The organism is Parabacteroides sp. PH5-46 (assembly GCF_029892785.1).
GTDB lineage: Bacteria > Bacteroidota > Bacteroidia > Bacteroidales > Tannerellaceae > DFXE01.
Map to the genome: position 1 here is coordinate 1 of NZ_JARXXA010000006.1, position 115,343 is coordinate 115,343.

The following is a 115,343-nucleotide window of genomic DNA, read 5'->3' on the forward strand; positions in this document are numbered from 1 at the left end:
CCAATCAGGATGAGAATGAAGCGGAATACTTGCGTCAGCAAGCATTGAAAAAGAAAAAGAAGCCCGAAAATCGTAGGGGTATAAGAAGATAAAACAAAAAAATAATAACTAAAAAACAGGAAATAACATGAGTAAATCAGTATCAAACGATGCTTTATGGGAAAAGCTATCGGAAATAGAAGGAACAATAAAACGGTACTTAAAGGAACAAAAGGAATTTGTTCCAAAACAGGAACAAGCCGATATAACGTCTCAGTTAAGAGTAAATAAAGATGAAATCGTCAAAAAAATAGAGAAATATATTCAAGGACTTGGTACTCATTGTGATTCTCATTTCAAGTCCATTTATACGAATCTCGGGCAATTGGATGAACATACTCATGGTATATACGAGATACTTTCCAATATGTGGGGGATAATGCGCGAGTCGGAGGAGCAGACAAAGGTAGATGGTAAGTCATACTTAAATTTTAAGTTCTTCAAGCTCCGAAAATCGTCTTTGGTTATTGTAGTACTTGGATTACTGGTGTTTATTCTCACACTGTTTTGTATGAAACAGCAGAATGATTATACACTGTTGAATCAGAACTATTACCAACAAAGCATTGATATCAGAGCAATACAAGCGGAAAGCGATAGCCTTAAAAGTACATTGACAAATCATAGTCTGAAGAAATGATGGTTGGTTTTTCTGATTTTGTGGATTAACTTAAAACCCGAATCAATGTCAACCCTATCCATTTTATCCATTGTAGCAAATAGTATCATTATTTATTGTATGTTTGTGAAAAAAGTTATATGCTATCACCTTATATAGTCAACCTGTTAGAGAATAAGTATGGGAAGAAAATTCGATATCCTTCTGATTGTGAAAATATATCCAGAGAAATAGCAGACACCTTGAAAGAAAGTGTCAGTTCAAATACACTTAAACGTTTACTCGGATTTATCAAGGATGGCGTCCAAACACCTCGTCTGAGTACTTTAGATATTATAGCGAACTACATTGGCTTCGATGATTGGGATGTGCTTTTGCAATATATATCAGAGCCAATAATGTCATCAGCATACGTTCGCCGTAATGAAATGATTAGAAGTAGAACATTAAAAAAGGGAGAAAAAGTGCGTTTTGAATATTCTCCTGAACGAGTGGTCGTAGTAGAACATCAGGAAGAATTAGTATTTACAGTTGTTGGAAGCATAAATTCCAAATTACAAATTGGCGATATCGTTGAGGTTGAGATATTTCTTATGAATCGTCCTTTATATATTTACAATGTGATGCGGAATAATGAAAATATAGGAGATTTTATTGCCGGAAAGATATCAGGGATTACGGCAATGACAGTCATAAAAGTGGAGTAACTATCGCGAAGGCATAAGACACCTATTGAATTAATGCAAACGGAAACAAAGGAAACTACCGCCACATACCATTGGTGGAGAGAAAAAGGTATTCTGTATATGAACGGAAGTGGCACATTTGGCGCATTCTCCTGGCGAAGAGAGGATAAAGATATCTTGTATTTGGATGGGAAAGGATTGTTGACAAGCAGAGAATGTATAGATATATGGGATAAAATAAGTATAGGTGTAAGAAAACTTGTTATTGGAGAAGGAGTTCTTGGCATTGATACAGTACAAAATAATTTTCACGGATTAGAAGAACTTTACTTACCGGCTTCAGTAGAAAAACTAAATCTCACAGATTGCAGTAGACTACAATCTGTATCAGTACATAAAGATAATAATCATTATACAGTAGAGAATAATGTACTATTTAACAAGAACAAAACACACATAATTTGCTGCTTAAAACGACTACAAGGAACATACCACATCCCAGATACAGTAACTTCGATTGGAAGCTGTGCTTTTAGTTGCTGTTCTAATTTAACAAAACTATTCATTCCAGAATCAGTAGTTTGGGCGGGTCCTTATGCTTTTAGCGGATGTTGTAAGTTAGAGGAGGTATATATCTCGGAAGGTATGCGTTATATTGCTGATTTTGCTTTTCAGGGCTGTCATAATCTAAAGAGAATTTATCTTCCAATAACAATAACGGGGATAGGATTCAGCGCTTTTGAAGAATGTCTGAATTTGAACAATATTTATATTCCCGATTCTGTAACTTCAATAGGGTGGAATGCGTTTAAGGATTGCGAAAAACTCTCCGAAGTCTATATCTCGAAAAATATCCAAAAGGCGTCAAAGGACTGTTTTTTAGGTTGCCATAGCCTAAAGAAAATAGTAATTCCTAATAATTTCTCTTATGAAAATTTTAAGGCCTTAGGGATTAACACTTATGCTTGTGCATTGTTTGTTCATTCTGAGTTTATAGAGACCTACAGGAAAGATCAGCGTTGGGACTGTCTAAAAAGTGTTTTACCTGTCACCGAAGTGACACAACCTTGCTATATCCAAATAGAAACAAGCGGAACAATCAACACATTCTCTTGGCAGAAAGAAGAAAGTACCCTCTACTTGGAAGGAAAGGGTATGATGAATGTGAGAGGATGTATGAAGAAATGGCGGCAATTACTTAAAGGAGTAAAAAAGATAGTCGTTTGTGAAGGCATAAAGAGTTTTAATTTCTCGGTTCTTGAAGGGAGGTTGACTGAGATCGAGGATGTTGAAGATGTTGAAATGTTTGTGAAGATCTATTTGCCTGCCTCTTTTGTGAAAATAGTTAGTAAGCGTCCAATCTCTCCTTTGTTATATGCTATTTTTGTCGACAAAGACAATGAACATTATGCGTCAAGGAATGGCGTATTATTTGACAAAAAGAAGAATTCTTTGATTTGTTGCGCAAGAGGTGTCGGAGATACATACCGTATTCCGAATACAGTAAAGAGTATTAATCGTTTTGCATTTTGGGGATGTGATTGTTTAAGAAAGGTAATCATTCCCGAATCGGTTTCGCAGATTCAAATAGGAGCCTTTTCCCAATGTGGAATACAAAGCATTCGTGTTCCTAACTCGATATCATCGATTAGTAAATATCTATTTGCCTACAATAAATACTTAACAAAAGTCTCTCTTGGAGATTCGGTCACTTCAATCGGTGAAGGAGCATTTTTATGTTGTGAAAGTTTATCCGAAATATATCTGTCAAAAAATATCACAACAATAGAGAAAGATTGCTTCTGGGGTTGTTCTAACCTAAAGACAATAACAATCGGCAACGAATCTCCTTGCTCTGTTTATGAGCCTTGGGATATCGATTATGACGTTTGCAAATTATATGTACCATCAGTCTCTATCGAGACTTATAAAAATGATCCGCATTGGGGAAAATTCAAAAACATCTTACCTATTCGCAATAAATTTATAGCAAAACTGTCGTAGGACTTCTATAAATTCACCTGGCAGACGTGCAATCACCTCTTGTTGAATATGTTCTGGTATGACTTTGTAATAAGCTTCTGCTATACCTCCGGTAATAGCAGCCAACGTATCGCTATCCCCTCCTAAAGAGATTCCTAAGCGAATAGCGTGCTCAAAGTCATTGCTTTCCAGAAAGGCAATGATTGCTTCCGGAACTGTTCCCTGGCAGCTCTCGTTAAAGTGATAAGTTGGTCGTATCTGATTACAAGTGCGTTGGAGATCATAACCAAAAGTATTCTCTATATACGCTTTTATCTGCTCTTTAGACGATCCCATGCGTGCTAGATAAACGCAGGTAGCTGTCGCTTGCGCTCCTTTAATCCCTTCCGGGTGGTTATGGGTAACAACCGCACTTGCTTTGGCCACATCCAAAGTTTCTTCTAATGTATCAAAAGCCCAACCAATCAAACTAACCCGCATAGCAGAACCATTCCCCCAACTATTATAAGGCTGTGGATCATCCGCAAGTAGCCACCTCCTAAAAGAGCTGCCATAGCTCATATTCGGATACCTCCATCCATAGTCCTGCATGATCCCGCTCAGACTTTCACCAGTCAATAACCACTCGCCAACAGCAACAGTCATCACCGTATCATCGGTTATTTCATTTCGTTCATCAAAAAGCGGGAAATCCAGCGTATGAATATTAGAAAACTCATATTTTGATCCGATGATATCACCTGCGATGGCACCAAGGAGGATGGGTGGAGAGTTGGTTATGCTGTTCATGTTTTTTGGAATTATATTTTTAGATGTGTTATTTTACTCATTAGACTTAAATCTTAAGTATTAACTGAGCTCAAATATACACAATACACAGTTTTTTTGATATTATACCGTCCATATTGTCCATGCGTGGACGATATGGATAGCAGGATGTTGTAAATTTAAAATGCTTTCAGTAAGTTTGTAAGAATAAATATATTAAGATTACACAAAATGTGCTTGTGCTGCTTTTTGATGTAACTGTGTGCTTTTATTATCAATGATTTGATGACATGAATTACAAAGAATGGAATGATTGTATTGCTCATTTTCTTTTTAATAAAGCCAAGAAGGACATGGAAGTATTCCTATACGTGACTAAAAGGGATATAATTCAGATTTATAAAGAAAGAAATAGCACTTCTGTAATGACCGATGAAGAAATCTGGAAAGATTTTATTGAGGCCATCAATAATCCAAAGTTTGATTTGGCAGAAGGTGTTCATGTGGACTTGCGTAAAGATTCATATATAGAAAAAGTTAAAGAAGCTTATAGGTACAATAGCTTGAATTGGTATAGAAACGAAAAATATCCTTTATATCTCACTTTTGCTCTTGTTTTAGTAATTCCATTGGTAGAGGCACTTAATGAGAGCAAGATAACAGATGCTGGTTATTATGATAAAGTAAGAACGTTTTTTAGTGCTAATCTGATTAAATTTGATGAAAACGATTTTTGTACAGCTTCGTTTAGAAAATTGTTTGAAGATAATCGAGATGAAGGTAAAATTGATATTTTGTTACATCTACAGGAATGGACAAAAAATCATCAATTGGGTATTTTCGAAAAACCAGATTTGGTCCGAAATAGAGGAAATCGTTGGGTACATGCTATTTACAGTCAAGTTTTAATATCAGAGTCAGACACAAATCGGTTAAAACTACTTTTCTCCAAATTAGAGCTACCTCCAGATCTTTTTCTTTCATCCGAAGACATATTACGTTTGTATAAGAAAGATGAAGCTTTGAATGTAATATTTAAAGGCAATACAAATAAAAGAGACTTGGCTCTGAAAACAGCAGAGAGTAAATTAGTCTCTATTTTTGAAAAGGTTTATAATAATTGGGATGGTAAAACCTTTACTAAAATTAAGAAGAATAACACTTCCACTCTTGAAGAAAATGGAACAGTATATCCCCTTTACTTAACTTTGAGGTTTCCTGGAATAAATGCAGAAAATAAGGGCATTATCCTCCGCCATCGAGTGTGGTATAAAAACCCGATGGAGAGTCCAGAAACTTTGTGTTTTAGAAAAGGAAACAAAGAATTGGATGAAGTATATATTGACTCAGATGGCTGGAGTAATCTTGAATTTAGTGATTTAGGCGGTGTTCACGAACAAATCTCTCTAAAGGATGAAAGCAACAACGTAAAAGCTATTTATTACAAACGAAATATAATACTGTTTCGACAATATCGGACAGAGAATCTATGGGTGTCTAAAGCAAAGTATGAAAAAGGCGGAAGGTACTATGTGCTGATTCATGAAAGAGAGGAGAATATAATTAACTGGCTCAAGGCGAATGCTGTTCATTTATCAGAATATGACTGTCCAGAATCGTTTCTGCTTTATAAGATAGATAATGCAGAACACTCTTGCAATAATTGCGATTTATTGTCTTTCAAAGAATTGAGAGAAGATTGTATCGTTGTCGATCACGATAACAATATAGTACTAAGTTCCACACATGGCTCGGTGCGTTTTCTGAATGACTTCCCCTTACTATTTGATATTCCTGGAATAACGGAAGGGTATAAAGTTTTTGCTGAGTTTGACAAGATTGACAGAAAAATAATAGAGCTTAAGAATAAATTTGCTTGTACATGGGAACTGGGGGATAATCTGAACCATGCTGCATATATGGATGACGAGTTCAGGCTTGTAGCATATATGAATGATAAGCCTGTCTTTACTTCTCAAAGGAAATACTCTTTTGCGAAATGTTCTATAACGGAAACTTTGAGAGGTTCTTGCAGAGACAAATTTGGTGAATATGTGCAAAGATTAGACGATGCGATAACTCAAGGGTTAAGAATGATAATTCCTGGTAACACAGTAGTGCCTGTATATCAATTTGCCCCCAATAATAGCTTCACTTCTGATTTCTACGGGAACAGAGACTATATCCTTTATGCTTTATCCTCAATAGGCGAGTTGGACAAAAAAGAATTTGATGGCATAGTTAGAAGCGTTGTTTGTAGGATTAAAACTGATGATAATAAGGAGTCTATAGAGAAAGGAAAGTTTGATTTGTTAAGTGAGTACGAAAGATTGGGGTTCGTAAATCATGATTATTACAATAAGAAACATATAATAACTGTGAACAAACCGACTCTTGTGCTTTTGCCCGTTAGGCATGGGCATAGACCTATTGTGGAAAATGGGGTAACACCAATACACGTATACCCAATAGATTCTGGTTATCGTGCTGTTTTAATCGGAGCAAGAAGTGTTGATTTTATTTCCGAACTTGAAAGATATTGTGAGGGAATTTCAGTTGAAATAGAGTATGTCTCTTCAGCGGTCAATGTGCTATTGCCTCAACAAGTCATCCTACATACTAAAGTATTAGATAACCTTGTTAATATAGCATTCAAATTAAATTGTGTTTTCCAAAGAACAGAGATATTAGCCGATTCTTTGTTCCAAAACATCCCTTCTATAGAGGAATACACACGTGAAATCCTTAATGAAGGGAATGTGATATTCGATTTTCCATCTGATGTAAGGGCTTATCAGAGCATAAAATGTCTGGATTACAATAATAATTTAAGAGAAAAGAGTACATTTGACTCTCAACTAGATTTGGTTACATATAGCCCTGGTTCATATCAAGAAAGAACGATTCTATGGTATAAAGGAAGCCAGTATCCAATAGATAAATATTGGGGATACTTTGTGGTTATGTATTTGTATGGAGTTAAGTTTATACAGTTTGATAAAGGTGCCAACGAATTACGAATTCCAGCACGATTGCGATTCCCTAAAGTTTATGCACGCGCATTTTCCCTAATGAGTAGTGAAAGACCAGAAGTGAAATGCTATATGAACACTTATTACAGATGTTATAAAATATGGGAAAGCCCTTACAATAACGGGATATCAATAGAAAGTATTCTTAAAAAATTAAATCAACTATAGTATTATGGCAAAAAATCTTATTAATCCAATTGGAGCATTTGAAGAAATTAAAGACAATTTTCTTCTATATGTTAAGACTGCGTTTGGTACGAGGTATTCTTCGAATGATCCAGAAACTGACACATTTGAAAGAAGACGGAACGAACTGTTGAATACAGATGGAGTACTATATCGAACCCCTTGGATCGAACCTATGCCTGAATATAGAACGAATGGAAACAGCATAGATCAAGTAGATATTTCTAATGAAGTTATGCCTGAAAACGCAAGAACTGTTTTTAACGAGTTCATTATAAAGGGGCTTATGAATTATCCCTTATATGCTCATCAAGAACAAATGCTAAAACAGGCATTGTCCGGGAAAAATAGTGTCATAACATCTGGTACCGGTTCTGGCAAAACGGAATCTTTTTTACTACCCTTATTTGCTCAGATACTGAAAGAGGCTGTGACCGAGAATTGGGAAAGCCCCACTTATACACATAATCCTTGGTGGCAGGATAATATTAGGAAAAATAGAGCAAGGGAGCTTGTAGTAGGAAATGTATTATCTCCTATTGCTCTTCAACGGAATGGTGAGAAAAGAGAAGCTGCGGTAAGAGCAATGATCATTTATCCTATGAATGCATTAGTTGAAGATCAGACTACTCGCTTGAGAAAAGCATTAGATAGTGATCTCATTCATGACTTTCTACAAAAAGGATTAGGAGGTAATCGTATCTTTTTTGGTAGATACAATGGAACTACTCCCGTGGCAGGAGAGTTTAACACCGATGTAGATCATAACATGCGGTTATTGGAAAAATTGAAAAAGGAGCTTAAGACGATTGAGAAAAGTGATAACGATATAGAGAAACATGCAGAAAGAGATAAGAATAGAGCTTTCTTTCAACGCATAAAGGGTAAAGATAATTTCATCTCGTCTGAAATGCGAAGTCGATTTGATATGCAAGCAACTCCCCCGGATATTTTAATTACCAACTACTCGATGCTTGCGATAATGATGATGCGTGATGTCGATCTTCCTATCATAGAAAAAACAAAAGCTTGGTTAGAGGGTGAAAAAGACAAAGAGAATCCCACTCGTGTTTTCCATCTAATCATTGATGAGTTACACTTGAATAGGGGAACCGCCGGTACAGAAATTGCCTACCTGCTACGTTTGCTTATTGCACGTTTAGGATTAACCCCAGATAGTTCCCAATTGCGTATATTAGCATCTTCTGCGTCATTAGAAGGAGAGCAAAGCTTGCTATATTTAAAAGATTTCTTTGGGACAGAATTTAATGCAGATAATATAGTAAAGGGAGAGAGTAAAGAGCTTGAAGGAAAGTATGAACCTTCTAATTATTTACCCACAGAGCCTTTTGTGAAGCTTAAAGAGCAGTTTAATAAAGACAAGGACTCCTTTGAAAATGAAGATTTAAGCGATCTATATAGTGATGTATCAAAAGCTCTGGAGGACTTTTCTGGTTTTACAAGTTCTAAAGATTCTCCAATAGAAAAACTGCTTGATATCCTTAATAGTACTGAACTAGCTTTGGGTAATCGAATGTTAGATTCCTTTTGGATACAAGAAGAGAACGTTGATGAAAAACCAAGGCATCGAGCTATTGCTTTTGAACAAAAAATTGGAGATGATAATAGTCTGAATAGGTATTTTACTTCTGCACTATTTGGAGAATTAGAGGATAAAGAGACATTAAGAGATGCCGCAGAAGGATTACTTATTGCAAGAGGGTTGTTCGATGTATATAGAGATATAGATGGAAATAAGGTAAATACTTCTCTACCTCGATTTAGATTTCATTATTTCTTTAAAAATATTGAAGGGCTTTGGGCGACTTTGGAGCAACAAAAAGAAGAATTATTACCAGTTGGAAAGTTGCATCCTTCCCCACTAATTATTGATCCTGAAAATAGGCATAGAGTATTAGAATTGTTATACTGTGAAACCTGTGGCACTATTTTTTATGGAGGTAAGAAATTAATGTATAGGGATGGAGAAAACCGTTATCTTGAACTAATCTCAAATAGCCCAGGCATTGATGAGTTACCAGAAAGAGTTTCACAGGTTCTTGTAGAGAAAAGATTATACAGTGATTATGCTGTTTTTTATCCTACTGATTCTACTAAGGATGTAGATTCTTTTCTTAGAAATGAGAATGTTGGTAACCTCGCTGGTATTTCATGGAAGAAGTGTGGCCTTAATAAAAAGCAAGGGAAAATCCTGTTTGATGAAGATATCATGGAAGACGAAGTAACTGATTGGATTCAGGGTTTTTTATATGAAAACACAAACGGGAATGACCCTTTAGCTCTCCCTATGCATTGTCCTCATTGTGCTGCAGATAGATACCGAGCGCCAAAACGAAAATCACCAATAAGGGCGTTTAGAACAGGTTTTGGAAAAGTTACTCAGATATTTACAAAAGAATTATTTTATCAGCTCCCACAAACGAGGGAAGGACAGAAGCTAGTTGTATTTTCTGATAGCAGAGAAGGAGCTGCGAATGTGGCAAATGATATTGAGAGAAACCATTATACAGATGTGTTAAGAGATTTATTGATAAATAGTGATGAGGATATCGATCTTGAGGATATTAATAGGAGGATACAGGAACTAGAAGAGCAAAGGCGAACAGAAACTAATCTTGGAGTAAGACGTAGTGTTAGTAGGCAAATTGATGAGTTGGAACAACAATTAGAGGCAATGGGCGTTGTACAATTCAAGGAACTTATCAATCCTGATGGTTTGGCTGATGCCATGATCGTAAAAAAATGCTGGGAGTTAGGAATCAATCCGGCAGGGAATAATTGGCAAGTTCAAAAAATCAGAGTTGGCCATGAATGGAGAAACTGGTTTGAATTAATGCCAGGAAATGATGGGTGGATTAATCTTGAAAGAATATCTAAAGAGGAAATTCAAAAGGCTTTAGCTTCGTCGCTCTTTGGTCGTTTGTTTTATAGCGTTGAATCATCCGGGATTGGTTATGTTTCTGTCGTCAAAGATGTAGATGAAGTCAGGCTGTTGATTGAAAACGTAACGAGGAATAATAATATATCCAACCAAATATCACCTGAAAATTTCATAGAAGTTTTGGATTCCGTTTCCCGTATGCTTGGAGAGAAATACAGATATAACTATTCGTCTTTTCCTGTTAATGACAGTACATTTCAAGATCTATCGAAGAAACATTCTATTCGCCAATATATCAACAGAATATGTGACCTGTTTAATATCAATTACTCAATAGAAGGAAGTGGTGTGACAAAAAATAATGGTGGAATTGATGGCCGAGGATGGGGGTATAACAGATTAGGATGTGCAATTAATGAATTTCTTAATAGAAAAAGGCATAATAACTTGATCCTTGATACAGATTCGCTCTATATCCATTTTGCAAACAATGATTCAAATGCTTTTGTCTGTAAGAAGTGTATGAAGGTGCATTTGCATAAATCAGGTGGTGTTTGCTGTAATTGTGGAGCTGTTTTAGATGAAGAATGCAAGAAGAGCGTTAAAGAAATATGGAGTAGTAACTATCTTCTATTAAATAAGATCAAGAATAGAAAACCTATCAAGATTCATTGTGAAGAGCTGACTGGGCAAACAGATGATCAGTTTAAGCGGCAGCGTTATTTCCGAGATATAATTATAGAGGAGAACCGAGATGAACGACTGGATTTGAAAAAAGTTTTACCAATAGAATTGTTAAGTGTTACGACTACTTTAGAAGTCGGAGTGGACATTGGAGACCTACAATCCATTATGCTTGCAAATATGCCACCACAGCGTTACAATTATCAACAACGGGTAGGACGTGCAGGACGTAGAGGGCAAGCATATTCCATAGCGCAAACTTTATGTAGAGGTCGAAGTCATGATGAGTATTATTTTCGTAATCCGCATAGAATAACAGGTGACTTGCCTCCAACTCCGTTTTTGGCAGTAAAAGATTTGAAAAGAAAACATAATCAAAAGGATATTCTAAAAAGACTTATTGCAAAAGAAGTCCTCTTTCATGCTTTCAGATCTCTGGAGAGAGACCTGGAAAAAAATATTCATGGTCAATTTGGACGTAAGGAACAGTGGTTTAATGTGGTTGATCCTCAACAGAAATTAAAGGATGGAGTTGCAGCATGGATTAATAACAATGATGATATGATTAAATCTGTTATTAATTCTTTGACTGATAATAATGCTAACGATCTGGATTCGTTGTTTTGCTGGGTCAAAAAAGAACTGTTAGACTTAATTGATAAAGCAGTAGAGAATCCAAATATCACAGAGGAGTCATTGGCGGAATCACTGGCTGAGGCTGGTATACTACCTTTGTATGGAATGCCTTCACGTGTCCGTGATATGTATACTGGTTTCGATGATCACAAAGATAATAATAAACCTCTGGTTATTGACAGAAATCTCGATATGGCTATTTATGATTTTGTTCCAGGCAATCAGAAAATTAAAGATAAAAAAGTGGTTACTTCTATTGGTTTTGCTCCTAGAGGAATGAAAATTGCAAAAGTAGGTTGGCCTGAACAATTGGTTTTTAATTCGGACAAGCCGTCGTTTTCACTACAAAGATGGATGTTAAAATGTCAAAACAAATCTTGTTCATATTTTCAAACATATAGTTTAGATGAGTACCAGCAAATAGATCCGAACGCAATGTTTTGTCAGCATTGTGGACAATCATTGGATGCAATAAATATTCGAACACCGGAAGCCTTTATTACAGACATGACACCAGGTGAAAACAAAAATGATGATTACAATACAGTTGTTGCTCGATCAGGAGTCAAGGTTGAAAAAAATGGTTTTGCAGATGAGAAATCTCCGGTTAATAAGAATGTTTTTCTTGAACTTGCAAAGCGAGATTTTACCTGGCGGCTCAATGACAAAGAGTTGCAAGGCGCCAAAACCACTCTGAAATTCAGTGATGGATATCGAGGCCAAATCAACTCTAATGCTGAATATTGGATTATAAATGAACTCAAAGAATACAATGAACAAAGGACGCCAATTGTATTAGACATAAATGTTCCTTCAGAAATCAAAAATCAATACTATACTACGACTGCTACTCAAATAGAAAATGTAGAAACGATTAGAATTGCAGCACGTAAAGTAACAAATGTACTTAAATTAAAAATTAATGAGGTCCCAGCGGGATTAAATCTAAATCCATTTGATTTAGACCAAGACAGTATCTTTTATGCTCAAGGTATAAGATCTGCTTATTATTCGTTAGCTTTTATTTTGCAGCGAGCGATTGCTTCCAGATTAGACGTAGATCCGGCAGAAATAGAAATTGTCGATTTTGTCAAGGTTAACGATAATGAGGTAGGGCAAATCTGTTTGGCAGACGAACTAGTGAATGGCTCTGGTTTTGTGGTTGACTTTTTCGATCATTTTGATCAGTATGAAAAACGAATTCTTGATGGAGAAGATGATTACTTTGCGCAAATGATGGCAGAATCCCACAGGAATTCATGTAAAGACTCTTGTACGAAGTGTATCAAAACGTTCCGGAATATGCCTTATCATGGTTTACTCGACTGGAGATTAGGAATTAGCCTTTTCCGATTAATGATAGATTCTAATTACGATGTTGGATTAAATGGCAACTTTGACTATCCGGAACTTATGGATTGGAAGCAGGAGGCGACGACGCTTAGAGATCAATTTATGAATGATTTTTATCCAAAAGCAGAGGTGATAGACGGTGGAATTCCAGGTTTTATACATAATGAGGTGGCAATTTTTGTTACCCACCCTCTGTGGAAAAGAGATATATCACTGAATCCGCTTTTAGCAGAAATAATATGTAATAATGAAATAGAACCAGAAAATTGTCGCTTTATTGATACCTTTAACTTGTTAAGAAGGGAAGGCACTTGCTTTGAAAAATTAATGGGATGAGGATACCTGTAATAGAAGAATTAAGACAAATAATAGAACATACTAAGATAGCAAAGCTACAACCAAGTAGCTTTGCCGCTCTATTGTATGGCTGCAAATATCAATATATATTAAATGCAGTTATCCAAAGTAATAAACTGTATCAACTCCCAATAACACCAAAGGCTATCCTAGGTTCAATCATTCACAAAATCATTGAACTACGTTATTCTGGAATCATAAAAACCGAAACCGATTTTGATACAACGTGGCATTCATTGCTTAAAGAAAAAGAGATAGAAAACTATGGGGAAGCAGGAAAAGGTTTTCTTACAGACTGGATTAAATACAGTAAAACCAAAAAAGTTATATTTGCAATACCATTATATAAATCTGTTGATTCTGAAAGAGGAAAGACTTGTGAAGTAGCGATTTGGGGGGTTGATTACATACATGGTATCATTGATAAGATTAATATTTCAAATGATACTATAGAAATAATCGATTTCAAAACAGGTGTACTTTATGATGATGCGGGAAATGTAAAAGAGGCTTACGCCGTTCAGTTAAAGCTGTATGCCCTGCTTTATCAGTTAAATTATAACAAGAAGGTATCCAAACTGACTTTGATTGATATTGATGGTAAAAAAGAGAGTATTTGTTTCACTCAAGAAGATTTAGAAAGCCTATATAGGCAAGTGATAGATATGGTAGATCTTTTGAATCAGGGAAGTAAAGAACTGTTAATTTCAAAGGATATAGATAAAAACTGTCTCTATTGTAAATCTAGGCATCTTTGTGATGATTACTGGGAAGGAGAAATTCTGCCGATAGATGTAAATGGATTTGTTGAGGATGTTAACAATTATGGATTGATTACCATGAAAAGAGAGAATGAAGAAACAATGATAGTTACACAAATGTCGTATTATTCGGTAAACGAATTAAAAGAAATTATAGGAAAAAATGTCCGAATAGTTACCCTGTCTGTCTCTAAAGTGATGCATTATGGGAAACTATATAAAGGAAAAAAATGGAGTAGAATATATGTTGTTAAATAAAATACCTATCGTCTCATTTTTTACAGGAGGAGGCTTCTTGGATATCGGGTTTGAGGATGCCGGGTTCGAAACTGTTTTTACAAATGAATTTGATCCTTGCTTTGCGGAGCTTTATGCCTCCGGGATGTCATCTTTGCGAAATAATATAGATTATAAAATAACAAGTATAGAATCTTTAACAAAATTATCTCCGTCATATATAGAAGAAAAAGCATTTCCATATGGAAAACCTTTATTATGGGGAATTATTGGAGGCCCTCCTTGTCAAGATTTTACAATGAATGGAAAAAGAACGGGCTTTGATGGAGAACGTGGTAGAATGACTCTTGTGTTTTTTAATAGAATTAGAAAAATGCAACCTGCCTTTTTCCTTATGGAAAATGTGCCAGGATTGTTATACAATAAAGAGACAAAGGAGATACTAGATAGTATTGTATTAAAATATTGTTCTGATGATTATTATTTAGATCGCTTCGTTTTAAACGCTCTTGACTTTGGTACTCCTCAGAACAGAGAGAGAATGTTTCTTATTGGACTTAATAAAAAATATTTCATCCCGCCACTTAAAGAGATAAATGATAATATTTATACTATGAATTTCACTATACCAAAGCCAATATTTGAAAATGCAAAGACGAAATTCCCCTGGCCTAAGATGAACCCATTTGGAGAAACTCCTATTAAAAACAAACTCATACCTTTAGAACTTTGTGTTGAGAGTTGCCTTGAAAAGGATGATAAAATAGCAAATTCGACAGAATTTTTTCCTTTGATAAAAAATATTGAACAAAGAAAACTAATCTATGAAGGAGATACGGTCCGTCATTCATATAAACGCCTGCATAGATATAGATACAGTCCTACTGCTTGTTATGGGAATAATGAAGTTCATTTACATCCATATGAAAACAGGAGGCTAAGTGTGCGAGAAGTGTTAAGAATCCAAGGAGTTCCTGATGATTATATTCTACCATCAACCATATCTAAAACTAAAAAATTTAGACTTATTGGCAATGGAGTTCCCATTCCTTTAGCTAGAGCAGTTGCAAATAGTCTTTATTTGTTCCTAAAGAGCAATTGTAAATATGATATAGATAATGATGTACCCTAATCTTATTTTACATATCCCCCACGCATCGACTTATATTCCGAATTGGGATGAATTTCATGATAGGGAAGAAGTGGCTCAGTCGATCGATTGCCTAACAGATCATTTTGTAGATAAGCTGTTTAGTAACTCCATGGAAAATGTGGAAATGATCAAATTTGGTTTTTCCCGCATTTATTGTGATGTGGAAAGGTATTTCGATAACTCAAAGGAGTTTATGTTCGAAAGGGGGATGGGCTATTGCTATACGCATGGTGTCAATTTGAAAACAATTAGAGATGTTGATCTTATCAATTTGGCAGAAGTCAACAAAGTGTATTGGGAGCATCATGCCAACTTGTATCATTCAGTCAAAAGACTAAATGACAATAATATCAAGCCATTACTGATCGATTGCCATTCTTTTAGTAATGAAACATACATATGTGACCAGGATTTCAAAAAAGGCATATTGCCCGATTTTTGTTTGGGCTTCAACGATGAGGAGGGAGAGGAAATATGCCTCATTATGAAAGAGATATTGGAGTTTCGGAACTATTCCGTAGCATTGAATTATCCTTACAGTGGTTCTTTGGTTGTGAACAATACAATACATGATTCGGTGATGATTGAGATCAATAAACGTATCTACTTAAACAAAGGCCTAACACTACAAACTGATTATTACAAAATTCATAGCGCTCTTATCGCTATCCTTGAAAAACTTAGTTCTGTCGCAAGTTATTAGACTATCGCTTTTCTTTCAATCTACGCCTATCTGAATGTCAAATTATTTCCCTACCTTTGCCCTATCCTTTAGCACTCAAGCACGGTGCTGTAAAACGGTGAAAACCTCTCGTGGGTAGATCGTGGGACTAAGATATTGCTGATTTTATAACTCATTGATATACTGGTCGGTTTTGCAAGGTTCAGAACCCCAGGCAAATCACCACAAAAAAAGTCGCTGTTTAAGCGACTTTTTTGTTTTATGCAACTTCATGATTGTGAAGGGAGGCTGAAATAAAGAATCGCCATACAGTTGTTCAACAACTGTATGGCGATTCTTTTACTCTACATTATATCCTGAGACTACCACCTTAGGAGCATTGCCCCGAGTGTCTTCGTCTTTCCAGTGGAAACGTACCTCTTTCTTTTCTCCCGGAAGCAAAGCAAAGTAATTGTCGGAATAGAACATCGGTAGGAATTGCTGCTTGTCCTTCTCTCCGATTACATTGACACGGATCATCAATGCCGGAGTTGACGTTGTGTTCTCTATTACAATTGTTCCGTTCCAGTTTCCGTCAGCGTCTTTGCTGGTGGAGCTTTTAGCCTGCAATGCTACTTTGGGGAGTTTGCGCAAATCCTGATAGTTGTTTTCTTCCAGGCTTCTGTGGTAGAAATTCTGAGAAACTACCTCCCCGTTTTCTGTCAAGGACATCTTGATGAAATGCACTTTCGACAGGTTTTCCGGAAATTCCAGTTGGATACATTTGTTGGTCGTATCTTCATTACTGTCGATTGTCACCTCTTTCTCCCAAGCTACGGAGGCGTCCATATTCAACACCTGTACTTTCGCAACTAGTCCTTTGTGAGAGCCGGCGTTGTAGTTTACTACTTCTATCTCGTCGGTTGCCGGATTCCATTGGATATGCAATGGTTCGGAAGCTTTCTTGATAGCGAAGTAGGCGGCTGTCGGTTCGAAAAAATAATCGTATGTCTGCCATACCATAGAAGGCCAGCAAGAATGGCTCATCCACATAAGCAGACCTTTACGATTCTGGCTTCTGGATTCAAACAGGCTGCGATGGCCGTCATAGTTCACCCATTGTGCCAGTTCGGAAAATTCTTTGGCGCTTTGAGGCTCGCCGTATCCTTTGGCTATAATCTCGTTGAAAGAAGTAGCTCCCTGTGCTCCTTCGCGGGTATAGTCGTGCATACCCCATTGGTGGTCTTGCGGCCAAATACCTTCCGGAGAGAAGGTGCGGAGCATACTTTCGTAGGTCAGTACATTCGGCATACCCCGTTCGCTATGGAATTTGTCATTCCCCGTTTTCAGTGTGAAGTATTCTTTAGCCGGCAACATACGATAGGGGCCGTGCCCACTTACTACCTCATCCGCCGAGCTGGGGATGTAATGGATATCCGAATGGTCTTTCTTGATGATCCGGCGCAACGCCTGATCGATTTGTTCGGGCGGGAAACCTTCATTGCGTCCGCAATAGATACCAATGGAAGCATGGCTGCGAATCCGTTTTACATAATCTTCCGCATTGGCGATAAACATCTCCGGATAATAGGGATCGGGTCCGTCGGCGGGATTGGCCAACCAGAAGTCTTGCCAGATCACGATACCGTGACGGTCGCAGGCGTCATACAGCTCTTCGTCTCCGATCATACCTACCCAGTTACGCATGATGGTAAAGTTCATATCCGCATGATAAGCAACCGCGATATCGTATTCACGGGCGCGATAATTCAGGTTGGATTCGCTGAAGCCCCAGTTGCCACCCCGGCCTATAAAACGGCGTCCGTTGATAAAGAGGCTTAGGATCTGATTATCTTCGTTGAATGTCATCTGGCGGATACCTACTTTGAAGTCTTTTCTGTCCGACACCTGCTCGTTTACCTTAAAGGCAAAGTGTGCATCGTAGAGGTTCGGTTCGCCATAGCCCTTAGGCCACCACAAGCGAGGGTTCTGTACTTTCAAGGGGTCGAGTACAATTTCTTTTTCTTCTCCGGCAGCTAATTCTACCGGTTTCTGTATCTGTTGGTCGCAGACGCTAAATTCCAATACACCCTGTACATTCTTGTTGTCATGGTTCTTTACGATCACTTTCGCAGTCAGGACGGCAGAGGTGGTGTCAGGCAAGGGCAATACGGAAGTAACTAATGGGTCGGCCACTGTTACGCTTCCGGTAGTTGTCAGAAATACATCGTTCCAGATTCCCATATTGCGTCCGCGCATTGTCGGGATCCAGTCCCAGCCTACTGTGGCGTGGAATGTCGGGTTGTCAGCTCCCAGGATACCTCCGTTGAAGTCTGTGCTCTGTACATTCTTTTCTTTGATCGCTCCGATATGTTCGTTCTTGATAATCTCTACGGCAATGACGTTTTTGCCTGGGACAATCGCTTCTGTAACATCAAACTTGCCGCGCATAAAGGCACCTTCAATACGGCCTGTCTTTTTTCCGTTCACATAGACATTCGCCTTCCAGTTGATACCATCAAAATTCAGGAAGAGACGTTCCTGTTTAAAGTCGGCCGGAACCTCGAACTCGTTGCGATACCAGAAATCGGAATTAAAGAACGACTCGGATATCTGCAACTGGTTATCCGCATAATTGGGATCGGCCACTGCTCCGATATTTTTGTAACTGCTCAATACGGTACCCGGAACCGTAGCTACGATCCAGCTTTCCGGCTTGAAGTCAGGGGTAGATATCTTTTCGCCTGCGGCAGTTACTTCGGAAGCCCGTTGAAGTTTCCAGTTTCCGCCGGACAGGTTAATCTTTCCTTTCGAGATGGCAGGTGAGGCAGCAGGCTGTGGAACCAGACCACCTTTACCCATTACTTCCAGTTCGCTCAGGATATAACGCTCCCCATTTGCTGATTGCTGCATCCGGACGCGCACATAGCGTGCGTTCTTCTTCCCGTTCAGGGAAATTTCGTCGATCAGATTCTCTCCTCCCGGAAGTTCGGCAACATCCGTCCACTGAGCCGCATTGTCGGAAATCTGAACGCTTCCTTTGACAGCCTTGTTGATCCAGTGCAAAATAACCTTATCCAACTCGGAACGGCTTCCCAGATCCACATACAGCCATTCTTCTCCTGAGGTCGCACTCATCCAGGAACTATGGAAGAACTGAGACGGTTTCATCTCCACCAAACGGCCTTTATTATAAAAATCGGCAGCCATAAATACCCAGCTATGAGCACCGGGGGTCTTTAATAAAACACGATAGTCGGAATAGGTTGCTTCTTTATCAAATGAAATGGTTTCATTCAGTTTACGAACCGGCAAAGAGATTTGTTCGGTTTGCTTGTTCGGGTCGGTAACCGGAACACGATAGCGCAGGTCTTCACCAGGTAGTCCTTTGCCACTCAATCGGCCTACTTCAGACCAGTCTTGTCCATCATTGGAACCTTGACAAATGATCTCGAAACCTTCTTTTGCCAATTGATCATTATAAATAAGATTGCCTACCAATACCAGTTTGTCAACCGATTTGCTATAATTCTTCAGTGTAAACTGGAACCAGGTATCTACCCCTTCCAGGGTATTCCGCGAATACGGACCTTCATCGATCATCCATTCGCGTTCGCGCCGGGGGGCTTCGCCTTCAGGGGTTGAAAGGATCAGGTATGGCGGTTGCTGATCGGTTGCAATACCGTCCGTTGCTAATTGGGCAGTCAGATTATAGTCGTGACTGGAAGAGCTAAAGGCCGAACGCAGAAGAGCAATGTTTCTGTAGCCGGACTTATCCGGAGCCAATTCAGGAGAAAAATCTTCTTTCGGATTACCGGGATATTGTCCTATACCCCGTGTATAATAGTCCGGCCGCTCGAACGATTCGTTTGTCACACCTGTTCCATTACATCCACAAAGGAATAACGATGCTACTGTTACTCCCCAAAGCGTAAAGATACGGGACACTTTTTGCTGTTTACACATTTCCATACGATGAAAGTCTATTTTATTTGTATTTTTTTAGTTCAACAAATGTACATCAACTCTGATTTAATATGTAAAGTTAATAGGTTTTTTATTTTAATTGCTCTACTTGCATCCACAAATTACGTTCATTGCCCCGTGGGACATTGATAAGGTCAAGAAAATAGAGTAAAAATAGTTGATTCAGGATTTTGTCTGCAAGAGCATATACGATAGATAGCAACTTTATTGTTATCTGTTGCATACAATAGCTTGTATAGTCCATTGAGGATAACAAGAGAATGAATCTGTAATTTCTCTGTTGACAGTTCCTCTACCTTTACTCCGATATTAGGGCTATGGAGAAGTCGTTCGGCTTCTTCCAATACGGAATTGTACATCCGACTGGCGACCCGAGGCGATTTTAGGTAATAATATTCATATAAAGTGTTTAAGTCATATTTAGCTTTTCGCGTCCACCGCAACCTCATATCTTTTTGCGTTTTAATATTTCATGAGGTATTAAATCATCATTTTCAAATTCTTCAATAAATTCCGGTATTCCGGATTTCAATTCTTCCATTGAATATTGACAGGGAGATTTTAATGTGTTATTTTTTGCATCGTTTGCCTGAACCATAGTTGGATAGGTCGCTGTGGGCTCATGTAAAAGATGAGTCTTTTCTTCCGGAAGGAGATATTTTTTCTTTTTCATAATTTCAGTTTTATGATGTCATCACACAAAAATAAATAAATAAAGTCACAAATTCTTGCTTATAGGAGATTCTTTTAAACTTATCCGAGTTCTTTTTTATATTCCCCAGGGCTTTTGTTTGTTATCTTTTTGAAGAGGCGGTTGAAGTAGAATGTATTGTTGAAGCCCAGATTATAGGCGATTTCTTTGATGGGTTTGTCGTCTATCAGCATTGTTAGTTGAGCTTGTTCTATCTTTTTCTGGTTTATGTATTTACAAGGGGTGATATTCATTTCTTTTTTGAAAAGACGGATAAAATGGTCTTTCGTCATAAAGCATAATTGAGCTAAATGTTCGATTTGTATTGATTTGTCAAGGTTTTTATGGATATAGTGAAGAGATTTCAGGATCCGTTTTTCGATATGTTCATTCTTGTAAGAGGCATGGGCTACGAAGTGAGAGATTAACTGTTTCAGGATGCCTTGTGTTTCAAGTTCGGAAGCAAATGACACATTCTTTTGTTGTACAATATTCCTTGCCAGGTTTGAAGACGTGTCGTATGCGCGAGGGTCGTAATAACGCAGCCCTCTTTCCGGATTAATCTCTACCAGCCTTTCCAATAAATGGATATCTAGAGAGTTGGCTTCTATCTCAACGGGAAAATCAATCAGGTCAAACAAGCTGAGCTTTCTCCCTATATCTTCATAAATATGGATATAATATAACTCCAATACATCATCACATTGGTAAGAATGTTTCATATAAGAAGGCGTAAGATAAAGGTGGTTCTTTTTTAGCGTATACTCCTTATCATCCCGGATAATTTTAGCTGTCCCGTTCACAACAAAGTGTATTCTGGCAAAGGGGCTATACACATTTTTCCAGTTCCAGTCGGCATCGTGGTAGGCATGACCTACATTCAGTAAAATGAAATCCCTATTAAGTTCCTCCTTATTCATAACATGGGCTGATTTTATGAAGCAAATATAATGAAAGAAGTCGATAAAGTACAGGTATTGGTCGATAACGAATAAAGACAAAAAAGGGGTATTACTTACTTTTGTGTATTATGGAATACAGGGAAATAGGAAAAACAGGCATGCGTGTGTCTAACATTAGTTTCGGAGCTTCTTCTTTGGGTGGAGTTTTTCATTCGCTAAGGGAAGAAAACGGAATAGAGGCAGTTCATACGGCAGTAGATAACGGGATTAATTTCATTGATGTATCCCCTTATTACGGACACCTGAAAGCAGAAATGCTACTTGGGAAAGCGTTGAAAAATATAGACCGCAATCGCTATTACTTATCCACAAAGGTAGGCCGTTACGGCAAGGATGGTGTAAATTGTTGGGATTATTCCACCCAAAGAGCCAAAGAGAGCGTTTTCGAGAGCATGGAGCGCCTGCATGTAGATTATATCGACCTGATAAATGTTCACGATATTGAATTTGCCGATCTGGAGCAGATTTGCAACGAAACACTTCCGGCTTTGGTAGAGCTTCGCAACGAAGGGATTGTAGGGCACGTTGGCATTACCAATTTGAATTTGCGTCATTTGAAATATGTAGTAGATCATGTGCCGCCCGGCACAGTAGAGAGTGTACTTTCTTTTTGCCATTATACCCTGAACGACGATGCCCTGGTGGATTACTTAGACTATTTTGAGTTGAAAAACATAGGTGTAATCAATGCCTCCCCTTATTCTATGGGATTGCTTACCGAACAGGGCGCGCCGGATTGGCATCCTGCTCCCGACGCCTTGAAACGATTGGCGAGAAAGGCGGTGGATTATTGTAAATCCAAAGGTGTTTCTATTGAGCAACTGGCTATTTCATTCGCTGTCGGGAACCCTCGGATTGCAACTACCTTGTTTAGTACCACAAATCCGGAAAATGTATTAAAAACAATACGCTATGCGAATACTCCGGTAGACGAGGATGTGCTGAAAGAAGTGCAACGGATCTTTGAACCCGGCTTTCGTGATACATGGGTAAACAGTTGAATAATGAAAGCAATACAGATTATAGGGCAAAGGAAAACGCAGCTTATTGAGATACCCAAACCGGAATTGAAACCTGGGCATGTCTTGCTAAAGATCGGTTTTGTTGGTTTTTGTGGCTCCGACCTGAATACCTTCAGGGGGCTGAATCCGTTGGTGAAGCTGCCGATCATACCGGGGCATGAAATTGGGGCTGTGATAGAAGCGGTAGCAGATGATGTACCCTCCGGCTTGCAGCCCGGTATGCATGCAACGGTAAACCCTTATACAAGTTGCGGCCATTGTCCGTCGTGCCGAAAGGGTCGGTTCAATGCTTGTGAGTTTAATCAAACCTTAGGTGTACAGCGGGATGGGGCAATGTCGGAATATATACTGGTTCCCTGGCAGAAAGTCATTGCTGATGAAGGTATCTCCTTGCGTGATTTGGCATTGGTAGAACCGATGAGCGTAGGTTTTCATGCCGTGAGTCGTGCTGAGTTAACTGATATCGATACGGTTTTGGTACTGGGTTGTGGCATGATTGGGGTAGGAGCCATTATTCGCGCTTCTCTACGGGGGGCAGTAGTTATCGCTGTAGATGTGGACGACAAAAAGCTGGAGTTAGCCAAACGCCTTGGAGCGCAATATACCATTAACTCGACGAAAGAAGACCTTCACGAGCGGATAAGGGAGATCACTCGTGAAGAAGGAGCCGATGTGGTGATTGAAGCGGTAGGTCGTCCGGAAACCTATACTGCTTCCATATCAGAAGTTGCCTTTGCCGGAAGGGTCGTCTATATTGGTTATGCCAAAGAGAAAATACTGTTCGATACCTCGCACTTTGTGAAAAAAGAGTTGGGCATTCGCGGTTCACGTAATGCTACGCCGACCGACTTCAAAGCAGTAATGGAGTATTTGAAATGCGGAACCTGCCCTGTCGACGAACTAATCACGGCGATTTATGCACCCGAAGAAGCACAGACTGCTTTGGAAAAATGGTCGGCCAATCCGGGCGAAGTTTTTAGGATTTTAATACGTTTTTAATCTATGTTTTACCCAATCATTGACGCCCACGCCCACCTTTGGCTTCGGCAAGACGCAGAAGTAGAAGGAAAGAAGATAAAGAGCCAGGCAAACGGCAAGTCCGAGTTTATGGGGGAAGTCCGCCAAATGCTCCCGCCTTTCCTGATTGACGGGAGGAATACGGCAGAGGTTTTCCTTTCCAATATGGATTACGCCCAGGTATCAGCGGCTGTTATTACACAAGAGTATATTGATGGGCTGCAAAACGATTACCTGCTTGAAGTACAACAAAAGTATCCCGATCGCTTCTTCTGTTGCGGTATGGTAGATGCCCGCAAACCGGGATATCTGGTTCATGCCGAAGCATTGATTGGCCAAGGCTTTCGGGGCATAAAGATTCCCGCCCAACGCTTAATTACGGAAGCCGGGAGAGTCTGGCTCACCAGCGATGAAATGATGGATATGTTTCGCTTGATGGAGCAAAACAATATCCTGCTATCTATTGATTTAGCTGATGGGGCAGAACAAGTGGGGGAGATGAAAGAGATAATCTCCGAGTGTCCTTCGCTGAAGATTGCCATCGGCCACTTCGGTATGCCTACTCGCAAAGACTGGCTGGAGCAGATCAAATTAGCAGAAAACGAACAGGTCATGATTGAGTCAGGCGGGATTACCTGGCTTTTTAACGATGAGTTTTACCCCTTTACCGGAGCCGTCCGGGCTATTCGGGAAGCTATCGAGTTGGTAGGCATAGAGAAACTGATGTGGGGATCCGATTATCCGCGTACCATTGTTGCCATAACCTATCGCATGTCATACGATTTTATTGTGAAATCCACTATGCTTTCAGACGAAGAAAAAATCTTATTTTTAGGCAAAAATGCAGAAACATTCTACGGATTTAAAAAACTACAGAAGTTGCCGTATATTAAAAACATGTCAGAGTAAATAAGAATATGGAAAAACAGAAAGGCTACACACAGAAAACACATGCCGTACCAACCAAACGGTATTGCCAGACCTTAGATCTGAAAGATGATCCGGCGCTGATACAAGAGTATGTAAAACGCCATAGCGAAATGCATCATTGGCCCGAGATAGCCGAAGGCATTCGCACCGTTGGCATCCTTGAAATGGAAATATACCAGCAGGGAACAAGGCTTTTTATGATTGTAGAAACACCTTTGGACTTTGAATGGGATAGCGCATTCGAGAAGTTAGCCACCCTTCCCCGACAGGCCGAATGGGAAGAATACATGTCTATCTTCCAACAGGCAGATGCGGGTGCCACCTCTTCCGAAAAATGGAAATTGATGGACCGCATCTTCCGTTTGTACGACTAAATCTTTAGTCTATTTTATAGCCTTTGAATGAGTGAGGCTGAATGATTAGTTGGTAGCGGGTGACAGCTTCGCTGTTTCGGCCATACATTCGGGGCTCCTGGAATTGATCACCTTTTATCTTTGTGCCTTCCGACAACTCCGTAAGAGAATTGCTTTTCCGGGTTACAACGTTTATTGTTACCGGCTCGTCACGTACAGACATAACTACGAAGGTGCCGTTGTCGTAGGTCAGGAGCATTACATGATCCGGTCCTTCGAGGCGTACGTCTACATCGCGGCTGACAATTGTACGAACACGATTGAGAACAGGTGTAGGAAGTGCATAGATGTGGCTGAAATTATGAGGCATTACCCATACATACATATTGCCGTTGGAATAAGCAATTTGCTGAAGTATCGGCCATCCGTTGCCATAATCCAATGTAGAAATATCTTCCCATGAATCGTTTGTAAAATAAGTCATCTGCGGGATACGGACGGGAACATCAGACTTTACCACCTTACGACGCATGAATGAGGTAGCATCTACGATAAACTCGCTTACGTCGGAGGTACGGTCGGTATATTCCATCTCAACAATGTTTTCGATACCTTTACCGGACAGGGCACGGAAAAGTTCGGCTGTGATAAGGACATCTCCGCCTTTCTGCATCTGGCGTTTCATTTTCTCAACGATGTTCGGGTCATATTTAGCACTCTCCGTAAGCAGTACCAGTTTGGAATCTTCCGGAAATTCAGGAACAATCTCTATCGGAATACCGGCTGTACCCATGTAGTTGTGCAGGAAGTCATCCCCCAGTGAATTGTAAGGCTTGTAAGCCTTGATTCCGCTTGGAGTACCTAATTTCCCCACTATTTTGTCTACTTGCTTCAAGGAGTAAGCAGCTACGCTACCCATTGTCGGACGATCGCTTCCACGGGCTTCCCCCTCTTTCCGAACGGCCTGCATATCCAGTGTAGGTTTGTCATCAGACCAACTGCGCATTTCAAAGGCTCTGTTTATAGGAGCAGTGATAGAACCCACATGCCAGAGGGTTATTTCCGGAGCTTTGGCTAGCATTGTAAGCCAAAGCTGTTCGGGATACATATCCAGATAATCCATACTGCCGGTATCTACCCAGCCTCCGAGATTATGCCCCGGGCGGATATTTTCAAGATAACGTACAATGCCGAAGCTTTCATACGGTTGCAGGTGTTGCTCGCCAAGCGGAGAGCGGGTTTCCGTTCCCGTATACATTCCTCCGAAGGTATGAGATCCCCGTTCGAGGTCGAACCCGAGTCCCTGGAAATGGTCGTACCAGTTGGGATACTTCACAACTACTTTCGTGTTCGGATTTACGGCAAGAGCCGGATTTACGATCAGTTCTTTGGCGGACTCATCCAGCAAATCCATGCGGAACTTGCTCCAGCTTTTATTCCCTTTGGCAGCAATGCAAAGGTCGCATTTACAGTTTGTAAAGTAATAGTCGTCGAGAACAAACTCGTCGAAATATTTAGCTGTATATTCAGCTACTTTTTTGACTGTCTCCCGGTGCTCCGGATTAGAATAGCAGAATGTTTCCCAGCGCATGCGCGTCCCTCCGCCGGCATTGTAGGTGATACCTCCTCCTACGATCAGGCCTTTACCCTTAAAGTACTTAATAGCCCTTTGAAGCGTTGCTTCATCAGCATACACATTGTCACGAAACGTTTCAAGATAGATCTTGTCGAGGGTGATGTTCTTAGAAATACCATCCCAGAATGAATCCAGCGCCTTCTGGTCTTTAAGTGCATTTACCTGCGACGCCATCACATACGTTGCTACACGGAAATTGGCATACTCTTTAGCCTGGGTTACTGTCATAAGCACGAACAGTGCGATACAGCACACAAATAATTTTCTCATAATAATCCCTTTAAATATTCATTAGTGTTTAGTGGACATACTCAAACGCCAAATATAATGATTCTTCTCTTTTAAATTTTTGCGTTTTTGTTTATTTCATATTATTCACATAAATTCGCAAAATAAACCGTTTTATGAAAACTACGATCATGTTTAAACACACAAAACCCTGTATGCGGCTAAAAGGAATACTACTCCTGTTTGCCCTCCTTTTGTTGCCGTTCCTTTCTCAAAGTCAGGATATAGAGATGGTTGCCATAGAAGGTGGCACTTTTACTATGGGAGCCACCAGCGAACAGGGAGACGAAGCCGATGATGATGAATATCCTGTCCATCAGGTAACACTTGATTCCTACTATATAGGGAAATACGAAGTAACCCAACTGCAATGGAAGCAAGTCATGGGCAATAATCCCAGTTATTTTAAGGATGATAGGCTGCCGGTAGAAAATGTAAATTGGGATGATATTCAGGAATTTATTGCCAAGCTGAATGCCATAACCGGAAAAAAATACCGCCTACCTACGGAGGCCGAATGGGAATATGCGGCTCGTGGCGGAAACAAAGGCAGGGGCTATCAGTATAGCGGTAGCTATATGATTGAGCATATTGCCTGGTATGATGATAATAGTGGCAAAAAACCGAATCCGGTAGGCACGAAAGGCCCGAATGAACTGGGAATTTATGATATGACCGGAAATGTTTGGGAATTGTGTCATGATTGGTATGGCGCTTACGATAAAGAACCGCAAACAAATCCGACAGGCGCAAGTACAGGAGAATACCGAGTGCTACGAGGTGGTAGCTGGTACACCGCTCCCAGAGGATGCCGTGTCTCAATTCGCCTCCGCTGCGCCCCTTTCTCTCTCAACACCCTTTCCGGCTTCCGCCTTGCCCTTTAGCTAGTATAACTTGAAAGTTACTGAATGGACTCTCATGCTTACCTCTTTACCATATGATCGTCTCTATTTTTTCTGATCGTTAGATAAAGGCTGATAAAGGCAATCAACAGCAACAAACCCGTTACTACGAATGTCCATACGTTGGCCGTGCGGGACTCGGCATATAATTCATAATCTTGTACGAGGAAGCGGTAGGCATCTATCTTCCAGACAGGACTGTTCTCATAGCGTAATGGGGTGTTCGCCGTGAGTAGCCTGCCAGGTATATCTATGCTGAAAGAGAGTGCGTACTCAAATAGATTCAATAAACGAGATTGCTCGTCTATACTGTCGTTTATCGCTTTTGTATGGGAGGCTTCAAAGGAAGCATAGAATGTGGAACGGAAATGAGCGTCAAGTAAAGAGGCGACCATTTCGGAATCTATATCTTTATCGTCGATCTTATCTTTCAATTGTTCGAACAGAGTGGCGCGGACGTCTGACAGTTGCTTTGCATATTGTGTTTCTCCTGTTTCCAGAAGTAGCTCTGCAAACGCATTGATCGTTATTTCAAACTGACAATGCATGAACCATGTTTCAAACTTCCCGACCAATTCGTTTAGTTCATCGGATTGTTCGATTCCGTTCATTCCTTCAAAAGCAGAGAGGTTGCCCTGAAGCAGGATTCGTTGTTCGTCTTCAGTCAGATATTTATCTATGCTAACGGGAAGTTGAGGGCGGACGGTGGCATATACCGCTTTGTAGGTGTAATAGGTATAGAACCAGCAGAATCTTTTTTGGAGTGTTTCAGTCGGCAACATCAGCGGCTGAAGGTTGTCTTTGGCATGCGCATGGTTTGTGAAAGTCTCCAAAGAGGCAGACTGAACTGTAGCTTTGGCATTGAATTTTACATCTTTACCGAAGAGTTGGCGGACAAAGGCCGAGTCGTAGCGCGTGATCTGCCAGTTCTTATCAGGGATAAACAAAAAGGGGTTACTGTTCGTGTTGCCCGCCATAAACGTTGAGTCACCAAAGGCAAAGAGTTCCCGTTCTATGCTTCCGTCTTTATGAATACGGGTATGTACTTGTTGATAGGCATTACAGGAGCTTATTAGCAGCAACATCAACAGTGAGAGTATAAGATAATTCGCTTTCATAATCTATTGTTTTAATGAGTTGATTAATTCGTATCGTTTCTGTTTGGCCTCTTTCTTTTGTTGCCATACCAATAAGAAGAATTCTTTTTTCTCTTGCAGGCGGGCATCGGAAGGAAAGGATAAACCTGTTTCTACGTTCTCTTTTTGAGACAGGAGCATCGTTTCATCTGTTGCCGTATGATTTCGGTTTACATCTCTTGTGTGAAAAAAGAATGTTTCATAGGTAAACAGACAGAACAAGAGCATGGCTGCAATTCCCGATAACCAAGTGGTGAACAGAAGCGCTTTCCTTTGTTTCTTTTTCTTGCGCGGAAGTTGTTTTATCTGTCTTAATATATCCGCAGCCAGTGCCTCGGAATTATCCAAAACGGGAGGGTTGTTTCGGATTGCGCGAATGAGGCGGTTGTATGTTTTCTCTTCTGCTTTCATGACTATATTTTGTAGCTTTTAAGTTGTTCGCGAATGTATTTACGTGCCAGATAGAGATTGCTTTTTATCTTATCGGCAGAGAGTCCTGTGATTGTTGTGACCTCATCGGTGTCCAACCCTTCAAGGTCGCGAAGGGTAAAGACAAGGCGTTGGCTTGGTGTAAGCTTTGCGGTAAGATAAAGAATTAGATTCCGCAACTCCTGATTGTTGAGACTTTTTTCTATATCATTGTCTGCGATTAATGGCAAATCATTGATATCGGTTGTATCCAGAAGTATGGGTTGTTGCTTTCTCAGTCTGTCATATACGATGTTTGAAGCAATCGTATATATCCATGTGGAGAAACGGAATCGCCTGTCGTATTTATCAAGCGAGAGCCATACTTTGATAAATGTTTCCTGAACAGCATCGCGTGCATCGTCCTCATTGCAAAGCAAGCGGAAGGTAAGGCGGAACACGAGTGGCTGATATTCCCGTACCAAAGTAGCAAACGCCTTTTCGTCGCCTTGCCTGCTTTGAGTGATTATATGCAATATCCGTTCTTGTTCCATCATTATCTTTATACAATTATACGAACAACGCGGGAAATAGTCGAAAAATTACTAATTATTTGAGATACAGTAGTCATGTTGATGGATAATGACAAATTTTGAAACCTTTGGAACAGCTGAGGCGTAATCGTTTCATTATAAGAGGATATTTCTTCTGATTTACTTGGAATTAGGTGCCGTATGATTTGGGGGTAGCTTGGGTGAGTTTGTAACTTTGTATCGCAGAAAACTGTTGGCTGACGGCTGTCGGCCAATTAACCGATAATTGTCTGTCAGTTGACCGACAGCTGTAAGTCAATTGGTTGATGGCTATCAACTAACGATTTTCTGCCATATTTTTTAGTAATCGTATGAATCATTTCTTAAAAAACTAAGGCTATGAGAGTTAATTTTACAGTTCATGAAACGCCAAGGCCTAAAACGGCAACCGGCAAGAAAACGTATCACGCACGTGTTAAACCTACGGGTACTAAGTATTTAGAAGATATTTGTGAGCATATCAACGAGGTATCTTCCCTCACTTCGGCTGATGTGAAGGGGGCCTTGGAAGCCTTTTTCAAATACGTTAGTTCCCAGCTCCGGGCGGGCTACAATGTAGAGCTGGACGGGCTGGGTAACTTCTCGGTTGCTTTGCGTAGCTATCAACGAAAAAGCAAGAACGGACGGAATATTTCGAGTGTAGAAATAGACGGTGTAAACTTCCGTTGCTCACCCCGCTTGAAGAATGCCGTAAAAAACACTCGTCTAAAGAAGGTAAAGCGCCCTGTCAAAGCTTTCCCCAACATCGCTCAGCGACAAGCGCGCATGGTAGAATACCTGGAAAAATACGGCACAATCAACCAACGCGACTACGCCACGCTGAACGCCTGCTCCCGCTATTACGCAACAAAAGACCTGAAAACCTTCCACGAACAAGGCCTCATCGCCCGCTCAGGCGGAGGAACCCACAAAGTGTATCTACTTGTGGGGTGAGCCCTGGTTTTTGTATTCTTTGGGGGTCATGTTGTAGATGTTCTGGAATTCGCGGTAGAAGTATGATTTATTGTTGAATCCGCAACGGAACATGATCTCTTGTATCGTCAGGTTGGTGGAAACGAGCAGATAGGCTACTTTGTTCATCTTGATTGTCCGGATAAATTCGCTGGGTGCCATATCAAGCAGTTCTTTTGTTTTCCGGTAGAAGGTCATCTTGCTGATTCCTAAATAGTCGCTGATCATGGTTGGTGAGAGATCTTCGCCTTCCATGTGTTGTTCGATAAAGTCGATAGCTTTTATCATCAGGCTTTTATCTTCTTTGCGCACTACCTTTCCATTGTCGAGTAGTTCATAGGCGGTGGCGGGTGAGTTGTAATATTCTTCTATTAGTTTATGTTTGACAAGGATATTCTCTACTACACTCAGGATATGTTTGGGGTGGAAGGGTTTGGTAATGTAAATGTCGGATCCGCTTTGTGTACCGATTATCTGGTCTTCCACAGAGGATTTGGCCGTCAGGAAGATAACCGGCAGGTGTTTGGTGAAGATATTGTTTTTAATCTCGCGGATAAACTCCAAGCCGTTCATCTCCGGCATAATAATATCGCAGATAATCAGATTTGGCCGTTTGGAGGTCATAAGGTTCAATGCCTCGCGCCCATTGGATGCCTCGATGATATTTCCATATTTGGCTCCTAGCGTATCCCGGAGTAGTTCACGTATCTCTTCTTCATCGTCAATGATGAGAATAAGTGGGGAGCCATCCTTGCCGGAGGGTATTTGTTGCGGTTTTACAATAGGCAGCTCAACCGCTTTTTCTTCTTCTGTTTTTTCTTTTTGGACAGGTATGTCCGCTTTTTCCAGCAAAGGCAGACGGATGATAAAGGTTGTGTTTTCTCCCAGAACACTCTCGGCAGTAATCTCTCCTTTCAGAAGATTTACCAGAGATTTAGTTAGCGCCAATCCTATCCCGTTTCGCCCGGATTGCCCTTTTTCTATCTGATTCTCGAAGTCATCCAATATCTTGAAGCGATTGAACACTTCTGCCAGTTTATCCGGTGCGATCCCTTTGCCTGAATTGATTACAGACAGTAGCAGGTGTGTTTCATCACTCCCTATGTCGATTGTGATATATCCGTCAGGAGGTGTATATTTAAAGGCGTTGGCAATGATATTAAATATGATTTTCTCTAAGGAGTCACGATCAGTCACCCAGGAGATATCATTTTCCGGAAAATGAATGGTAAAGTCGATCCGGTGTTCTTCAGCTACTTCTATAAAGTGGTCACTCACTACCCGTAGAAGTTCGGATACATTCAGTTGTAAGGGCAGTATTCGTGTGTGCCCGGTTTCCGCTTTTCGGAATTCCAACAGTTCACCTATCAATGATTTCATCCGTTCGGCATTCGACTGGATTACCCGGATGTATTTCTTTACGTATTCGTCGTTTGTTTCATGGTCGAGTATCTTTTCACATGGCCCGTAGATCAGTGTGATAGGCGTGTACAACTCGTGGGCTATGTTGGTGAAAAAGCGCAGTTTGGCTTCGTGAATGTTTTCCTGCTCTTTTACGCGCAGTTGTTCAATCAGCATTTTCCTCTTGCGGGTAAACCGTTGGTACATAAACCGGTATATCAAAGCACAAAGCAGGATTGCCAGCAGAAAGTAGAGCAGGTAGGCAAGAGGCGTTTTCCAATAAGGATTTTTAATGGTGATATGGAGTCGGTAGGGCTGCTTCACCCATACCTTATCGCTGTTGGTGTAATAGATAGACAAAGTGTATTTGCCGGGAGAAATATTTGTATACGACAGATAGCCTAAATTGCCATTATAGACCGGTTCCTTGTCGATACCTTCCAGCTGATAGATGTATTCGCAGTTTTCATTCTGGATATAGTCTAACGACAGAAAGTTGAAGCTGAAGAAATTCTCATCGTAGGCAAGAATCAATTCGTCTTCTCCCTGGACATTCTTCACAATCCGTTTGTCTATGTTTTTTTCTTCACTGAAAACCCGGAAGGAAGAAATGTAAAAAGGAGGCAAATAGCTACTTAAAGCAATCTCGCCCGGATCAAACATATTGATGCCCGAAATGCCGCCCAAAAAGAGATAATTACTGTAAATACTTTGGTAATAAGCGCCATCGGAAAACTCATTGTTCTGCAAACCATTTTGTTCATAGAAGGAGTTGATGCTATTGTCAGCCTTGTTCAGGCGGGCAATTCCTTTGTTGGTACTTATCCAGATATTTCCTTCATTGTCTTCCAGGATGCCGTGTACCGTATTATTCGGTAGTCCGTTGGACTGATTATATCTGACAAATACAGCTTCATCTTCATGCTCAGAGCTCAAGAAGTTTAAGCCTCCGCTTGTGCCGATCCACAGATTTTCTCTTTTATCTTTATACAGGCATAACACATCGTTACTGCTGATCGTAGCAGGATTGTTAACATCATAGCGATAGCTTTGAAACTCTTCCCGGGCTATGTGAAAACGGTTGAGCCCGCCTCCACGGGTAGCAATCCACAAGACCGTATCGTCTTCCGGCAAAATGGAATAAATCACATTGTTGGAGATAGATGCCGGATTGGCACCATCGTATATATATTGCTTGTAATCTGTAGCTCTGAAATAGCCGTTTTTTTCTTCTACTCTTAATTTGATGAGCCCGTAACCGCTGGTGCCTATCCACAAGGTCGAGTCCTTCTCCGAGCAATAGATCGAATAGGTGCTGGCAAATTCGACAGGCAGATTATCCATCCGGAGAGTCGATAGCCGCCCGTTTGCATATACATTAATTCCTTGTCCGTCGGTACCGATAAAAAGGGTGTTTCCAAACCCCTTTGTTATTGTATAAACAGAATTGTGTAACAAACCATTAGAGGTGTTATACTCTGCTACAATCTTCGCTTCGGAGTTGTAGTCATTCTTCAGCACCGCAATACCGCCTCCTTTGCTCCCTACCCATAACTGCTTATTGATATCCTCGCAAAATGCCCTTACTACATTCATTTCCTTTTTCAACTGAATTGTATGGAAAAAGGTGTTTTTATCAAAGTTTATAAAAATACCATCCCCGTCGCTTCCTATCCACAACAGGTTCTGTTTGCACTTATAGAAGGCTCTGATGCGACTGCCTTTCAAATCTTCGTTGAAAACCGGCTGAGAGAAATTATCTAAAAAAAGGGTGTAATAACTACCGGCGGAAGAGGAAACAAACAAGCTTTGATCGATAATATCCAGCTGGATCACATCAATGTGGGAGTCTATTTTCTTCAGGTCAAACTCAAACACCTTTTTCCCTACGATAGAAGCATAGACATGTACCTTGTTGTCCGAATCAAGTAATATCACATAATCGTTTTCGGCATACATTAGTCGCACGGAAGGGATATTCAGTCGCACAACATGGGTGATGGTAGGAGGATATTCGTTTGTCTGCTTCCACCTGGCCAGATCCACCTGCCCGTCTTTGTGTAATATCCAGAGCTGATCATTTTTGTCGATAACTATTTTCCTGACATCCTGTGTATGGACTAAGGTGCTGTTGACCTCCATAAATTCATTCTTCCCTTCTGCATAAAAGTAGATGCCTTGCTCCATGGCTGCGCAGAAGATCCGGTTGTCTTCGGTTTTGGCGATGCTATAGATTTCCTGCACAGCCGGAAATGTATCTTCGTAGCCGAAATAGAACTGCCTGAATGAATGGTTGGATGCATCCCGCCGGTTGATACCATGATCGGTAACGACCCATAATATCCCCTTGCGTTGTTCTATGATATTGCGTATGATGTTATTGCTGATAGAATTGGGATTACCCGGTTCCGGTTTATATACCCGGATTTCTTTTCCGTCAAAAGAATTGAGTCCATCCCAGGTACCAAACCACATGATCCCGGCCGAATCCTGTGCGATACAGTTGATGGCACTATTTGACAAACCGGCCGAATTGGTGATTTGCTCATATCTGCTGTTGGCAAACAAATGGCATGTGCAAACCATCAGCACGAATAGATAGACATAACAGGTTCTCATTCTATGCAAATATAATAATATAGTAAAAAAGGGAAAGGGTATTTATTTTTCAAAAAAGTATACTATGCTTACATAGTCCTTTCTTCGCTTCACACTATACTCTTTTGAAATCTGAGTGTACTTTTGGCGGTTTTATTCTCTTTTTATTTGCATCATGAAAACACTATTCACACGTTTCCCGGAGAATCCGATACTAACTCCCCAGAGCATTTCTGCCAGTTCGGCTGATCTGAAAATAGAGTGTCTGCTCAATCCCGGAGCCTTCCGCTATAATGGACGGACGGGTTTGTTACTACGGGTAGCAGAAAGGCCGGTTCAACGCGAAGGCATGATTTCCTTCCCCATATACGATATGCAAACAGGTATTAAAGTTATTGAAATCGCAACGAACGATCCGGAGCTGAACCTGGACGATCCGCGTGTGATCTGTTATAAAGGGGAAGATTTCCTGACCACTATATCCTATCTTCTGCCGGTATTCAGCGAAGATAGAATCCATTTTGAAACGGATCCGGCCTACGGACCTTTATTGGGACAAGACAAATACAGTGCATATGGGATAGAGGATTGCCGCGTTTCGCAGATAAACGATCTTTATATACTTACCTATACATCCGTTTCACCACAAGGAGTAGCCGTGGGTATGAAAACGACACATGACTGGATAACATTTGAAGAAAGCGGCCTTATCTTCCCTCCCCACAATAAGGATTGTGCCGTGTTTGAAGAAAAAATAAACGATCGTTACTTTGCTTTTCATCGTCCCAGCAGCCCGGAGATAGGAGGTAATTATATGTGGCTGGCTCAGTCGCCCGATCTGAAACATTGGGGAAACCATCAATGCATTGCTCGCACACGGGAAGGACACTTCGATAGTGCACGTTTAGGAGCCGGAGCCGCTCCCATCCGAACGGATAAAGGCTGGTTGGCCATCTACCACGGAGCTACCGAAAAAAATAGGTATTGCCTGGGAGCCATGTTGCTCGACCTGAACGATCCTTCCATCCTGCTTGCCCGTTCGGAGGAACCGCTAATGGAACCTCAGGAAGCATATGAAATGAAAGGTTTCTTTGGCGAGGTGATCTTCAATAATGGTCACCTGGTGAACGGGGATGAACTCACCATTTACTATGGAGCCGCCGATGAAGTAATCTGTGGCGCAAAAGCATCGATCCGGGAGATACTATCTACACTTGACACATAAGACTAAACAGAAAATCATGAAAGATATCAAACTTTTTATGGGTTTACCCAAAAACACACGTACACTTCTGCTAACCTCCTTTCTTTATGCATTTGTACTTCCTATCATCGACATTTTTGTTGCGGCATATATCATGCGTAATTCTGCAGATGTAGGGCGGGTGGTACTTTATCAGCTTACAGTGTACACCGGTATACCCATTACGTTTTTTATCAATGGCTTTTTATTGAACAAAGTCGATCCCGGCAAATTATATGCTTTCGGCATGTTGCTGAGTGGATTGTCTATGCTTATAATGACTTCTCTCCCTGTACTTAATTTTGCGGGAATCGCCGTCGCTGGACTAATCATGGGTATCTCTTTCGGCTTTTTCTGGGCGAACAGGGACTACCTGGTCCTGATATGTACTACCGACGCCAACCGTAATTACTATTATGGACTAGAAACTTTCTTTAATACCTTCACACTGGTGGTTGTGCCAATAGCTGTAGGCTGGTTCATTCAGTTTTCGGAACAATTAGCCTGGGTAGACAATGTGAATGGTGCTTATAAGGTGATCATTTATATAGTCATCGCTATTACGATTGTAGCTTCGTTATTGATCAATACCGGGGACTATGTGAAACCGCAGAAAAGCCGTTTTGTCTTCTTTAAGTATGACAGGCTCTGGTATAAAATGCTTTTGGTGGCTGTATGCAAAGGGCTTGTACAGGGATTTATCGTTACAGCACCGGCTATGCTTATCATGAAGATTGTAGGCGGGGAAGGAGCCCTTGGAACCGTACAGGGCATCGGATCGCTGATCACAGCTGTATTGATGTATGTGATAGGACGTAACTCCAAACCCGAACATCGTTTGTTGATCTATGCTATCTCCGTTTTACTTTTCGTAGCCGGCTCACTGATCAATTCCATCTTTTTCAATGTAACCTCTGTATTGCTGTTTCTGTTGTTGATGACTGTAGCGCGTCCTTTGTTTGATCTTGCTTATTTCCCGTTGCAGATGCGCGTGATCGACTACCTGAAAGAGAAAGAAAAACGGAACGAATATTCTTACATATTCAATCATGAATGTGGCTTGTATGTAGGCCGTTTCTTGGGATGCGGTACTTTTATCCTGATTAATTATTGTATTTCGGATGATGCGGCATTGATTGTTACCTTGCCATTGGTAACGATCTTGCAAGCGTTGTCGTATTTTGTCGTAAAAAACATATTAAATTCAATCAATAAACCCTCATAAAATCTAATCGTATGAACATTAATTCACCACCACAACGTAAACAAATAAAGGAGATTTAGTAACTTTTTAACTTTATATTCAATCAATTAAACAACATGAGAGAACAAAAAAAACAGGCAGTTCTATTTCTGCTGATGTGCTTTTTATTTTTCCCGGTTCTATCTCTATCGGGATATGCACAAGAAAGTGCTCCCGGAAACCAGATCAGACAGAATGAAATAACCGGGAAAGTAACAGATCAAAGCGGCGAAGCCTTATTAGGCGTATCCGTCTCTGTTAAAGGAACAACCGAAGGTATCGTGACAGATATCGATGGAAACTTCTCTTTGAAGACAACTGAAAACCATCCGACGCTTATTTTCTCGTATGTCGGTTTCCAAACGATAGAAAAAGCGGCACAGGTCGGAAAACATATCGTAGTTGTAATGAATGAAAACAACGAACTGCTGGACGAGATAGTAGTAGTAGGTTACGGCGTACAGAAAAAAGCGACTCTTACAGGAGCCATCGTTGCTGTTAATTCAGAACAACTGACTACTTCGACCAACAGTAACTTACAACAAAACCTGGCAGGAAAGTTAGCTGGGGTAAAAGTAATTACCAACTCCAGTGAGCCGGGCTCTCTGAAATCCAAGATTGATGTTCGCGGTATGGGTACCCCTCTGATTGTAATCGACGGAGTGGCCAGCGATATTGAGACCTTCAGCCAGTTATCGGCAGAAGAGGTAGAGAACATCTCCGTACTGAAAGATGCCTCTGCGTCTATTTACGGGATGCGTGCCGGGAATGGAGTAATGGTAGTGACGACCAAGAAAGGCATGGGAGGCCGCGACGGGAAACCGAAGTTTGAATACCGGGGTGTCTATGGCTGGAACCACATGCTCAATATGCCGGAAAGCATGAATGCGTACGATTGGGCGAGCATGATCAATGATATTACAGAATCGCGCTACAGTGGTGCCAGCACGACCTATTCCAAGGAGCAACTGGAATCGTATAAAGGCGTTAAGAGTTTTGATATGTGGGATCAGTTCATGAACGACTATAGCCCACAGACCGAACATACCCTTTCCGTATCGGGAAGCGCCGGCACAGATAATGATGTAAATTATTTCTTTACAGGGAGTTATCTAAATGAAGATGGAGCATATAAATCAGGATCATTGAATTATGAGCGGTTTAACTTCAGATCGAATGTCTCTGCTAAATTGGGATACGGACTGACTGCCAATGTAAATGTAGGCTTGATCAAAACGGATAAAAAACAGCCGTACCAGGATGCCTGGAACATCATGAAATGGATGTGGTACGTTCCACCGGTACATCCGGAGACCGGAGAGGCACAGACAAGCTTATACGCGAACAACAATCCGGACTATCCGGCTTATCTGGGCACCGAGTTGAATCCGGTAGTTAATTCCGATAGCAAGAACGGAGGAGGATTTAAAACTACAAAAGAAAATACTTGGAATGTTCAGGGATCACTTCAATGGGATGTGCCTTTCGCAAAAGGATTGACGGCTAAGTTTATGTACAACTACAACCGGAGAGACAAAGAGTATAAGGCGATGAACTCCGAATATACGCTCTACACCTATAAGGACGGAGACTATGTACCGAAGACATTTGCTTCTCCCAGTGCAATGACACAGGAACAGACCTGGTCGACCAACCGGGGGTACCAGGCTTCGTTAAACTATATCAAAAGTTTTGATTTACACAACCTGAATGTATTGGCACTGTTTGAGCAGAATCAGTATAATTTTGAATATATTGGCGCAAAACGTTTGTACACCATGGACTTCCTCGACTATTTAGCTGCCGGAGATAATGACAAAACCCAATCAGTACGGACCGACTTTCCGAAGATGGAACGCAGACAAGGGCTTGTAGGAAGGGTTAACTATGATTTTGCCGGTCGTTACATGGCCGAAGTCTCTTTCCGTTATGATGGATCCTCTAAATACCATAGTGACAAACAATGGGGCTTCTTCCCCAGTGGTTCTTTGGGATGGCGTATTTCGGAAGAACAGTTCTTCAAGAATGTAAGTGCTCTTTCCTTTATTGATAACCTGAAACTGAGAGCATCTTATGGTATCACAGGAGACGATGGTGGTGCGAATTACCAGTGGGCAAGCGGGTATACCTATCCAGGAAAAGGAATCTATTATTTTGGCTCGGACAAATCGATGTCGGTAAACGACCGGGGGGCAGTGAATACGAATTTCACCTGGTATGAAAACAAAATAACGAATATTGGTCTGGACTTTAATGCCTGGAATGGGTTATTGGGCGTAACAACAGAAATGTTCAGCCGTAAACGGGAAGGTCTGCCTGCAAAAAGAGAGCTGACTATACCGGGAACAGTAGGGATCGGCCTGCCGGAAGAAAACCTGAACAGCGACCGTACCTCCGGTTGGGAAATTACCCTGACGCATCAGAACAAGATTGGCGAAGTAACGTATGACATTACTGGTAACGTGATGTATGCCCGTACGAAAAACCTGCATGTAGAACAGGCAAAAGCAACCAGTTCGTATAAAAATTGGAGAGACAATAAAAACGATCGCTACAATGATATCTGGTGGCTCATGGAATGGGCTGGTGTGATTAAGCCAGGTACAGATATATCTTCTCTACCCAATGAAAATGGTGCTTACCAGAACTCTGTACTCAGTATAGGCGACTATTATCATACCGATCTCAATGGCGATGGCTATGTAGATGATGAGGATAAGAAACCGCTTCGTACCCTGAAATATCCGGCAATACAGTACGGTATTACCATCGGTGCTGCCTGGAGAGGATTTGATCTCAACCTGCACTTTATGGGAGCTGCTGAGAAGTATGTGTTGTACAATGAATTCCTCAAAACACCATATGCTTTCTCCGGTTCGGCAGGTGCGCTTAATATGCATTTGGACAGATGGCATCAGGACGAGAGCGGGAATTGGATATCCGGATATTATCCTCGCTACAGCGATTTCGGATACAACTATAAAGACGATACCCGCCGAGCAATGAACGCTTCTTATTTACGACTGAAAAGTGCGGAAATTGGTTATACCGTTCCGAAACAGCTGATTCGCAAATTAGGTATTGAGCGGTTACGGGTATATGCCAACGGATTTAATTTGTTTACTATTACCGGATTAAAGAATATGGATCCTGAATATCCCGGATGGAATGTAGAAAATCCAGCCTCGGGTGATGATACGACCTGGGGGTATATCTACCCGGTATCAATGAATTTTAATTTTGGTGTTAATGTTACTTTCTAAAAAATTACCCATGAAAAAATATATATCAATCCTTTTGATTTTATTGGTACCCGTATTAAAAGGGTGCGATTATCTGGATGTTACGCCTCCTAACGTCATTACTGACGAACAGGTGTACTCTTCAGAATCTGGTGTGATGGCAGCTCTAACGCAATTGTATATCGAACTGCCGGTCGAAGATCTACAGTATGACAGCAAGAAATTTGACGATAATGCCTATTGGTTGAACCTAGAAGTATTAGTGGGCCATGCGCTTAACCGGAAAGGAGAGGACGTAGCTACTACTGAAGGTTTTAACGGAGAAATGGGAGCCAAACGATGGGATTATACGGCGGTTCGTAATATCAACAAATTTATTCTCAACATTCAGGAAACAACTGCTATAACCGCAGAAAAGAAAAAGCAATACGAAGCGGAAGCTTTGGTGTTGCGGGCATGGAACTACTTTGCCATGGCAAAAAGATACGGGGGTGTACCCATTGTGGATGAGGTACTCGAGTATAACGGACCCGAAAGTATCCCTGCATTAGAGATTGCCCGCTCAAGCGAAAAAGAAGTATGGGACTTCATTCTGAGTGACATCGATAATGCACTGAAGATCGGCATCACAGAAACATCCACGGATGGAAGAATCGGCAAACACGCCGCTCTAAGCCTGAAAGCACAAGCGGCTCTTTATGCAGCCTGTATTGCGAAATACAATGATGTTACTCTGACAGATTCAAATACAGGGAAACAAGTATGCGGTATTCCTTCCCAGGATGCAAACGCTTATTTCGTTGCAGCCGAATCGGCTTGTCAGGAGATTATCTCTTCCGGCAAATATGAACTGGCGCGCGGTATGAATGCAGCTAACCTGAGCGAGAATTTCCGTTTAATGTTTTTAAATCCGGGAAGTCATAAGGAAGCGATTTTTACCAAATATTATTCTTATCCCGACAAGGTATATGCACTGGATAATTTCTCCATACCCTGGGGAAGACATAATAATCCTGCGGCTTGTCCGACTGTTGACCTGGTGGAAAAATACGAGTTCTTAGATGGACGTCCGGGCAGCAGTGCAATTCCGCAAATTGGTGGTTACACAGAGCCTTGTGACGAACGGGCTGACTTCTTTGCAGGCAGAGATGCCCGCTTGTTAGGTACGGTATTGGTTCCAGGCGAAACCTTTCAGGGTTATTATCTGGATGTCAAATACGGGGAAATCGATGCGAACGGACAAGAGCAGACTTCCTCTGAATATCGGGGACTTTATGGAATGGGAACCGATACAGAAACACCTTCTTCCATGTTCCGCAAGAAACACCTGGACGACAGCAAGCTGCATAGTATGACGGAATCTGATAGCGATCAGCCTTTTATCGCTATGCGTTATGGCGAAGTATTGTTGATGATGGCTGAGGCCAAAGTAGAACTGGGCAAAGCAGGCGAGGCAAAACCATACATTAATGATATCCGCACACGTGCCGGATTAAAGGAAATAGATGTAGTAACACTCGACGAAGTGCGCAACCAATATGCTTGCGAGATGGCGTATGAGAATAAAACATTCTGGAACTACCGTCGCTGGAGAATCTATGATGAGGTGTTGCGTAATTCCTTCCAGCCCCGTGGCCTCTTCCCGCTGCTGGATACCCGTACCAATCAATGGGTGTACAAAGTGGAGAAAATAGGAAAAGGAGAATTCATCTATCAGAAAAGATACTACTATAACCAGATCGATGGAGAAGAGATCAAGAAAAACAAAAATCTGGTTCAAAACTACGGATATTGATTGTGTTATAAATAATTACAGACACTGAATAAAAAATATAGATATGAAGAAGTTCATTCATTATAGCTTGCTTTTAATGGCAATGGCATTTTTTACTACAGCATGCGATGTAGACAATTATGACGAGCCCGATGCCTCTATTACTGGTATTGTGATCGACAAGACCACCGGAGAGGGATTTAACTCGGAACAACCTAACGGATTCCGTATCAAGTGGGCGGAGAGATCTTGGGGTGACAATGTGCAGCCTGACTATTTCTGGGGAATGAAAGATGGTAAATTCAATTGGGATTGGGTCTTTGGATATAGCGATTCTCAATATGAAATTCAGCCGGTGGAAGGTGCGTTTGTAACGCCCGAAGCTCAAGTTGTTACTATAAAGAAAGGTGAACGTAAGGAGTTGAGATTCGAGGTAATACCGTTCATTCATATTCAGTCTGGTTATGAATTGAATGGCAAAGAACTAACAGTTCGCTTTACGGCTACACGTCCGGCAGGAAGTACTCCAACCTATGACATCAATCAGGCATGGATACTGGTAACCAACAAAACGAAATACGTTAGTTTCCTCAATACCGGCGGATATATAGCTGACATAAGTAAACAAATCACTCCTTTTGATGAAAGTAGCCTGGGTAAGGAAATAAGCACAACGATTACACTGAAAGAGTCTGGTACTCATTACTTCCGTGTAATGGTGCAGACCAAAAATCCATCGAATGCATGTAATTTTACAAAGATTGAGTCTATTGAGGTACGATAATAATAAACTATACTTCTCAATTCAGAAACGACCTATTGTTTGAAAATGAAAATAAGGGACATGGAATAATATAAAATTTATACCTGTTCCTTATTTTTTTAATTTCGTTTATTTGTAGTCAATTCATATACGTCATATCATGAAACATATAACATTAGTATTTATGGCCTTACTCTTGTCCGTGTCATTTTATACACAGGGACAGATTCCTTTGTCTTCCGATCTGGAAGAAAACGATGAACTTCAGCGGAGAGACCTGAGCATACCAGGATCGAGAATCCTTATCAATCCCTATCATTTCAAAGCGTCTGCCCAGGAGCTATCAGCTTCTACTTACAGTAACTCTCCTCTTTTACCTCTTAACGCCGCTTATCTGACGATAGAAAACGAACGCCATGACACCAAAGGACGTTTCGGGCGGGAATACAAAGACATGTTACAGATTAGAAAAAAGAAAGAAGATGGTACACTGGAAATGGCCGTACAGTATAACACTGCATGGTATCCCCATGCTCTTTCTTTTCATGCCGAATATAATGGTGGGACACAAGTAGAGGGATATGATTTCTTTATGGACGAAAACACCCTTGCACGGGTTATTAGTCCGGGGAAAGATCAGTTCGTTCTTTCCGGAATAGTGCATGGAAAAGTAAAGGTAGACGACAAAAACCAGATACTTATTGTCCAAGCTCCCAATGCTACTTATGCCATTGCAACGAAGGGAATCGACAGCCGGAAAGTATCTTATTATGCGAATGAGAACGATCTGCTGAAACAGGAAAACGCTACCACAGCAGAAAATGCAAGCTATTGGATGCTCTCTATACCCACACAAAAGCGAGTGGATATCACTATTCGTTTCGCCTTACCGGAAGAGCCGATCGAGACACTGGCAGCTCAACTGAAAGCTGTTTCCGGAAGAAGCTATATTGAGAAAGCCTATACGGCACGAATCAACTATTGGAACGATTACCTGCAACACAAAATACCTCATCCGCTGAACTTTGATCTGACCCATGTGCCGGACAAAGGAGTTGCGTCTGAGCAACTGCGCCTGACTTATTATAAAGCGTGGGTCTTTCTGGCACAGAATGTTCTCCCTCCTCAGGGTGCAAAATATCCCTACTACCAAGTGGTTACCGGTAAGGCTTCCCTTTGGGACGAGGGACATAAGATAGCACCTTTTTCTGCAGCCTGGGAGTCGTTTGTAGGTTTACAGTTATATGCTTATATTGATCCGGATATTTCCTGGAGTTGCCTCAAAGGTTTATTATCCCTGGTTGAGGCCGACGGTATGTTGGGTGGGGAAAGCTTGCCTTCACGTAAAGCACACAGCGCCTGGGTACTTTATGAACTGACAGATGATAAAGAGTCTCTGAGAGAGGTTTATCCGGCGCTCGAACGGTATCTGAACTGGCGGATGACCCAGCCTCGTTGGATTTATGGCTCGGCGACTCCCGAAGACGAAAAGGATGCAGAATTTGTTATCTCTGCTATTGTAGATATGGAATATATGGCCTCCATAGCCACAGTTCTCGGGAAAGAGAAAGAGGCGGTTGAGTGGAAGGATAAACGCAGCCAGTTCATTGAACAGTACAAAGCCTGGTTCTGGAAAACTCCGCAGGATCTACCGATGCAATATGCCAACCAACGCCCCGATCGGAGTCAGGTTCCAATCATGATAACTACCGGACTTTATATTCCGGAAATGCAGGGCGATTACCTGGACGGTTTGCTGGGTTCGTTCTATAAATACTATGACACAAACAAATCATTTGCAGGTTTTAGAGCCCCTAAATATCCGGATGTAGATTTCACTATTTATGGACTGATTCTACGTGAAAAAGAAGTCTTGGTACGGGGAATGATCGAATGTAATCTGCGCGATGTAATACGTGCCAGCGTCTTTGCCGAAACATATGCAGGAATGGAAACACCTTTTGCCGATGGAGTCAGACCTTCTTTGTTCGGTATGGCAGCCATTATTGACTTTACATTGCTGAAAAACGGCTATATGTACACCAAAGGTAATCCCTCTTTAGTAAATGTGTACAGCGATGCTGAGACAGGTGTAAAGAATATCCGGTACAAAAGAAAATCAATCGATATATACAAGAAAAAGGGTCATGATTTCGAAATCTCTGGAACCATCTTTAATGAAACACGAAGAATAACAGTTAATCCGGGAGAAATTAAATCCGTCTTTGAGGCTCTGCCCGATTGGAGCTTGGGTGATTTCATCCGTCCGGAAGGAGTAAATCCGGTTATTCAGCCGGACTCCCGTTCTTCTTTTTTCTGTCCGATGACTCAGAAAGAAGTGAAATGGGAAGAAAGTGACACCTTTAATCCGGCTGCTGTGGTAAAAGATGATAGGATATGCGTATTATACCGTGCCGAGGATAACTCTGCAACAGGAATTGGCAGTAGGGTATCGCGAGTAGGATTGGCAGAGAGTGAAGACGGTATCACGATGACCCGGTCCCCCGCACCGATCTTCTATCCGGCGGAAGATAACAACAAACAATACGAATGGCCGGGAGGCTGTGAAGATCCGCGCGTAGCTGTCACCGAAGAAGGGCTTTATGTGATGCACTATACCTCCTGGAACCGGAAAGTTCCTCGTCTATGCGTAGCTACATCCACAGATCTGATACATTGGGAAAAGCATGGGCCGGTCTTTGCCAAGGCATATGATGGTCGTTTTAACAATAGGAGCTACAAAGCCGCCAGTATCCTGACTCAAATAAAAGATGGCAAACAATATATCGCAAAGATTGACGGCAAATACTTCATGTATTGGGGGGAACATGCTGTCTATGGTGCGACTTCCGACGACCTGAAGGACTGGACACCCGTACTGGATGAAAAGGGCGAGTTGAAAACACTTATCCAACCTCGTAACGGATACTTCGACAGTGAACTGACAGAATGCGGACCTCCTGCTATCCTTACAGAAAAAGGAATCTTGTTACTCTATAACGGAAAAAATGCAACGAATGAACGCGCAGATGCCCGTTTCAACAAAGGCACATACAGCGCAGGACAAGTGCTGGCCGATAAAAAAGACCCATTTAAACCGCTGGCACGCTTGGATATTCCCTTTTTTCGCCCAATGGAAGATTTTGAAAAAAGCGGACAATACGTAGATGGCACAGTCTTCATAGAAGGACTCGTCTTCTTCAAAGAAAAATGGTTCCTCTACTATGGCTGCGCCGACTCTAAAGTAGGCGTTGCAATATATAATCCTAACCGAAAATAATAAGCCTTCAATCCGGATTTAATTGCTATAGGTTTTTACATTTTCTCAGCAGAATCCGTGCCATTGTATCGCAGAAAATTGTTGTCCGATAATTATCGGACAGCAATTTCCTGCGATGCTATTTCGTAATTTGTTTACTAATCTTTTCATTTTTAATCGTACTTTAGCGTGAAATAGTGAGTCAATGAAAAGAGGGGTCAGTTGGTTATTAACCGTTTTAAGTGTGTTTTTGGTGGGTTGTACTGCTGAGAAGGCTGTTGTGTCGTGGGGGAATGCTCCGATACGGGTGGGAGAACATTTGGCGGTGGGTGATTTTATGTTTGATACCGGAGCCACGTATTCGGCTGTTTTTGACGATTCTATTTTATTGGCAGGGAGTCCTGTTTCGTCGGAAACAGTGTATGATATAAACCGTAGCCGTAAGAAACAGGATATATATAAGATACGATTGCTGGAGATAGGGGATGTATCGGTAGAGAATGGCTCGTTTATCTATGTGCCCCGAACGGAGCTTCCTTCGTATATGGATCAGTTTAAGGGGATTATCGGTATGAATATCATTAATCGAGCCAATTGGTTTTTTGACACCCGTGCGAATAGGGTAGAGGTGTGCCCGAAGGATTACCTGATATCTATTCCGGATGATGCTTTATGCCTGAGTTACAGAAGTTCGAATGTTCATCCCGAAACTTCTTTAGTGATTGAAGATATCCTTTTCAGGAAGGTGCGGATTGACTTTGGGAGTTATCATACGCTTGATCTGAACCCTTCTGATATTGTGCGTATTAACGAGCTTGCTGCTGAGAAGCATATTGGCTCCGAGGCTACTTCTTCTTTCAGCCTTTTTCAAGACAAAATACCCAAAACCTTGCATGAATACCAGGACGTGAATGTAGGTGATTCCTTTGTTTTTACTTCTCTGAAAATACATGAGAACGAAACGGATACTGATATCCGCCGGATCGGTTTTGGCTTTATTAATTACTTTCATTACTTCTTTATCGACACCCAAAACCGGAAAATCTACTTATTCAACTAAAAACTTCGTCGATTAAAAAGCGGGTTTGGTCTATTACTTACCCCTTTATAACGATCTTGTTTGGCGCGAGGTTGACTTCTTACATAGTTTTGTCTCAGAATATTGACAATAATTTAATGAAAACAATATGAGACAAATTCCTTTATTAGTATTGATGCTGACGCTCCTTTTTCCGGTATATGCAGGGGCTCAGGAAAGCCAACCCAAACGGTGGACGCTACGGGAGTGTCTGGACTATGCGCTGGAGCATAATATCCAGGTAAAGAAAAGCAAAGTAAGCCTGCTTTCGGGACAGGAAGATACGGAAAATGCAAAGGCGCAGATGTTTCCCTCCTTGTCGGCTTCTGTCTCTCAAAACGTGGTGAACTACCCATCCAATGATGTAGCAACAAATACTACTTACAGTGGCAGTTATGGTGTAAATGCCAACTGGCGCTTATTTGATGGCAACAGGCGTAGCAATACCATCAAGCAGCAGAAGTTGTATGATGAGATCAACAGCCTGAGCATTGAACAAAGTGAGAATGATATCCAGATTTCATTGGTACAGACCTATATGCAAGTACTGTATGCATACGAAGCAGTGCGTATCAACGAGAATACGGTTGAGGTATCTCAGTTTCAGCGCGACCGGGCAGAGGAGCTGTTCAAAGCAGGTTCTATCTCGCGTGTAGACCTGGCCCAACTGGAAAGCCAGTACAGCACAGACAAGTACCAATTAGTAGTGGCACGTACAAACTTAGACAACTATAAACTCCAGCTGAAACAGCTATTGGAGTTGGATATCGCAGAGGAAATAGAGATAGAAATCCCTGAACTGACGGAAGAAGACGTAATGCTCCCCCTGCCGGAAAAGGATGTGATCTACATGGCTTCGCTGGCTGTGATGCCGGAGATAAAGAGCAGTGAATTGAGCATTGATGTGGCAGATTTGGAGATCAAAAAGGCGAAGTCGGGCTATTATCCCACGCTTTCGCTCAATGCCGGTATCGGTACAGGGCATACCTCCGGTACGGATTACTCTTTCAGCACCCAGGTATGGGATCGCTTTAATGAGAGTATCGGGCTGACACTCAGTATTCCTATTTATAGCAATCGTGATAATAAAACAGCTGTTAATAAAGCACGTTTGGCGGCTACTACCAGTCAGTTGGAATTGCTGAATGCCCAGAAAGCATTGCTTCGCACGGTAGAGGGCGTTTATCTGGATGCCACTTCGTCTCAGAACGAATACCTGTCTGCCGTAGAGCGGGTGAAGTATGTAGAGGAAAGTTTTAACCTGACACAGGAACAGTTCCTGCTGGGGATGAAAAACACCCTGGAACTGCTTACCGAAAAGAATAATTACCTGAATGCCAGGCAACAGGAGTTGCAGTCTAAATACATGGCTATCATGAGTATTCAGTTGCTGAACATCTATCAAAAGAAACCCGTCAATGTAAATTACTAATCAACAACAATAATAATTACGCTATATGAAAAAGAATAAGAAATTGATAATCAGTATAACGGCTGTAGTTTTGCTAGTGGGCTGTTACTTCCTGTTTTCCAGCAAGACTCCTAAATCAACCTTGCGGTTGGAAATGACAAAGGCAAGCCGTAGTTCTATCTCCAATTCAGTGACGGCAACCGGAACGGTAGAGCCTGTTGTTAAGGTAGATGTAGGTACACAGGTGTCCGGTATCATTGATAAGATCTATGTGGACTATAATAGTGTAGTGACCAAAGGGCAGTTGATTGCCGAAATGGATAAAGTAAACCTGCAAGCCGAACTGGCTTCACAGGAAGCAAGCCTGGCAAGCAACAAGACTGAGTATGAATACCAGCAGCGGAATTATGCCCGTAGCAAGGCTTTGTATGAAAAGCAGTTAATCAGTGATTCGGAATACGAAACAGCTACCTATACATACGAGAAGGCAAAGAGTGCCTACGAGCAAAGCCGGTCTAATATGACGAAAGTACGTCGCAACCTGGAATATGCCATTATCACAAGCCCGATAGACGGAGTCGTTATCAACCGGGCGGTAGAAGAAGGCCAGACAGTGGCCGCAGGTTTCAGTACACCAACCTTATTTACAATAGCCAATGACCTGACGCAGATGCGTGTAATTGCTGATGTAGACGAGGCAGATATAGGCCAGGTAGAGGAAGGACAAAACGTAAAGTTCACAGTAGATGCCTATCCCAATGATGTTTTTGAAGGTACGGTTACGCAAGTACGCCTGGAAGCTACTACTACCTCTAACGTAGTAACGTATGAAGTAGTGATCAGTGCTTACAATCCGGATCTGAAACTAAAACCGGGTCTGACGGCCAATGTTACCATCTATACACTGGAGCGGAACAATGTACTGACTATACCAAGCAAAGCCCTTCGTTTTATCCCGGATGAGGAAATGCTCGGATCGATGAATCTGACAGTTGAAAACGCCATGCAGGAAGCACCTGCCGGTAAGAAGATCGTTTGGCAGAAAGCAGGGAATGCTTTACAACCCAAGATTGTTACGCTTGGAACTTCCAACTTGAATGTTATAGAAGTAACGGATGGACTGAGTGATGGTGAGGAAATCGTATTGGAATTAACATCTGCTGCTCCGGCAGTAACAAATGGTTCAGCGGAAAGAAGCCCGTTTATGCCGGGGCCTCCGAATAATAACAGGAAAAAACAATAAGGTTATGACTAAAGAAATCATAAAGCTGGAGCATATCTCACGTGACTTCCATGTTGGTGACGAAACGGTACATGCCTTGCGCGATGTGTCTTTCACCATCTGTGAAGGTGAGTTTGTTACCATCATGGGAACATCCGGCTCCGGAAAGAGTACATTGCTCAATACCCTGGGCTGCTTAGATACACCGACAAAGGGTGAATACTACCTGGACGGTACATCCGTTCGTACCATGGGTAAGAATGCCCGGGCAACACTACGGAACCGGAAGATTGGGTTTGTATTCCAAAGCTACAACCTTTTGCCCAAGACAACTGCCATCGAGAATGTAGAATTGCCGCTTATGTATAATCCTTCATACAGCGCTTCTGCCCGAAAGGGAAAAGCTGTTGAATCTCTGAAAGCTGTTGGTTTGGGGGATCGTTTGAACCACAAGAGTAACCAGATGTCAGGCGGACAGATGCAACGCGTAGCCATTGCCCGCGCCCTGGTGAACGACCCGGCAGTCATATTGGCCGATGAAGCAACCGGTAATCTCGACACCCGGACAAGCTATGATATTCTGGTATTGTTTCAACGCTTGCATGCCGAAGGCCGTACGATAATCTTCGTTACCCACAACCCGGAAATAGCCCATTATAGCAGCCGGAATATCCTGTTGAAAGACGGGCGCGTAGTAACCGACACAATGAACGAAAACGTACAATCAGCAGCTGAAGTTCTTGCCACACTACCGGTAGAAAACGATTAAATCCCATAATTATGAATATAACAAATTTATTAAAAATAGCCCTGAAGGCCTTGTCGAACAATAAGATGCGAGGTTTTCTTACGATGCTGGGGATCATCATTGGGGTAGCCTCTGTTATTACGATGCTTGCTATCGGGCAGGGCTCCAAGAAGAGCATCCAGTCTCAGATCAGCGAAATGGGCTCCAATATGATAATGATACAGCCCGGAGGCGATACACGTGGTGGTGTGCGACAAAGTGCATCAGCAATGGAAACGCTGAAGCTGACTGACTACGAGAGCATAGTAAACGAAACCCGCTACCTGTCAGCCGTATCTCCTACTGTAAACAGCAGCGGACAGCTTATCTACGGAGCCAACAACAAGCCCAGTACAGTATACGGAGTAAATCAGGATTATCTGGAAATACGCCGCTATAGTGTAAGCGACGGGAATATGTTTACAGAGCAGGAGATTGCTTCGGCAGCTAAAGTCTGCATTGTGGGGAAAACGGTTGTAGATGAATTGTTCACCAACGGCGAAAACCCCATAGGGAAAGTCATCCGCTTCAACAAAATCCCTTTCCAGATCATAGGGGTACTTACCAGCAAAGGATATAACAGCATGGGTATGGACCAGGATGACATCATTCTGGCACCCTACACCACAATACAGAAGCGCGTATTGGCAATCACCCATATACAAGGGATTAATGCTTCGGCAATCAAGGAAGAATATACCCCACAAGCCATCGACGAAATAGGAGAACTATTGCGTCGCAACCACAAGTTGAAAGAGACAGATGATGACGACTTTACCATCCGTTCGATGGAAGAGCTCAGTTCGATGATGACATCCACGATGAATATACTGACGATCCTGTTGGCGTCGGTGGCGGGTATATCTTTACTGGTAGGAGGTATTGGCATCATGAATATCATGTATGTGTCAGTAACCGAGCGGACACGTGAGATCGGGCTTCGCATGAGTATCGGCGCCAAAGGCATGGATATCCTGGCGCAATTCCTTATCGAGTCGATCCTGATCAGTGTAACGGGAGGTGTAATAGGCGTACTCTTTGGCGTAAGTATGGCTTTGCTTGTAAACCTGGGATTAAACTTCCCGATTTACATACAGCCCTGGAGCGTGATCCTGTCTTTTGCCGTTTGTACGGTAACAGGAGTGTTCTTTGGCTGGTATCCGGCTAAAAAGGCTGCACAATTAGACCCGATAGAAGCGATACGTTTTGAATAAATAATATCTTTGTATGTATGAACGAGAGTGATATGATGCGAGAAGAGAATATATCAACAACTGTTACAAGCCCTCCTAAGCGATTGGGATGGCTTATTCACGTTATTCCCTGGGGACTTCTTTTACTTTTCCCTTTCCTCTTTGCCGGTAGAAATTCAGACAATGTGAGTTGGTTTGATTATCTTCGTTTTGTAACCATGTTTGCAGGTATAATCATTGTGTTTTATGCCAACTATTCATACCTGGTAAAACGCTTTTTGTTTAGCCGCCAGATGACTTGGTATGTTGTCAGCAACTTTTTGTTATTTACAGTTTTAATAGTGCTTTCTCATCTGATAACGGAACAAATACCGGCTTCCGAAGGAAGAGGCCCTGGACCTCAACACGAATTTACCTGGAAGCACCATCTGGTTTTTACCTTGTTTGATTATGTGAAATATATCTTTATTGCAGCTTTAAGTGTTGCTTTACGAATGACGAGCAGCTGGTATAAAACGGAAGCCGAACGGAAAGAATTGGTGCAAAGTCGTAGTGAAGCGGAATTGCAGAACCTGAAAAGTCAGTTAAATCCCCATTTCCTGTTCAATACATTAAATAATATCTACAGTCTGATCGCTTTCAGCCCCGATCGGGCACAGGAGGCTGTGCATGAACTAAGTACTCTGCTTCGTTATATGTTGTACGAGAGTAGCCAGCCCACCGTTACGGTAGGGAAAGACCTGGATTTTATACGGGATTATGTAGAGTTGATGCGCATCCGCCTCCCGCAGCATGTGGAATTAAAGACCGAGATACAAACCACCTCTCCGGAGACGCCCATCGCTCCTTTGTTGTTTATCTCGCTTGTAGAGAATGCCTTCAAGCATGGGGTAAGCAACAACAAGCCCTCCTTTATCCACATAGAGATAGCGGCCGACAGCAAAGAGGTGTTTTGTTCAATCCGTAACAGCTATTTCCCCAAAAACGAACAGGATAAAAGCGGCTCCGGCATTGGGCTCGTCAACCTCCGGAAGCGCCTGAACCTGATATACCCTGGCATGTATAGCTTCACCTACGGACAAGAGGAGGATCATTATACTTGCAAACTGGAATTGAAACTAAGCTGAATATGGAACTAAGCTGTGCAATAATAGACGATGAACCCTTGGCAGTCAGTTTGCTGGAAAGTTATGTCAAGAAGACTCCCTTCCTTAGGCTGGAAGGGATGTATAACAGCGCTATTAATGCACTTGCCGAGTTGGAAGAGCGGCCGGTAGACTTACTGTTTTTAGATATTCAAATGCCGGAGTTGAGTGGATTAGAGTTTTCACGCATCATAGAAAATGATACGCGTATCATTTTTACGACAGCTTTTGGGCAGTACGCGCTGGATAGTTACAAGGTGAATGCCTTGGACTATCTGCTGAAACCAATCAGCTATCCCGATTTCTTGCAATCGGCCAAAAAGGCTTTGCAGTGGTACGAAATGCTCCGCCGTCCTTCAGAAGGCGTTACTGAAGCAGCATCTTCTGCAAAGACAGAGCCGGAAACGATATTCATTAAAAGCGAATACAAGCTCTTGCAAGTAGAATTAAGCAAAATACTCTATATTGAGGGTTTGAAAGACTATGTGAAAATCTATACGGAAGATGAGCTCCGGCCTATCCTCTCGCTTATGAGTATGAAGTCTATGGAAGAATTACTTCCGTCCAGCCGTTTCATCCGAGTGCATCGTTCCTTTATCGTTCAGCCGGAAAAGATAAAGGTGATAGATCGCAACCGTATCGTGTTTGGGAAAGAATATATTCCTATCTCAGATTCGTATAAAGATAAGTTTAATGAATTTCTTAGTCTGCATTCGTTGATTCCTAAGATGTAGGGCTGGGCTCAGAAGTAAAAGGGTAGGGCCTTATCAAGGGATTCCATCGCTCTGTATAGACTCCTGGGTAGTCGTTTCTGTTGGATTTCTTTGGACTTATCTTCGCACGTTTGATAGGGCTTTCCGTTGAAGTTATAAGTACGTGTTTCCACTAGCAAAGTAACTATCAAAAAGCCTATAAAGAAAGTGATAGTTCCTATTCGGCGGACGTTTTTTCTATCAAAACGAAGAAAGAGTTGAAGTGCAAGAATTATCAATGAAACAAAGCTGATAACCAAAAATATATCATAGTTGTTCCACCACCAGATATTACCTGTTCCTCCTATATAGGTTTCCGATGGGAAGAACAATCTGACCCCTCCCCAAGAACCTGCAGGAGTAATCATATCCTCTAGCAGATGAATAACGAAACCAAAGAAAAAACCGAGAGGCAAAAGCCATTTCTTTCTGAATATAAGCCCCAGTATAAAAGCAATTGCCAAAGCAGCAAGCAAAGAGTGCATGAATCCGTGATGGGAATACCAGAGTTTAGCCGAATAAATATCTTTCCCCGGATGAGCAAGATTAAAGATACGACCGATGGTAGCATCAAATCCGGACCATAAACTAATGGCATCTATATCGGGTAAAGCGCTACCCAATGCAGAGAGACAAAGAGTAGCCCCTTTCTCCTTCCAGCTTCCTGCGTATAGCGAAAGACATCCGCCTACTGCTACACCCGATAGTGTATGGGTAAAAACATCCATATGATAGCAAAGATAGAAAAAGGAGGCTACATTTTCTTAAGATAGGGCTATAACTTCCAGTAAACCTCGATTTCTTTGACATAACGTACTAGATATAATCCGCTTGATTCTGACGTTATCTGTTCCATTAATTGGTCATCAATATTGAAGTAAAGGATTGAATTGTTGTCGGTATAAAGATAATCTCCCTTTATTTGGATAGGTCTGATAGCAGCATCTGTTAGGATTTTATTGAAATCCGTCAGACTTTTGACACAGAGGTCATAAATTAATTGAGCTGCCGGAGCATCCGGTATTTTCCAATTTGGAATACCCTTATATACATATTTTGTAAGGGCTTCTTCCATCTTTGCTAGGGTCATGTGGTCTCCTTCTCCCGGCGACATAATTAATAAAGTGGCCTTTGTATCACTTTCATTATACACATCTAATACATAGCAGTCTTTATAAATGTCTCCCGGTGCAAGCATTTCGTTGGAGTAGTGTTCACCCTCCTCCTCTTTTCCCTCTTCTTTGTTGTTCTCATTATCTGCTCCTTCACCGAATTCGAAGGTGATATTACGTTCGCCAGCCCAGTCTGTGCTGTTTATATTTCCGGTCAGTTCATATTCTCCAGGCTTGTATGTGGCGACAATTTCAGTTTTATAATTTGCTTCAATCGGTAGAGGCGCTTGGTATAAATATTCGCGTGATCCTTCGGTGTTCGTAAATATAACAGTGGCATTTACCTTTTCGGAACCTGGTAGAATGAGTATGGGATTATCTGTTTCCCACTGTCCATCATCTACTTTCTTCAGCGAAAAAGATACTTCAGCTTTACCATCTCCTCCATATTGACCATTGAGGAGAACTTTTTCTTCCAATGGTTTTAGTTTCATTTGCACAGACGTTACATTTTCAGGTACATTCTGTATAGAAGAAGTTATCTGTGCAACAATCCTCTTTACGGTCATGCTTATATCTGCATTTTGCGTATTCTTGACAAGTATATGTATTGAGTCAGCAGCTAATTCTGCATGCTTATTGTCTCCTGTTTGCAAGATAATAGGTGAATCCGGAGAAGCTTCTTCCAAATCAGGTAAGACGTATTTTTCATCGGATGCTCCGGCAATAGCATACAGCGTATAATTCCCCGGCGCCAACAGTAAAGAAAGATTTTCATTTGCAGATGCAATACTTTGACTCTCTACACACTTGTTATCAGAATCGAAAGCGTACACCGTAATAGGGAGAGGTAATTCACTATCGCTATCTGCATTACCAACTAGTACCCGAAATATGCTACTGGTGTCTTTAGTAGGATAGGTAAACTCGTCTGAATTTGTACATGCAAACAAAGAAGCGAATAACAATAAGGTAGAAAAGCAAAAAATAGTTCTTGTTTTCATTTTCTTTTTAGTTAAAGTTGTTAGGTTAATAAATGAAATGCAAAAAATAATAATAATGGCGCAAATGTATGCTTTTAAAATTCAAAATCAACAATAAAAAGAAAATAAAATGCAAAAATTATTTTTTCTTATACTCTGCAGGAGACATATTAGTATGGCGTTTGAAAAATTTCCCGAAGGCAGATTGGTCGGAAAAATGCAGGATATCGGCTATTTGTTGAATAGAATATTCATTAGAGCGGAGAAGTATTTTAGCCTCTGCCATAATAGCTTTGTCTATGAGTTTATTTGCCGTACTACCTGTAGCGTTTTTCAATACCAGACTCAGGTATTGGGGGGTAATGAATAATTGTTCGGCATAAAAAGAAACTTCATGTTCTTCCTTACAGTGCTCCAACAATAATGTTAAGAACTTGTTTAATATCTCATCCTGACGACTCATAGTATGTGTATGGAATTGCTCTTTTTTTACCATCAGGATATTGACCATTTCAAGAGAGAATGCTACGAGTGCATTTTTAATTACTTCCTTCTGCAACAAATGCGCCCGCAGATGTATTTTTTCTTTGATTAGCTCCATGCATGATATTAAAAGTTTCGTTTCCCCTTGTAAAAGTTCCACAATCGGATTATTGCGTATTTCCATAAGGTTAGCAATAGAGGGGTGTATATGTTCCGGCCTGTTTTCCTGTATAAAGTCTAAATCTAGTAAGAGCATTTTTGCCTGAAAGTCGGATGATGCTTCTTCGATCTGCAAGGTGTGACTCGGCATCAATATCAGGAAACAGTTGGAAGAAAGGTCATACGGGCGGTAATCCACGTATATCTTCATGGTTCCTTTCAGAACCAGGATACAGGTTAAGGTTGTCAGCCGGATAGTTGTCAGCCGGGCTTCTAATAAATAATCATTTGTTTCGTATTTGCTTAAATCGATAAGTATTACCTTATCTTCAAAATTATCATACAATGTAAATAACTTCTTAAACTCATTAACGCCTACGGTATATATAGTTTTCATTATGGGAAGAATTAAGTGAGGGTTATATTACATAATACATGACGAAGCAAAAATAATAAAATATCGGATATCTATCTTATTTGCGATGTTTATCTTTCATCTTTTTGTTCGAAATAGATATTTAATTTGAACCAGTAAATGTTAATTACGGAATGCTCTTTGAGGGGGCGAAGTGCAATATTCATGTTTTAAACCAAACGATTCCATAGTTAAACAAAATTGGTTTCCCCCATTACCATGATATTTGTTTCAAAAATGACCATAATACGAAAACAATAATAACGTAAAAAGAGATCAGTCATGGAAAAGCAACGAACATTGAAGAGTAGTTTCTCTCTGGAAGGTAAAGGTTTACACACAGGTGTATATACGAAGATCACCTTTCATCCGGCACCTGAGAACCATGGGTATAAAATCAGACGAACGGATATACTGGGAAAGCCGCTGATTGAAGCATTGACGGAGAATGTAGTCAATACGCAAAGGAGCACGACATTGTCAAACAGGGGTGTGCGGGTTAGTACTGTAGAACATGCCTTGGCTGCCCTGTACGGCTGTGAGATAGACAATTGCCTGATAGATATTGATGGTCCGGAATTTCCTATTCTGGATGGTAGTGCGAAGATATATGTAGCGAATATAAAGGAGGCGGGGATTCGCTTCCAGAATGCAGAAAGAGAATATATTCGCTTTAATCACAAAAGGATACAGGTGAAAGATGAGGAAACCGGCTCTTCATTGTTGCTTTTGCCCAGTGATACATTCAGTATTCAGGTAAAAATAGCATTCGACTCGGAAATCCTGGATATGCAATATGCATCGTTAACTAATCTGACTCATTTCGCGCTCGAAACGGCTCCGGCCAGAACATTTGTTTTTGTGAAAGAAATCAGGCTATTAGTAGAGAAAAACCTCATTAAAGGAGGGGATCTGGATAATGCAATAGTGATATATGATACCCCTATGTCGCAGGATGAATTCAATAAACTGGCAGGCCTAACAGGTTTGAAACATAAGGATGCCAACAACTTAGGATATATAATGAATGAGCCTTTGCAGTATATAAATGAACCTGCGCGACATAAATTACTGGATGTACTTGGTGATCTTGCTCTGACAGGTGGATTTATCAAGGGTACTGTTATAGCTAATTGTCCGGGGCATACGATCAATACACGCTTTGCACAGCTCATACGCGACAAACACCTCTATGAAGAACAAAAGAAAAGTGTGCTGAAATACGTAGTGTAAGTCCTTTTTCATACTAAAATGTATCGGTAGACTCTGCTATCGGTGATGTTTATTTTGAACCAATTTATGGTCGAAAAGGATTATTATGCTCAAAAGAAACGAATAATATGCATTTTAAACCAAATTTAAATGATACGCAATCAAATTATGTCAACAGCGTTAGACCTTTTTTCTCAATACGGGATTAAGAAGGTAAGCATGAACGATATTGCCCGTAGTCTGCATATCTCAAAGCGGACATTATACCAGCATTTTGAAGATAAAGAAGAGCTTCTGTCGGATGGACTGGCATATCAGGATGAACAATTGAAAAACTTATGGAAGGAATTGGAGAAAGGTCCTTATACTGTGTTGGATACAATACTTCTTTTCTTTCGCGAAATAATGAAGCGTCCCAAATGGTACAGCCGCAAATTTTATGAAGAACTGGAACTATTCCCAACTGTCTCCGAGAAAAGAAGAATACAGGCTAAGGCTCTTGAAGATAATCTTTTGAAACTTCTGAAGCGTGGCGTTGATGAGGGTGTGTTTGAAAGTAATGTCAATTTCGGAATTGTTGTGAAGTTGGCTCGAAAACAAATTCAGAGGTATTATCCCTCCAAGTCGTTTGCCGATTTTTCCAATGTAGAGGTTTATGAAACCATCTTGTTTGCCTTTCTACGGGGTATCTGTACAGAAGAGGGGCGTAAGATATTGGATCGGTGGTTCGTATCGAAGCAATTATATAATATTCACTAATAAATAAATGGATTTAGGTTATTCTTTTAAAATGAAAACGAGATGAAGAAAATTGTGAGAAAGAAGGTGTTGTTGTTGCTGTGGGTTGTATTGCCCCTTTGGGGATTTTCTCCTCTCATGGCGCAACAAAAGTTGGAACTTAATCTGGATCAGGCATTGGAGATTGCTCTGAGCGAGAATCCCACCGTGAAGGTCGCCGACCAGGAAATTGAAAAGAGGAAGTATGCGGAAAAAGGTTCTTATGCCTCCTTGTTTCCTCAGATAAACTTTAATGGGGATTACTTACGAACGCTGAAAAAGCAGGTAATGTATATGGACATGGATGTAGACCTGGGTGGCATAGAAATACCAGGCATGGACATGAGCGACGGAATAGCAGTAGGCCGGAAGAATAACTGGACACTGGGTTTCAACGCATCCATGCCCTTGGTGAATGCTTCGCTATGGAAAAGCCTGTCTATTTCCGGAAAAGATGTAGAAATGGCTGTTGAACAAGCCCGCTCTTCCAGGATAGATATGGTGAATCAGGTGAAAAACAGTTACTATGCCGTTTTATTGGCGAATGACTCCTATCGTGTTTTTAAGAATAGCTATGATAATGCAATGGAAAACTATGTCGATATAAAACAAAAGTACGAACACGGAACAGTCCCAGAGTATGATTTGATCCGGGCTGAAGTAACGGTACGCAATACAGAGCCCAACTTGCTTCAGGCGGAAAACTCGCTTACGTTGGCAAAATGGCAGTTGAAGGCCTTACTTGGGATGGACCTGGATATTGAAATTGAATGTATGGGACAGTTAAGTGATTTCGAACCTCTGTTGTATAGCGACTATTTATCTTTGGATACCTCCCTTAACGACAATACAACGCTAAAACAAATAGACATTCAAAACCAACAACTAAAGAAGACACTAACGATGCAGAAGTTTGATTATCTGCCTACTTTGTCATTAGCGGCCAATTACAACTGGATGGCAATGAATAATAATTTCAAGTTCGGCGATTACAAATGGAATCCCTATTCTACGGTAGGCGTATCACTTACTATCCCTATCTTCTCAGGAGGAAGCAGGTATCATAAAGTGAAGCAAACGCAGGTTTCTATCCATCAGTTGCAGTTGCAGCGGGATGATACGGAACGTAATCTGCAACTGGCGGTAAAGCAACAATTAGACAATATGAATACCTGTATGAAACAGTTTAATGCAGCTCAGAAAGGGGTGGAGCAGGCTGAACGAGGATATGAAATATCCCGGAAACGCTATGACACCGGAGCCGGTACCCAGCTTGAGATGAATGATTCCGAACTGGGGCTTACGCAAGCCCGGCTAAACCTGAACCAGTCTATCTATAGCTATATGGTAGCTAAGTCGGATCTTGAAAAGATAACAGGAAAATATAACAACTAATTAGCATACAATAAAACAAGATAATAAGATGAAAACAAGGAATGTATTACCACTGGCAGTATTGGTTTTGCTGACAGCCTGCTCTAAAGATAAAGGAACAACTGAAAAGCAGGATGAGAAAGTGATGGTGAAAGTAGAAACGGTACACGTGCAGGATGTAGAACAGACGAACGAATTTACAGCTACGGTTCAGGCCAATATAACCAATAAGATTGCCCCACAATCGCCTGTGCGCATAGAAAAACTGCATGTAGAAGTAGGCGATCATATAAGAGCCGGTCAACTACTTGCTACCATGGATGCTACCAATCTGAAACAAACGAAAATACAAATGGATAATCAGGAAGTTGAGTTCAAGCGGATTGATGAATTATACCGGGTAGGAGGAGCTTCCAAATCGGCTTGGGATGCTCAGAAAACAGCTTTGGACGTAAGCCGGGAAGCGTATCGTAACTTAGAGGAAAACAATAAACTGCTAAGTCCTGTATCTGGGGTCGTTACCGCTCGTAATTATGATAACGGCGATATGTACGGAGGAACGGAAGTCTATGTAATAGAGCAGATTCGCCCGGTTAAGCTGATCGTCAATGTGTCTGAAAGTTTCTTTACTCAGGTAAAGAAGGGGATGCCTGTCAGTGTAAAACTGGATGTTTATGGAGATGAAGTGTTTGAAGGAAAAGTAAGTTTGCTCTATCCCACCATCGACCCGGCCACCCGCACTTTTCCGGTTGAAATACGTATAGATAACAATGATGAGCGGGTACGCCCGGGTATGTTTGCCCGTGTAACGATGAACTTTGGGACAAAACCTCATGTAGTGGCTCCTGATCAGGCAATTGTGAAGCAGGCAGGCTCCGGCGACCGCTATATATATGTATGCAAGAACGGAAGGGTTTCTTATAATAAAGTAGAGCTGGGGCGCCGGATGGGCAACCGCTACGAAGTAATTTCCGGTGTAGAAGATGGCGACCAGGTGGTAATAGCCGGTATAAATCGTCTGATGAACGGAATGGAAGTTGAAATTGTGAATTAATCACTAATCGTTAAATATTAAGAATATGAGTATATATGCATCGGCTGTCAAGAAGCCGATTACAACAGCTCTTGTCTTTGTTACAATCGTAATCCTGGGGCTTTTTTCGCTGAGCAGACTCCCTATAGACTTGCTTCCGGAAATAGAAACAAACACCATTCTGGTAATGACAGCTTATCCGGGAGCCAGTGCTTCAGATATAGAGATGAACGTTTCCAAGCCCATGGAAAACGTGATGAATAGTGTGAGCAACCTGAAGAACCTCACCTCCCAGTCGAAGGAGAATATGTCTATTGTGGTGCTTGAATTTGAATATGGTACCGATATAGATGTCGCCACCAATGACGTGAGGGATAAGCTCGATATGGTGGAGTCATCGTTACCCGATGATGTGGAAAACCCTATTATTTTCAAGTTTGGAACAGACGACTTGCCGGTTATGATTCTGTCGGTTACGGCAGATGAAAGTACCAATGCACTGTATAAGATACTGGACGATAAGGTATCCAACCCCTTGGCGCGTATCAGTGGTGTAGGTGCTGTGTCTATCTCCGGAACGGCCGTGCGGGAAGTACAAGTATATTGCGATCCGTACAAGCTGGAAGCATACGACCAGAGTATCGAAAACGTGGCAAACATCATTGCCATGGAAAACCGGAACACACCGGGTGGAACAGTAGATATTGGCTCAAACACCTATTCGCTTCGTGTACAGGGAGAATTTACAGATTCCCGGCAAATGTTGAATCTGGTGATAGGCAGCAAGGATGGCAAGCCGGTCTATCTGCGTGATGTAGCCCGGGTGGAAGACAGCATAGAAGAACGTGCCCAGGAAGCATTCAATAACGGGGCAAAAGGCGGTATGATTATCATTCAGAAACAATCCGGAGCTAATTCAGTAGACATTTCCAAAAAGATAAAAGAACGTTTGCCCGAACTGCAGAAAGAATTGCCTTCTGACGTGGAACTGGGGGTCATTATTGATACGTCCGACAACATCCTGAATACAATCGACAGTTTGGTAGAAACAATCATGATTACGTTTGTTATCGTTATGTTGGTTGTATTTATATTCCTTGGGCGCTGGAGGGCTACCTTTATCATTGTTCTGACAATTCCAATCTCACTGATCGGCGCTTTCATTTATTTGCTGATGTCGGGTAATACATTGAATATTATCTCTCTTAGCTCATTGTCTATCGCTATTGGTATGGTGGTGGATGATGCGATTGTGGTGTTGGAGAATGTCACCAAGCATATAGAAAACGGTAGCAAACCCAAGCAGGCAGCTGTGTATGCCACCAACGAAGTAGCAATCTCCGTTATTGCTTCTACCCTTACCATGTTGGCTGTATTCCTTCCGCTTACCATGGTGTCGGGTATGGCAGGTGTATTATTCAAGCAATTAGGCTGGATCGTCAGTATCATTATGATTATCTCTACAGCTGCGGCTTTAACCTTGACACCTATGCTTTGCTCTCAGCTATTGAAGCTGGATCCTAAGAAAGGCAAGTTGTACACCTTGTTCTTTACTCCTATAGAGAGAGCTTTAGGAGCTTTGGATAGAGGATATGGCAAATTACTTTACTGGGCTGTACACCATCGGGCAGTTGTGGTGGTTGTAGCTATTGCCATCTTCGGCAGCAGTATGCTATTAGTGCCTACTTTGAAAACGGAATTTTTCCCTACTATGGATAATGCGCGTATCGGCGTAACAGTGGAATTGCCCATTGGTACCCGGCAGGAGATCACCCGTGACCTGGCTTTGCGTATCGACGAAAGTTTCCGTCAGAAATACCCTGAAATCAGAATAACGAACTTCTCGGAAGGGCAGGCTAGTACGGATAACACGTTTGCACAGCTAAGTGATAACGGCTCACACATCATATCCTTTAATATTGCTTTGTATAGTATTAGTGAGCGTTTGGAGAAATCCGGTTCCGAAAGAAGTATGTCAGAGATATGTGATCTGATGCGTCAAGACCTGGCTATGTATCCGGAAATCAAAACGTATGAAGTATTAGCCGGTGGCAGTAAGATATCTATGGGAGGTGAAAGCTCTATAGATATAGAAATATACGGATTCGACTTTGAGGAAACAGACCGGATAGCCAACGAAGTTTCCCAGCGAATGCTTCATTCGGCAGGTTGTTCGCAAACCAGTATCAGCCGTGGCGATTATATCCCCGAGTACCAGATCGACTTCGACAGGGAAAAATTGGCTCTCAACGGATTGAATGTAACGACTGCTTCCATGTATCTGCGAAACCGTATCAACGGATCGATCGCTTCGCAATATCGCGAAGACGGAGACGAATATGATATCCGCGTGTGGTATGCTCCCGAATACCGTCAGTCGCTGGAAGATATTGAAAATATCGTCATTTACAACAACGACGGAGAGGGAGTACGTATCCGTGATCTGGGACAAGTAACAGAGCGTATGACGCCTCCTACTATCGAGCGCAAGAACCGCGAACGTGTGATTACCATAACGGCAGTAGCCGCTAAGGGAGCCGCTTTAAGCGACCTGGTGGATGTAGCCACCGAAGAGTTAAACAGCATGGACTTGCCTTCCGATATCACTTGGCAGTTGGCCGGATCATACGAAGACCAGCAAGATGTATTCAATGAGCTGTATGTCTTATTAGTATTGATTGTAATCTTGGTTTATATTGTGATGGCTGCTCAGTTTGAATCGCTTGTAGATCCCTTTGTGATTATGTTCTCCATACCATTCGCCTTAACAGGTGTTGTGTTGGGGTTGTCTATCACACAAACTCCCTTGGGTGTTATGGCATTGATCGGTTTAATCATGCTGATGGGTATTGTAGTGAAGAATGGTATTGTGCTGGTAGACTATACGATCTTGTGTCGTGAACGGGGCATGAGTGTTCTTACAGCCGTAGTAGCAGCCGGTAAATCCCGTCTGCGTCCGGTGTTGATGACTACTCTTACTACTGTTCTGGGTATGATACCTATGGCGGTAGGTACCGGAGAAGGAGCTGAAATGTGGCGTTCTATGGGGATGACGGTAGCTTGGGGACTTTCTGTCTCTACCTTGATTACCCTTGTTCTTATACCTACCATCTACAGCATATTCGCAGGCAACGGTATTAAACGCAAACGTCGCCAATTAGCTAAAATAGAACACCTTGAGGCGCTTTAAATAACATTTAATTATTAAAAAGATGAAAGCAATATTTATATCATTCAATCAGGCTTATTACGAGACCATTCTTGCTATTATGGATCGTAACAATATCCGGGGATTTACCTATTGGGATGTTGTACAGGGCAGAGGGAGCAATAAAGGCGAACCGCATTTTGGAAGCCATGCCTGGCCCACGCTGAATAGTGCCATGCTGGCTATTGTAGACGATAGCCAAGTAGCTAACTTGCTCGATTTGTTGCATAAACTGGATAGGCAGACCGAGGCTCAGGGTCTACGGGCATTTGTCTGGAATGTAGAACAAACAATATAAAGTATATGGTTCCTACATTGATAAGATTTACATTAATACGGAGGAAAATCTGGGGATTGCTGACACTGGCAATCCTCTCTTCCCTGATTGGTTGCGCGGCTCTTTACCTCTGTTCATTGCTGAGGTTTGGCGGAGGGCGTTTCCTGTTACTCATCCTTGGTGTTGTGGGTCTGCTGCTTGCCTTTTTTACCTTTTTCGCCTATTTCCACTTGCGGAAAGAACGCTTCACGGCTATGTATATATCCGACGAAGGAATCAATGATATTTCCACAGGAAACCGTATCGGTACCGTTTTATGGAAAGATGTGGAGAGCTGTAAAGTAATGAAAGAACTGGGTAGTGGCTCTAAAGAGAGAAAGTATATTGTGTTAAAAGTGTCAAACCCCAATGAATATATCATGCGTGAACCCAGCCCTGTTAAGCGGCGATCCCTTGAACTGAAACTGCAATATTACGGCTCCCCGATCTGTTTTTCCAACCGGGCATTGAACTGCTCGTTCGACGATCTGCTGCTGGCCGTAAAATTGAAGTATGATAAGTATAAAGAATCACATATTATTACACTTATAAACTAAAGACCCATGAAAGATGATTTCCGTATGTTTCTTTTTGAAAAGGACGAGGTCTTAGGACTTATGTTGCAGGAATTTATGCTGATGGAAAATATCCACTCAGATGTATTCACCCAGCATGAAACGGCTTATGATGTTTTTTGCGAAAAGCAGTATCCTATCTGCTTGATTGCGTTGGAGAAGTCTCCCGAAAAAGAGTTTGAGCTTGCCCGGAAAATCAGAGAAATGAATAAAGAAACAATTCTGATCTTTACCAGCTTACACCCTACACTCGACGTAGTTACACAGGCCTATGAAACAGGAGCGTACGACCTGATAAGGAAGCCTTTCGTATTGGAAGAATTATACCTGAGAATCGTAGCTATTCTCAGACGTACTCATGGCTTCAAAGGAAGGCACGATCAGGTATACCGCATTGGTCAATACGTGCTCGACACGCATACGCGCGATTTATTGATAGGTGATAAACACACAAAAGTAACCACCAAGGAATGCGACCTGTTGAAGTACCTGTGTGAGCATGTTAATGAAGTAGTAGAAAGGGAAGCGGTATTGAAAAACGTATGGAGGTGCGACTCGTTCCATAATGCCCGCAGCATGGATGTTTACATCACCAAATTACGCAAACTGCTGGAAGGAGACAATGCCATTTCCATTGTAAACATACACGGAAGAGGCTACAAACTACTGGTTTGCTGAAAAATTAATACCGAAAATATTGTGTATCAAAAAGGAATCCCTATCTTTGCAACCGCTTAGATAAAATGGTATTAATTTATTAAAGTAAAAAAACATGTATTTAGATTCAGAAAAGAAAAAAGAGCTTTTTAGCACACATGGACATGCAAAGTCTGCTACTGATACGGGCTCACCGGAAAGTCAGATTGCATTATTTTCGTATCGTATCTCTCATTTGACAGAGCATCTAAAGAAGAATCACAAAGATCACGGCTCGGAAAGAGCGCTTAAGATGTTGGTAGGTAAACGTCGTCGTTTGCTCGACTATCTGATCAAAACAGATATCACACGCTATCGTGCGATTATCAAAGAGCTGGGAATCAGAAAATAAAAAATACATAATTCTCATAGAAAGGGCAATCTCCTCGGAGGTTGCCCTTTTTTTGTGCAAATTTCACCCTGTTTTAATGCTTGAAATTTTTTTTTTCTCATGCCGGTGAGAAAAAAGTTTCATCTGGATGAGAAAAAATTCTCACCAGCATGAGAAAAGATTCTTATCCAGATGAAACTTTTTCTGATTGGCGATAAAGAACCAATAAATGTATGATAATTCCATTTTTTTGACTATCTTCGAGGTAAAATCAGCGATTATATAGTTAACCTCTTACAACTTAAATGCTTTTGATAACAAAATGAACGCAAAAACAACAGATTCCTCTGCTGTGGCCAATAAGACAGCCCGGCAGTTTACACGTGTGCTTGAAATCATTGAGAAATACAATCATGATAAGAAGCGCCTCATCACCATCTTGCAGGAAGTGCAGGAAGAATATCGGTATTTGCCGCAACAGGTGCTTACCTATATCGCAACTGCACTGGATATGCCGGTTGCCGAAGTATTTGGCGTGGCTACATTTTATGCTCACTTCTCATTGGAAGCCAAAGGGAAATACGTAATTAAAGTCTGCGACGGAACGGCTTGCCACGTAAAAGGCTCTTCCCGGCTTATCGACACCGTTTGCAATAAACTGAAGCTATCCCGGGAAAAACATACGACAGACGATATGCTTTTCACACTGGAAGCAGTAAGCTGCCTCGGTGCCTGTGGACTGGCTCCGGTTATGGTAATAAATGATCAGGTGTATGGGCAGGTAACTTCACAGAAATGCGAAGAGATCATCAATGATATCTTACAAAAAGAAAATAACTAAACGGCTATGGGAACTATTAACTTACAACAGATACAGGCTAACTATAATGATGCGGCAGCTCATGTAAAGAAACGGATCATCATATGTGCAGGAACCGGTTGCATAGCCAACGGATCACTAAAGGTATATAAGGCTTTTGAACAGGCTATAAAAGATAAGGGTTTGCATGTATTCGTAGACCTGGAACTTAATCGCCACGATGACAATGACACGTATCAGCTAACCGGTAGTGGCTGCCAGGGTTTTTGCGGGCAGGGGCCTTTGGTAAATATCTTACCGGATGAAATAATGTATACCAAAGTAAAGGAAGAAAACGTTCAGCAGATACTGGAAGAGACTGTTTTAAACGACAGAATGATAGAAGAACTCCTGTATACAAACCCAGCCGACGGAAAGAAAAGTCGTGGACAGACAGAAATACCCTTCTATAAACGCCAGACACGTTTGGTATTGGGAGAATGCTCTCACCTCGATCCGGGAAATATACGCGAATATATTGCACATGGTGGCTACTTTGCAGCAGAGAAGGCCTTTAAGGAAATGACTCCCGAAGAGGTTTGTAACACAATACTGGATTCCGGCTTGCGCGGACGAGGGGGCGGCGGCTTCCCTACCGGTCGTAAATGGCTGTTTACACTACAGGAAGAAAGCTCCAAGAAGTATGTGATATGCAATGGCGACGAAGGCGATCCCGGTGCATTTATGGATAGAAGCCTGATGGAAGGAAATCCCCACCGCGTACTGGAAGGGATGATGATTGCCGCTCGCGGAATTGGTGCCGATGAGGCTCACGTATACGTCCGCCTGGAATATCCCCTGGCTATTCAGCGCATGTCTAAAGCCATCAGCGATGCTGTGGAGATTGGTATTCTGGGAGAGGATATCTTCGGAAGCGGACACAACATGCATATTCATATTATGGAAGGGGCAGGAGCCTTTGTTTGCGGCGAAGAAACAGCATTGATTGCTTCTATCGAAGGGAAACGAGGCATGCCTAACCCCAAACCGCCATTCCCTGCCCAGAAAGGATTGTTCGGCAAGCCTACAGTTATTAACAATGTAGAGACACTAGCGGCTGTTCCGCTGATTATCCGCAACGGGGCTTCGTGGTTTAATGCCTATGGAACAGAGAAATCCAAAGGAACCAAAACATTCGCGCTAACCGGGCATGTAGCCAATACCGGCCTTATTGAAGTACCCTTTGGTACCACCCTGCGAGAGATCGTATACAATATAGGCGGAGGGGTAACAAATGATGACGGCTCTGTAACCCATGAGGGATTCAAAGCCATACAAATCGGCGGCCCGTCGGGAGGATGCCTGACGGAGGATCACCTGGATATTGAGATAGATTATGACAACCTGATCCGGAACGGAGCTATGGTAGGCTCCGGAGGTATGGTCGTGATGAACAAACAGTCATGCATGGTGCAGATTGCCCGTTTCTTTATGAACTTCACCCAGAACGAAAGTTGCGGGAAATGTGTTCCCTGTCGCGAAGGTACCAAGCAAATGCTGGCCTTACTGGATGAAATCATTGATGGAACAGCTACAGAAGAGAGTTTTGAGTTATTGCAGGAAGTAGCTCATGTGGTGAAAAAGGCTTCACTCTGCGGATTGGGGAAAACAGCTCCAAGCCCGGTTATTTCTACCATCAATCGTTTTCGCGAAGAATACCTGGAGCACATTGTAAAGAAACGCTGCAAAACAAACAACTGCAAAGCATTGGCTGATATTACCATTGATGCCGGGAAATGTACCGGATGTACGTCTTGTGCCCGTAAGTGCCCGGCAGGAGCTATCAGTGGAGAGAAAAAGCAGGTGCATGTTATAGATGCATCATTATGTACCAGGTGTGGAGTTTGCGCCAGCACCTGTAAGTTTGAAGCTGTTGTAGGATTCTAACGCGTACTATTCTAAACAAAAGAGAAACCAAATCATGGAAAATAAAGGATTTATCAAGATAGACGGAATAGATGTTCCGATAGCCAACGAAAAGAATATTCTGGAAATAATCCGGAAAATAGACATAGAGTTACCCACTTTCTGTTATCATTCCCACTTAAGTACCTATGGAGCCTGCCGCTTGTGTGTGTGCGACATTGAGGGGATGGGAATACAAGCCACTTGTACGATTGCTCCGAAAGATGGAATGGTCGTTCATACCAATACGGAAGAGGTACGCAAGATAAGGAAAATAAACCTGGAACTATTGTTAGCGAATCATGACATTAGCTGTCCGAGTTGTGCCCGTTCCAATAATTGTAAACTACAATACCTCACCCGCCGCCTGGGAGTAGACAAGGTGAGGTTTAAAAAGACAAATAAGCTCGAACCGATAGATAATAAATCAAGAAGTATTATTCACGATCCGAATAAATGTATCCTGTGTGGCGACTGCGTAAGAGCCTGTAAGGAAATACAGTCGGTAGGTGCTATTGACTTTGTAAACAGAGGTTCAAAGACACGTGTTGCACCTGCTTACCTGAAAAGTCTGGCTGATGTAGAGTGTGTCTATTGCGGGCAATGCGTATCCGTTTGTCCGGTAGGAGCCTTGATACCCAGGCAAGAAACGGAGGAAGTATGGGAAGCGATCCACGACCCGAACAAATATGTAATTGCTCAATTAGCTCCGGCTATACGGGTAGCTTTAGGAGAAAGCGAAGCATTCGGTACGGAAATAGGAGTAGTTAGTACCGGACAGATTGTGGCGGCATTAAAACGATTGGGTTTTGATCAGGTATATGACACCTCTTTCACTGCCGACCTGACCGTTCTGGAAGAAGCTACGGAATTTATCGCAAGAAAAACAAAAGGAGAAAAACTCCCGTTATTCACCTCTTGTTGTCCCAGCTGGGTTAAGTTTACGGAGCAATATTATCCCGAATTACTGTCTAACCTGTCTTCCTGCAAATCCCCCCAACAAATGTTCGGAAGTATTGCGCGTGAGATATTGCCCGAATTACTGAATATCAAACCCGAACAGTTGGTTATTGTTTCCGTTATGCCCTGTACGGCAAAGAAATTCGAGGCCAAACGCAGCGAGTTTACCCATGAGGGGATACCGGAAGTAGATCATGTATTAAGTACGGAAGGGCTGGGAAGAATGATTCATGAAACAGGTATCCGGATAAAGAAGTTACAGCCCGAATCGTTCGATATGCCTCTCGGTTTTAAAACAGGAGCCGGTGTAATCTTTGGAAATACCGGGGGTGTGAGTGAAGCCGTACTGCGTTATGCCTACGAGAAACTAACCGGTGAACGCCTGACCAACTACGACTTCAAAGAGGTGCGTGGGATGGACGGCATACGTACAGTAGAACTCACATTGGGAGGTATTCACCTCAAGCTCGGTGTAACACATGGATTGGCAAATGCACGTAAGCTGTGTGAAGAAGTGAAAGCTGGCATCTCTGATTACGACCTGATAGAAGTGATGTCGTGTCCGGGCGGATGTATTGCAGGTGGTGGACAGCCGGTTAGCTTCGATCCTGAATTCCGTGAAAAGCGCGCCCAGTTGCTTTACAATGAAGATAAAGCGTTACAATTACATAAATCGCAAGACAATCCCTATGTCAAAGAATTATATGCTAACGTATTAGGCGAGATAGGAAGTCGTAAAGCCCATGAGTTGTTGCATACACACTATCATGGACGAAAGCGGATAGAGAAAGAGCAAATCAATATCCGGAATACAGAGCATCCTAAAATTGTAGTTGCCGTATGTACGGGCACCAACTGCTTTATGAAAGGCTCTCAGGAACTATTGAAGAAGTTGCTGGCTCACGTAGTGGAAAATAAGCTGGAAGACATAGTAGGCTTTGAAGGACAGGAAGAAATGGTAGACCTGAAAGCTACCTTCTGTTTCGAACGTTGCGATCATGCTCCTATCGTACGTGTAAATGATATGTTGATCGAATATGCTACCTATGATAAAGTAATAGAAGAACTTTACAAAGAAATCCATAGAATAGGCAAACTGTTGGCTGTTGAGAATTAACCTCAGCTTTCTGTTTACATAAAATACGTTTACCCTGTCAATATTCCATCTTTCTTTGGAGAGATGGAATATTAATGTAAATTTGCACTGTTTTATTTCAGATTGTAAACAAATTCGGATTTATTGTAAACAAATAATACTTATGGGTAGTAACAAAGTAATCGGAGCGAAGATCAAAAGTATTCGCGAATCTAAGCAACTTACGTTGGAAAATGTGGCCGTTCGTTCGGGTTTGAGCATTGAGCAGATCGAGCGTATCGAGAATAATATAGACTTTCCTTCCTTGGCTCCGCTCATTAAAATAGCGCGCGTGTTAGGCGTACGCCTGGGTACATTCCTCGACGACCAGTCGGAACTGGGTCCTGTTATCTGCAGGAAGAGAGACAGCCAGGAAGAAAACAGTATCAGTTTTTCCAATAATGCTACCGTTTCGCACAAGCACATGGAATATCACTCACTTTCGAGAGATAAATCCGGACGACACATGGAGCCGTTTCTGATTGATATTGCACCGTCTCAGAATGTGAATTTTATTCTTTCTACCCATGAAGGAGAAGAGTTTATCTATGTATTGGAAGGTGTTGTAGAGATCAATTACGGGAAGAACATATATATATTGGAAGAGGGGGATAGTATTTATTACGACTCGATTGTTGCCCATCATGTACATGCCGGCAACGGAAGCCCTGCAAAAATACTGGGAGTTGTTTATACTCCTTATTAATCTCCGGACTGCATATGGAATTACAGGAAAAGACCCTTGGGCAATGGTTGGAGCATTGGGCAGCCGTTACGCCTGATAAAGAATATATTGTTTATTCGGATCGTGACCTTCGCTTTACATGGAAGGACTTTAATGATCGTGTAGACCGGATGGCGAAAGGAATGTTGGCTATTGGTGTAAAAAAAGGAACCCATGTGGGTATATGGGCAACTAATGTACCGGACTGGCTTACCTTCCTGTTTGCCGGAGCCAAGATAGGCGCTGTACTGGTTACCGTAAATACCAATTACAAGCAGAGCGAGTTGGAATATCTGGTAGAAGACTCCGATTTACATACGCTTTGCATTACAGAAGGGGTATTTGATGGAAGCTACATCGATATGGTGTATACAATGCTCCCCGAACTGAAAGAAACGCAACGCGGATACCTGAAAAGCGAACGTTTTCCGAAGATGAAAAACGTGGTGTATATTGGGCAGGAGAAGTTCAGAGGGATGTATAATACCCCGGAATTGTTGCTTTTAGGTGAGAATATAGAAGATACTACATTGGTAGAGGCTAAAGCAATAGTGAATTGCCACGATGTAGTGAATATGCAATATACATCCGGAACGACAGGTTTCCCTAAAGGAGTGATGCTCACGCACTATAATATAGCCAACAACGGCTATTTTACAGGTGAGAACATGCAATTTACAGCCGATGACAAGTTGTGCTGCTGTGTGCCTCTTTTCCATTGTTTTGGCATTACACTTGCTTCCATGAATGTATTGACGCATGGTTGTACGCAGGTGATGGTAGAGCGCTTTGACCCGCTGGTGGTGCTGGCTTCTGTCCATAAAGAACGCTGCACGGCTTTGTATGGAGTACCTACTATGTTTATTGCCGAACTGAACCATCCGATGTTCAATATGTTTGACCTGACTTCGCTTCGGACGGGGATCATGGCCGGTTCATTATGCCCCCCTGAGGTGATGAGGGCCGTTATTGAGAAGATGCATCTTACCTATATAACCAGTGTGTACGGGCTGACGGAAAGTTCTCCGGGAATGACACAAAGTCGCACGGATCAAAGCTTTGAAGAACGTTGCTATACTGTAGGCTATGAATATCCGTTTACAGAAGTACGGATACTGAATCCTGAAACAGGCGAAGAGTGCGGAATCAACGAACCGGGCGAGGTATGCTGTCGTGGTTATCTGTTGATGAAAGGATACTATAAAAAGCCGGAAGCTACAGCCGAAGCCATTGACAAGGATGGCTGGCTGCATAGTGGCGACCTGGGCGTAAAAGATGAAAGCGGCAATTACCGGATCACCGGACGTATTAAAGACATGATTATCCGTGGAGGAGAAAATATCTATCCGAGGGAAATAGAAGACTTCCTTTACAAAATGGAAGGGATAAAAGACATACAGGTAGTAGGAGTTGCCTCTGAAAAGTATGGTGAGGAGGTAGGTGCATTTATTATTTTGCACGACGGAATTTCGATGACGGAAGAGGATGTAAAAGACTACTGCCGGGGACAGATCGCCCGTCACAAAATACCGAAATATATATTCTTTATTAAAGATTTTCCGTTGACAGGAAGTGGAAAAATACAGAAGTTTAAGCTACGTGAGCTTAGTCTCGAATTATTGGCAGAAAAAGGGGTTACACCGGTGTGAACCCCCTTTTTTAATGCCATTCTAATCTGCCTTATACAATTTATGAAACCTTAATCCGTTGGTATTAAAAGGTAAATATGTACCTTTGCAGCCAAATATATACAAACACATGGGAAAGTATAAACTTATCAACAACGCATTAGGGTGGATCGTCTTTTTGATCGCCTCTACCGTATATTTAATGACAATGGAACCTACCGCCAGTTTTTGGGACTGCGGGGAGTTCATTTCTTCGGCTTATAAACTGGAAGTAGGACATCCGCCCGGAGCTCCTTTTTTCATGCTGACAGCCAATTTATTTACCCAGTTTGCATCCAGCCCCGACAAGGTAGCCATGATGGTGAATGCGATGTCCGCTCTTTTCAGCGGATTGACGATTCTGTTCCTGTTCTGGAGTGTGACGCATCTGGCACGGAAGATCATTGTAACGGAAGGCAAAGAAATGACAACTGCTCAGATGATTACCATTTTAGCTAGTGGTTTGGTAGGAGCATTGGCGTATACGTTTAGTGATACGTTTTGGTTTAGTGCCGTAGAGGGTGAGGTATATGCTTACTCATCTTTGTTTACAGCTGTTGTGTTCTGGCTGATCCTGAAATGGGAAAGTGCTGCCGACCGGCCGCATGCCGACCGCTGGATCGTTCTGATCGCTTACCTGATGGGTCTAAGTATCGGAGTCCACTTGCTGAACTTACTTTGTATTCCTGCTATCGTGTTGGTATATTATTATAAGAAATTCCCGAACCCAACAATGAAGGGTACGCTTGTAGCGTTATTAGTTTCCTTTGCTATTGTAGGTTTGATGATGTACGGAGTAGTACAAGGCTTGGTTGAAGTATGCGGATGGTTTGAACTTTTGTTTGTAAACAGACTGGGTATGCCGTATAATTCGGGTGTATTTGCCTATATAATCGTGTTGGTAGCTGTTCTGTTCTGGGCTACTTACGAAACAATGCGGGAAAAGCCGAACGACATACGCATGAAGATTTCCTTTATCCTTTCCATTATATTATTAGGTATTCCATTTATAGGTAGCGGATATATACTGGGTATTGTCCTGATTGCTGCTCTGACTGCTTTTTTGTTCTGGGTAAAAAAGCTGAATATCAAACTGATGAATACAATATTGGTTTCGCTGATGGTGATCGTTGTCGGCTATTCTTCATATGCGCTGATTATGATCCGTTCTACGGCAGGAACTCCGATGGACCAGAATGCTCCGGAAGATATTTTCACCTTACGTACTTATCTGGCACGTGAACAATACGGACAAACTCCTTTATTCTATGGACGTACGTATGTATCTGAAGTAAAATATGAACGTCAGGGAAATTCCTATGCCGTTGCCGAAAAAGAAGCGCCTCCTACTTGGAGCCGTATTATTAAGAAAAGTGCGGACGAGAAAGACAGATACTATGTTTCAAGAGAAAACAAGGAATATCAATATGTGGATGAGCTGAATATGCTTTTCCCGCGTATGCATAGCGAGCAACCTACGCACATAGAAGCCTATAAAGAGTGGGGGCAGGTAAGGGGAACACCTGTGAAATTCAATCGTTTTGGCGAGAATATAACGGTTATGAAGCCTACTTTCGCCGAGAATATCCGCTTTTTCTTTTCCTACCAGTTGAACTTTATGTACTGGCGCTACTTTATGTGGAACTTCTCCGGACGCCAGAATGATATACAAGGAAATGGTGAGATTCTGTACGGAAACTGGATAACCGGTATTAAGTTTATTGATGAAGCACTCGTAGGCCCACAAGATGATATGCCTGACGATATTGCTAAAAATAAAGGACACAACGTATATTATATGTTGCCTTTGCTGCTAGGACTTATTGGATTGTTCTATCAGGCATATTCGGGACAGAAAGGGATTCAGACCTTCTGGATTACATTCTTCCTGTTTTTTATGACAGGGATAGCCATTGTGCTCTACCTCAACCAGACGCCTTATCAGCCACGTGAACGGGATTATGCATACGCTGGCTCGTTCTATGCCTTCTGTATCTGGATTGGTTTTGGGGTTGCGGGCTTGGCTAAATTATTGGAAAAATATGCAAAAGCGCCAGCCATTATCTCTGCCGGTGCGGCTTCCATTTTCGGGCTGTTTGTTCCTATTCAAATGGCAGGGCAAACCTGGGACGATCATGATCGTTCGGATCGTTATATAGCCCGTGACTTTGGTGCTAACTATCTGGAATCTTGCGAACCGAATGCTATTATCTTCACCAATGGAGATAATGATACATTCCCCTTGTGGTATGCTCAGGAAGTAGAAGGCATCCGCACAGATGTGCGTGTATGTAATACCAGTTATCTGCAAACCGACTGGTATATAGACCAGATGAAACGTGAAGCCTACGAGTCGGCTCCGCTGCCTATCTCCTGGAACCGGGAAGATTATATACAAGGAACCCGGGATGCAGCCCGTCTGTTCCCGATGATGGAACAAGCTATTGATTTGAGAACGGCACTTAACTTTGTCCGTTCAAACGATCCGCGCTATAAAAAGCTACCGGAATATTCTCAGGAAATGGATTATATCCCGTCCAAAAAGCTAACGTTCCAGGTTGATTCTGCTGCCATTCTGAAGAACAATGTATTAAGCAATAAATATCTTCCTTATACATTGAAACAGATGGAGATCGACCTGAGCAATAAGCAAATGCTGGGCAAACAAGAACTGATTATTCTGGATATGTTGCAGACAAACAACTGGGAACGTCCGATGTATTATGCTATTACGGTATCTCCGGATCAGTTTGTCAACCTCGACGGCTTCTTCCAGCAGACAGGTATGGCCTATCAGCTCGTGCCGTTGGATACTAAGAATACGAACCTGGCAATTAATACGGAGAAGATGTATGATAACGTCATGAATAAATTCAAATGGGGCAACATCAACAAGCCCGGCATTTATCTTGACGAAACAATCATGCGTCAGGCAAAAACATATCGTGCGTATATATTTGCCAGACTGGCTTCTACGCTTATTCAAGATGGAGAAAATGAGAAAGCCTTGAATATTCTCGATAAGTCGATGGAGGTATTACCTGCCGAAAATGTGCCTTTGGATTACAGCGCATTGCCATTAGCCGAAGGATATTATATGCTGGGTGAAAATGCGAAAGCCGAAGAACTTTATAGCGGCATTGTAGATGTAGCTATGCGGAATGTACGCTGGTTCTTCAGATTGAAACCCTCACAGTTGGCATCTGTTGTCAATTATTTGGAAACAAACCTGTACATCATACAGGAGGTAATGCGAACCTCTGAAAAATATAATCCGGAATTCTTCAAGCCATATCAGGAAGAGTTTGACTCATTCCGAATGGCTTATTCGGCAGCTCACAGAGAATAATATGTTTATAGAGCAACCTCCCTGGATATACAGGGTATTATTCCCGGGAGCAATCTGGCGAATCCCGTCAAAAGAAAAATGTGTATATCTCACATTCGATGACGGGCCTATTCCCCGGATTACTCCCTGGGTATTGGATCTACTGGACAAATACCAGATTAAGGCTACTTTTTTTTGTGTTGGGGATAATGTACGGAAGCATCCGGAGATATACCGGATGATACTGGACAGAGGGCACCAAACGGGCAATCATACCTTCAACCATATACAAGGACTCCGTTTCTGGACAACAAATTATCTGGCGAATATCAAAAAAGCCGGAGAATATATTCAAAGCAATCTGTATCGTCCGCCTCATGGACATATGCGCTTCCCTCAGTTACTACTCCTTCGTAAACTGTATAAGATTATCATGTGGGATGTGGTAACCCGTGATTATAGTCCGCATAAAACGCCGGATGGCGTTTTTGAGATTGTGAAGAAATACACACGCAACGGCTCAGTAATCGTTTTCCACGACTCCCTGAAAGCCGAAACAAACATGATGAACTCTCTCCCACGTTCTATTGAATGGTTGCAACAGCAAGGATATCAATTTAAATTATTTGAATAGACTTATTTATAACTTACTTCTTTAAAGGCGTAGGTACGGATTTTGCCGTCTTTTAAGCGGAGATGTAAATGTCCGGTGAGAGCTATATCGTCTATACAGGCTTCGAAAGAGCCATTGTCGTCGGAAAAGGAGTGATAACCATTGCCCCGGTATAATGCTTTTCGGTAGGCCTCTCTGGTGCTCTCTTCTTTCTCTTGGAGCAGTAGCAGGTAATAGTTATAAAAGGATTGAAGAAACTTCTTTAACATCTTCTCTTTGTCGTACGTTTCTCCTGTGATCTGAAAAAGTGAAATCGGATTCGGGGCATTACTCTCGAAAGATTCTTGGTTGAGGTTGATGCCGATACCGATGATGGAGCAATAAATATGTCGGCCGGTCAGGTCGTTTTCTATCAGCATGCCACAAATTTTCCGGTCTTTCCAATAGATATCATTCGGCCATTTAATCGTGATAGAATCGGTATAGGTATCCAGCGTTTCTTTTACGGCTAAAGAGGCTATTTGTGAGATCAGGAATTGCCGGTTGGCGGGGATGCAGTCGGGGTATAAAACAACACTGAACAGCAGGTTTTTACCGGGTGATGATTCCCAGTGGTTTCCGGCTTGTCCGCGTCCGCCGCTCTGGAATTCGCTCAGCACAACACTACCCTCTGGCAAACGTTCTTCTCGCAGGCATTCCCGTAGGTATTTGTTGGTTGAGACAGTTTCGTCGAGACGGATAATCTGTGGTTGTTCCTGTGCACTATTCATGATGATGCAAAAATACATTCTTTATTTTTGTTTATGAGCTGATAATTATTTTTTATGGAAATTTGTTTTCCAACAAACAAGCCACTACATTTGTTCTACATATAAAACAATGAAAATGAAATCCATGAAGAAAATGGTATTTATCTTGACGCTACTGGTAGGAGTATCCGCTATATCCTGCAGTGGGCAGTCTAATACAGACAAGCAAAGTAAAAAGATAGCGGAAACAGAAAAAAAGGAGACAAAAATGAAAACAATACATTTGACTAAGGCTGATTTTCTTTCGAAAGTAGCCAACTATGAAACAACTCCCAATGAATGGAAATATCTAGGAGATAAACCGGCGCTGATAGACTTTTATGCCGACTGGTGCGGCCCTTGCAAGGCTATTGCCCCGGTATTGGAAGAATTGGCTGCAGAATATGCTGGCGAGATCTATATTTATAAGATAGATACGGAAGCCGAACAGGAACTGGCTGCTGTATTTGGTATCCGTAGTATTCCTTCTCTGTTGTTTGTCCCAATGGGTGAAGATCCGCAGATGGCGCAAGGGGCTCTTCCTAAGCCGCAACTAAAAGAAGCGATTGATAAAGTACTATTGAAAAAGTAAAAACAGCGTCTTTTTGCGGAAATAAATTATCAATGAGAAAAATAAATTCTGCACTTGCAGTCGTTTTATTGTTGATTCTGTTTGCTTGTGGGGGGAAGCAATCTGAAGACCAGATTGTTTCCGTCACAATAGAACCTCAGCGTTATGTGGCAGAAAAGATAGCGGGTGACCGCTTTGTAATCCATACGGCTGTTCCCATAGGACAAAGCCCGGAAACCTACGATCCTACACCGCAGCAAATGCTTCGACTGGGTAAAAGTGTAGCCTATTTCCGGATAGGTGCTATTGGTTTTGAACAAGCCTGGATGCCCGGTATAGTGGCAAATAACCCTGAGATGAAAGTCTTTGATTTATCCGAAGGCTTTGAATTAATCCATGAGACAGAGGAACATCACGATCATCAGGGACACCATCATCATGGTGGTTCAGATCCGCATATCTGGAGTTCTGTAGGCGGGATGCGTACAATCGCTTGGAATACGCTGAATGCCTTTCTGGCATTGGATAAGGAATATACGGCATATTACTGGCAGAATTACAACCAATTGCTGTCTGAAATAGATGAAACGGAAGCTATTATAAAAGAGCGGCTATCGCCTTTGGCAGGGGATGCATTTATCATCTACCATCCGGCGCTGACCTATTTTGCCGAAGAATTTGGTTTGTTGCAGTTTTGTATTGAAATGGACGGAAAAGAACCGTCTCCCGCCCGCTTGAAAGAGCTGATCTCAACAGCTCGGGAACATCATGCAAAAGTAGTATTTATTCAGCAGGAATTTGACAGTAAAAATGCCGAACTGATCGCCAAGGAGACCGATTGTCGCCTGGTCGTGATCAACCCCTTATCATATGAGTGGAATAAAGAAATGATACATATTGCAAAAGCATTGGCAGGTGAATAAACTTGTAGAAGTAGATCATATAACGGCAGCTTATGAGAATAAGGTTGTTTTGCAGGATATCTCTGTCGATATTTACGAGCAGGATTTCCTTGGAATCATAGGGCCTAATGGGGGAGGGAAAACTACCTTGCTGAAAGTGATATTGGGTTTGTTGTCACCTCTTTCGGGAGCTGTGCGCTTTTATGCGGATGGACAATCCGTCCCCTCGCTGAGAATAGGTTATCTGCCCCAAATGAACATGATAGACAAGAAGTTCCCTATATCTGTACGAGAGGTGGTTTCTTCCGGCTTGTCGTCTGAAAAGCCGCGTTTCCGCTCCTTTACAAAAGAACAAAACCGGCAGATTGATGAGGTAGTAGCCCGCATGGGCTTAGCGGAACTTGCTTCCCGTCCGATAGGATCCCTTTCAGGAGGGCAGTTTCAGCGGGTGTTGTTGGGGCGCTCGATTGTATCCCGTCCGCAGGTGTTGATCCTGGATGAGCCGGCTTCATACGTGGATAAGCATTTCGAGACTCAGTTCAATCAGCTGTTACACGAGATAAATAAGGAAAGTGCAATTATACTGGTTTCCCATGACATGGCTACCGTGCGGTCTATGGTGAAGAATATTGCTTATATTAACGGTACGTTGCAGTATAATCCGGCAATGGATATGTTGCAGCCATTAATGTCGTAAGTCTGAGGATGAAAGTTTTGATTACAGGAGCCAGCGGTTTTATTGGCGCTTATCTTGTACAGGAGGCGCTTAATAGAGGGTATGAAACCTGGGCGGGAGTCCGCCAGGGAAGTGATCGTTCCCGCTTGCAGGATGAAAGGATCCGTTTTATCGATCTGAAATATAATGATAAGAAAGCTCTGGAAGAGCAGTTATGCCTTCATGCTGCAGATAACGGCTCCTGGGACTATGTGATTCATAATGCGGGAGTAACAAAAGCTTTGCAGAAAAGTGATTTTTCGCGTGTAAACGCAGAGTATACCGTCCATTTGATCGAAGCGCTGGCGGCTGCCGACTGTAAACCGAAAAAGTTCCTGTTGATGAGTAGCCTGAGCACCTATGGCAAGGGTGATGAAAAGACATTTGCCCCTATACGGCTGGATGATCCGCAACTACCTGATACAGCTTACGGCAAGAGTAAGCTGGAAGCTGAGTGTCATTTGCGTCACCAATCCCATTTTCCCTATATAATACTACGTCCTACAGGTGTTTACGGGCCAGGCGAAAAGGATTATTTTATGGAAATTCAAAGTATAAAAAGCGGCTTTGATTTTGCGGTTGGCCTGACACCTCAACGTATCACCTTTATTTATGTGAAGGATCTGGCTAGAGTAGCTTTTCAGGCTTTGGAAAAAGAAGAAATACTGAACAAGCAATATTTTGTGGCAGACGGAGATGTGTATACCGACTCAACGTTTGCCCGCCTGATACAGGACATCTTGCCTAAAAAACATGTATTACATGCACGTATTCCTACCGGATTGGTGTATATAGCCTGTATTTGCTCGGAATGGATCGGGAAGCTATTAAAGAAGAGTATGACGCTAAATAGCGATAAATACATCATCCTGAAGCAGCGTAACTGGATCTGTGATGTTAAGCCGCTTCAGGATGATTTGGAATTTATTCCTATGTACACTCTTCGTAAGGGATTGGAAGAGAGTATTGAATGGTATCGTAAAGAGGGTTGGCTGTAATTAGTCTACTTGCTTGATAGAACCGGAGCCGGCTACACTTTTCCGAACTGTCTGAGGGTTTCCTTTATACTTGATTCGTCCGCTTCCTGCAATATCGGCTGAGATACTGTTGCTTACGCTGATCTCTATATCGCCACTTCCTGCTATATCACATTTTAGGTCTTCTACCTGAAGATCAAAAGCTCTGACTGTTCCGCTACCAGCAATATCAAGAGACGCTTCTGTCATGATACCTCCCATGTTTAATTTTCCGGACCCGGCGATGTCACCATCAAACTTCCGGCCATTCATGTAAGTGGCATTTAAGGTGGCACTTCCTGCCAGATCAACATCCAGAATGTCAACAAACACGCTATCTCTCAGGTTGATAGTCCCGCTTCCAGCCAGGTCTAATTCCAGATTGTCTCCGGTAAAAGTGTTATCTACATTGAAGTGTACACTTCCGGCAACTTCTGCTTTTTTCAAGCCTTTGGAGCGGGTAGTTACAGTAAATTCCGTGGGGCGGAAATTGGCCCGTCTGAATTCGTCTTTCGGTTTGATAAATAACTTGTTACCGCTTGTCCTGATGTCGTACATTTCAAGGATATTCTGGTCGGTAGTAACCGTAAACATAGGAGCATCTTCCGACTGGGTGTAATTGATTGTCATAGTCTGAGCCGCCTCTATAACGTTGTAATCTTCAATGTTGATCTCCTGAGTGGTTAGATTTCCGTCTCCTATTATCATCTGGAACGGGTTGCAGCTGTTCATAAACAGTACCAGAGAGCAAGCAAGGGTAATAAAGAATTTTGTATTCATATCATCATTTTTTTAATAAGCACTTTATAGATAAGACGTGTAGTTTGCTTGAAAGGTTACAAAATACGATGTTTTTTTACATGATAACCAGATAAGCTGTGTAATGTGTCTTACCGGTAACAGGAGTAAGCGAATAATAGCCTGATCGTAGCTTCCCCTCTTTCAGTTTGCATGGGTAAGCCTGTTTCATCAGTTTATGCCATTCGTTCATGCGATATGGAGTAACTTCATAATGTATATTGAATGTGCCGCTTGCGTCGGGATGGATATACTTCTCAACCAGTCGGATAGCTGCTAACCCCATGGTGTAGCGCATGTTGATTTCTAGGCAGGGATGCAGTGCATGCGAGTCCTTTCCCGTTCTGTACATGAGCATATCTACACCCAGATAGCCTTTGTAATGCCGGGCATAATTCTCTTGTATAACGTGGGTTACAGCTTCTTGTATCTGCCGGTATGTTTCAGTTCCGATCTCTCGGTGGTTTATCTCTTCATATTCCGCTTGCTCATTTATGTTATTACCCTTATAGGCGCCTACTTTCGAGGTTCCGAAGACAGATATACCTTCATAACGGAGGTTTCCTTCACCATCCGAATAATACTCCAGCGCCATGTCCTGATCTTTTGGGAGGGCGTATTCAATTCCTACGCTTCCTTGTTTCTTCAAGGCTCCACTTATCCACTTCTTGTCTTTTTCCTTTAAACAGTTGTTATCCAACCAGAGCAGGCCTCTTCCGGAAGAAGAAAAAGGGGTTTTAATCACAAAAGCTCCCTCGTGTGTATTCAGCCAGGCTTCTATTTCTTCCAGCTCCTTAAAAAACAAGGGGGGAGGAGGGAAAGAAATGTTGGGCAATCGCTCTTTTATCTGCTGGAAACAAAGGGCGGCTGTCTGCCGGCTCGTCAGACGGGTAAATTCCTCTTTCCATGCCGGAACCTCGATGTTCAAACCATAGGTATCCCTTAAATCTTCAAATAAGGGGATGCTTTGAGGGGTAATTCCCCAAGGAGCGGCTTCCATACGAGGCAGAGAGGCAGCCTTCTTTTTTATGTCTTCTCTGGAGAGGATAGTTACTTTGGGACGAACTTCTTCGGGATACTGTGAAAAAAAGCGGGGCGAAGTATTCTCTTCTACAAAGATATAGTCGCCTTCGTCTGCATACCAGGCCGGAAGAAGTGCTAACTCCTGCCTCATTTTTTGTACGTTTCCAGAAGGAGTGTAATGCGCAGATCCTTGAAGTATATCCGTTTCGTGCCCCGGGTTGTAGTAGTGAAGTTTGGGTAACATAACTAAAAGAAATAAAGCCACCCGGAGGCAGCTTTATTCTGATTATTATAAGTTTTCGTCTATCGCATCGATTTTCTTAACAATAAGCTCCATGTCTTCTTTTAGCTTTTCGATCTTGCGTTCCATTTCTTTTACAAGTCCGCCTCCGCCTTTTGAAGAGATGTTGAGGAAGCCAATGTTGTTCTCGTACGTTTGCAACTCACTTTTCATCCGCTCATAGGTACGCATCAACTTATCCCGTTCTCCGTAAAGCTTACCCTTTCCTCTTTCATCGCCTACCATATCAGTCAGGTTGTTGCGGAAAGTCTGCATTTTCCTGTCGTTCTGGTCTACTTTCAAGCGATCGAATTGCTTGTCGATTGCTTCGTGATACTCTTTGTATACTTTGTCTTTCTCTTTGAAAGGTACAAATCCGATGCTATTCCACTCGGCCATGTATTCTTTCAACAAGGCCAGAGCTGCTTCATGTTCAAGACTTTCGTCAAAGTTGTTGACCTTTTCAATCAACTCCCGTTTAGCTGCCAGATTGTTTTGCTCGCTTCCTTTCTGAGAGGAGAAATTCTTATTCTTTTGATCAAAGAAGTAGTCACAGGCCGAAATAAAACGTTTCCAGATCTGATCGGAATGTTTACGGGCTACAGGGCCTATCGTTTTCCACTCTTTTTGCAGGGCGATCATTTTTTCGGTCGTTTCCTTCCATTCTTCGCTATCTTTCAGCGATTCAGCTTTTTCACACAGGGCTGTTTTCAGTTGGAAATTCTTTTCCATATCTTCTTTGATGCCCTTATAGAAATCGCTCTTTTTGTTAAAGTAAACATCACAGGCAGCCCGGAAGCGTTCAAAGATTTTCACGTTATGTTTCTTGGGAGCAAAACCGATGGTTTTCCATTTTTCCTGTAAACCAATCACTTCCTTGTTCTTTTCTTCCCAATCCCTGAAGGTTTTCAACTCGGAGAAGTCCAGGTTTTCAATCTGTTCGCAAATAGCTATTTTTGCATCCAGATTTTCCTGTTCTTTTTCTTTCAGCGATTCAAAGTGCAGCTGATGGCGTTTGTTGATAACAGTAGATGCTGCTTTAAAACGTGCCCACAACTCTTCGCGTAATTCCTTGGCTACAGGGCCAATCTCGCGCCATTGCTGATGAAGTTTTTGTAGTTGATGGAAAGCGGAGATCACGTCGGGTTCCTGTTCCAGTTTTTCTACCGTTTCACACAGAGCAGTCTTTAATTCCAGATTCTTTTTAAAGTCATAATCCCGGAACTGGTTGTTTATCTTTATGATATCATAAAAACGTTCGCTGTATATCTGATAGTTTTTCCACAACTCATTGGCATGCTCCTGAGGAACAAGCTTGGTTTCTTTCCAGCGCTGTTGGATGTCTTTAAACTCATTGTAGAGCTTGTTGAAGTCTTCCTGGCTTTCTGTCAACTCTTTCATACGGTTGATCAGCTGTAGCTTCAGCGCGTAATTAGCCGCTTTTAGTTGTTCTTCTTCTGCATGCAGAGCTGCTCTCTTTTCTCTGAATGAAGCGAGTAGTTCTTTTATTCTTGCTTCTGTTTCGTCTTCCGGAGCTTGAAAATCTTTTTCTTCGCCCCCGCCTTCTAGGAACACTTTCTTAAGTTCTTCTACTTCTGCTCTATGAATTTTATAGAACGATTGCTTGAGAACTTCTACTTCATTGCGGATATTCCCAATAGGCGCGTTGATTAATTCAGCCAGTTTGTCCAGAATTTCTTCTTTAGTCAACTTGCCGGTATTCATAGAACTAACCTCCCCGGAAGGCTCTGCGGATGCTACAGTGTTATCCTCTTCTGCTACAGGTTCTTCTACTGTTGCAGTTACTTCCGCGATCTCCTCCGGTGTTACTTCCGGTGTCGTAGTTTCTTCTAATTTGTCATTTTCTTCGATTGGCAAATTAGTTTCATGAGTGTCCTTCATATTTCAATTGCATTTAAGAGAGGGTATAAATCCTCGATAAAGTCACAAATTAAGCTAAATATTTTTGGATTTCAGCATCTAGACGCGTTTTTTTTGCATTGCTTAATGAAAACGGACATTTACTTTATCAGACAGGGCTATCTGTTGTTTTATTCTGCAAAAAGTTACTAGGTCACATCTATAAGCTACCTGGTCGACAGCTGTGACTCAGCTGGTCGACAGTTGTGACCCAGGTGGTCGACGGCTGTGAACCACGTGGGTCACAGTTGTGATCCAGCAACTTTCTCATGTATAAAGGGAAAGATGATAGTAAGCATGCAAAAGAGTATACGTATCCATTCGTCCATTTCAGCATTATATTTTATTATTATAGATTATATAATTAATAAAATATAATTTATTGAGTATATAAAATAGATTATATGTATATTTAATTGAATGTGATATAAAATATCATCTTATAAAATTAAAATGCGATTAAACAAGTCCGAAAGGACTTACAGATGGACACCCCCCCCTTGCAAGCGTAGCTCAGCTCGGGAAAGCTAAACACTCTCCATCACCTCTCAACTCCGAAAGGAGTTGGACTACTACGCAGTTCAGAAGATGGGAGATCCCTGTTTTGTACTGCCGCGCAGGCTATACTATCACTTGCCCCGAGCTGCGCTGCGCTTGCAAGGGGTTATCCAAATATAAGTCCTGACGGACTTAGTCGTAAATGTTCTAAACAATAAATAATAATATATAATAATTGAGAATAATATATTTTTTAACTGATTAAAATAATAACAAATGATATCTAATGAATATCTAATAATATTATATAGGCGATGAATTAAATATTATATATAGAAACAATAAAATAATTATATTAGCTTTAAATATTCTCAAATATGCTATCAAAAATTATAGGCTGATGGGGAGGAGTGAAGGAGTATTTGTAGTATCTTTGCTCTATGGGAAAGAATAAACTGGCGAAATTTGACGATATGGCGGGATATCCGCATGTGTTTCAATATCCGTTTGCGAAATTGCAGGAAGAGGGCTTCGATTTGAAAGGACATTGGAAGGAGCGATTCTTTAAGAACGATCATCCGATTGTTTTGGAATTAGGCTGCGGAAAAGGTGAATATACCGTAGGTCTGGCCCGTTTGTTTCCTGAAAAGAATTTTATAGGGATAGATATAAAGGGCGCCCGGATGTGGAGTGGCGCAAAGGAGTCGCTGGAAGCAGGAATGCAAAATGTTGCCTTTTTGCGGACGCATATTGAGCTGATTGCTCACTTTTTTGCTGCGGGAGAGGTGGACGAAATCTGGCTTACTTTCCCTGATCCACAGATGAAAAAGATAAATAAACGACTCACTTCTACCCACTTTATGAAACTATACAGACAGATATTGTCTGACAAAGGGATTGTTCATTTAAAGACCGACAGCCTTTTCATGTTTACCTATACAATGGAAATGTTGAAGATAAATCAATACCCTTTATTGTTTAGTACAGACGACCTGTATAACAGTGGGTTGAGTGATGAAATCCTCTCTATAAAAACCTATTACGAACAGCAATGGCTGGAGCGCGGGCTGAACATCAAATACCTCAAGTTTGTTTGTGAAGAAAGGGAAACCTTGGCCGAGCCGGACATAGAAATAGAATATGATGCATACCGCAGCTTCAACAGAAGCAAGCGAAGCGCTTTAGCATCAGGGAAATAAACAATATAAAGTTAAACAAAAAATGGCAATATACCCCAAGCTAATCATAGACGCACTGACTAAAGTGCGTTATCCGGGAAGTGGGAAAGACCTCGTTTCTGCCGGAATGGTGGATGATGACATCCGTATCGACGGGAATAAAGTAAGTTTTTCCCTTTTGTTTGAAAAACCGAACGATCCCTTTATTAAATCGGTGGTAAAAGCTGCTGAAACAGCTATACTTACGTATGTAGACAAGGATGTGGATATAAAAGGAAACATCTCGGTTGTAACAAGGCAACAGGCGCGTCCCGAACCGGATAAACTCTTGCCTCAGGTGAAGAATATCATTGCTGTTTCTTCGGGCAAAGGTGGAGTAGGGAAGAGCACAGTGGCTGCTAATCTGGCAGTTGCCTTAGCCGGACAGGGCTATAAAGTAGGCTTGCTGGATGCTGATATTTTCGGTCCTTCCCAGCCCAAGATGTTTCAGGTAGAAGATTTCCGGCCTGTTATGGTTGAAGCCGAAGGGCGGGAATTGATCGAACCGGCCGAGAATTATGGTGTGAAGCTCCTTTCCATCGGCTTTTTTGTGAATAAAGAAGATGCCGTACTTTGGCGTGGAGCCATGGCCAGCAATGCTTTGAAACAACTGATTGGTGACGCGAACTGGGACGAACTGGACTATTTCCTGATCGACCTGCCTCCCGGAACAAGTGATATCCACCTGACGATGGTGCAGACATTGGCTATTACCGGAGCGATCGTAGTAACCACCCCTCAGGACGTAGCCTTGGCTGATGCCCGCAAGGGAGTCAGCATGTTTTTGGGCGACAAGGTAAATGTACCGGTGCTGGGATTGGTAGAAAATATGGCCTGGTTTACACCTGCCGAACTTCCTGAAAACAAATACTATATCTTCGGACAAGACGGCGGAAAACGCCTGGCGGAAGAACTGCAAGTGCCTTTATTGGGACAGATCCCTATTGTACAAAGCATCCGAGAAGGAGGCGACAAGGGTGAACCAGTCGCCCTTCATACCGATTCAATAACCGGAGCAGCCTTCCATGCGTTGGCAGAAAATGTAGTGAGCCAGGTTGCCTATCGAAATGACCACCAGGCTCCTACCCAACGAGTTGAGATCACGAAAAAGTAGGGATTTTACTCCCGCTCCAGCTGATAGGTTTTTCCTGCTTCAGTCTGAATATCGTATTCGTAAATCGTATATAAAACAGGCCATTGGGGAGTGATTAGCTTGCTAACCAATGGCTCTTTTATTTGTGGCTTTGCAAATAGCGGATTCTTGTTCTCTCCTTTGGCTTTTTGCAAGCCGCTTCCTTTTAGCGGAACATACGAACGAATCCTCAGATTACCTCCCAAGCGTGAATGGATATCAGCCTTAGCCAGTTGCGTACCATCCCAGTTTATATCTACAACAAATCCTCCGCGACTCACCAAGCCTTTTACACTTCCCTTTTCCCAAGCATCGGGCAGGGCAGGCAATAGATGAACCGCTCCGTCGTGGCTCTGCATCAGCATTTCGGCTATACCGGCAGTATATCCAAAATTGCCGTCAATCTGGAAAGGAGGATGCGCGTCGAACAGGTTGGGGTAGGTGCGTCCGTCCGGGTTACGCCCTTCCGGCTTGGTATCAGACTCCAAGAGTACCAGCATATTCTGGATGATCTTGTAGGCATGATTACCGTCCAGCAGACGCGCCCAAAGGTTTACCTTCCAGCCGATAGACCAGCCGGTAGCCTGGTCTCCACGATAGATCAGCGACTTCTTAGCTGCCTGGAATAGCGTAGGATGCATATAAGGTGAAATCTGATTGCCGGGATACAGCCCATATAGATGAGATACGTGGCGATGCTGATTCAGAGGGTTATCCACATCTTCCAGCCACTCTTGCAACTGATTATATTTACCGATTTGCATCGGAGCTAAGCGATTAATCATTGCTTGCAGACGTTTGGAATACTCTGCGTCTTCTCCCAAAATACGATTGGCTTGCAAGGTGTTAGATAATAATTCAAAAGCGATTTGATTATCCATCGTACATCCGGCAGCTACAGAAGAGCCATCGGCATTTTCACCCTCGGGACCATGCTCCGGAGAGGTGGAAGGAGTTGTTACCATCCATTTATAAGTAGGATGCTCTGTCAGGAAATCCAGGAAGAAGTCGGAAGCCCCTTTCAGAGCAGGGTAGACATCCCGCAGATAGGCTTTGTCGCCATTATAGAGGTAGCGCTCCCACAAATGTTGGCAGAGCCAGGCGCCTCCATTCGGCCAGGTGCCGTGAAAGGCGCCATCCACCAATCCGCTGATTCGCCAGAGGTCGGTGTTATGATGCGTTACCCAGCCATTGCTACCATACATGATGCGAGCAGTTTCTTGGGCATTTTCCGACAGTTCCTTTACCATCTGTATCAGTGGCTGATGCGTTTCGCTCAGGTTTGTAACCTCTGCCGGCCAGTAGTTCATCTCCGTATTAATGTTGATGGTATATTTAGAGTCCCAGGGCGGAAGTAACTGGTTGTTCCAGATACCTTGAAGATTAGCCGGTTGTCCTCCGGGTTGTGAAGAAGAAATCAATAGATACCGTCCAAACTGGAAGAGCAAAGCCGCCAATGAAGCATCTTTCCCCTGGCTGAAATCCCTGACCCTCAGGTGTGTTTCCTGTTTGGCACTTTCGGAAGTTCCCAAATCGAGGCTCACCCGCTTGAACTGGTTCTGATAGTAAGTAATATGCTCTTGTTTTGCTTGTTTATACTCCTTCTTTAAAGCTGCGGACAAGAAGTTTGTAGCCTTCTGCGACTCATTGGCATTGATAGTCTTATAGTTTACAAAATTAGTTGCCGCCGAGATATACAGGATAGCGGAAGAAGCGTCTTTTACTGATATCTGCTGGTTTGTGACCTTTACCGTCCCACCTTCTGCTTTTACATACGCCTGGTTTTCAATGCGTAATTTGCCGGGGATTGTTTCATGGTCTGTCCCTTTTCCATTGAGTACCAACTTGCCGCTTTTCGCTTTTACGGTATGCTCCAAAGGAGAGCTGTAGTCTACGGTAAAGTTCAGAGCCTTAGGTTGGTCTGCGCTTATCCGCATGATAATGACATGGTCGGTAAAAGAGGTAAATACTTCTCGGGTATAGGTTACTCCGTTAGCCTGGTAACGGGTAGTAGCCACCGCATTGTTGATATTCAGGTCGCGATAATAGTTTGTGAACTGTTCGTGACCGGGGAAATGCAAATGCAGGCTTCCAATGGTAAGATAAGGCATCCCGTCGGAGGGCTTTTTAAAATTCTTTTGTATAAGCTCCTGTGCCTCCAGACTTTTTCCTTCAAAAATCAAACCGCGCACTTCCGGGAGAGCGGCCAAAGCATCCTTACTTCCGTTCTGGTGGGGACTTCCCGCCCAAAACGTTTCTTCATTCAACTGCAATTCCTCATTAGCAGGATTGCCATACACCATAACTCCCAAGCGGGAATTTCCTAAAGGTAAAGCCTCTACCCATTCAGTAGCAGGCTGCGAATACCATAATTTCAACTCTTCAGCACGAGTAACAAAGACTACGAGAATTGATAAACACACACACAGATAACTTCTTTTCATATAGCATTGTTATTAAAATGACGTGAAGATATGAATTAAATTCAATATTCTACAGCTAAGGAAATCCATTTTCCGGCGGATGTTACCCAAACTTCTTTGTAACAAGCAGTGTTTGTTTGGGGCCAGTAGGGGATATCTTCGTTGCCCAGACTCCGTATGCCTACAGGCATTTCGCCGACAATTTCGCCGGAGGAGAAGCTGTCCATTTGGGGGTAGTTGTGCCCTTCGCCATATATCAAAGATTGTCCGAAAGGGTTCTTGCCTACTGTCCAGTAGAGTTGCTCACGGCCTATCTGTAAGAGTTCTTCGTCTTTCAGGAATTTTCCGCACAAAACGGCCGACTTCCCTGTAGACAGGTGGATTGCTGTATTTCCGTTGAAAATGCTGAACCAAACGGGGAAGCGTTTCATGTAATGCTCTTTATCTAATTTTACTCCCTTTTGCACCTGCTGGCTATATAATTCTTTCGCATTTTCAGGAGGGAAGAGGTGTAAGCGATAAAAGCTGGTAGAGTCGCGATATTCGTCCACATGGTATACCCCGCTGGATAACATACCGTAAGGGGCTGTGTACTTCATCAAACCTTTCAGGTAGTCGCCATACAGGCGGATAGACTCCTGCCATTTGGAATAGTCCGGATGCTTTGGCTGTGTTTCGCATAAAAGCGTCATAGCCTGCATATATACCTGTTCGCGAGACTGATGGATATAGTGTACGATGGATTTTCTAGACAGGTCGCGATAGAAGAATCCTTTTGTTTTGTCCTTGTCTTTCAAAGGTTCTTTTCGTTGACAATCAAGCGTTAGGCGGATGTATTCGGCTGCAATATCAGCATATCCCTGCTCTTTGGTGAGTTTGTACAACATACTGGCAGCCCAGGAAACAGTTGCCATATACTGGCTTTCAGAGGTATTATAGCTATGTTCGTAGAAGTGGTAGAACTCCCCATATCCTATCTCCTTATGACGCTGCATGGCGAAGTTGAAATCCTCTTTTGCAATCTTCAACAAGTGCTCCTGCAGGCGAGGGTCCCGATCCAGAATCATGGCGGCATACGCCTCATAACCGGCATACAGGAAGTTGTCAAACGACAGGTTCTGAACCCTTACTGAATTTATATCATCGAAAGAATTAAAAACACCGTCCAGCCAAATCAAAAGGCCTACACTGCTGGCTCTGTAGCCATCGCCGAAGCGTGTCCGTAACATAAATTCAAGTCCCCATTCAGCTTCTTCCAATAAACGGGCGGCAAGCAGTCCGTTCTTATCTTTCAGTTTGCTGTAAGCCTCCAATAGGGTATAGGTAATATCCCCTGTCTGAAGGGTTTGCTGAGAAAGGTCTCCGGCATCGTGCCAGCCTCCTCCGTAGGAGATTTTCTTCCCGTCATGAACGGCACATAAGTCCGTATGGCAGATACCATGAATACCCGATACCGGGTGTCCGCAACGCTGGCAGAAGATATAGTTCAATACCCGCCACAAGGAGTTCTCCCACAGGTTGTCACTGATCAGAAAGGAGGGAGTTTCTATATTTCCAACTTTTATCTGATAGCTCCCCGGGGTATTAAACTCAGAAAAGTCCAGGATATCAAAGCTTCCGATAGATGTTTTTTCGTTCTTTATATCTCCCTGATAGGCTACTTTTCCTGCTGCGTCTACTAATTCAAAGCGATTCTTATGTATTTCCGGAGCCATGTTGAGGATCGCTGTTTTCTTGTCGTTCAGCATATAGCCGCTTGTGGAATAGACTAATTTGTCTTTACCGGGTAACCAGCCACTCACGATCTCCGGGTTTTCTATTTGCTGAAGCTCTATCTTGTCTATATAGTAAATCAGCGAATCTCCGGTAGTCCGGTCTTTCCCTTTGTTGCTTACGCTAAAGCCTATCTGCGTGATATTATCCCGCTGGTACTCGTCTATATCGAGGAAGCATTTGTTCCACTCTTTGTTCTTTAGGTTGATAAGATGTCCTCCCGACTGCCGGTTATAGCCCGGTTTCTCAATCGAAGATTTATTAAATATCGACAGATCCATGTTCACGACACGGCTCCCGTCGCAATCCGGGTAAATGTAGAAAACGATGCGGTTGTACTTCTCCCAGTTTACACCTCCCAGATCATAATGGACTGCCGCATGTCCGTAGGTGGCATAGTCCGGGTCGGAAGGAGAACCTTGCGCCCTCTTTCCGGTAGAAGAAGGATAAGCTAACTTTATACTACCTGAACCGGATGCGGAAAAGTCTGCCGAGAAAGCCATGTAGCCCAGCCCTTGATGGTTCCACTTGGGAAACTCGTCTTTCAGCGAGATAACCTTGCTATCGAGCACTTTCTTCTGCCAGCCGTTTTGTTCATAAGAGCGGCTGTCATCCAATGGAAGCGGGCTGTGGATAAGCCCTGTCTGTATAAGATGTTTTTCCAGTTCTTTATCTTGTGTCAAGCTGACTTGTGCTACTGCTAGTGAGCAAATGATTGATAAAAGCAGGGCTACAGAAACTTTTCCGGTCATAGTCATTTATTTTTAAAAGGATCTCCCTTTGCGTTTGTACTTAATACCCAACGGAAAGCGTTGATAAATAATAGCTTTTGAGTAGCATCGGTAAATTCGTCATCCCCATGTCCCATATTCAGGTAGATCATGCGGTACTTCTTATTGGTCCAGACGATAGGCCAATCTCCGAAGTTTACTACGTCTTTGATTCCCAAAGGATAGTTGTCCGGCGAGATAGAGAGTAATACTTCTACATCCTTGTTGTTACGTGGACTGGGGTTCCATTGATACCATTCACTCTCCGGAGCAATAAAAGAAGTCGGGAGGTTTTTAGTGATGGGGTGATAGGTGTTGTCTACTACTAATTTCACAGGCTGAGGAGGCCAGTTGTTGCAATAGAAAACGCCTCCGCCAAGGAAGTCTACAAGCCAGGGCCAGTTGGTATTTCTGTCGTTGTAAGCGGCTACATGGAAGCCCATCCAGCCTCCACCGTTTTCCATGTATTTCTCGAAGACATCCCGTTCGGCTTTCGCGCTTGGATATCCATTGAACATAACAACGATATCGTATTCTTTCAGCTTCTCGTAAGGATACTCAGCCATATCAGTCGTAGTGTCTAAAATAAAACCGTCTCCGTAATTGAGCCTTTTAAAGAACTCGACTCCCTGCAAAGCAAAGTCTACATGCGCTTCTTCGGCATGATGCGTATAATACAGCAATGCCTTAAACCGTGGAGCGCTGGCATAATTAGCCGGATAATCGTTCGGAGCCTGTGCATTGATAAATGGAGACACTAGAAATAAAGCTATGATGAATAGAATGTGTTTCATAAGTATGTAATAATTAGTTGTTAATCGTTATTATTTGCCGTCCAGCTAATGGAATTGCTGAACATAGTAGTAAAGTCCTTGTTGTCAAATAGCTTACTGCTATGGCCGATAAGGAAATACACATTTCGCGCCTTCTTGGATGGATTCACCCATACCGCCGGATGGTCGCCCATCTTGATGTCGGAAGCCGGTTGGTATGTAGACTCATCCACAGTGGCCAGTACATGTACGTTCGGACGGGGATTCTTGTCGAAGGTGTACCACTCGTCATCCGGTATGACAAACGATTTATTAACACCCTTCATGACCGGATGGCTGGCATCTTCAACATTCATAGTCCCGTCAGCCAGTGGAGCAATGTAATTCTGGAAGCGGATACCACCCATGAAATCAGCGAACCATTGCCACATCGGATAGCCGTCGAACTCACCTAGCAAGGTGGCATGATGGAAGCCTACCCAGCCTCCCAGGCCTTTGTCGATGTAGTTGATAAATGCTTTCTCGGCTTCTGCTGTCCAGGTATAAGGAGGATAGTCTAATTGGATGACTACCTGGTATTTTGAGAGAAACTCTTCGTTTATGAGTTTGGTATTGTTTATCTCTGTCAGTTCAAAATTCAGGATACTTTTTTGCTCTTCCAGCCACTTCAATCCGGCATCGGTAAATCCGCCGTGTTGTCCGCCCCTTTCAGTAAGTACCAATATGTTGAAGGGTGCCTTCTCGACAGGTTCGCTCTGAGCCAGCCAAAGCACGCCCCGCTGGAAAGCCCGTTTGAAGTTTTTATCGTGAAACATCTCGGGCCCGTGTCCCATGACGATTCCGGCTATCTTCCCTTTACCATACGAGTGGGTGTACATCACATCCCTTGTGCTTTCCGGATGAGTGGTAGTCCATAACACGTGGATATCGGGTGATTGCCATAATTCATTGTATATTTCATCATGCAATACGAAATGTTCGTCCATCCCCTGTGTAATGAAATGATTCTTGTCTACTACTGTAATGGGGATATCCTGCTGATGTTTATACTTGGATACCCTGTACGGTACCCCGTCAACATCTTGCTCACTCATAAAATACTTCATGCCGGCTATCTTGGCAAACTCAGGCCAGGTATTGTATGTAAGCAAGCCATCATGCAGTATGAATGCCGGTTTTCCCTCACGAATCACTTTGGCAATGTGCTGTTTGGTAGACTCCGGAATCTCTTCGAGGCATATCGCGTAAAATACGATCATGTCATACTGATCATTATTTTCCGGCTTGAATAACTCGATGGATTCTTCTGTTGTATATGCCTTCCAGGTCGCGTCTTTAAAATCATCCAGTAAGGGAGCATATAAAGTTGTATCAAATACAGGGTTCATCCCCGATATAAAAGCTAGTTTTATAGGTTCTTTTGCTTGACATCCAAGTGATAGCAGCAGATATGTAATCAACATGAATGGTATATAGAATCGTTTCATAAGACGTTTTTTATTGATTATTCAAAGACTGTAATATGATTTTTAGTATGCGTGGAACGGAGCTTTGTATTCTTTCCTTAGTGTGACGACTCCTTCGCTTGGAAAGTCTTTCGGGGCTTCTTGGGTTACCTGTCCGGTTGCTGCCCATTCGGCACCTCTCAGCAAGGTTACCTGAAATCCCGTACAGTCCATTGCATAGCGGAGTTCCGGGTCATTACCGGCATGCCCCAATAAGGTGACGAATACCTTTCCTTTGCCGTAATTAACGGTCCAGAGTATGGGTTCATGCTTATCCGGTTCATCGGTAGCAGTAGCCAGAACCTCCATGTTTTTAGCAGGTCCCCTCAGCTTCACATATAGCTCATCTTTGAAATGTTGCCAAACGTTGGGTAGCCCTTTTAATATGGGATGTTCAGGATTACGATGTGTAACGGTAAAAGAATGTTGTAATCCGTGATGGCCTCCTGCGCCGGGTGAATAATCATATACATACCGTCCGTTTTTCCAATACAGATAGGGGCCATCTTGTTCGTTTCGATTTCCCCAGGCGCCTAAGCCGATCATCTCATTATAAGGCGCCCAATCCCTCATGGGAATAACCGAAGAATGGACAACTACCAACCCTCCGCCTCCGGAGATATATTTATCGAAATTAGTGAGTGTTTGCTCCGGCCAGGTTTTCCCGTCATAATTAAGTACAACTAAGTTGTATTTTTTGAAGTCGGGAGAGAACGAAGCCCATTCACTATCCTGCGAAGGAGCGACCATCAAATCAACAGTAAACAAGTTGCTGTTTTCCAATATTTGCTTGATAGCCTCACTACCGCCCAGCAGCCAGTGACTCCCTCCTTCGCAAGTGATAAGTAGCGTATTGATCTTCTTTTGAGCCGACAGGCTTGTACATAAAAGAACGAATGACGCGATGATACATAGATACCTTTTCATAACTCTTTTACTTAGCCTTAACAATGCTTTCGTACACCAAGCGTGTCAGGTCGCCGTTTTCATTATCACCTCCATATTCCCAGTACATACCTCCCAGCAAATCCTGGTCGAGAATGTATTTGCATTTGAGGGTAAGAGATTCGGGGTTTTCGTAACAGAAAACCATATTGCCGTTCGCGTCGGTCAGGTAAGGAACCAAAGCATCCGAATCCCAATGGGCGGTATATCCTTCCATTTCGTGTGCTTTTGTGAGGTCTGCCGGACGTTGGAAACCATCTATCGCCCGACCGTATATCGGCATTCCCATCACTAATTTATGCTTGGGTATGCCTGCTGCCAAATGCGCTTTTACAGCTTCGTCGGCACAACGTCTGTCCACTTTGTCGGAACGATAAAGGGCTGAATGATGGTAAGGAGGATTTCCCATATCATAAGCCATTATGTTGGTGAAATCAAGGTATGCGTCTAATGCCTTGTGGTCCATATACTCGGCACTGGCTACAGTTGCCTGTGTAAGTAGTTTATTTTTACCGATAGCTTCGCGAATGTCACGCATCAATAATGTATAGTTTTCCGTGTCATCGGGAGAGGCCGATATGTTAGCCATATCTTGTGTAGGATATTCCCAATCGATATCAATCCCATCCAGGTTAAACTCCTTTACGATGCGTTGGCAGTCCTTTGCAAAACTCTTACGAAGCGCTTCATCTGCTGCCATTTCACTGAATCGTCCGCTTCCCCAGCCGCCAATGGAGACCAGTACTTTCAAGTGTGGAGCTTTTTGTTTCAAAGCGACTATTTTTCTCAATCGTTCTTCATTAGCAATGCGTACTCCGTCGAAACGATCGTTTACATGCCCGAAAGCATAATTGATATGGGTAACAACGTTTGGGTTAGGCATATAGTCTTCCCAAGAGGTTACATAAGCTACCACTACTTTACCATTGCTTGGGCTTGCTTCTGTTTTTTTGCTGCCTGTACAAGACAAACAAATCCCGATAAAAGCCAGAGCTATTAATATGTTTTTCATTTTACTATAGTTTATTTATGAATGATTTTTCCTTCTTTACTGTTATACTCGATACAGTCGTATGCCCAGGTAACCTGCAGGCGATTTCCTTCTTTGTCGACAGAGAATTTATCTTCTTTGAAGTACTTACGGTATAACTCTTGTTTCCCGTCCTGATTACGATCTTCCAGTTTTAGTTCCCGTTCGGTAGTCAGCACAATATCAGACTTGTATTTCATCTCTTTGGTATAGTAATCTACAATTACGTAATACACCCTGAAGATGTCGAAATACGGATAATGTCCTTTATCTCTGCAAAACAGAAATACTTCTTCCAATGCCGGATCGTCATCCATCTGTACGACTTGCGAAGCATGTACGCCGAACCCTCCTTCCTGTGCTTCGGGAGGAAACCGATCCCATGTGCGTGCCTCACTTACCTGATATTGTCCCCAGGCTGAAATGGAGGTTACGGCTAACAGAATGCTTAATAACGCTTTCTTCATATCATTATTATTCTGCAGATTGACGTACTCTTGAACCGATCAGAGCGTAATACAACATGAACAGTTCTCCGAATATGACGATAAACCAAGACCATCTCCATCCATCTAATGCGTCTGCAAGCATACCTTGCAATAATGGCAGGATGGCACCGCCTACTACGCCTATCATAAATACCCCGGAGGCAACGGAAGTATATTTGCCTAATTTGGCAACAGATAAGGTAAAGATAGCTCCCCACATAATTGAATGGAACAAGCCTACAGCCGTCAGCAACCAAGGGTTATTCATGCCGATAGCTAACAATGTAAGGATAGTAGCCGAAACAGTAGTTACGATCAACTGTACGCGTGGAGGTACAGTACTTAACGAACTGCCTACCAAACGGCCGATAAGCATACCGCCCCAGTATAATGTAGCCATCAAGGCAGGTATAGCAAAGTTGATACCAAACAACGTTAAGGAACTGTTTCCGAAGAAAGAAAACGCTCCGTTAACCTTTTCCATTTCAATGGCATATAAGTTTATGTTGGCACCGATGCAGACCTCCACCCCTACATAAAAGAAGATAGCAATAACCCCCAAAGTAAGATGGCTGAAAGACCAGACACTCTTTTCCAGTTTCTCGCCTACTTCGGCTTTAGTTCCCTGTATATCCGGCAAAGACAGGCGGTATAAGATGACAACTACCAGCCCGATAATAGCCATAAGAGATAAGAAAGGTATCATTAACTGACTCACTTGCACTTCTTCCATTGCCAGTCCGCCAAAAACAATACCGGTTACAAAGAAAGGAGCAATCGTGGTACCGATAGAATTGGCCGATCCTCCGATGGCAAGCCGCTGTATGGGTTGAGTTCCTTTTACATAACAGGCTGTCAGGTATGGGTTTATTACCACCTGAAGAATCGTAGCTGATGCCCCTACCACAAACGAACCTAATAGGAAAATAAAGAAACCTGTAGGAATTGTATTCTCTCCCAGATGTAAGTTCGCCCCCGGAAACTTCACAGTAAACCAGGATGAAAGGTAGAAAAGGCCAAGCCCGACGATCATAATAAACAAGGAGCGGATCAGCGTTCCCTTGTATCCAACCTTAGTAGTCCAAGACGATCCTATCCCGCCACAAAGTGGATAGGCCAAAAACCAGGAGAAGGTAATCAAGGTAGCAAAGGTGTTTTTCAGATCACCTACTCCAGCCAGAAAGGCTTCTTTCAGAGGACCTTGGAATTGAGTATTGGCAGTAGTTAGAAAGCCAACAATAAAGAACAGGAATACCATCGTGATAAATGGTCCCACATAATTGATTTGTTTTTCTTGCTGTGTCATGGTATTTAGTTTTCAATGATCAATGTTCAATAGACAAAAGGCTTGCCGCCTCTTGGTCGAGCAGGAATTCGCAATTAGGATGGAGTTGCAGGATGGATGCCGGAACGTCAGTGGTGATCGGCCCTTCAAGCATTTTCTGTACAATTTCAGCCTTTGATTTGCCTTTGGCTACTAACAGAATCTTGCGTGCCTGCATGATATTCCGGATGCCGAGGGTTATTCCTCCCAGTTCTTTGTTGTCCGGTGTATTAGTCTCTTTCCGGATACGGGCTTCCAATACTTCGTCCATTTTAGAGAGCCATGTTTCACGTTCAAAAGGAGTTCTCGGCTGATTAAAGCCCAGATGGCCATTGGTACCCAGTCCTAATACCTGTAGGTCGATTCCGCCCCGTTCTTTCAGTTGATCCTGAAATAGTTTGCATTCTTTTGTAAAGTCATCGGATAGTGTAGGAGGCATGATAAAATAGTTGTCTTTCACTCCTAAAGTGTCTATTAACTGGTCTTTCAGCATGGTATAACAAGCCCCTTTATATTCTCTGGGAACATTGGTCACTTCATCTACTCCAAAGAATGTGGTTTGCGATATATCAAAAGGGTTTTCCTGATATATACGGCTGATCAACACGTGCATATTGTGTGTTGTCTGACCTGTGGAAAGGCCGATTACAGCTTTTGGCTTGTTTAAAATCTCACCGATAATGCGCCAGGCGGCTACATTATCAAATGCTTGTTCATTGATCGTTACAGTAATTTTCATGTTTAGTTATCGTTTTATAATTCAATGGATTAATGTGTAGTTCAAAACGCATGCATCCTTTTCTCAAAACGCATGCATGTGTTTTTGAAATCGCATGCGTACTTTTTTTGAAACGCATGTGTGCAATTTTTTCCGGCTTGCGCTTAGTGTAAAATTACACATTCATTGCTACGGCTCCTGCTCCAATCAAACCGATAAAATCAGGATTCAATTTGGTGATAACTACCCCATTCTTTACAAAGCGGATAGTATTAGCATTCAGCTTTTCAAGAATTTTTGTGTGGATATAGCCATCGGAAACAAGGCCTCCTCCCAATACAACAGTATCCGGGTCACTTACCCGTACCAGGTTCATGATCAGATTGGCAAGTGCAAGGGAAGCATTTTCCACTAATTCAACGCAAAGAGGATCTCCTTTTTTGCTTAAATCAAACACTTCTTTTATGTTCACCCGCTCACCGGGGTTTTCAGAAATAAACAAATTGGTTTCAAATCGTGGTTTTAGCAGGCGGGCGCAGCTGTCAAATCCTATGCCGGCAGCAATCTGTTCTACGCAATCCATCCGTCCACAACCGCAACGTACCCCGATATTTACTCCAACCTGCGTATGTCCTACTTCGCCTGCATTGAAGTGACTTCCCCGTATTTGCCTGCCATTAATAACGAAGCCGGCAGCAATCCCTGTTCCTACATTTATATAAATAAAGTTTCTGGATAGTTGCCCGAATCCAAAGTGACGCTCTGCCCGTGTGGCGCTTTTTACATCATTGTCTATATGGCAGGGAATACCGTATAGGTCAAACAATTCCTGAGCCAAGGGGATAGGTTGGGTACGGCTTGGATCAATCTGTAGCCAAATGCCTTTTTCAGGATCTACCCGGCCGATAAGGCCAACGCCCATTCCAAGAGGTTTCTTGTCTGTCCAGCCTACTGTCTGTATGTAGTTGTCCAGTGATGTTTTTATGATATCCAGGGCAGATTGCTGATTAAAATATCCGGAATCATACTTTTTGTATTTAAGTATATTTCCGCTACTGTCCACTTCTCCTATCAGCAATTTAGTTCCTCCCAGGTCAATGCCTAAATAAGTTTCCATATTCTGTATTACTCTTGTTTATTAGTTGTTGTTGTTCCTGCTGCAATGATATCCATAATCTATAGATGAGAGGTTTGATAAATGACAAAAAAGGTTTGATGGTTGTTATTTTGAGTACAAAAACACGTTTTCCACTGTGTTTTAATTGATAATTGCCGCATATTTAGGCTTGTAATTATTCACTGCTACTTATAAAAATCGTACCTTTGCAGCCGTAAAATTAGTCTCAATGCAAAAAATTAGGAATATCGCGATTATCGCACACGTAGATCATGGGAAGACAACCCTTGTAGATAAAATGTTATTAGCTGGGAAGCTTTTTAGGGAAGGACAAGACGATTTAGACCAATTCTTAGACAGCAATGACCTCGAACGTGAAAGAGGGATCACCATTTTGGCAAAAAACGTATCGATTCAATATAAAGATTGTAAGATAAATATTATTGACACTCCGGGTCACGCTGACTTTGGCGGTGAAGTGGAACGTGTATTGAATATGGCAGACGGATGCCTGCTGTTGGTTGATGCCTTTGAAGGCCCGATGCCGCAAACACGTTTTGTATTGCAGAAAGCCATTCAGATAGGATTAAAACCCATTGTTGTTATTAACAAAGTAGATAAACCGAATTGTCGTCCGTCGGAAGTTCAGGAAATGGTTTTCGACCTTATGTTCAATCTGGATGCTAGTGAGGATCAATTAGATTTTCCCACGATATATGGCTCTGCTAAGCAAGGCTGGATGTCGGATGACTGGAAAACGCCCACCGATAATATATTCCCCTTGCTGGATGCCATCATAGAACATATCCCGGAGCCGGAAGTGCTGGAAGGTACCCCTCAGTTGCTTATCACTTCTTTGGACTATTCCAAGTACGTAGGACGTATTGCCGTAGGGCGTGTCCATCGTGGAGAATTGCAAGAGGGACAAGACATTATGCTCTGCAAGCGAGATGGTTCGATGGTAAAGTCCAAGATTAAGGAAGTGGATGTCTTTGAAGGTTTGGGCCGTACCAAAGTTTCCTCTGTAAGATCGGGCGATATCTGTGCCCTGATCGGGATTGAAGGTTTTGAGATTGGTGAAACAGTCTGTGACGTAAATAATCCGGAACCCCTGCCTACGATTGCGATTGATGAGCCTACCATGTCGATGTTGTTTACCATCAATAACTCACCTTTCTTCGGCAAGGATGGAAAATTCGTAACATCCCGTCATATCTTCGACCGTTTGCAGAAAGAGCTGGATAAGAACCTGGCGCTACGGGTAGAACCTACTAATTCAGCCGATTCATGGCTGGTTTTCGGAAGAGGTGTACTTCACCTCTCTGTACTGGTTGAAACGATGCGTCGCGAAGGCTATGAATTACAGGTAGGTCAGCCACAGGTTATTATCAAAGAAATAAACGGAGTAAAGTGTGAACCGGTAGAACAACTGACGATCAACCTGCCGGAGGAATCATCCAGCCGCATCATAGATATCGTAACCCGCCGCAAAGGCGAGATGACGATGATGGAGAGCAAGAACGAACGTATGTTCCTTGAGTTTTCCATCCCTTCACGTGGTATTATCGGCTTGAACAATGCAGTATTGACCGCTTCGGCCGGTGAAGCAATCATCGCCCACCGCTTCCTGGAATACCAACCCTGGAAAGGAGAGATCGAACGTCGGGTAAACGGCTCCATCATTGCCATGGAAACCGGAACCGCCTTTGCTTATGCACTAAACAACCTGCAATCAAGAGGCCGCTTCTTTATCTCGCCGCAAGACGAAGTATATGCCGGACAAGTAGTAGGAGAACATACAAAAGAAGGAGATCTGGTAGTAAACGTCACGAAATCAAAGAAGCTCACCAATATGCGAGCTTCCGGATCAGACGATAAAGTAGCCCTAGCTCCCCCAATCGTATTCAGCCTTGAAGATGCCCTTGAATACATCAAAATAGACGAATACGTAGAGATCACCCCCCACTACATGCGCATGCGCAAAATACTCCTCGACGAAAACGAAAGGAAGCGCCAAAGCAAGAACGTATAACCTAAAATATCTGTGCAAATTCGGCTATGTAAATGCCAATTTGCACAGATTCTTTTGACATTACTCCTCCTCCAATTCCTTTAATTCTTCCAGGCTTTGGAGAATGGCATTTGTATTCTTTTTATACATCTTTTTGTATTCGAGATATCCCAGAATTACGCCTAATGGTATTGCAGATCCGATAACAATCCAGCGCCAGTTCTCCATATTTGGGGATAGCAGACAAGCGATAATTGCCATTATAAAGATAATAGTGACGAAGATACATATAACTGTAGTTTGCTTCTTCCATCTGATCTTGTAGAGTTGTACTAGTCTTATATTTTCACTTACATTTTTAGTGAAATCAATTTTCTTCAGGTGTGATATGTTATAAATCCCTATAATAATACATGCAAATCCCAATAAGATACCAAGTATGAATATCGTGGTTTTAAATAACCCAAAATACTGTAGGTTATATGCATATATAAGGAAAAAAATGCACAATATACATGTAACGATTCCGAAATAACCATAGTTTATCAGACGACTGAGCGGACCTGATTTGGTTTGCCTGATCTCCCGTATCAGTTTTTCATTCAATATGCTTTGCTTTTTCAGTTGCTCTTCCAGTGATGACCAGTTGTTTTTCAATTCTTCCAATTCCATAACATGTAATGTTTTAACGATTCGACATTTCTCTTAATTTCTGTTTGGATCGTTTCAGTTTTGTGGCCACATTACTTACTGTTAATCCTGTTATATCAGCAATTTCTTGATATGATTTCTCTTCGAGATAGAGCAAAACAATGGCTCGTTCCATCGTTTTTAACTGATGGATCAGACGATACATTTCTTTGAGTTGTTCACTGATGTTTTCCGGCTCGACAAGTACTTCCTGCAAGGCAGAAACAGGGATACTTTCTGGCTTTTTCATGACTTTCCGCAAGCCGGAAATGCATGTGTTTAAAGCAATACGGTATATCCAGGTGGAAAAACTGCTTTCGCTTCTGAATTTCGGGAAGCCAGTCCACAAATTGCATATTACATCCTGGTATAAGTCGGCCATCGGATATTCTTCCGATACATAGAATGAACATACCTTGTAAATGAGTCGTTCATTTTCCTGAACCATCTGCAGGAAAGCCTCCTTTATATCATCTGTGTGTCCCATCATCTGCTCTTTTATTTATTAGACGAACAGAAGTGAAAAAAATGGCAACTTATTCCTGATTTATATCTTCAGGCAGTTCTTCGAATTCGTGGTCTTCGGTGCTTTCTCCGCTTTGTTTCTTTTTCAGGTCGGAGATAATTCGTTGGAATTCTTTGTCTGTGCGTAGCTTTTTGACAGCCATTTTGGCGGCGTTTTGTTGTGATTCTTTCTTGGAGTAACCAATTCCGATACCTATCTGGTGCTCAAATAAAGTTACACAGGTTTGGAAGACGGGGTTTCCGTCATTGTCCATAAATGATTCGATCAGGTCGAAGGAGATTTCCAGCTTGTTCTTCTGGCTCCACTCTATCAGGCTGGACTTGAAGTTTACTTCCTTACGGGCGATGGCATCAATGTCTATATACTTGTCGATAATCCTGTTCTCTACAAATTTGAAGCATTTGCGATAGCCCTGATCCAGGTATATGGCACCAATCAATGCTTCCAAGGCATTACCATACAGGTGGTTGTTGTGTGAATTGAGTTTTGCCGAGTAAACGATCATCTTATGAAGTCCCAGTTTAACGGCTATCCGGTTCAGTTGTTCCCGTTGTACGATTTTCGAGCGTGTGTTGGTCAGGAAACCCTCCCGTTTGTTTTGAAAATGCTTATACAGTATATCTGCAATAATAGCATCGAGGATGGCATCTCCCAGAAACTCCAGCCGTTCGTTATTCAGGTATCTTCCATCACCGGATTCAATGGAAGAAGACTTATGCAGAAAGGCCTGTTCGTATAGCGACAGGTCATTCGGATAAAAGCCCAATATCTTATATAAAGACAAATAAGGCTCCTTACCTCTGTTTTGAAGGAGCCTTATTTTCTTATATAAACGTGTAAACACTTTTAACTGTCTATATTATCTCACAAATTTCTTAACAATAACACTTGCATTATGCCCTCCGAATCCAAACGTGTTGGACAATGCTGCATTAATGTCTCTCTTTTGTGCTTTGTTAAACGTAAAGTTCAAGTTGTAATCAATTTCAGGATCATCGTCCCCTTCTTCATGATTGATTGTAGGAGGAATGATTCCTTCTTTTACAGCCAATATACAGGCTATTGTTTCCAATGCTCCGGCTGCTCCCAGTAGGTGTCCGGTCATTGATTTTGTAGAACTTATGTTTAAGTTATAAGCATGTTTTCCAAACACATCAGTGATAGCTTTAACTTCAGAAATATCACCAACAGGGGTAGATGTTCCGTGTACGTTAATGTAGTCTATCTCTTCAGGTTTCATTTCAGCATCTTCCAGTGCGTTTCTCATAACCAGTTTAGCTCCTAAACCTTCGGGATGAGAAGCTGTCAGGTGATACGCGTCGGCTGACATACCGGTACCTACTACCTCGCAATAGATTTTAGCACCTCTTGCCAGGGCATGCTCCATTTCTTCCAATACCAAACAGGCAGAACCTTCTCCCAGTACAAACCCGTCGCGACTTTTACTGAACGGACGTGAAGCTGTCTCCGGAGATTCATTACGAGTAGACAAAGCATTCATGGCATTGAATCCACCAATACCTGCTGCGGAAACCGCAGCTTCTGCACCACCGGTAACAATAGCGTTTGCTTTACCTAAGCGGATATAATTGAAGGCATCAGAAATAGCATTGGTTGATGAGGCGCAAGCCGAAACGGTTGCGAAGTTAGGGCCTCTGAAGCCATACATCATAGAGATCTGACCGGCAGCTATATCAGAGATCATTTTAGGAATAAAGAAAGGATTAAAGCGCGGACCTCTTTCCTCGTCGTATCCTTTTACTTCATCTTCAAACGTTTTAATACCACCAATACCGGATGAAAAAATCACCCCGATACGGTCCAGATTTTCTTTCTCAACATCCAGTGCCGAATCGGCAATTGCTTCTTTAGCAGCACCTAATGCTAATAATGTATAACGATCACATTTGCGAGCTTCTTTCCGATCCATCACTTGCAGAGGATCAAAATCTTTTACCTCGCAGGCAAAATGTGTTTTAAATTTTTCAGCGTTAAACTGAGTAATAGGTCCGGCTCCAGTTTTTCCATTGATAAGACCCTCCCAGGTTGCTGAGAGGGTGTTACCAAGCGGAGTAATAGCTCCAAGACCTGTTACTACAACTCTTTTTAATTCCATACGTAGAAATAAAAGGGGAAATTACTTCGCATTAGCTTCAATATAAGCGATAGCGTCGCCTACTGTTGTAATCTTTTCTGCTTGATCATCAGGAATTGAGATGCCGAATTCTTTTTCGAATTCCATAATCAACTCTACAGTATCAAGAGAGTCTGCTCCTAAATCATTAGTAAAGCTTGCTTCGTTTGTAACTTCAGTTTCTTCAACGCTCAATTTATCAACGATAATAGCCTTTACTCTAGACGCAATTTCAGACATAACTTTTCAATTTAGATTAATAAATAGAATATACTTTTTAAATTTGCAGTGCAAAGAAAAGCATTTTTTATGTTACAAAACAAATATATGTACCTAAAAATGCGAAAAAGCTGCACAGAAATTCTTTTCTTGTGCATTTAAACTGTAATTGAAAATGAAAAATATTGCTATTTTCGCTTCCGGATCGGGAACAAACGCAGAAAATATTATCCGCTATTTCGCTAATAATGAAAATATTCGGGTAGTAGTTGTATTCTCTAACAACCGGAAAGTAGGAGTGCATGAGCGGGTAAACCGCCTGGGTGTCCCTTCCTTTGTTTTTACACGCGATGAATTTGCCGATGGAGCTCCCATTATTGCTAAATTGGCAGAATATCATGCCGATTTTATCGTGTTGGCCGGATTCATGAATAAAATCTCCGATGTACTGTTAAAAGCCTTTCCGAATCAGATCATCAATATCCATCCGGCACTATTACCCAAATACGGAGGAAAAGGAATGTACGGCATGCACGTACACGAAGCAGTGGTGGCTGCAGGAGAGAAGGAAACCGGCATCACCATACATTATATAAATGAAGAGTACGACGAAGGCGCCGTTATCTTTCAGGCCTCCTGCCCTGTTTTACCAAACGATACGCCGGAAGAGGTAGCCACCAAAGTACATGCCTTAGAGTATGAGCATTATCCTCAGGTAATAGAAAAGATTTTCCTTTAATAAAGAATAGGGCTAAATTACAATAATAAAATTTTGTTAAAGAAAAGTATGCATACTTTTCCGAAAAAGTATTAATACTTTCTTCAAGAAGTATGTATACTTTCAAATAAATCGAAGTGTTTTATTTTCAAGAACGCTGCAATGTTTGTATACGTTAATCAAGAGTTTCAATAAATTATACAATGTCTATTATGGAATAACGAAGCGCACTGAAATTTTGAGTATTGACTACATTTTTTACTTTTGAAAACAAAAAAACGTTAAAATCTAAATTCGTATAATACTATTTTATTTCTTCTGTGTTTTTCTTTTAACGCTACTGTGGTCTGAAAAAACACATCCGTTATTATATGAAAAACAAGGAACAGATACTTCTTGAACAAGTGCGGAGGGGTAATGAAAAAGCTTTCAAAAAATTGTTTTATCTGTATGGCGACAGATTTTATCTCTGGTCATACAAGATAACAAAGAATTCACAAGCAGCAGAAGATATTGTCCAGGATTTTTTTGTGCGTTATTGGGAAAAACGGAAAACACTCTTTTTTTATCCTTCTTTTGCCGCTTATGCTTATCGGGCGATGTACAATGCTTCCCTAAATTACATCCGCGACAATGAGCGTTTTATCTCTGGATATGAAATTACTATAGATCTGATGGATATGGACGTGGAGGACGAAGATCTGCAGGAATTGAAGCGTTTACTGTTAAAAGCGATTGACGAACTGCCCGACCGGTGTAAAAAGATTTTTGTTATGGCGACACTGGAAAAGAAAAAATATACGGAAGTAGCTGATCTTTTAGGTATATCTGTAAATACAGTAAAGGTGCAGGTGTCAAAAGCATATAGGATATTGAAGGAAAAAATAGGGTAAATCTAAGTGTGGATAATACTTTTCATGTAATGATGTGTTACTAGATAAATTAATAATTAAATGCTGGAAATCGGAAAAAATAATATTCCCGGATGGGAGCTACTCTTAAACGTATTGAGCGGAGAGGTTTCAGAGAATGATCCGTCTTTTCAGCGTTGGTTAGAAGAGGACGGGGAAAACAGAAAGCTCTATTTGCAGTTAAAGGGAAAAGAAAAGATTGCAACTCTTGCTTTTGATAAAGAGAAAGCTTTTAATAATATGTCGGATATCCTGGGTCTGAACAACAGAAAAAAGGTTCCTTTTTATCAGCAAAATTGGCTCAGGTATACCGCTTCTTTCTTAGCGATTATTTTCGTCGGTCTGGCGGGCTATTTTTTAGTGATAAATAATTCTGTACCGGAGCAAATCGAATATGCTGAGATAGAAAATAATGTCCTTGATCCGGGAACCAAGAAAGCCTTCCTTCTTTCTTCACAGGGAAAGGTTATTAACCTATCAGAGAGTTTTGAACTTAAAAATACGGATGGTACGATTATCTCAAATAAAAGTGAAGGAGTTGTTAGTTTCAAACCAACTAAATTACAAGAGAAGAAAGTGGAGCAACATACAATCTATGTCCCGAAAGGCGGCGAATACGAGCTGTTGCTTGCTGATGGATCGAAGGTTTTTCTCAACTCAGAAACTCACTTAGTTTTCCCCAGCCATTTTAATGACGATGTCCGCCAGGTGGAATTGACCGGAGAGGCTTATTTTGAAGTGCAAAAACAGGAAAAGCCATTTATAGTTAAGACTCCGGTGATGGATATTGAAGTATTAGGAACTTCTTTTAATGTCAATGCCTATCAGGAAAATCTTTCAGTACATACAACTTTAGTTGAGGGAAGTGTACAAGTGCATTTACCGGACGATATGGAAACCTATTTGTTAGAACCTGAAAACAACCTTACCATAAATAAAGCTTCCCGGAAAATATCTATTCGTAAAGTGAATACAGATCTTTATACAGCTTGGGTGAAAGGTGAATTGGTTTTCCGGAACCAACCATTAGGGGAGATATTCACTCAATTGCAAAGATGGTATGATTTCGAGATTACTTATAAAGATCCAGCAATCCAATCCATGCGGTTTTCCGGAAGCATTGAAAAAGTACGCTCCTTGGATTATTTTTTAAATCAAATACAATCTGTAACAAATGTAAAATATAAAAACGAAGGAGAGGACATTATTTTGTATTAAGCCAAAAAAGGCTGTCCGATTTTGAGCCCTTCGGACAGCCTTATGAGTGTTTAAACAAATGTTCTCATTTTTCATAGTGAATCAAATACTAACTATTCATTTAAACTTTTCAAAAGTATGAAAAAAAGTGAACCTAAACACGCAATTCCATTACCGAATTGTCGAAAGCTACTACGTGTTATGAAATTAACCCTTTTGTGTGTGCTACTTGGTACAAATTTAATGTGGGCCGGACTCACTTATGCACAACACACTTCCTTAGAATTGAACCTCAACAATGCGAAATTGGAAGAGGTTTTTGATGTCATTCGCAGGCAGAGCGAATTCGAATTTTTCTACAGTAATGATCTGGTGAATACTTCGACAAAAGTAAGTGTCCAATTAAAGGATGCCGATATTATTGAAGTATTGAACGAGGTATTACCAACTATGTATGAATACCGAATTGATGACCGTTATGTGTTAATAACCAGAAAAAAAGAACAAAAGGTGCCGGAAATTCCCAATGCTCTTCCTCAACAAACCAAACTACAGATAAAGGGAACTGTTACCGATGCAAATGGTGAGGCTGTGATTGGTGCAAATGTTGTAGAAAAAGGAACCACAAATGGGATTATAACAGATCTGGACGGACACTTTGTCTTGTCGGTCTCAGAAAACGCAACGTTGGAAATTTCCTACATCGGCTATATCGCTCAAAGCATACCGGTACGAAACCAGACTACGTTTTCTGTTATCCTTCGGGAAGATTCGCAAGCATTGAATGAAGTCGTTGTTGTTGGTTATGGTACAATGCAAAAGAAACAAGTGACGAGTTCGATTACTTCTTTAACGGCAAGCGATCTTCCTGTTGGGGTAGGTGGTTCATCCATAGCAACAGCCTTACAGGGGAAAGTTGGAGGTTTGGTCATGTCGGGCACGACAAGTCCTAACTCGGGGAACACCTTCCAGTTACGTGGTATGGCATCTATCAATACATCCAAAGAGCCGTTGATTGTGATCGATGGTATGCCGGGTGGTGATATCCGTACGATTGCCCCGGAAGAAATACAATCTATTGATGTACTGAAGGATGCTTCAGCCGGTGCTATCTATGGTACAAGAGCTACCGGAGGGGTAATTCTGATTACTACCAAACAGGCTAAAGCCGGTAAATTGAAATTGAGCTATACCGGTGAGGTACTCTTCAAACAATCATTCGGCAAACCTGATTTGCTTAATGCCGCCGATTATATCGCGACTTACGAAGGAGCAAAGAATGATGAAGGACACAACACAGACTGGTGGGACGAAGCTATGAAGGATAATCCTACTTCTCATCGGCATACAATAACCTTACAGGGAGGTATGGAAACTGCCCGGATCTTTGCGTCGGTTATGTACGACGAAAACAAGGGTATAGTACGGGGGGATGACCGTCAGGATTATGCAGGACGTATTAACGCTGATTTTAAATTACTTGATGGTTGGCTCGACATCTCCACACACGTAAATTACCGACAGGCAAAACGAAATCAAAATAAACCGTCAATTGAAGGTATTATGCGTGCCAACCCAACGCAGGCCGTATACGACCCCGATAGTCAGACAGGCTGGAATATCTGGACGACTGGAGACAATACCGAGATGAACGAGATTGGTGAAGCTGCGCTCAAGACAGATGAAGGACTAGATAAATGGTTCCGTCCGGATGTGTCACTTAAATTGAATATTCTGCCGATAAAGGGCTTATCTTATTCTCAAACATTGGCCTATGAAAACAGGCAATGGGAAAAACATTTTTATCGCTCCATGTTCTCACGTGAAGAATTACGCGCAGGAAGAAAAGGATGGGCTGAATTGGAATTTAGCAAAACAGAGTTGATTAATAGTGATGGTTATCTATCTTACCTCAACGATTTTGGCCCTCACATGATCAATGCTGTAGCTGGCTATAGCTATTTTGAGCGGAATAATGAAGATTTCAAGGCAAAAAACGGCAACTTCACGAATGATCTTATAAAGTTCTGGAATCTTGGAGAAGGATCACGTCTGAAAGAAGGTGAAGCGGAAATGTCTTCAAGTAAGGGTATAACACAGCGTCTGGCGGCTTACTTCGGGCGTATCAGTTATTCTTACGATGACAAATATATGGCTACTGCTTCCATACGCCGTGAAGGATCCAGTAAGTTTGCGCAAAAGAATCGATGGGGTACTTTCTGGTCGCTTTCAGGAGGATGGCGATTATCAAGAGAGCATTTCATGGAAGACATGTTATGGATAAATGATCTTAAGCTTCGTGTAGCCTATGGGGTTACAGGAAATGAAGGTTTTTCTGCCGACTATGCAGCCAGAATGTATGGTTCCGATACCCGCTGGCTATTACCTGACGGAACCTGGGCTTATTCTTATGGGGTGACCAAGAACGTGAATGATAGACTCGGATGGGAAGAAAAACACGAGTGGAACCTGGGGCTTGACTTTTCAGTACTGGATAATCGCCTCTATGGTAAGTTTGATTGGTATCGTCGTAAGATAGACGGACTGATCTATAATGTTGAAGTTCCTCAACCCCCTAATACAGAATCGTCCATGTATCAAAATATCGGAACAATGAAAAACCAGGGATGGGAAATAGAACTTGGAGCCGATATTGTACGTTCGGGTACCTGGCGATACAGTACTTCATTGAATCTGAGTAGTAATAAAACTACGATCGGTTCACTGTGGGGCGATCAGACCTATATTGACGGAGAAGGAGTCAATAATTGGGTACAATATGCACACCGCATTGAAGAAGGTGTAGAAGTGGGTAGCTTCTTCCTTTACCGATATGCCGGCGTAAGTGATGACGGAAAAATACAGATATACGACAAGGATAACAACGTCATTAACTCGGATGACGGAAAAGTAGATGATCGTGTATATCAAAAGAGCTACATCCCGAAACTTATGCTTGGATGGACACATAACGTAGGGTACAAAAATTGGGATTTAAGTGCTACGTTTACAAGTTGGATTGATTATGACATCTACAATGGTATCGAGCTGGAATACGGATTGCGGAATGTTGTGCAAGGAAACATGCTTTACGATGCAATCGGGAAAAATGCAAAGATCACCGGACGTCCGGCTCCTTGCGATTATTTCCTCCAGGATGGAACCTTCCTGAAACTTCAGAATATCACGCTGACGTATACTTTGCCTATGAGAAAATACACATCACTTATAGATAACATTAAGTTGTATTTTACAGGACATAATATGTTTACTTTAACGAAATATGAAGGTTTGAACCCAGAAGTAGATATCACCGGTTGGGATGCCGGCATCGAAAAGAAAAGCAGTATTTATCCCCAAACACGTACATACACCTTGGGACTTCAGTTGAATTTTTAAAAGCGTATAATGATGAAAAAGAGCAAATTATATATAACAGTCGTAATAATAATGGTGTTTTTGGGTCTATTTCAGGCATGTAGTGTAGACCCGGAATATTACTCACAATCGACACCCGAAATGTTTTTCGACACTCAATCGAAAGTTTATCAACGTATGGGACGCCCCTTTACCCACTGGGCATGGGCGATGGCTGACCATCAGGCACATTCTAATTTGGTGATCCTTCAGGAGATGACGACAGATGAAATGCTTGTGCCTTCCCGCTATAATGACTGGTATGATGGAGGTAATTACCTGCGTATGTATCATCATGATTTTACTCCTACAACGCCTGGTTTGAATGATGCGTGGAGAGCGTTTTCAATGGGAGTTGCGCAAACCTGGAGTGCCAAGGATGACATTGATCAGTATGTGGATTTCGAGGCATTGAAATTCCCGGAAGGTAGCAGGGATGCCATTTTGATGCAACTTCAAACACTGGCTGCTTTCTTCTATTTGCATGGCTTGGATCTTTTCGGCGGAGTACCTCTATATGTCTCTAATAATGACGAACTTCAGGCACGTGCTTCGGATGTGGAAACATTCGAATTTATCGAAGGATTATTGAAAGAAGCATTGCCCAAATTACCTAAAAAGACAGAATTGGGAGCGATGGAAACCGGTAGCATCAATCAGGCAACAGCTGCTCTTATGTTGGCACGCCTTTACTTTAATGCCGGACCGTATATTCGTCAGGATAGATTCTCTGATTGTGCTACTCTTTGTCAGGAAATCATCAATGGCACATATGGTGCTTATAAGCTGGAAGACGATTGGACTAATATTTTCGGGTTTAATAATGACCGCTCAACCGAGATTATATGGACAGTTCCAAGTCATTACGCTCAGAGTGAGCGTAGTGTTGGAGTCCATTCCGGCCATTACGGTATGAATGAATATTGGGGCAATGGCGAAGTAGGCAACCGCAATAATGGCTATTGCCTGGTTCCTTCGCTTGATGTAAATGGCAAATCTTATCTGTATGGTAGTAGTAACCCAAGTTCCAATGGAACTTATCGCTTAGGAAGTCCTTTTGCTAAATTTCATGAAAAGGATATACGTAAGCAACTCAATGCTTATGAAGGCGAAGGTAAGTGGCGCGGCATGTTTTATTTTGGCGAATTGGTTAATCCTGTGACAGGAAATGTGTGCCATGGTGGAAACCGCCAAATCAAACCTGATGAAGTGGTAACACTTGTTGACCAAATAGCCCGTATCATTCCACAGGCAGGAGCTGAAGCCGATCATGGTAAAGAAGGTGCTCGTTGGGGAGAAGAAAATTCAGGTGTCCGTTTAGGTAAATTTTCACCGATACCTTGGCTTTCCGAGAAAACATATAGAGGCAATTCGGATATCCCTGTTTTTCGTTTGGCTGAAGCATATTATATGCTGGCAGAGTGTAAATTGCGTGCAGGTGATAAGAGTGGGGCTGCTTCCCTGATTAACGATGTACGCAAACGATATTTCCCGGAAGGCGACCCTGATCCGGTAACCGCTTCAAACCTTGACGAATGGCGTATGCTTGATGAGTGGATGGTCGAATTTATAGGTGAAGGACGCCGTCGTACCGATCTTATTCGTTGGGACAAATATACGACTGAATCATGGTGGGATCATCCGGCTGATGGTCCGGCTAAAGCACACTTCAATCGTTTTCCAATCCCGGAACAAGCAATGGGAAGCAATAATTTGATTGAGCAAAATCCAGGATATAATTAAAAAAACATTGGTCTAAGATCAATGCAAGTGCTAATTGTGTTCTCCGGTATGTCTTTTAGATATACCGGAGTTTTTTTTCAAACTTTTGTATTAATAGTTTGCCTTTATAAAGTCCATTAATTCAAGTTCTTTCTTCAGTTCG

General features: G+C 42.1%; 87 protein-coding genes (1 of these 87 running past the window's edge). 55 read left to right on the forward strand and 32 right to left on the reverse strand.

What is annotated here, in order from left to right; translation table 11 throughout:
* Nucleotides 1–127: 127 nt before the first annotated feature.
* The 3 genes from M2470_RS07655 to M2470_RS07665 all read left to right on the forward strand — a co-directional run bounded on the left by M2470_RS07655 (nt 128) and on the right by M2470_RS07665 (nt 3,348).
* Nucleotides 128–679 (forward strand): hypothetical protein, encoded by a 552-nt coding sequence (locus M2470_RS07655; RefSeq protein ID WP_280744687.1) that lies wholly within the window; start codon nt 128–130, stop codon nt 677–679.
* Between the two features lie 221 nt (nt 680–900).
* The gene (locus tag M2470_RS07660; RefSeq protein ID WP_280744686.1) at nt 901–1,365 is read left to right on the forward strand and encodes a hypothetical protein; all 465 of its coding nucleotides are present in this window, start codon (nt 901–903) and stop codon (nt 1,363–1,365) included.
* A gap of 99 nt (nt 1,366–1,464) precedes the next feature.
* The gene (locus tag M2470_RS07665; RefSeq protein WP_280744685.1) at nt 1,465–3,348 is read left to right on the forward strand and encodes a leucine-rich repeat domain-containing protein; all 1,884 of its coding nucleotides are present in this window, start codon (nt 1,465–1,467) and stop codon (nt 3,346–3,348) included.
* Here M2470_RS07665 and M2470_RS07670 read toward each other — a convergent pair.
* Complete coding sequence (locus M2470_RS07670; RefSeq protein ID WP_280744684.1) at nt 3,310–4,116, reverse strand: ADP-ribosylglycohydrolase family protein; 807 nt, start codon at nt 4,114–4,116, stop codon at nt 3,310–3,312. The two genes, M2470_RS07665 and M2470_RS07670, sit on opposite strands and share 39 nt — an antisense overlap.
* 269 nt (nt 4,117–4,385) lie before the next feature.
* Between M2470_RS07670 and M2470_RS07675 the strand changes: the two genes are divergently transcribed.
* The 5 genes from M2470_RS07675 to M2470_RS07695 are packed head-to-tail and all read left to right on the forward strand — an operon-like array spanning nt 4,386 to nt 16,099.
* Nucleotides 4,386–7,295 (forward strand): hypothetical protein, encoded by a 2,910-nt coding sequence (locus M2470_RS07675; protein ID WP_280744683.1) that lies wholly within the window; start codon nt 4,386–4,388, stop codon nt 7,293–7,295.
* A 4-nt stretch (nt 7,296–7,299) separates the two neighbouring features.
* The gene (locus M2470_RS07680) at nt 7,300–13,224 is read left to right on the forward strand and encodes a DEAD/DEAH box helicase (protein WP_280744682.1); all 5,925 of its coding nucleotides are present in this window, start codon (nt 7,300–7,302) and stop codon (nt 13,222–13,224) included.
* Entirely contained in the window at nt 13,221–14,264 is a 1,044-nt protein-coding gene (locus M2470_RS07685; protein ID WP_280744681.1) for a PD-(D/E)XK nuclease family protein, read from the forward strand. The genes M2470_RS07680 and M2470_RS07685 overlap by 4 nt, the downstream gene beginning before the upstream one ends.
* Nucleotides 14,212–15,375, forward strand: a complete 1,164-nt coding sequence (locus M2470_RS07690; RefSeq protein WP_280744680.1) for a DNA cytosine methyltransferase — start codon at nt 14,212–14,214, stop codon at nt 15,373–15,375. The genes M2470_RS07685 and M2470_RS07690 overlap by 53 nt, the downstream gene beginning before the upstream one ends.
* Entirely contained in the window at nt 15,362–16,099 is a 738-nt protein-coding gene (locus M2470_RS07695) for an N-formylglutamate amidohydrolase (protein WP_280744679.1), read from the forward strand. The genes M2470_RS07690 and M2470_RS07695 overlap by 14 nt, the downstream gene beginning before the upstream one ends.
* A gap of 318 nt (nt 16,100–16,417) precedes the next feature.
* Here the strand turns inward: M2470_RS07695 and M2470_RS07700 are convergent, their stop codons facing one another.
* The 3 genes from M2470_RS07700 to M2470_RS07710 all read right to left on the reverse strand — a co-directional run bounded on the left by M2470_RS07700 (nt 16,418) and on the right by M2470_RS07710 (nt 21,655).
* On the reverse strand, nt 16,418–20,029 hold the full coding sequence (locus M2470_RS07700) for a discoidin domain-containing protein (protein WP_280744678.1): 3,612 nt from the start codon (nt 20,027–20,029) through the stop codon (nt 16,418–16,420).
* A 460-nt stretch (nt 20,030–20,489) separates the two neighbouring features.
* The gene (locus tag M2470_RS07705; protein ID WP_280744677.1) at nt 20,490–20,717 is read right to left on the reverse strand and encodes a hypothetical protein; all 228 of its coding nucleotides are present in this window, start codon (nt 20,715–20,717) and stop codon (nt 20,490–20,492) included.
* A gap of 80 nt (nt 20,718–20,797) precedes the next feature.
* On the reverse strand, nt 20,798–21,655 hold the full coding sequence (locus M2470_RS07710) for an AraC family transcriptional regulator (RefSeq protein WP_280744676.1): 858 nt from the start codon (nt 21,653–21,655) through the stop codon (nt 20,798–20,800).
* Between the two features lie 110 nt (nt 21,656–21,765).
* Here M2470_RS07710 and M2470_RS07715 point away from each other — a divergent pair, with 110 nt between their 5' ends.
* The 4 genes from M2470_RS07715 to M2470_RS07730 are packed head-to-tail and all read left to right on the forward strand — an operon-like array spanning nt 21,766 to nt 25,040.
* The gene (locus tag M2470_RS07715; protein ID WP_280744675.1) at nt 21,766–22,698 is read left to right on the forward strand and encodes an aldo/keto reductase; all 933 of its coding nucleotides are present in this window, start codon (nt 21,766–21,768) and stop codon (nt 22,696–22,698) included.
* A 3-nt stretch (nt 22,699–22,701) separates the two neighbouring features.
* Nucleotides 22,702–23,718 carry a zinc-binding alcohol dehydrogenase family protein gene (locus M2470_RS07720; protein ID WP_280744674.1) on the forward strand — a complete coding sequence of 339 codons (1,017 nt, stop codon included), beginning with the start codon at nt 22,702–22,704 and terminating at the stop codon, nt 23,716–23,718.
* Between the two features lie 3 nt (nt 23,719–23,721).
* Nucleotides 23,722–24,645, forward strand: a complete 924-nt coding sequence (locus M2470_RS07725; RefSeq protein ID WP_280744673.1) for an amidohydrolase family protein — start codon at nt 23,722–23,724, stop codon at nt 24,643–24,645.
* A gap of 8 nt (nt 24,646–24,653) precedes the next feature.
* Entirely contained in the window at nt 24,654–25,040 is a 387-nt protein-coding gene (locus M2470_RS07730) for an L-rhamnose mutarotase (RefSeq protein WP_280744672.1), read from the forward strand.
* Between the two features lie 4 nt (nt 25,041–25,044).
* On the opposite strand, the gene M2470_RS07735 is transcribed toward M2470_RS07730, so the two are convergent.
* A complete protein-coding gene (locus M2470_RS07735; RefSeq protein WP_280744671.1) occupies nt 25,045–26,925 on the reverse strand; it encodes a hypothetical protein in 1,881 nt (626 codons plus the stop codon).
* A 134-nt stretch (nt 26,926–27,059) separates the two neighbouring features.
* Here M2470_RS07735 and M2470_RS07740 point away from each other — a divergent pair, with 134 nt between their 5' ends.
* Nucleotides 27,060–27,827 (forward strand): formylglycine-generating enzyme family protein, encoded by a 768-nt coding sequence (locus tag M2470_RS07740; protein ID WP_280744670.1) that lies wholly within the window; start codon nt 27,060–27,062, stop codon nt 27,825–27,827.
* Nucleotides 27,828–27,865: 38 nt separating this feature from the next.
* Here the strand turns inward: M2470_RS07740 and M2470_RS07745 are convergent, their stop codons facing one another.
* From M2470_RS07745 to M2470_RS07755, 3 genes are read right to left on the reverse strand one after another with little or no spacing between them, the layout of a single operon-like run.
* Entirely contained in the window at nt 27,866–28,963 is a 1,098-nt protein-coding gene (locus tag M2470_RS07745; protein WP_280744669.1) for a hypothetical protein, read from the reverse strand.
* 3 nt (nt 28,964–28,966) lie between these two features.
* Entirely contained in the window at nt 28,967–29,392 is a 426-nt protein-coding gene (locus M2470_RS07750) for a hypothetical protein (RefSeq protein WP_280744668.1), read from the reverse strand.
* A gap of 2 nt (nt 29,393–29,394) precedes the next feature.
* Nucleotides 29,395–29,943 (reverse strand): sigma-70 family RNA polymerase sigma factor, encoded by a 549-nt coding sequence (locus tag M2470_RS07755; RefSeq protein ID WP_280744696.1) that lies wholly within the window; start codon nt 29,941–29,943, stop codon nt 29,395–29,397.
* 378 nt (nt 29,944–30,321) lie between these two features.
* Between M2470_RS07755 and M2470_RS07760 the strand changes: the two genes are divergently transcribed.
* Nucleotides 30,322–30,915: an HU family DNA-binding protein gene (locus tag M2470_RS07760; protein WP_280744667.1), complete on the forward strand. Its 594-nt coding sequence runs from the start codon at nt 30,322–30,324 to the stop codon at nt 30,913–30,915.
* Here the strand turns inward: M2470_RS07760 and M2470_RS07765 are convergent.
* A complete protein-coding gene (locus M2470_RS07765) occupies nt 30,901–34,953 on the reverse strand; it encodes a hybrid sensor histidine kinase/response regulator transcription factor (RefSeq protein ID WP_280744666.1) in 4,053 nt (1,350 codons plus the stop codon). The genes M2470_RS07760 and M2470_RS07765 overlap by 15 nt on opposite strands.
* Nucleotides 34,954–35,107: 154 nt before the next feature.
* On the opposite strand from M2470_RS07765, the gene M2470_RS07770 reads away from it, so the two are divergent.
* The 13 genes from M2470_RS07770 to M2470_RS07830 all read left to right on the forward strand — a co-directional run bounded on the left by M2470_RS07770 (nt 35,108) and on the right by M2470_RS07830 (nt 54,026).
* Entirely contained in the window at nt 35,108–36,157 is a 1,050-nt protein-coding gene (locus M2470_RS07770) for a glycoside hydrolase family 130 protein (RefSeq protein ID WP_280744665.1), read from the forward strand.
* Between the two features lie 16 nt (nt 36,158–36,173).
* A complete protein-coding gene (locus M2470_RS07775; protein ID WP_280744664.1) occupies nt 36,174–37,400 on the forward strand; it encodes an MFS transporter in 1,227 nt (408 codons plus the stop codon).
* Between the two features lie 95 nt (nt 37,401–37,495).
* A complete protein-coding gene (locus M2470_RS07780; RefSeq protein ID WP_280744663.1) occupies nt 37,496–40,681 on the forward strand; it encodes a TonB-dependent receptor in 3,186 nt (1,061 codons plus the stop codon).
* Between the two features lie 10 nt (nt 40,682–40,691).
* Nucleotides 40,692–42,455: a RagB/SusD family nutrient uptake outer membrane protein gene (locus M2470_RS07785; protein WP_280744662.1), complete on the forward strand. Its 1,764-nt coding sequence runs from the start codon at nt 40,692–40,694 to the stop codon at nt 42,453–42,455.
* A 43-nt stretch (nt 42,456–42,498) separates the two neighbouring features.
* Nucleotides 42,499–43,218 (forward strand): DUF3823 domain-containing protein, encoded by a 720-nt coding sequence (locus M2470_RS07790; RefSeq protein WP_280744661.1) that lies wholly within the window; start codon nt 42,499–42,501, stop codon nt 43,216–43,218.
* A gap of 2,170 nt (nt 43,219–45,388) precedes the next feature.
* A complete protein-coding gene (locus tag M2470_RS07795; RefSeq protein WP_280744695.1) occupies nt 45,389–46,477 on the forward strand; it encodes a glycoside hydrolase family 130 protein in 1,089 nt (362 codons plus the stop codon).
* Nucleotides 46,478–46,661: 184 nt separating this feature from the next.
* Nucleotides 46,662–47,516, forward strand: coding sequence for an aspartyl protease family protein (locus M2470_RS07800; RefSeq protein ID WP_280744660.1), 855 nt, complete (start codon nt 46,662–46,664; stop codon nt 47,514–47,516).
* Between the two features lie 127 nt (nt 47,517–47,643).
* Complete coding sequence (locus M2470_RS07805; RefSeq protein WP_280744659.1) at nt 47,644–48,966, forward strand: TolC family protein; 1,323 nt, start codon at nt 47,644–47,646, stop codon at nt 48,964–48,966.
* Between the two features lie 25 nt (nt 48,967–48,991).
* Nucleotides 48,992–50,188 carry an efflux RND transporter periplasmic adaptor subunit gene (locus M2470_RS07810; protein WP_280744658.1) on the forward strand — a complete coding sequence of 399 codons (1,197 nt, stop codon included), beginning with the start codon at nt 48,992–48,994 and terminating at the stop codon, nt 50,186–50,188.
* 4 nt (nt 50,189–50,192) lie between these two features.
* Nucleotides 50,193–50,936 carry an ABC transporter ATP-binding protein gene (locus tag M2470_RS07815; RefSeq protein WP_280744657.1) on the forward strand — a complete coding sequence of 248 codons (744 nt, stop codon included), beginning with the start codon at nt 50,193–50,195 and terminating at the stop codon, nt 50,934–50,936.
* Nucleotides 50,937–50,947: 11 nt separating this feature from the next.
* Nucleotides 50,948–52,168, forward strand: coding sequence for an ABC transporter permease (locus M2470_RS07820; protein ID WP_280744656.1), 1,221 nt, complete (start codon nt 50,948–50,950; stop codon nt 52,166–52,168).
* A gap of 17 nt (nt 52,169–52,185) precedes the next feature.
* On the forward strand, nt 52,186–53,274 hold the full coding sequence (locus M2470_RS07825; RefSeq protein ID WP_280744655.1) for a histidine kinase: 1,089 nt from the start codon (nt 52,186–52,188) through the stop codon (nt 53,272–53,274).
* A 2-nt stretch (nt 53,275–53,276) separates the two neighbouring features.
* The gene (locus tag M2470_RS07830) at nt 53,277–54,026 is read left to right on the forward strand and encodes a LytTR family DNA-binding domain-containing protein (RefSeq protein WP_280744654.1); all 750 of its coding nucleotides are present in this window, start codon (nt 53,277–53,279) and stop codon (nt 54,024–54,026) included.
* A gap of 8 nt (nt 54,027–54,034) precedes the next feature.
* On the opposite strand, the gene M2470_RS07835 is transcribed toward M2470_RS07830, so the two are convergent.
* The 3 genes from M2470_RS07835 to M2470_RS07845 form a co-directional block, all read right to left on the reverse strand.
* A complete protein-coding gene (locus tag M2470_RS07835; RefSeq protein ID WP_280744653.1) occupies nt 54,035–54,772 on the reverse strand; it encodes a metal-dependent hydrolase in 738 nt (245 codons plus the stop codon).
* 47 nt (nt 54,773–54,819) lie between these two features.
* Nucleotides 54,820–56,160 (reverse strand): FimB/Mfa2 family fimbrial subunit, encoded by a 1,341-nt coding sequence (locus M2470_RS07840; protein WP_280744652.1) that lies wholly within the window; start codon nt 56,158–56,160, stop codon nt 54,820–54,822.
* Nucleotides 56,161–56,278: 118 nt separating this feature from the next.
* Nucleotides 56,279–57,178: an AraC family transcriptional regulator gene (locus M2470_RS07845; RefSeq protein WP_280744651.1), complete on the reverse strand. Its 900-nt coding sequence runs from the start codon at nt 57,176–57,178 to the stop codon at nt 56,279–56,281.
* Nucleotides 57,179–57,478: 300 nt separating this feature from the next.
* On the opposite strand from M2470_RS07845, the gene M2470_RS07850 reads away from it, so the two are divergent.
* From M2470_RS07850 to M2470_RS07925, 16 genes are all read left to right on the forward strand, one after another.
* Nucleotides 57,479–58,429 carry a UDP-3-O-acyl-N-acetylglucosamine deacetylase gene (locus M2470_RS07850; RefSeq protein ID WP_280744650.1) on the forward strand — a complete coding sequence of 317 codons (951 nt, stop codon included), beginning with the start codon at nt 57,479–57,481 and terminating at the stop codon, nt 58,427–58,429.
* Nucleotides 58,430–58,558: 129 nt separating this feature from the next.
* Complete coding sequence (locus M2470_RS07855) at nt 58,559–59,167, forward strand: TetR/AcrR family transcriptional regulator (protein WP_280744649.1); 609 nt, start codon at nt 58,559–58,561, stop codon at nt 59,165–59,167.
* A gap of 42 nt (nt 59,168–59,209) precedes the next feature.
* On the forward strand, nt 59,210–60,580 hold the full coding sequence (locus M2470_RS07860) for a TolC family protein (RefSeq protein WP_280744648.1): 1,371 nt from the start codon (nt 59,210–59,212) through the stop codon (nt 60,578–60,580).
* 28 nt (nt 60,581–60,608) lie between these two features.
* The gene (locus M2470_RS07865) at nt 60,609–61,613 is read left to right on the forward strand and encodes an efflux RND transporter periplasmic adaptor subunit (protein ID WP_280744647.1); all 1,005 of its coding nucleotides are present in this window, start codon (nt 60,609–60,611) and stop codon (nt 61,611–61,613) included.
* Nucleotides 61,614–61,638: 25 nt separating this feature from the next.
* Nucleotides 61,639–64,782, forward strand: a complete 3,144-nt coding sequence (locus tag M2470_RS07870; RefSeq protein ID WP_280744646.1) for an efflux RND transporter permease subunit — start codon at nt 61,639–61,641, stop codon at nt 64,780–64,782.
* A gap of 22 nt (nt 64,783–64,804) precedes the next feature.
* Nucleotides 64,805–65,098 carry a PG0541 family transporter-associated protein gene (locus tag M2470_RS07875; RefSeq protein WP_280744645.1) on the forward strand — a complete coding sequence of 98 codons (294 nt, stop codon included), beginning with the start codon at nt 64,805–64,807 and terminating at the stop codon, nt 65,096–65,098.
* Between the two features lie 5 nt (nt 65,099–65,103).
* On the forward strand, nt 65,104–65,673 hold the full coding sequence (locus M2470_RS07880) for an STM3941 family protein (RefSeq protein ID WP_280744644.1): 570 nt from the start codon (nt 65,104–65,106) through the stop codon (nt 65,671–65,673).
* Nucleotides 65,674–65,679: 6 nt separating this feature from the next.
* A complete protein-coding gene (locus tag M2470_RS07885) occupies nt 65,680–66,369 on the forward strand; it encodes a response regulator transcription factor (RefSeq protein WP_280744643.1) in 690 nt (229 codons plus the stop codon).
* A gap of 94 nt (nt 66,370–66,463) precedes the next feature.
* Nucleotides 66,464–66,739, forward strand: coding sequence for a 30S ribosomal protein S15 (rpsO, locus tag M2470_RS07890; RefSeq protein WP_280744642.1), 276 nt, complete (start codon nt 66,464–66,466; stop codon nt 66,737–66,739).
* Nucleotides 66,740–67,040: 301 nt separating this feature from the next.
* A complete protein-coding gene (locus tag M2470_RS07895) occupies nt 67,041–67,559 on the forward strand; it encodes an NAD(P)H-dependent oxidoreductase subunit E (RefSeq protein ID WP_280744641.1) in 519 nt (172 codons plus the stop codon).
* A gap of 6 nt (nt 67,560–67,565) precedes the next feature.
* A complete protein-coding gene (locus tag M2470_RS07900) occupies nt 67,566–69,464 on the forward strand; it encodes an NADH-ubiquinone oxidoreductase-F iron-sulfur binding region domain-containing protein (protein WP_280744640.1) in 1,899 nt (632 codons plus the stop codon).
* Between the two features lie 34 nt (nt 69,465–69,498).
* On the forward strand, nt 69,499–71,559 hold the full coding sequence (locus tag M2470_RS07905) for an NADH-dependent [FeFe] hydrogenase, group A6 (protein ID WP_280744639.1): 2,061 nt from the start codon (nt 69,499–69,501) through the stop codon (nt 71,557–71,559).
* Between the two features lie 142 nt (nt 71,560–71,701).
* Nucleotides 71,702–72,283 (forward strand): XRE family transcriptional regulator, encoded by a 582-nt coding sequence (locus tag M2470_RS07910; RefSeq protein ID WP_280744638.1) that lies wholly within the window; start codon nt 71,702–71,704, stop codon nt 72,281–72,283.
* 14 nt (nt 72,284–72,297) lie between these two features.
* The gene (locus M2470_RS07915; RefSeq protein ID WP_280744637.1) at nt 72,298–73,950 is read left to right on the forward strand and encodes an AMP-binding protein; all 1,653 of its coding nucleotides are present in this window, start codon (nt 72,298–72,300) and stop codon (nt 73,948–73,950) included.
* Nucleotides 73,951–74,059: 109 nt separating this feature from the next.
* Complete coding sequence (locus M2470_RS07920) at nt 74,060–77,317, forward strand: DUF2723 domain-containing protein (protein WP_280744636.1); 3,258 nt, start codon at nt 74,060–74,062, stop codon at nt 77,315–77,317.
* A 1-nt stretch (nt 77,318) separates the two neighbouring features.
* Nucleotides 77,319–77,930, forward strand: a complete 612-nt coding sequence (locus M2470_RS07925) for a polysaccharide deacetylase family protein (protein ID WP_280744635.1) — start codon at nt 77,319–77,321, stop codon at nt 77,928–77,930.
* 2 nt (nt 77,931–77,932) lie between these two features.
* Here M2470_RS07925 and M2470_RS07930 read toward each other — a convergent pair whose 3' ends face one another.
* Complete coding sequence (locus M2470_RS07930) at nt 77,933–78,679, reverse strand: biotin--[acetyl-CoA-carboxylase] ligase (protein ID WP_280744634.1); 747 nt, start codon at nt 78,677–78,679, stop codon at nt 77,933–77,935.
* Between the two features lie 109 nt (nt 78,680–78,788).
* On the opposite strand from M2470_RS07930, the gene trxA reads away from it, so the two are divergent.
* The 4 genes from trxA to M2470_RS07950 are packed head-to-tail and all read left to right on the forward strand — an operon-like array spanning nt 78,789 to nt 81,883.
* Nucleotides 78,789–79,289 (forward strand): thioredoxin, encoded by a 501-nt coding sequence (trxA, locus tag M2470_RS07935; protein ID WP_280746496.1) that lies wholly within the window; start codon nt 78,789–78,791, stop codon nt 79,287–79,289.
* A gap of 32 nt (nt 79,290–79,321) precedes the next feature.
* Nucleotides 79,322–80,191, forward strand: coding sequence for a zinc ABC transporter substrate-binding protein (locus M2470_RS07940; protein WP_280744632.1), 870 nt, complete (start codon nt 79,322–79,324; stop codon nt 80,189–80,191).
* A complete protein-coding gene (locus M2470_RS07945; protein ID WP_280744631.1) occupies nt 80,184–80,867 on the forward strand; it encodes a metal ABC transporter ATP-binding protein in 684 nt (227 codons plus the stop codon). Before M2470_RS07940 ends, M2470_RS07945 begins: the two co-directional genes overlap by 8 nt.
* 8 nt (nt 80,868–80,875) lie before the next feature.
* Entirely contained in the window at nt 80,876–81,883 is a 1,008-nt protein-coding gene (locus M2470_RS07950) for an NAD(P)-dependent oxidoreductase (RefSeq protein ID WP_280744630.1), read from the forward strand.
* Here the strand turns inward: M2470_RS07950 and M2470_RS07955 are convergent, their stop codons facing one another.
* The 3 genes from M2470_RS07955 to M2470_RS07965 all read right to left on the reverse strand — a co-directional run bounded on the left by M2470_RS07955 (nt 81,884) and on the right by M2470_RS07965 (nt 85,904).
* On the reverse strand, nt 81,884–82,681 hold the full coding sequence (locus tag M2470_RS07955; RefSeq protein ID WP_280744629.1) for a head GIN domain-containing protein: 798 nt from the start codon (nt 82,679–82,681) through the stop codon (nt 81,884–81,886).
* A 76-nt stretch (nt 82,682–82,757) separates the two neighbouring features.
* Complete coding sequence (locus tag M2470_RS07960) at nt 82,758–83,873, reverse strand: hypothetical protein (RefSeq protein WP_280744628.1); 1,116 nt, start codon at nt 83,871–83,873, stop codon at nt 82,758–82,760.
* A 138-nt stretch (nt 83,874–84,011) separates the two neighbouring features.
* A complete protein-coding gene (locus M2470_RS07965; RefSeq protein WP_280744627.1) occupies nt 84,012–85,904 on the reverse strand; it encodes a DUF349 domain-containing protein in 1,893 nt (630 codons plus the stop codon).
* Nucleotides 85,905–86,860: 956 nt separating this feature from the next.
* Between M2470_RS07965 and trmB the strand changes: the two genes are divergently transcribed.
* A complete protein-coding gene (trmB, locus tag M2470_RS07970) occupies nt 86,861–87,619 on the forward strand; it encodes a tRNA (guanosine(46)-N7)-methyltransferase TrmB (RefSeq protein WP_280744626.1) in 759 nt (252 codons plus the stop codon).
* A 22-nt stretch (nt 87,620–87,641) separates the two neighbouring features.
* Nucleotides 87,642–88,751 (forward strand): Mrp/NBP35 family ATP-binding protein, encoded by a 1,110-nt coding sequence (locus tag M2470_RS07975; RefSeq protein WP_280744625.1) that lies wholly within the window; start codon nt 87,642–87,644, stop codon nt 88,749–88,751.
* Between the two features lie 5 nt (nt 88,752–88,756).
* Here the strand turns inward: M2470_RS07975 and M2470_RS07980 are convergent, their stop codons facing one another.
* The 10 genes from M2470_RS07980 to M2470_RS08025 all read right to left on the reverse strand — a co-directional run bounded on the left by M2470_RS07980 (nt 88,757) and on the right by M2470_RS08025 (nt 101,635).
* The gene (locus tag M2470_RS07980; protein WP_280744624.1) at nt 88,757–91,213 is read right to left on the reverse strand and encodes a glycoside hydrolase family 95 protein; all 2,457 of its coding nucleotides are present in this window, start codon (nt 91,211–91,213) and stop codon (nt 88,757–88,759) included.
* Between the two features lie 41 nt (nt 91,214–91,254).
* Nucleotides 91,255–93,717: a glycoside hydrolase family 9 protein gene (locus M2470_RS07985; protein ID WP_280744623.1), complete on the reverse strand. Its 2,463-nt coding sequence runs from the start codon at nt 93,715–93,717 to the stop codon at nt 91,255–91,257.
* A 2-nt stretch (nt 93,718–93,719) separates the two neighbouring features.
* Nucleotides 93,720–94,529 carry a ThuA domain-containing protein gene (locus M2470_RS07990; protein WP_280744622.1) on the reverse strand — a complete coding sequence of 270 codons (810 nt, stop codon included), beginning with the start codon at nt 94,527–94,529 and terminating at the stop codon, nt 93,720–93,722.
* A 20-nt stretch (nt 94,530–94,549) separates the two neighbouring features.
* Nucleotides 94,550–95,995, reverse strand: coding sequence for a ThuA domain-containing protein (locus M2470_RS07995; RefSeq protein WP_280744621.1), 1,446 nt, complete (start codon nt 95,993–95,995; stop codon nt 94,550–94,552).
* A gap of 42 nt (nt 95,996–96,037) precedes the next feature.
* A complete protein-coding gene (locus M2470_RS08000; protein ID WP_280744620.1) occupies nt 96,038–96,940 on the reverse strand; it encodes a ThuA domain-containing protein in 903 nt (300 codons plus the stop codon).
* Between the two features lie 7 nt (nt 96,941–96,947).
* Nucleotides 96,948–97,970, reverse strand: coding sequence for a glycoside hydrolase family 18 protein (locus tag M2470_RS08005; RefSeq protein WP_280744619.1), 1,023 nt, complete (start codon nt 97,968–97,970; stop codon nt 96,948–96,950).
* 11 nt (nt 97,971–97,981) lie between these two features.
* Nucleotides 97,982–98,455, reverse strand: coding sequence for a hypothetical protein (locus tag M2470_RS08010; protein ID WP_280744618.1), 474 nt, complete (start codon nt 98,453–98,455; stop codon nt 97,982–97,984).
* A gap of 7 nt (nt 98,456–98,462) precedes the next feature.
* Nucleotides 98,463–99,782, reverse strand: a complete 1,320-nt coding sequence (locus M2470_RS08015) for an MFS transporter (protein WP_280744617.1) — start codon at nt 99,780–99,782, stop codon at nt 98,463–98,465.
* 19 nt (nt 99,783–99,801) lie between these two features.
* On the reverse strand, nt 99,802–100,539 hold the full coding sequence (locus M2470_RS08020; protein WP_280744616.1) for a glucosamine-6-phosphate deaminase: 738 nt from the start codon (nt 100,537–100,539) through the stop codon (nt 99,802–99,804).
* 154 nt (nt 100,540–100,693) lie between these two features.
* Complete coding sequence (locus M2470_RS08025) at nt 100,694–101,635, reverse strand: ROK family protein (protein WP_280744615.1); 942 nt, start codon at nt 101,633–101,635, stop codon at nt 100,694–100,696.
* Nucleotides 101,636–101,864: 229 nt separating this feature from the next.
* Here M2470_RS08025 and typA point away from each other — a divergent pair, with 229 nt between their 5' ends.
* Nucleotides 101,865–103,667 carry a translational GTPase TypA gene (gene typA / locus M2470_RS08030; RefSeq protein ID WP_280744614.1) on the forward strand — a complete coding sequence of 601 codons (1,803 nt, stop codon included), beginning with the start codon at nt 101,865–101,867 and terminating at the stop codon, nt 103,665–103,667.
* A 60-nt stretch (nt 103,668–103,727) separates the two neighbouring features.
* Here the strand turns inward: typA and M2470_RS08035 are convergent, their stop codons facing one another.
* Genes M2470_RS08035 through M2470_RS08055 form a run of 5 tightly spaced genes read right to left on the reverse strand, consistent with a single transcriptional unit; the run spans nt 103,728 to nt 107,236 of the window.
* Complete coding sequence (locus tag M2470_RS08035) at nt 103,728–104,318, reverse strand: hypothetical protein (protein ID WP_280744613.1); 591 nt, start codon at nt 104,316–104,318, stop codon at nt 103,728–103,730.
* Nucleotides 104,319–104,331: 13 nt separating this feature from the next.
* Nucleotides 104,332–104,823 (reverse strand): sigma-70 family RNA polymerase sigma factor, encoded by a 492-nt coding sequence (locus tag M2470_RS08040; protein WP_280744694.1) that lies wholly within the window; start codon nt 104,821–104,823, stop codon nt 104,332–104,334.
* 49 nt (nt 104,824–104,872) lie between these two features.
* Entirely contained in the window at nt 104,873–105,706 is an 834-nt protein-coding gene (gene rnc, locus M2470_RS08045; RefSeq protein ID WP_280744612.1) for a ribonuclease III, read from the reverse strand.
* Nucleotides 105,707–105,721: 15 nt separating this feature from the next.
* Entirely contained in the window at nt 105,722–106,978 is a 1,257-nt protein-coding gene (gene fabF / locus M2470_RS08050) for a beta-ketoacyl-ACP synthase II (RefSeq protein ID WP_280744611.1), read from the reverse strand.
* A gap of 21 nt (nt 106,979–106,999) precedes the next feature.
* A complete protein-coding gene (locus tag M2470_RS08055) occupies nt 107,000–107,236 on the reverse strand; it encodes an acyl carrier protein (protein ID WP_280744610.1) in 237 nt (78 codons plus the stop codon).
* Between the two features lie 154 nt (nt 107,237–107,390).
* Here M2470_RS08055 and purN point away from each other — a divergent pair, with 154 nt between their 5' ends.
* The 5 genes from purN to M2470_RS08080 all read left to right on the forward strand — a co-directional run bounded on the left by purN (nt 107,391) and on the right by M2470_RS08080 (nt 115,201).
* Nucleotides 107,391–107,954, forward strand: a complete 564-nt coding sequence (gene purN, locus M2470_RS08060) for a phosphoribosylglycinamide formyltransferase (RefSeq protein ID WP_280744609.1) — start codon at nt 107,391–107,393, stop codon at nt 107,952–107,954.
* A gap of 350 nt (nt 107,955–108,304) precedes the next feature.
* On the forward strand, nt 108,305–108,826 hold the full coding sequence (locus M2470_RS08065) for an RNA polymerase sigma-70 factor (protein ID WP_280744608.1): 522 nt from the start codon (nt 108,305–108,307) through the stop codon (nt 108,824–108,826).
* Nucleotides 108,827–108,886: 60 nt separating this feature from the next.
* Nucleotides 108,887–110,062: a FecR domain-containing protein gene (locus M2470_RS08070; RefSeq protein WP_280744607.1), complete on the forward strand. Its 1,176-nt coding sequence runs from the start codon at nt 108,887–108,889 to the stop codon at nt 110,060–110,062.
* Nucleotides 110,063–110,242: 180 nt separating this feature from the next.
* Nucleotides 110,243–113,440, forward strand: a complete 3,198-nt coding sequence (locus M2470_RS08075; protein WP_280744606.1) for a TonB-dependent receptor — start codon at nt 110,243–110,245, stop codon at nt 113,438–113,440.
* A gap of 12 nt (nt 113,441–113,452) precedes the next feature.
* Nucleotides 113,453–115,201, forward strand: a complete 1,749-nt coding sequence (locus tag M2470_RS08080) for a RagB/SusD family nutrient uptake outer membrane protein (RefSeq protein WP_280746471.1) — start codon at nt 113,453–113,455, stop codon at nt 115,199–115,201.
* A 90-nt stretch (nt 115,202–115,291) separates the two neighbouring features.
* Here M2470_RS08080 and M2470_RS08085 read toward each other — a convergent pair whose 3' ends face one another.
* A protein-coding gene (locus M2470_RS08085) for an alpha/beta hydrolase (RefSeq protein WP_280744604.1) crosses the window boundary here: on the reverse strand, nt 115,292–115,343 show its 3' end. It continues 908 nt past the right edge of the window; 52 of the gene's 960 nt are visible here — the last part of the coding sequence; its start codon lies beyond the right edge, outside the window; it ends in the stop codon at nt 115,292–115,294.

What these genes read in the sequence shown, in the direction of transcription:
- M2470_RS07835 (WP_280744653.1), bottom strand. Translation starts at nt 54,772, where the DNA reads ATGGATGTTTTTACCCATACACTATCGGGTGTAGCAGTAGGCGGATGT.
- M2470_RS07665 (WP_280744685.1), top strand. Translation starts at nt 1,465, where the DNA reads ATGAACGGAAGTGGCACATTTGGCGCATTCTCCTGGCGAAGAGAGGAT.
- M2470_RS08005 (WP_280744619.1), bottom strand. Translation starts at nt 97,970, where the DNA reads ATGAAAAACATATTAATAGCTCTGGCTTTTATCGGGATTTGTTTGTCT.
- M2470_RS08015 (WP_280744617.1), bottom strand. Translation starts at nt 99,782, where the DNA reads ATGACACAGCAAGAAAAACAAATCAATTATGTGGGACCATTTATCACG.
- M2470_RS07720 (WP_280744674.1), top strand. Translation starts at nt 22,702, where the DNA reads ATGAAAGCAATACAGATTATAGGGCAAAGGAAAACGCAGCTTATTGAG.
- M2470_RS07840 (WP_280744652.1), bottom strand. Translation starts at nt 56,160, where the DNA reads ATGAAAACAAGAACTATTTTTTGCTTTTCTACCTTATTGTTATTCGCT.
- M2470_RS08010 (WP_280744618.1), bottom strand. Translation starts at nt 98,455, where the DNA reads ATGAAGAAAGCGTTATTAAGCATTCTGTTAGCCGTAACCTCCATTTCA.
- M2470_RS07875 (WP_280744645.1), top strand. Translation starts at nt 64,805, where the DNA reads ATGAAAGCAATATTTATATCATTCAATCAGGCTTATTACGAGACCATT.
- M2470_RS07915 (WP_280744637.1), top strand. Translation starts at nt 72,298, where the DNA reads ATGGAATTACAGGAAAAGACCCTTGGGCAATGGTTGGAGCATTGGGCA.
- M2470_RS07880 (WP_280744644.1), top strand. Translation starts at nt 65,104, where the DNA reads ATGGTTCCTACATTGATAAGATTTACATTAATACGGAGGAAAATCTGG.
- M2470_RS07775 (WP_280744664.1), top strand. Translation starts at nt 36,174, where the DNA reads ATGAAAGATATCAAACTTTTTATGGGTTTACCCAAAAACACACGTACA.
- M2470_RS07790 (WP_280744661.1), top strand. Translation starts at nt 42,499, where the DNA reads ATGAAGAAGTTCATTCATTATAGCTTGCTTTTAATGGCAATGGCATTT.
- M2470_RS07760 (WP_280744667.1), top strand. Translation starts at nt 30,322, where the DNA reads ATGAGAGTTAATTTTACAGTTCATGAAACGCCAAGGCCTAAAACGGCA.
- M2470_RS08065 (WP_280744608.1), top strand. Translation starts at nt 108,305, where the DNA reads ATGAAAAACAAGGAACAGATACTTCTTGAACAAGTGCGGAGGGGTAAT.
- M2470_RS07885 (WP_280744643.1), top strand. Translation starts at nt 65,680, where the DNA reads ATGAAAGATGATTTCCGTATGTTTCTTTTTGAAAAGGACGAGGTCTTA.
- M2470_RS07825 (WP_280744655.1), top strand. Translation starts at nt 52,186, where the DNA reads ATGAACGAGAGTGATATGATGCGAGAAGAGAATATATCAACAACTGTT.
- M2470_RS07755 (WP_280744696.1), bottom strand. Translation starts at nt 29,943, where the DNA reads ATGGAACAAGAACGGATATTGCATATAATCACTCAAAGCAGGCAAGGC.
- M2470_RS08080 (WP_280746471.1), top strand. Translation starts at nt 113,453, where the DNA reads ATGAAAAAGAGCAAATTATATATAACAGTCGTAATAATAATGGTGTTT.
- M2470_RS07830 (WP_280744654.1), top strand. Translation starts at nt 53,277, where the DNA reads ATGGAACTAAGCTGTGCAATAATAGACGATGAACCCTTGGCAGTCAGT.
- M2470_RS07985 (WP_280744623.1), bottom strand. Translation starts at nt 93,717, where the DNA reads ATGACCGGAAAAGTTTCTGTAGCCCTGCTTTTATCAATCATTTGCTCA.
- typA (WP_280744614.1), top strand. Translation starts at nt 101,865, where the DNA reads ATGCAAAAAATTAGGAATATCGCGATTATCGCACACGTAGATCATGGG.
- M2470_RS07655 (WP_280744687.1), top strand. Translation starts at nt 128, where the DNA reads ATGAGTAAATCAGTATCAAACGATGCTTTATGGGAAAAGCTATCGGAA.
- M2470_RS07925 (WP_280744635.1), top strand. Translation starts at nt 77,319, where the DNA reads ATGTTTATAGAGCAACCTCCCTGGATATACAGGGTATTATTCCCGGGA.
- M2470_RS08040 (WP_280744694.1), bottom strand. Translation starts at nt 104,823, where the DNA reads ATGGGACACACAGATGATATAAAGGAGGCTTTCCTGCAGATGGTTCAG.
- M2470_RS07990 (WP_280744622.1), bottom strand. Translation starts at nt 94,529, where the DNA reads ATGAAACACATTCTATTCATCATAGCTTTATTTCTAGTGTCTCCATTT.
- M2470_RS07725 (WP_280744673.1), top strand. Translation starts at nt 23,722, where the DNA reads ATGTTTTACCCAATCATTGACGCCCACGCCCACCTTTGGCTTCGGCAA.
- M2470_RS07940 (WP_280744632.1), top strand. Translation starts at nt 79,322, where the DNA reads ATGAGAAAAATAAATTCTGCACTTGCAGTCGTTTTATTGTTGATTCTG.
- M2470_RS07960 (WP_280744628.1), bottom strand. Translation starts at nt 83,873, where the DNA reads ATGAGGCAGGAGTTAGCACTTCTTCCGGCCTGGTATGCAGACGAAGGC.
- M2470_RS07690 (WP_280744680.1), top strand. Translation starts at nt 14,212, where the DNA reads ATGGGAAACTATATAAAGGAAAAAAATGGAGTAGAATATATGTTGTTA.
- M2470_RS07955 (WP_280744629.1), bottom strand. Translation starts at nt 82,681, where the DNA reads ATGAATACAAAATTCTTTATTACCCTTGCTTGCTCTCTGGTACTGTTT.
- M2470_RS07670 (WP_280744684.1), bottom strand. Translation starts at nt 4,116, where the DNA reads ATGAACAGCATAACCAACTCTCCACCCATCCTCCTTGGTGCCATCGCA.
- M2470_RS07975 (WP_280744625.1), top strand. Translation starts at nt 87,642, where the DNA reads ATGGCAATATACCCCAAGCTAATCATAGACGCACTGACTAAAGTGCGT.
- M2470_RS08070 (WP_280744607.1), top strand. Translation starts at nt 108,887, where the DNA reads ATGCTGGAAATCGGAAAAAATAATATTCCCGGATGGGAGCTACTCTTA.
- M2470_RS07820 (WP_280744656.1), top strand. Translation starts at nt 50,948, where the DNA reads ATGAATATAACAAATTTATTAAAAATAGCCCTGAAGGCCTTGTCGAAC.
- M2470_RS07700 (WP_280744678.1), bottom strand. Translation starts at nt 20,029, where the DNA reads ATGGAAATGTGTAAACAGCAAAAAGTGTCCCGTATCTTTACGCTTTGG.
- M2470_RS07740 (WP_280744670.1), top strand. Translation starts at nt 27,060, where the DNA reads ATGAAAACTACGATCATGTTTAAACACACAAAACCCTGTATGCGGCTA.
- M2470_RS07815 (WP_280744657.1), top strand. Translation starts at nt 50,193, where the DNA reads ATGACTAAAGAAATCATAAAGCTGGAGCATATCTCACGTGACTTCCAT.
- M2470_RS07680 (WP_280744682.1), top strand. Translation starts at nt 7,300, where the DNA reads ATGGCAAAAAATCTTATTAATCCAATTGGAGCATTTGAAGAAATTAAA.
- M2470_RS07785 (WP_280744662.1), top strand. Translation starts at nt 40,692, where the DNA reads ATGAAAAAATATATATCAATCCTTTTGATTTTATTGGTACCCGTATTA.
- M2470_RS07910 (WP_280744638.1), top strand. Translation starts at nt 71,702, where the DNA reads ATGGGTAGTAACAAAGTAATCGGAGCGAAGATCAAAAGTATTCGCGAA.
- M2470_RS07980 (WP_280744624.1), bottom strand. Translation starts at nt 91,213, where the DNA reads ATGAAAAGAAGTTATCTGTGTGTGTGTTTATCAATTCTCGTAGTCTTT.
- M2470_RS07705 (WP_280744677.1), bottom strand. Translation starts at nt 20,717, where the DNA reads ATGAAAAAGAAAAAATATCTCCTTCCGGAAGAAAAGACTCATCTTTTA.
- M2470_RS07805 (WP_280744659.1), top strand. Translation starts at nt 47,644, where the DNA reads ATGAGACAAATTCCTTTATTAGTATTGATGCTGACGCTCCTTTTTCCG.
- M2470_RS07995 (WP_280744621.1), bottom strand. Translation starts at nt 95,995, where the DNA reads ATGAAACGATTCTATATACCATTCATGTTGATTACATATCTGCTGCTA.
- M2470_RS07765 (WP_280744666.1), bottom strand. Translation starts at nt 34,953, where the DNA reads ATGAGAACCTGTTATGTCTATCTATTCGTGCTGATGGTTTGCACATGC.
- M2470_RS07900 (WP_280744640.1), top strand. Translation starts at nt 67,566, where the DNA reads ATGGGAACTATTAACTTACAACAGATACAGGCTAACTATAATGATGCG.
- M2470_RS07870 (WP_280744646.1), top strand. Translation starts at nt 61,639, where the DNA reads ATGAGTATATATGCATCGGCTGTCAAGAAGCCGATTACAACAGCTCTT.
- M2470_RS08025 (WP_280744615.1), bottom strand. Translation starts at nt 101,635, where the DNA reads ATGGAAACTTATTTAGGCATTGACCTGGGAGGAACTAAATTGCTGATA.
- fabF (WP_280744611.1), bottom strand. Translation starts at nt 106,978, where the DNA reads ATGGAATTAAAAAGAGTTGTAGTAACAGGTCTTGGAGCTATTACTCCG.
- M2470_RS07895 (WP_280744641.1), top strand. Translation starts at nt 67,041, where the DNA reads ATGAACGCAAAAACAACAGATTCCTCTGCTGTGGCCAATAAGACAGCC.
- M2470_RS08000 (WP_280744620.1), bottom strand. Translation starts at nt 96,940, where the DNA reads ATGAAAAGGTATCTATGTATCATCGCGTCATTCGTTCTTTTATGTACA.
- M2470_RS07850 (WP_280744650.1), top strand. Translation starts at nt 57,479, where the DNA reads ATGGAAAAGCAACGAACATTGAAGAGTAGTTTCTCTCTGGAAGGTAAA.
- M2470_RS07750 (WP_280744668.1), bottom strand. Translation starts at nt 29,392, where the DNA reads ATGAAAGCAGAAGAGAAAACATACAACCGCCTCATTCGCGCAATCCGA.
- M2470_RS07685 (WP_280744681.1), top strand. Translation starts at nt 13,221, where the DNA reads ATGAGGATACCTGTAATAGAAGAATTAAGACAAATAATAGAACATACT.
- M2470_RS08075 (WP_280744606.1), top strand. Translation starts at nt 110,243, where the DNA reads ATGAAATTAACCCTTTTGTGTGTGCTACTTGGTACAAATTTAATGTGG.
- purN (WP_280744609.1), top strand. Translation starts at nt 107,391, where the DNA reads ATGAAAAATATTGCTATTTTCGCTTCCGGATCGGGAACAAACGCAGAA.
- M2470_RS07730 (WP_280744672.1), top strand. Translation starts at nt 24,654, where the DNA reads ATGGAAAAACAGAAAGGCTACACACAGAAAACACATGCCGTACCAACC.
- M2470_RS07715 (WP_280744675.1), top strand. Translation starts at nt 21,766, where the DNA reads ATGGAATACAGGGAAATAGGAAAAACAGGCATGCGTGTGTCTAACATT.
- M2470_RS07965 (WP_280744627.1), bottom strand. Translation starts at nt 85,904, where the DNA reads ATGAAGGACACTCATGAAACTAATTTGCCAATCGAAGAAAATGACAAA.
- M2470_RS07855 (WP_280744649.1), top strand. Translation starts at nt 58,559, where the DNA reads ATGATACGCAATCAAATTATGTCAACAGCGTTAGACCTTTTTTCTCAA.
- trmB (WP_280744626.1), top strand. Translation starts at nt 86,861, where the DNA reads ATGGGAAAGAATAAACTGGCGAAATTTGACGATATGGCGGGATATCCG.
- M2470_RS08055 (WP_280744610.1), bottom strand. Translation starts at nt 107,236, where the DNA reads ATGTCTGAAATTGCGTCTAGAGTAAAGGCTATTATCGTTGATAAATTG.
- M2470_RS07920 (WP_280744636.1), top strand. Translation starts at nt 74,060, where the DNA reads ATGGGAAAGTATAAACTTATCAACAACGCATTAGGGTGGATCGTCTTT.
- M2470_RS07800 (WP_280744660.1), top strand. Translation starts at nt 46,662, where the DNA reads ATGAAAAGAGGGGTCAGTTGGTTATTAACCGTTTTAAGTGTGTTTTTG.
- trxA (WP_280746496.1), top strand. Translation starts at nt 78,789, where the DNA reads ATGAAAATGAAATCCATGAAGAAAATGGTATTTATCTTGACGCTACTG.
- M2470_RS07780 (WP_280744663.1), top strand. Translation starts at nt 37,496, where the DNA reads ATGAGAGAACAAAAAAAACAGGCAGTTCTATTTCTGCTGATGTGCTTT.
- M2470_RS07770 (WP_280744665.1), top strand. Translation starts at nt 35,108, where the DNA reads ATGAAAACACTATTCACACGTTTCCCGGAGAATCCGATACTAACTCCC.
- M2470_RS07860 (WP_280744648.1), top strand. Translation starts at nt 59,210, where the DNA reads ATGAAGAAAATTGTGAGAAAGAAGGTGTTGTTGTTGCTGTGGGTTGTA.
- M2470_RS07930 (WP_280744634.1), bottom strand. Translation starts at nt 78,679, where the DNA reads ATGAATAGTGCACAGGAACAACCACAGATTATCCGTCTCGACGAAACT.
- M2470_RS07735 (WP_280744671.1), bottom strand. Translation starts at nt 26,925, where the DNA reads ATGAGAAAATTATTTGTGTGCTGTATCGCACTGTTCGTGCTTATGACA.
- M2470_RS07905 (WP_280744639.1), top strand. Translation starts at nt 69,499, where the DNA reads ATGGAAAATAAAGGATTTATCAAGATAGACGGAATAGATGTTCCGATA.
- M2470_RS07845 (WP_280744651.1), bottom strand. Translation starts at nt 57,178, where the DNA reads ATGAAAACTATATATACCGTAGGCGTTAATGAGTTTAAGAAGTTATTT.
- M2470_RS07710 (WP_280744676.1), bottom strand. Translation starts at nt 21,655, where the DNA reads ATGAATAAGGAGGAACTTAATAGGGATTTCATTTTACTGAATGTAGGT.
- M2470_RS07810 (WP_280744658.1), top strand. Translation starts at nt 48,992, where the DNA reads ATGAAAAAGAATAAGAAATTGATAATCAGTATAACGGCTGTAGTTTTG.
- M2470_RS07675 (WP_280744683.1), top strand. Translation starts at nt 4,386, where the DNA reads ATGAATTACAAAGAATGGAATGATTGTATTGCTCATTTTCTTTTTAAT.
- rpsO (WP_280744642.1), top strand. Translation starts at nt 66,464, where the DNA reads ATGTATTTAGATTCAGAAAAGAAAAAAGAGCTTTTTAGCACACATGGA.
- M2470_RS07950 (WP_280744630.1), top strand. Translation starts at nt 80,876, where the DNA reads ATGAAAGTTTTGATTACAGGAGCCAGCGGTTTTATTGGCGCTTATCTT.
- M2470_RS08020 (WP_280744616.1), bottom strand. Translation starts at nt 100,539, where the DNA reads ATGAAAATTACTGTAACGATCAATGAACAAGCATTTGATAATGTAGCC.
- M2470_RS07865 (WP_280744647.1), top strand. Translation starts at nt 60,609, where the DNA reads ATGAAAACAAGGAATGTATTACCACTGGCAGTATTGGTTTTGCTGACA.
- M2470_RS07695 (WP_280744679.1), top strand. Translation starts at nt 15,362, where the DNA reads ATGATGTACCCTAATCTTATTTTACATATCCCCCACGCATCGACTTAT.
- M2470_RS07745 (WP_280744669.1), bottom strand. Translation starts at nt 28,963, where the DNA reads ATGAAAGCGAATTATCTTATACTCTCACTGTTGATGTTGCTGCTAATA.
- M2470_RS08035 (WP_280744613.1), bottom strand. Translation starts at nt 104,318, where the DNA reads ATGGAATTGGAAGAATTGAAAAACAACTGGTCATCACTGGAAGAGCAA.